This window comes from Veronia nyctiphanis, assembly GCF_004116385.1.
Taxonomy (GTDB): Bacteria; Pseudomonadota; Gammaproteobacteria; order Enterobacterales; family Vibrionaceae; genus Veronia; species Veronia nyctiphanis.
Map to the genome: position 1 here is coordinate 115,343 of NZ_PEIB01000001.1, position 115,343 is coordinate 230,685.

At 46.3% G+C, this 115,343-nt stretch carries 97 protein-coding genes, 22 pseudogenes, 2 riboswitches and 1 other annotated feature (2 of these 122 running past the window's edge); of the genes and pseudogenes, 58 read left to right on the forward strand and 61 right to left on the reverse strand.

The window, feature by feature from the left end:
- Positions 1-159: the 5' end (the start) of an arginine--tRNA ligase gene (gene argS, locus CS022_RS00525; RefSeq protein WP_129120649.1), read on the reverse strand. 1,572 nt of this gene lie to the left of the window's left edge; the window shows 159 of its 1,731 coding nt (coding positions 1-159); the start codon lies at positions 157-159; its stop codon lies off the left edge, out of view.
- A 361-nt stretch (positions 160-520) separates the two neighbouring features.
- Between argS and CS022_RS00530 the strand changes: the two genes are divergently transcribed.
- A complete protein-coding gene (locus CS022_RS00530) occupies positions 521-1,096 on the forward strand; it encodes a VOC family protein (protein WP_129120650.1) in 576 nt (191 codons plus the stop codon).
- A gap of 58 nt (positions 1,097-1,154) precedes the next feature.
- Here CS022_RS00530 and purU read toward each other — a convergent pair.
- From purU to CS022_RS00545, 3 genes and pseudogenes are all read right to left on the reverse strand, one after another.
- Positions 1,155-1,987 (reverse strand): annotated as a pseudogene (purU, locus tag CS022_RS00535) (formyltetrahydrofolate deformylase).
- Positions 1,988-2,275: 288 nt separating this feature from the next.
- Positions 2,276-3,793: a flavin-containing monooxygenase gene (locus CS022_RS00540; RefSeq protein WP_129120651.1), complete on the reverse strand. Its 1,518-nt coding sequence runs from the start codon at positions 3,791-3,793 to the stop codon at positions 2,276-2,278.
- A 3-nt stretch (positions 3,794-3,796) separates the two neighbouring features.
- The gene (locus CS022_RS00545) at positions 3,797-4,669 is read right to left on the reverse strand and encodes a metal-dependent hydrolase (RefSeq protein ID WP_129120652.1); all 873 of its coding nucleotides are present in this window, start codon (positions 4,667-4,669) and stop codon (positions 3,797-3,799) included.
- A gap of 692 nt (positions 4,670-5,361) precedes the next feature.
- Between CS022_RS00545 and CS022_RS00550 the strand changes: the two are divergent.
- From CS022_RS00550 to rnd, 6 genes and pseudogenes are all read left to right on the forward strand, one after another.
- Positions 5,362-7,304, forward strand: a pseudogene (locus CS022_RS00550) (ATP-dependent DNA helicase).
- A gap of 15 nt (positions 7,305-7,319) precedes the next feature.
- A complete protein-coding gene (gene tsaB, locus CS022_RS00555) occupies positions 7,320-8,015 on the forward strand; it encodes a tRNA (adenosine(37)-N6)-threonylcarbamoyltransferase complex dimerization subunit type 1 TsaB (RefSeq protein ID WP_129120653.1) in 696 nt (231 codons plus the stop codon).
- Between the two features lie 24 nt (positions 8,016-8,039).
- The gene (locus CS022_RS25710) at positions 8,040-8,327 is read left to right on the forward strand and encodes a chromosome segregation ATPase (protein WP_235869168.1); all 288 of its coding nucleotides are present in this window, start codon (positions 8,040-8,042) and stop codon (positions 8,325-8,327) included.
- A 110-nt stretch (positions 8,328-8,437) separates the two neighbouring features.
- Positions 8,438-9,313 (forward strand): alpha/beta fold hydrolase, encoded by an 876-nt coding sequence (locus CS022_RS00565; protein ID WP_129120654.1) that lies wholly within the window; start codon positions 8,438-8,440, stop codon positions 9,311-9,313.
- 212 nt (positions 9,314-9,525) lie between these two features.
- A pseudogene (gene fadD / locus CS022_RS00570) lies at positions 9,526-11,210 on the forward strand (long-chain-fatty-acid--CoA ligase FadD).
- Between the two features lie 114 nt (positions 11,211-11,324).
- Entirely contained in the window at positions 11,325-12,449 is a 1,125-nt protein-coding gene (gene rnd, locus CS022_RS00575) for a ribonuclease D (RefSeq protein WP_129120655.1), read from the forward strand.
- 52 nt (positions 12,450-12,501) lie between these two features.
- Here rnd and minE read toward each other — a convergent pair whose 3' ends face one another.
- The 3 genes from minE to minC are packed head-to-tail and all read right to left on the reverse strand — an operon-like array spanning position 12,502 to position 14,265.
- Positions 12,502-12,765, reverse strand: coding sequence for a cell division topological specificity factor MinE (gene minE / locus CS022_RS00580; protein WP_129120656.1), 264 nt, complete (start codon positions 12,763-12,765; stop codon positions 12,502-12,504).
- Between the two features lie 3 nt (positions 12,766-12,768).
- Positions 12,769-13,581, reverse strand: coding sequence for a septum site-determining protein MinD (gene minD, locus CS022_RS00585; RefSeq protein ID WP_129120657.1), 813 nt, complete (start codon positions 13,579-13,581; stop codon positions 12,769-12,771).
- Between the two features lie 21 nt (positions 13,582-13,602).
- On the reverse strand, positions 13,603-14,265 hold the full coding sequence (gene minC, locus CS022_RS00590) for a septum site-determining protein MinC (protein WP_129120658.1): 663 nt from the start codon (positions 14,263-14,265) through the stop codon (positions 13,603-13,605).
- Positions 14,266-14,485: 220 nt separating this feature from the next.
- Here minC and CS022_RS00595 point away from each other — a divergent pair, with 220 nt between their 5' ends.
- Both CS022_RS00595 and CS022_RS00600 read left to right on the forward strand, forming a co-directional pair.
- The gene (locus tag CS022_RS00595; protein ID WP_129120659.1) at positions 14,486-14,761 is read left to right on the forward strand and encodes a YcgL domain-containing protein; all 276 of its coding nucleotides are present in this window, start codon (positions 14,486-14,488) and stop codon (positions 14,759-14,761) included.
- 10 nt (positions 14,762-14,771) lie between these two features.
- Positions 14,772-15,748, forward strand: a pseudogene (locus CS022_RS00600) (lytic murein transglycosylase).
- Between the two features lie 381 nt (positions 15,749-16,129).
- Here CS022_RS00600 and CS022_RS00605 read toward each other — a convergent pair.
- Positions 16,130-16,528, reverse strand: a complete 399-nt coding sequence (locus tag CS022_RS00605; RefSeq protein ID WP_129120660.1) for an H-NS family histone-like protein — start codon at positions 16,526-16,528, stop codon at positions 16,130-16,132.
- A 302-nt stretch (positions 16,529-16,830) separates the two neighbouring features.
- A riboswitch (Lysine riboswitch) is annotated at positions 16,831-17,011 on the forward strand.
- A 90-nt stretch (positions 17,012-17,101) separates the two neighbouring features.
- On the opposite strand from CS022_RS00605, the pseudogene CS022_RS00610 reads away from it, so the two are divergent.
- A pseudogene (locus tag CS022_RS00610) lies at positions 17,102-18,681 on the forward strand (Na+/H+ antiporter NhaC family protein).
- A 191-nt stretch (positions 18,682-18,872) separates the two neighbouring features.
- Complete coding sequence (locus CS022_RS00615) at positions 18,873-19,451, forward strand: thymidine kinase (protein WP_129120661.1); 579 nt, start codon at positions 18,873-18,875, stop codon at positions 19,449-19,451.
- A gap of 169 nt (positions 19,452-19,620) precedes the next feature.
- On the opposite strand, the pseudogene mobB reads toward CS022_RS00615, so the two are convergent.
- The 3 genes and pseudogenes from mobB to CS022_RS00630 form a co-directional block, all read right to left on the reverse strand.
- A pseudogene (mobB, locus tag CS022_RS00620) lies at positions 19,621-20,133 on the reverse strand (molybdopterin-guanine dinucleotide biosynthesis protein B); the annotation flags it as partial.
- Positions 20,130-20,746 (reverse strand): annotated as a pseudogene (mobA, locus tag CS022_RS00625) (molybdenum cofactor guanylyltransferase MobA). The pseudogenes mobB and mobA, both read right to left, overlap by 4 nt.
- Before the next feature lie 243 nt (positions 20,747-20,989).
- The gene (locus CS022_RS00630; RefSeq protein ID WP_129120663.1) at positions 20,990-21,415 is read right to left on the reverse strand and encodes a hypothetical protein; all 426 of its coding nucleotides are present in this window, start codon (positions 21,413-21,415) and stop codon (positions 20,990-20,992) included.
- Between the two features lie 168 nt (positions 21,416-21,583).
- On the opposite strand from CS022_RS00630, the gene CS022_RS00635 reads away from it, so the two are divergent.
- Positions 21,584-22,783 (forward strand): hypothetical protein, encoded by a 1,200-nt coding sequence (locus CS022_RS00635; protein WP_129120664.1) that lies wholly within the window; start codon positions 21,584-21,586, stop codon positions 22,781-22,783.
- 74 nt (positions 22,784-22,857) lie between these two features.
- Here CS022_RS00635 and CS022_RS00640 read toward each other — a convergent pair whose 3' ends face one another.
- Both CS022_RS00640 and CS022_RS24740 read right to left on the reverse strand, forming a co-directional pair.
- A complete protein-coding gene (locus CS022_RS00640; protein ID WP_129120665.1) occupies positions 22,858-24,330 on the reverse strand; it encodes a trypsin-like serine protease in 1,473 nt (490 codons plus the stop codon).
- Positions 24,327-24,473 (reverse strand): hypothetical protein, encoded by a 147-nt coding sequence (locus CS022_RS24740; RefSeq protein ID WP_161569510.1) that lies wholly within the window; start codon positions 24,471-24,473, stop codon positions 24,327-24,329. The genes CS022_RS00640 and CS022_RS24740 overlap by 4 nt, the downstream gene beginning before the upstream one ends.
- A 732-nt stretch (positions 24,474-25,205) precedes the next feature.
- A riboswitch (TPP riboswitch) is annotated at positions 25,206-25,302 on the forward strand.
- A 92-nt stretch (positions 25,303-25,394) separates the two neighbouring features.
- On the opposite strand from CS022_RS24740, the gene thiD reads away from it, so the two are divergent.
- From thiD to thiE, 7 genes and pseudogenes are all read left to right on the forward strand, one after another.
- Entirely contained in the window at positions 25,395-26,219 is an 825-nt protein-coding gene (gene thiD, locus CS022_RS00645) for a bifunctional hydroxymethylpyrimidine kinase/phosphomethylpyrimidine kinase (protein WP_129120666.1), read from the forward strand.
- A complete protein-coding gene (locus CS022_RS00650) occupies positions 26,212-26,970 on the forward strand; it encodes an ABC transporter ATP-binding protein (RefSeq protein ID WP_129120667.1) in 759 nt (252 codons plus the stop codon). Before thiD ends, CS022_RS00650 begins: the two co-directional genes overlap by 8 nt.
- A 52-nt stretch (positions 26,971-27,022) precedes the next feature.
- A pseudogene (locus CS022_RS00655) lies at positions 27,023-27,753 on the forward strand (ABC transporter permease).
- Between the two features lie 38 nt (positions 27,754-27,791).
- The gene (locus CS022_RS00660; protein WP_129120853.1) at positions 27,792-28,733 is read left to right on the forward strand and encodes an ABC transporter substrate-binding protein; all 942 of its coding nucleotides are present in this window, start codon (positions 27,792-27,794) and stop codon (positions 28,731-28,733) included.
- A 31-nt stretch (positions 28,734-28,764) separates the two neighbouring features.
- Complete coding sequence (gene tenA / locus CS022_RS00665; RefSeq protein WP_129120668.1) at positions 28,765-29,427, forward strand: thiaminase II; 663 nt, start codon at positions 28,765-28,767, stop codon at positions 29,425-29,427.
- Positions 29,428-29,436: 9 nt separating this feature from the next.
- Positions 29,437-30,222: a hydroxyethylthiazole kinase gene (thiM, locus tag CS022_RS00670; protein WP_129120669.1), complete on the forward strand. Its 786-nt coding sequence runs from the start codon at positions 29,437-29,439 to the stop codon at positions 30,220-30,222.
- A 55-nt stretch (positions 30,223-30,277) separates the two neighbouring features.
- Positions 30,278-30,895 carry a thiamine phosphate synthase gene (gene thiE / locus CS022_RS00675; protein ID WP_129120670.1) on the forward strand — a complete coding sequence of 206 codons (618 nt, stop codon included), beginning with the start codon at positions 30,278-30,280 and terminating at the stop codon, positions 30,893-30,895.
- Positions 30,896-30,995: 100 nt separating this feature from the next.
- On the opposite strand, the gene CS022_RS00680 is transcribed toward thiE, so the two are convergent.
- Positions 30,996-31,352 (reverse strand): plastocyanin/azurin family copper-binding protein, encoded by a 357-nt coding sequence (locus CS022_RS00680; protein WP_201746173.1) that lies wholly within the window; start codon positions 31,350-31,352, stop codon positions 30,996-30,998.
- A 909-nt stretch (positions 31,353-32,261) separates the two neighbouring features.
- Here CS022_RS00680 and CS022_RS00685 point away from each other — a divergent pair.
- The 6 genes and pseudogenes from CS022_RS00685 to CS022_RS00705 all read left to right on the forward strand — a co-directional run bounded on the left by CS022_RS00685 (position 32,262) and on the right by CS022_RS00705 (position 37,590).
- Entirely contained in the window at positions 32,262-33,095 is an 834-nt protein-coding gene (locus CS022_RS00685; RefSeq protein WP_235869169.1) for a LacI family DNA-binding transcriptional regulator, read from the forward strand.
- An 11-nt stretch (positions 33,096-33,106) separates the two neighbouring features.
- Positions 33,107-33,379 carry a substrate-binding domain-containing protein gene (locus tag CS022_RS25715; RefSeq protein ID WP_235869170.1) on the forward strand — a complete coding sequence of 91 codons (273 nt, stop codon included), beginning with the start codon at positions 33,107-33,109 and terminating at the stop codon, positions 33,377-33,379.
- Positions 33,380-33,396: 17 nt separating this feature from the next.
- A pseudogene (locus CS022_RS00690) lies at positions 33,397-34,640 on the forward strand (ABC transporter substrate-binding protein).
- Between the two features lie 59 nt (positions 34,641-34,699).
- Positions 34,700-35,602, forward strand: coding sequence for a carbohydrate ABC transporter permease (locus CS022_RS00695; RefSeq protein WP_129120671.1), 903 nt, complete (start codon positions 34,700-34,702; stop codon positions 35,600-35,602).
- Positions 35,592-36,469, forward strand: a pseudogene (locus CS022_RS00700) (carbohydrate ABC transporter permease). Before CS022_RS00695 ends, CS022_RS00700 begins: the two are co-directional and overlap by 11 nt.
- Positions 36,470-36,489: 20 nt before the next feature.
- Entirely contained in the window at positions 36,490-37,590 is a 1,101-nt protein-coding gene (locus CS022_RS00705; RefSeq protein WP_129120672.1) for an ABC transporter ATP-binding protein, read from the forward strand.
- A gap of 108 nt (positions 37,591-37,698) precedes the next feature.
- Here CS022_RS00705 and CS022_RS00710 read toward each other — a convergent pair whose 3' ends face one another.
- The 9 genes from CS022_RS00710 to CS022_RS24745 form a co-directional block, all read right to left on the reverse strand.
- Complete coding sequence (locus CS022_RS00710; protein WP_129120673.1) at positions 37,699-37,980, reverse strand: S24/S26 family peptidase; 282 nt, start codon at positions 37,978-37,980, stop codon at positions 37,699-37,701.
- A gap of 41 nt (positions 37,981-38,021) precedes the next feature.
- A complete protein-coding gene (gene sodN, locus CS022_RS00715) occupies positions 38,022-38,525 on the reverse strand; it encodes a superoxide dismutase, Ni (RefSeq protein WP_129120674.1) in 504 nt (167 codons plus the stop codon).
- Between the two features lie 18 nt (positions 38,526-38,543).
- Complete coding sequence (locus CS022_RS00720; RefSeq protein ID WP_129120675.1) at positions 38,544-38,738, reverse strand: hypothetical protein; 195 nt, start codon at positions 38,736-38,738, stop codon at positions 38,544-38,546.
- Between the two features lie 12 nt (positions 38,739-38,750).
- A complete protein-coding gene (locus CS022_RS00725; RefSeq protein WP_129120676.1) occupies positions 38,751-39,173 on the reverse strand; it encodes a tetratricopeptide repeat protein in 423 nt (140 codons plus the stop codon).
- Between the two features lie 134 nt (positions 39,174-39,307).
- Positions 39,308-39,868, reverse strand: a complete 561-nt coding sequence (locus CS022_RS00730; RefSeq protein ID WP_129120677.1) for a GDYXXLXY domain-containing protein — start codon at positions 39,866-39,868, stop codon at positions 39,308-39,310.
- On the reverse strand, positions 39,865-40,113 hold the full coding sequence (locus CS022_RS00735; protein WP_235869189.1) for a DUF4401 domain-containing protein: 249 nt from the start codon (positions 40,111-40,113) through the stop codon (positions 39,865-39,867). Before CS022_RS00735 ends, CS022_RS00730 begins: the two co-directional genes overlap by 4 nt.
- Before the next feature lie 23 nt (positions 40,114-40,136).
- Complete coding sequence (locus CS022_RS00740; RefSeq protein WP_129120679.1) at positions 40,137-40,919, reverse strand: DUF4401 domain-containing protein; 783 nt, start codon at positions 40,917-40,919, stop codon at positions 40,137-40,139.
- Complete coding sequence (locus CS022_RS00745; RefSeq protein WP_161569512.1) at positions 40,906-41,679, reverse strand: DUF2157 domain-containing protein; 774 nt, start codon at positions 41,677-41,679, stop codon at positions 40,906-40,908. The genes CS022_RS00740 and CS022_RS00745 overlap by 14 nt, the downstream gene beginning before the upstream one ends.
- Positions 41,676-41,882 carry a hypothetical protein gene (locus tag CS022_RS24745; RefSeq protein ID WP_161569513.1) on the reverse strand — a complete coding sequence of 69 codons (207 nt, stop codon included), beginning with the start codon at positions 41,880-41,882 and terminating at the stop codon, positions 41,676-41,678. The genes CS022_RS00745 and CS022_RS24745 overlap by 4 nt, the downstream gene beginning before the upstream one ends.
- Positions 41,883-42,427: 545 nt before the next feature.
- Between CS022_RS24745 and CS022_RS00750 the strand changes: the two genes are divergently transcribed.
- Positions 42,428-43,390: an LPD7 domain-containing protein gene (locus tag CS022_RS00750; RefSeq protein WP_129120681.1), complete on the forward strand. Its 963-nt coding sequence runs from the start codon at positions 42,428-42,430 to the stop codon at positions 43,388-43,390.
- 36 nt (positions 43,391-43,426) lie between these two features.
- A complete protein-coding gene (locus CS022_RS00755) occupies positions 43,427-43,648 on the forward strand; it encodes a DUF2835 family protein (protein ID WP_129120682.1) in 222 nt (73 codons plus the stop codon).
- A 74-nt stretch (positions 43,649-43,722) separates the two neighbouring features.
- Here CS022_RS00755 and CS022_RS00760 read toward each other — a convergent pair.
- Positions 43,723-45,571, reverse strand: a pseudogene (locus CS022_RS00760) (M3 family metallopeptidase).
- Positions 45,572-45,884: 313 nt separating this feature from the next.
- Between CS022_RS00760 and CS022_RS00765 the strand changes: the two are divergent.
- Positions 45,885-46,811 (forward strand): sterol desaturase family protein, encoded by a 927-nt coding sequence (locus CS022_RS00765; protein ID WP_129120683.1) that lies wholly within the window; start codon positions 45,885-45,887, stop codon positions 46,809-46,811.
- 27 nt (positions 46,812-46,838) lie between these two features.
- Here CS022_RS00765 and CS022_RS00770 read toward each other — a convergent pair whose 3' ends face one another.
- The gene (locus tag CS022_RS00770) at positions 46,839-48,038 is read right to left on the reverse strand and encodes an NnrS family protein (protein ID WP_129120684.1); all 1,200 of its coding nucleotides are present in this window, start codon (positions 48,036-48,038) and stop codon (positions 46,839-46,841) included.
- Positions 48,039-48,432: 394 nt separating this feature from the next.
- Here CS022_RS00770 and CS022_RS00775 point away from each other — a divergent pair, with 394 nt between their 5' ends.
- Together CS022_RS00775 and CS022_RS00780 are read left to right on the forward strand one after the other, a co-directional pair.
- Entirely contained in the window at positions 48,433-48,891 is a 459-nt protein-coding gene (locus tag CS022_RS00775; RefSeq protein WP_129120685.1) for a hypothetical protein, read from the forward strand.
- Positions 48,892-48,920: 29 nt separating this feature from the next.
- Complete coding sequence (locus tag CS022_RS00780; RefSeq protein ID WP_129120686.1) at positions 48,921-50,114, forward strand: HEPN domain-containing protein; 1,194 nt, start codon at positions 48,921-48,923, stop codon at positions 50,112-50,114.
- A gap of 143 nt (positions 50,115-50,257) precedes the next feature.
- On the opposite strand, the gene CS022_RS00785 is transcribed toward CS022_RS00780, so the two are convergent.
- The 3 genes from CS022_RS00785 to CS022_RS00795 form a co-directional block, all read right to left on the reverse strand.
- The gene (locus CS022_RS00785; RefSeq protein ID WP_129120687.1) at positions 50,258-52,333 is read right to left on the reverse strand and encodes a phytase; all 2,076 of its coding nucleotides are present in this window, start codon (positions 52,331-52,333) and stop codon (positions 50,258-50,260) included.
- 242 nt (positions 52,334-52,575) lie between these two features.
- The gene (locus CS022_RS00790; protein ID WP_129120688.1) at positions 52,576-53,370 is read right to left on the reverse strand and encodes a LytR/AlgR family response regulator transcription factor; all 795 of its coding nucleotides are present in this window, start codon (positions 53,368-53,370) and stop codon (positions 52,576-52,578) included.
- Positions 53,367-54,422, reverse strand: a complete 1,056-nt coding sequence (locus CS022_RS00795; protein ID WP_129120689.1) for a sensor histidine kinase — start codon at positions 54,420-54,422, stop codon at positions 53,367-53,369. Before CS022_RS00795 ends, CS022_RS00790 begins: the two co-directional genes overlap by 4 nt.
- A gap of 298 nt (positions 54,423-54,720) precedes the next feature.
- Here CS022_RS00795 and CS022_RS00800 point away from each other — a divergent pair, with 298 nt between their 5' ends.
- Entirely contained in the window at positions 54,721-55,608 is an 888-nt protein-coding gene (locus CS022_RS00800; RefSeq protein WP_129120690.1) for an AraC family transcriptional regulator, read from the forward strand.
- 51 nt (positions 55,609-55,659) lie between these two features.
- On the opposite strand, the gene hisIE is transcribed toward CS022_RS00800, so the two are convergent.
- From hisIE to CS022_RS00855, 10 genes and pseudogenes are all read right to left on the reverse strand, one after another.
- On the reverse strand, positions 55,660-56,292 hold the full coding sequence (hisIE, locus tag CS022_RS00805; RefSeq protein WP_129120691.1) for a bifunctional phosphoribosyl-AMP cyclohydrolase/phosphoribosyl-ATP diphosphatase HisIE: 633 nt from the start codon (positions 56,290-56,292) through the stop codon (positions 55,660-55,662).
- Positions 56,289-57,062 (reverse strand): imidazole glycerol phosphate synthase subunit HisF, encoded by a 774-nt coding sequence (gene hisF / locus CS022_RS00810; protein ID WP_129120692.1) that lies wholly within the window; start codon positions 57,060-57,062, stop codon positions 56,289-56,291. The genes hisIE and hisF overlap by 4 nt, the downstream gene beginning before the upstream one ends.
- Positions 57,044-57,781 carry a 1-(5-phosphoribosyl)-5-[(5-phosphoribosylamino)methylideneamino]imidazole-4-carboxamide isomerase gene (gene hisA, locus CS022_RS00815; RefSeq protein WP_129120693.1) on the reverse strand — a complete coding sequence of 246 codons (738 nt, stop codon included), beginning with the start codon at positions 57,779-57,781 and terminating at the stop codon, positions 57,044-57,046. The genes hisF and hisA overlap by 19 nt, the downstream gene beginning before the upstream one ends.
- A gap of 8 nt (positions 57,782-57,789) precedes the next feature.
- Positions 57,790-58,388, reverse strand: a pseudogene (gene hisH / locus CS022_RS00820) (imidazole glycerol phosphate synthase subunit HisH).
- A gap of 2 nt (positions 58,389-58,390) precedes the next feature.
- Positions 58,391-59,458, reverse strand: a complete 1,068-nt coding sequence (hisB, locus tag CS022_RS00825) for a bifunctional histidinol-phosphatase/imidazoleglycerol-phosphate dehydratase HisB (protein ID WP_408057190.1) — start codon at positions 59,456-59,458, stop codon at positions 58,391-58,393.
- Positions 59,459-59,482: 24 nt separating this feature from the next.
- Positions 59,483-60,529, reverse strand: coding sequence for a histidinol-phosphate transaminase (hisC, locus tag CS022_RS00830; RefSeq protein ID WP_201746183.1), 1,047 nt, complete (start codon positions 60,527-60,529; stop codon positions 59,483-59,485).
- Positions 60,530-60,534: 5 nt separating this feature from the next.
- Positions 60,535-61,848, reverse strand: a complete 1,314-nt coding sequence (gene hisD, locus CS022_RS00835; RefSeq protein ID WP_129120696.1) for a histidinol dehydrogenase — start codon at positions 61,846-61,848, stop codon at positions 60,535-60,537.
- 6 nt (positions 61,849-61,854) lie between these two features.
- The gene (hisG, locus tag CS022_RS00840) at positions 61,855-62,751 is read right to left on the reverse strand and encodes an ATP phosphoribosyltransferase (protein WP_129120697.1); all 897 of its coding nucleotides are present in this window, start codon (positions 62,749-62,751) and stop codon (positions 61,855-61,857) included.
- A 19-nt stretch (positions 62,752-62,770) separates the two neighbouring features.
- Positions 62,771-62,904: a sequence feature (His leader region), on the reverse strand.
- A 594-nt stretch (positions 62,905-63,498) separates the two neighbouring features.
- The gene (locus CS022_RS00850) at positions 63,499-63,975 is read right to left on the reverse strand and encodes a YchJ family metal-binding protein (protein ID WP_129120699.1); all 477 of its coding nucleotides are present in this window, start codon (positions 63,973-63,975) and stop codon (positions 63,499-63,501) included.
- Positions 63,976-64,066: 91 nt separating this feature from the next.
- Positions 64,067-65,475, reverse strand: a pseudogene (locus CS022_RS00855) (glutamine synthetase family protein).
- Positions 65,476-65,752: 277 nt separating this feature from the next.
- Here CS022_RS00855 and CS022_RS27050 point away from each other — a divergent pair.
- The 9 genes and pseudogenes from CS022_RS27050 (at position 65,753) to CS022_RS00890 (ending at position 73,644) form a co-directional block, all read left to right on the forward strand.
- Positions 65,753-66,106 (forward strand): gamma-glutamyl-gamma-aminobutyrate hydrolase family protein, encoded by a 354-nt coding sequence (locus tag CS022_RS27050; RefSeq protein WP_268967838.1) that lies wholly within the window; start codon positions 65,753-65,755, stop codon positions 66,104-66,106.
- A gap of 8 nt (positions 66,107-66,114) precedes the next feature.
- Positions 66,115-66,615, forward strand: a complete 501-nt coding sequence (locus CS022_RS00860; protein ID WP_268967839.1) for a gamma-glutamyl-gamma-aminobutyrate hydrolase family protein — start codon at positions 66,115-66,117, stop codon at positions 66,613-66,615.
- A complete protein-coding gene (locus tag CS022_RS00865; protein ID WP_201746174.1) occupies positions 66,581-67,927 on the forward strand; it encodes a glutamine synthetase family protein in 1,347 nt (448 codons plus the stop codon). The genes CS022_RS00860 and CS022_RS00865 overlap by 35 nt, the downstream gene beginning before the upstream one ends.
- Before the next feature lie 120 nt (positions 67,928-68,047).
- Complete coding sequence (locus CS022_RS00870) at positions 68,048-69,436, forward strand: aspartate aminotransferase family protein (protein WP_129120700.1); 1,389 nt, start codon at positions 68,048-68,050, stop codon at positions 69,434-69,436.
- 139 nt (positions 69,437-69,575) lie between these two features.
- The gene (locus tag CS022_RS00875; protein ID WP_129120701.1) at positions 69,576-70,676 is read left to right on the forward strand and encodes a polyamine ABC transporter substrate-binding protein; all 1,101 of its coding nucleotides are present in this window, start codon (positions 69,576-69,578) and stop codon (positions 70,674-70,676) included.
- A gap of 100 nt (positions 70,677-70,776) precedes the next feature.
- Positions 70,777-71,302 (forward strand): annotated as a pseudogene (locus CS022_RS27895) (ABC transporter ATP-binding protein); the annotation flags it as partial.
- 121 nt (positions 71,303-71,423) lie between these two features.
- Complete coding sequence (locus CS022_RS27900) at positions 71,424-71,891, forward strand: TOBE domain-containing protein (protein WP_408057191.1); 468 nt, start codon at positions 71,424-71,426, stop codon at positions 71,889-71,891.
- Positions 71,888-72,817, forward strand: a complete 930-nt coding sequence (locus CS022_RS00885; protein ID WP_129120702.1) for an ABC transporter permease subunit — start codon at positions 71,888-71,890, stop codon at positions 72,815-72,817. Before CS022_RS27900 ends, CS022_RS00885 begins: the two co-directional genes overlap by 4 nt.
- A complete protein-coding gene (locus CS022_RS00890; RefSeq protein WP_129120703.1) occupies positions 72,814-73,644 on the forward strand; it encodes an ABC transporter permease subunit in 831 nt (276 codons plus the stop codon). Before CS022_RS00885 ends, CS022_RS00890 begins: the two co-directional genes overlap by 4 nt.
- A gap of 40 nt (positions 73,645-73,684) precedes the next feature.
- On the opposite strand, the gene CS022_RS00895 is transcribed toward CS022_RS00890, so the two are convergent.
- Together CS022_RS00895 and CS022_RS00900 are read right to left on the reverse strand one after the other, a co-directional pair.
- Complete coding sequence (locus CS022_RS00895; protein WP_129120704.1) at positions 73,685-74,743, reverse strand: DUF6670 family protein; 1,059 nt, start codon at positions 74,741-74,743, stop codon at positions 73,685-73,687.
- A gap of 205 nt (positions 74,744-74,948) precedes the next feature.
- Positions 74,949-75,497, reverse strand: a complete 549-nt coding sequence (locus tag CS022_RS00900) for a cupin domain-containing protein (protein ID WP_129120705.1) — start codon at positions 75,495-75,497, stop codon at positions 74,949-74,951.
- 316 nt (positions 75,498-75,813) lie between these two features.
- Here CS022_RS00900 and CS022_RS00905 point away from each other — a divergent pair, with 316 nt between their 5' ends.
- Complete coding sequence (locus tag CS022_RS00905; RefSeq protein ID WP_129120706.1) at positions 75,814-77,121, forward strand: NAD(P)/FAD-dependent oxidoreductase; 1,308 nt, start codon at positions 75,814-75,816, stop codon at positions 77,119-77,121.
- Between the two features lie 81 nt (positions 77,122-77,202).
- On the opposite strand, the gene CS022_RS00910 is transcribed toward CS022_RS00905, so the two are convergent.
- Complete coding sequence (locus CS022_RS00910; protein ID WP_129120707.1) at positions 77,203-77,940, reverse strand: SDR family oxidoreductase; 738 nt, start codon at positions 77,938-77,940, stop codon at positions 77,203-77,205.
- Positions 77,941-78,111: 171 nt separating this feature from the next.
- On the opposite strand from CS022_RS00910, the gene CS022_RS00915 reads away from it, so the two are divergent.
- Positions 78,112-78,711, forward strand: a complete 600-nt coding sequence (locus CS022_RS00915; RefSeq protein WP_161569514.1) for a TetR/AcrR family transcriptional regulator — start codon at positions 78,112-78,114, stop codon at positions 78,709-78,711.
- On the opposite strand, the pseudogene CS022_RS27590 reads toward CS022_RS00915, so the two are convergent.
- The 7 genes and pseudogenes from CS022_RS27590 to CS022_RS00955 form a co-directional block, all read right to left on the reverse strand.
- A pseudogene (locus tag CS022_RS27590) lies at positions 78,677-80,286 on the reverse strand (PepSY-associated TM helix domain-containing protein). The gene CS022_RS00915 and the pseudogene CS022_RS27590 overlap by 35 nt on opposite strands.
- Positions 80,287-80,290: 4 nt before the next feature.
- The gene (locus tag CS022_RS00930) at positions 80,291-80,542 is read right to left on the reverse strand and encodes a hypothetical protein (RefSeq protein WP_129120711.1); all 252 of its coding nucleotides are present in this window, start codon (positions 80,540-80,542) and stop codon (positions 80,291-80,293) included.
- Entirely contained in the window at positions 80,532-80,876 is a 345-nt protein-coding gene (locus tag CS022_RS00935) for a hypothetical protein (RefSeq protein WP_129120712.1), read from the reverse strand. Before CS022_RS00935 ends, CS022_RS00930 begins: the two co-directional genes overlap by 11 nt.
- A gap of 175 nt (positions 80,877-81,051) precedes the next feature.
- Positions 81,052-82,547: pseudogene (locus CS022_RS00940) on the reverse strand (aldehyde dehydrogenase).
- 271 nt (positions 82,548-82,818) lie between these two features.
- A pseudogene (locus tag CS022_RS00945) lies at positions 82,819-83,633 on the reverse strand (SDR family NAD(P)-dependent oxidoreductase).
- Positions 83,634-83,700: 67 nt separating this feature from the next.
- Positions 83,701-84,486, reverse strand: coding sequence for an SDR family NAD(P)-dependent oxidoreductase (locus tag CS022_RS00950; RefSeq protein ID WP_161569515.1), 786 nt, complete (start codon positions 84,484-84,486; stop codon positions 83,701-83,703).
- A 135-nt stretch (positions 84,487-84,621) separates the two neighbouring features.
- Positions 84,622-86,085, reverse strand: a complete 1,464-nt coding sequence (locus CS022_RS00955; RefSeq protein ID WP_129120714.1) for a flavin-containing monooxygenase — start codon at positions 86,083-86,085, stop codon at positions 84,622-84,624.
- A 111-nt stretch (positions 86,086-86,196) separates the two neighbouring features.
- Here CS022_RS00955 and CS022_RS00960 point away from each other — a divergent pair, with 111 nt between their 5' ends.
- From CS022_RS00960 to CS022_RS00970, 3 genes and pseudogenes are all read left to right on the forward strand, one after another.
- Entirely contained in the window at positions 86,197-86,865 is a 669-nt protein-coding gene (locus CS022_RS00960) for a TetR/AcrR family transcriptional regulator (RefSeq protein ID WP_129120715.1), read from the forward strand.
- 414 nt (positions 86,866-87,279) lie between these two features.
- Positions 87,280-88,499, forward strand: a pseudogene (locus CS022_RS00965) (aminotransferase class III-fold pyridoxal phosphate-dependent enzyme).
- Between the two features lie 39 nt (positions 88,500-88,538).
- Positions 88,539-90,025: pseudogene (locus CS022_RS00970) on the forward strand (CoA-acylating methylmalonate-semialdehyde dehydrogenase).
- A gap of 283 nt (positions 90,026-90,308) precedes the next feature.
- Here the strand turns inward: CS022_RS00970 and CS022_RS00975 are convergent.
- From CS022_RS00975 to CS022_RS00985, 3 genes are all read right to left on the reverse strand, one after another.
- Entirely contained in the window at positions 90,309-90,920 is a 612-nt protein-coding gene (locus CS022_RS00975) for an EAL and HDOD domain-containing protein (RefSeq protein ID WP_129120716.1), read from the reverse strand.
- Between the two features lie 82 nt (positions 90,921-91,002).
- On the reverse strand, positions 91,003-91,731 hold the full coding sequence (gene lpxH, locus CS022_RS00980) for a UDP-2,3-diacylglucosamine diphosphatase (protein ID WP_129120717.1): 729 nt from the start codon (positions 91,729-91,731) through the stop codon (positions 91,003-91,005).
- Between the two features lie 49 nt (positions 91,732-91,780).
- On the reverse strand, positions 91,781-92,275 hold the full coding sequence (locus CS022_RS00985) for a peptidylprolyl isomerase (RefSeq protein ID WP_129120718.1): 495 nt from the start codon (positions 92,273-92,275) through the stop codon (positions 91,781-91,783).
- A 269-nt stretch (positions 92,276-92,544) separates the two neighbouring features.
- On the opposite strand from CS022_RS00985, the pseudogene cysS reads away from it, so the two are divergent.
- The 5 genes and pseudogenes from cysS (at position 92,545) to speB (ending at position 98,007) form a co-directional block, all read left to right on the forward strand.
- A pseudogene (gene cysS, locus CS022_RS00990) lies at positions 92,545-93,932 on the forward strand (cysteine--tRNA ligase).
- Positions 93,933-94,278: 346 nt separating this feature from the next.
- Positions 94,279-94,626, forward strand: coding sequence for a hypothetical protein (locus tag CS022_RS25725; RefSeq protein WP_235869174.1), 348 nt, complete (start codon positions 94,279-94,281; stop codon positions 94,624-94,626).
- A complete protein-coding gene (locus CS022_RS00995) occupies positions 94,623-95,780 on the forward strand; it encodes a carboxypeptidase regulatory-like domain-containing protein (protein ID WP_235869175.1) in 1,158 nt (385 codons plus the stop codon). Before CS022_RS25725 ends, CS022_RS00995 begins: the two co-directional genes overlap by 4 nt.
- A 147-nt stretch (positions 95,781-95,927) precedes the next feature.
- The gene (locus tag CS022_RS01000) at positions 95,928-96,824 is read left to right on the forward strand and encodes a LysR family transcriptional regulator (RefSeq protein WP_129120719.1); all 897 of its coding nucleotides are present in this window, start codon (positions 95,928-95,930) and stop codon (positions 96,822-96,824) included.
- Positions 96,825-97,044: 220 nt separating this feature from the next.
- A complete protein-coding gene (speB, locus tag CS022_RS01005) occupies positions 97,045-98,007 on the forward strand; it encodes an agmatinase (protein ID WP_129120720.1) in 963 nt (320 codons plus the stop codon).
- Between the two features lie 47 nt (positions 98,008-98,054).
- On the opposite strand, the gene CS022_RS01010 is transcribed toward speB, so the two are convergent.
- From CS022_RS01010 to CS022_RS24755, 5 genes and pseudogenes are all read right to left on the reverse strand, one after another.
- Positions 98,055-98,936, reverse strand: coding sequence for a VirK/YbjX family protein (locus tag CS022_RS01010; RefSeq protein ID WP_328590302.1), 882 nt, complete (start codon positions 98,934-98,936; stop codon positions 98,055-98,057).
- 317 nt (positions 98,937-99,253) lie between these two features.
- Positions 99,254-100,089: pseudogene (locus CS022_RS01015) on the reverse strand (ion transporter).
- A 217-nt stretch (positions 100,090-100,306) separates the two neighbouring features.
- Entirely contained in the window at positions 100,307-100,981 is a 675-nt protein-coding gene (locus tag CS022_RS01020; protein WP_129120722.1) for an SDR family oxidoreductase, read from the reverse strand.
- Positions 100,982-101,247: 266 nt separating this feature from the next.
- Positions 101,248-101,757: a VC2046/SO_2500 family protein gene (locus CS022_RS01025; protein WP_129120723.1), complete on the reverse strand. Its 510-nt coding sequence runs from the start codon at positions 101,755-101,757 to the stop codon at positions 101,248-101,250.
- 54 nt (positions 101,758-101,811) lie between these two features.
- Positions 101,812-101,952, reverse strand: a complete 141-nt coding sequence (locus tag CS022_RS24755) for a hypothetical protein (RefSeq protein ID WP_161569516.1) — start codon at positions 101,950-101,952, stop codon at positions 101,812-101,814.
- A 149-nt stretch (positions 101,953-102,101) separates the two neighbouring features.
- Between CS022_RS24755 and CS022_RS01030 the strand changes: the two genes are divergently transcribed.
- Positions 102,102-102,554, forward strand: a complete 453-nt coding sequence (locus tag CS022_RS01030; protein ID WP_129120724.1) for a hypothetical protein — start codon at positions 102,102-102,104, stop codon at positions 102,552-102,554.
- 41 nt (positions 102,555-102,595) lie between these two features.
- Here CS022_RS01030 and CS022_RS01035 read toward each other — a convergent pair whose 3' ends face one another.
- The 3 genes from CS022_RS01035 to CS022_RS01040 form a co-directional block, all read right to left on the reverse strand.
- Complete coding sequence (locus tag CS022_RS01035) at positions 102,596-103,765, reverse strand: MalY/PatB family protein (RefSeq protein ID WP_129120725.1); 1,170 nt, start codon at positions 103,763-103,765, stop codon at positions 102,596-102,598.
- Positions 103,766-103,963: 198 nt separating this feature from the next.
- The gene (locus tag CS022_RS27595; protein ID WP_328590296.1) at positions 103,964-104,362 is read right to left on the reverse strand and encodes a hypothetical protein; all 399 of its coding nucleotides are present in this window, start codon (positions 104,360-104,362) and stop codon (positions 103,964-103,966) included.
- Positions 104,353-105,717 carry an ABC-F family ATP-binding cassette domain-containing protein gene (locus CS022_RS01040; protein WP_328590297.1) on the reverse strand — a complete coding sequence of 455 codons (1,365 nt, stop codon included), beginning with the start codon at positions 105,715-105,717 and terminating at the stop codon, positions 104,353-104,355. Before CS022_RS01040 ends, CS022_RS27595 begins: the two co-directional genes overlap by 10 nt.
- A 580-nt stretch (positions 105,718-106,297) precedes the next feature.
- On the opposite strand from CS022_RS01040, the gene CS022_RS01045 reads away from it, so the two are divergent.
- From CS022_RS01045 to CS022_RS01050, 3 genes and pseudogenes are all read left to right on the forward strand, one after another.
- Entirely contained in the window at positions 106,298-106,663 is a 366-nt protein-coding gene (locus CS022_RS01045) for a YceK/YidQ family lipoprotein (protein WP_129120726.1), read from the forward strand.
- A 15-nt stretch (positions 106,664-106,678) separates the two neighbouring features.
- Positions 106,679-106,954, forward strand: a pseudogene (locus CS022_RS28385) (DUF7843 domain-containing protein); the annotation flags it as partial.
- 3 nt (positions 106,955-106,957) lie between these two features.
- Positions 106,958-108,412, forward strand: a complete 1,455-nt coding sequence (locus CS022_RS01050) for a lipoprotein N-acyltransferase Lnb domain-containing protein (protein WP_161569517.1) — start codon at positions 106,958-106,960, stop codon at positions 108,410-108,412.
- Positions 108,413-108,484: 72 nt separating this feature from the next.
- Here the strand turns inward: CS022_RS01050 and cmoB are convergent, their stop codons facing one another.
- Both cmoB and cmoA read right to left on the reverse strand, forming a co-directional pair.
- Entirely contained in the window at positions 108,485-109,456 is a 972-nt protein-coding gene (gene cmoB, locus CS022_RS01055) for a tRNA 5-methoxyuridine(34)/uridine 5-oxyacetic acid(34) synthase CmoB (RefSeq protein WP_129120728.1), read from the reverse strand.
- A gap of 69 nt (positions 109,457-109,525) precedes the next feature.
- Positions 109,526-110,254, reverse strand: coding sequence for a carboxy-S-adenosyl-L-methionine synthase CmoA (cmoA, locus tag CS022_RS01060; protein ID WP_129120855.1), 729 nt, complete (start codon positions 110,252-110,254; stop codon positions 109,526-109,528).
- Positions 110,255-110,523: 269 nt separating this feature from the next.
- Between cmoA and CS022_RS01065 the strand changes: the two genes are divergently transcribed.
- The 4 genes from CS022_RS01065 to CS022_RS01080 form a co-directional block, all read left to right on the forward strand.
- On the forward strand, positions 110,524-111,297 hold the full coding sequence (locus CS022_RS01065; protein WP_235869176.1) for a TetR/AcrR family transcriptional regulator: 774 nt from the start codon (positions 110,524-110,526) through the stop codon (positions 111,295-111,297).
- Between the two features lie 461 nt (positions 111,298-111,758).
- Positions 111,759-114,086 (forward strand): efflux RND transporter permease subunit, encoded by a 2,328-nt coding sequence (locus tag CS022_RS01070; protein WP_129120729.1) that lies wholly within the window; start codon positions 111,759-111,761, stop codon positions 114,084-114,086.
- Between the two features lie 15 nt (positions 114,087-114,101).
- Positions 114,102-114,311 carry a hypothetical protein gene (locus CS022_RS01075; protein WP_129120730.1) on the forward strand — a complete coding sequence of 70 codons (210 nt, stop codon included), beginning with the start codon at positions 114,102-114,104 and terminating at the stop codon, positions 114,309-114,311.
- Between the two features lie 149 nt (positions 114,312-114,460).
- Positions 114,461-115,343, forward strand: partial view of a hypothetical protein gene (locus tag CS022_RS01080; RefSeq protein ID WP_129120731.1) — the 5' portion only. The gene runs 98 nt beyond the window's last position; only the first 883 of its 981 coding nucleotides appear in the window; the start codon lies at positions 114,461-114,463; its stop codon lies beyond the right edge, outside the window.

Here is a 115,343-nt window from a genome sequence, read left to right on the forward strand (position 1 = left end):
AGTACCAAGTTTTTTTGCCACACCCATGACGCCGTTTGCCTGATAATCACCAAATTGGGGTTTAGCGGACTGGCGAACAGCTGCTGGGCTGCCTTCTGGTGCACCCGCTGCGACCAATGCCGCAGATACTTTTTCATTGAGAAGAGCTTGAATATTCACTTGCTTACCTTGATTTATTCTGTCAGAGCCCAGCGAGCTGTTCTTGCTGCTGGTTGCTCAATACGCATGGTTTATGCCGCACTAAAGCAAAAAATCCGTCAACAATGCCTGAAAGTGATGATGTTCAGGCATTGTTGACGGCTTTAGTGCCAGTACCCGTAATAATTACAGCCATTCGGGATATTAGCCGTTAATAATACCAAGAAAATGGCGCATAGGTGCAAGTGAAATTTGACCAAAATCACGATAAATTCCTGACTAATAACAAACCAGTCAATTCAGGCAAGGTAAAAAGTGCCGCTTGGGGCATTTTGCCATGCTAAAGTATTCAGCAACGAATCTGCTCACGATGAAACAACACATGAATCAGCCACTTTCCGTCCTTTCTCTCAAAGCTTCTATACCTGCATTCCATGACCAAATTCAATCGTTAACTGAGTTTCTGGGGATTGATCTATCCGCGTACCGGGCTGACCATCTTGCACTCAGGGTCAATGATGAAGCGCTGGCAAAGCGCTTACATGAAGAGTGGGCAACAATAGGAGATGTGATTTCTGAAAATCAGATCAACGGCCGACCTATTGTGGTGATAAAAGAGCCTGAAATGTTTTATTTTGGAAACTGGCTGGTGGATTGCGTTGAGTTGCCATACCCCGGCGACAAAAGTTATCCGGTTGAGGGGTGGGAACATGTTGAGTTTGTCATCCCTTCTGATGCAATGACAGCCGAGGCGTTTTGTGATGAGTTGCTTGAGCGTTTTCCGGTTTTGGCAAAAAAGTGGGATCAGCTTGAAGCCTTAGGGATAAAAGTGAAGCTGAGTTCGCCTGCAGGGGAGGGAGAACGCATTCCTAACCCCACCGTCGCCTTTAAGGGCCTTGGGGTATGTATCAAGCTCCATCCGGTTTCTTTGGAAGACGTTATTGCCAGTGAGCGGTGAGTGCAAACCTGATAAAAACGAAAAAGGCCCTTAATAGGGCCTTTTCTGTGTCAGCAGGCTACAGAATGACTGTTTTGTTACCTTGTACAAAGACTCTGTCTTCTAATACGCGGCTTAGCGCTTGCGTTAACACTGATTTCTCGACATCTCTGCCTGCTTTTGCCATGTCTTCGGCACTGAAATTGTGGTCAACATGAATGACGTTTTGGCCGATGATTGGCCCTTCATCGAGATCGTTGGTCACAAAGTGCGCGGTAGCGCCGATGATCTTCACACCACGTTCATACGCCTGATGATAGGGTTTCGCGCCAATGAACGCGGGCAGGAAACTATGGTGGATGTTGATGATACGGTGATGATAACGGGCAACAAAGTCTGGTGTCAGCACGCGCATGTATTTCGCCAGCACGATATAGTCAGGCTGATATTTTTCAATGACGGCCACCATTTCACTTTCGTGTTCGTCGCGTGATTTACCATCATGACCGATGAAGTGAAAAGGAATATCAAATTTACCGGTTAAGGTGCCGAGTGTGTCGTGGTTGCCTGCTACGGCCTGAATATCAACATCCAGTGAGCCGTCATAGGCCTTCATCAATATATCACCGAGGCAGTGAGACTCTTTGGTCACCAGAATAACAACATGCTTTCGGTGTGAATTAACCAATTGTCTGGTACTTCCTTCGGGTAAAGCTTGATCGATATCCAGCAAAAATGTTTTCTCGCAGAATATGCCTTCCAGCTCTGTTCGCATAAAGAATCGGCCGGTGTCGTTATCAACGTACTCATTGTTATGAATAATATTGAGTTGATGTTTGTAACAAATGTTGGTGATTCCGGCGATGAGCCTTTTGCGTCAGGGCAGTCGGTAAGCAGTATTTTCCTTTCCATACAAACTCTCTTCATTTTCGTTTTTGCACTGCTTACGTTGTTGCAGCTCTCGCTTTGTTTTACGCATTATCACCAATAAGGTCAAAACTGACGACTGCCCAACCGGGTAAATTCTAGAGTCGTCGCCAGTGTATAAGTCCGCAGGTGTTCATCTAGCTAGCGCAATATGGAGATGATGCGTCAACGAAGTGGGGAATATGTCTGGTTGGTGCCTCAAACAGAGATTTTTGCGGGAAAAATGAGGGCCGATATGTCAGCCCTTGTGATTATGCAGTTCTTGCCGATATGTCAGCCCTTGTGATTATGCAGTTCTTGCCGATGTTTCAGTACTTTGTCCGACGGATTGAGGCTGATGATTGCGACGCGATAAAAGGTCATCGCATTGTCGGTGACTTTTTGATAACGCAGGTTAATCATGTCCTGAATATAGTTTTGGTATAGCTTCCATGGGCGAATGTGGCCCTGCTTCGGTAAAAGGTGCGCCGCACGCATAAAGTAACCCGCTTGCAGGTCTTCTATCGGCTCCTCTCTGACATAGGTGTCTTTAATTTCCGCCTGGCAGTAGTCGTAGCCGTGCTCATCCATGTGGTTGAGTAGACGAGTGATGTATTTCGCTGACAAATCTGCTTTTAATGTCCACGATGCATTGGTATAGCCGAAGATCGCAGCAAAGTTCGGCACACCGCTTGCCATTAAGCCTTTGTAGTTCATTACAGTGCCGTAGTCTATGTACTTGCCATCCATGTACACTTTGATACCGCCGAGTGGCTTGAGCACTAAACCTGTTGCGGTCACGACGACATCGGCATCAATACGTTCACCGGATTTCAGTTTAATGCCTGTCTCATCGAAGGTGTCGATATGGTCGGTGACAACCCCCGCCTTTCCCGCCCGAATGGCTTTGAACAGGTCGCCATCCGAAACAGCGCAAAGACGCTGATCCCAAGGGTTGTAAGCGGGAATGAAATGCTTATCGACGTCAATATGCTTCTCGAGTTGACCACGAATGCGTCCCAGCAAGATTTTTTTCATCAATTCGGGGTTCTTGCGGCTGATCATGTAGACCATCATGGTGAAAAGAATATTCTTCCACCTCGATATGCTATAAGCCATTTTAGTGGGTAATAGCTTGCGAGCCCATTTTGCGAAACCATCTTCTGCCGGCATGTAGGCCATGTAAGTTGGGGAGCGTTGAAGCATCGTGACGTGCTTTGCTTTGTCTGTCATCGCCGGAACCATAGTGACGGCGGTGGCACCGCTGCCAATGACGACAACGTTTTTACCCTCATAGTCATAGTTTTCAGGCCAGAACTGAGGGTGAATGATGTCACCACTAAACGTGTCTCGGCCTTCAAAGCCCGGATCATAGCCTTTGTCGTAATCGTAATAGCCAGCGCAAGACACAATGAAGCGTGTGGTAATGGTCTCGGTTTGCTCGCCGTTTTGCACTGTCAGCGTCCACAATGCCTCTTGATTTGACCATCTCGCTTCGACGACGGATCGATTGAAGCGAATGTGGTCTCTCATTCCAATTTCGCTCGCTGTTTCTTTCACGTAAGAGAGGATGGATTCGCCAGTGGTGATCGACTTTTCGCCGAGCCAAGGTTTGAAGTTGAAACCCAGCGTGAACATATCAGAGTCTGAGCGAACACCGGGATATTTGAATAAATCCCACGTGCCTCCCATGTCGGCTCTACGCTCCAATACAACATATGATTTGTTTGGGCTGTATTTCTGTAAATGGTAAGTGGCAGTCACGCCTGATATGCCCGCACCGATAATTACTACATCAAACTGTTCTGACATTACTCATCCCTCAAAGGTGTTGGTCGTGTTGTCCTTAACTCTTCGCTTACGAACATGTGCGTTTACGTGTTCTTGCCATTGTTGCTTGAGTTCTGAATCGTCTACTTCTTCAGGTGTAAACCCTGCTTTGTAGATGCGAATAAAATCTGGCCAGATTTGGCGTAGTACCCCGTCACGCCCAATGACAAAACGCCATGTTGTTTTCCATTCGTTGAAAGAGAATAAACGCCCTTCTTTGGCTGTGTGAAACAGTGACGTAAAAGCACCATGCAACAAAAGTTGGACTGTCGCTACGGTGGCTGACCATTTCAGTAGCCCTGGTTTTTTGACTGTTGCCTGATAGACCTCAAAGGCAACCGATTTATGTTCTATTTCTTCGATGGCATGCCAAGTCATGATATTGAGCATGTCTGGATGCATGTTTTGTCGCAATGCATCATTGCGAAGAAAATGTGCGCCCAGAATGGCCGTAAAGTGTTCCAACGCGACGGTGGTTGCCAAATTAGACGCTTTGGATTTACGTTTGGTTTGCAGGCGCGTTCCCCACTCTGTTCGCTTTGACACTTTTGATGTTTTGAATCCCGTATTTTTTTCAATAATGCTGTTGATATTTCTGTGCTGTTTGCCGTGTTGTACTTCCTGACTGATAAAGGCTTTCACCTGTTCCTTGAGGGAGTCGTCCGTTAAATCATCATAAAAAGCCTGAACGGAGCGGATGAAATATGCTTCGCCAGGAGGGAATATTGACGATAAAAAATAGAGCATACTGCTCAACATACATGAGTCTTTTATCATGTACTTTGGAACACTTTTATTTAGGTTGAAATCCATATGTCTAACTATGAGGGTATCACCTGAATCGATTTGACTTTTCACGTTTCGCTCCTTTACATCTTGCTCGCAAGCTGTTGGTTGAGACGTCGGCAAAGGCTTCCTTCGATAGAACAAATGTGTTGGTGATTGACACCAAAAAAATACAGAAGTTATTTTTATTGATTGGAGGTTGGCCGCAAGTGGCTTGGCTGATCACACTTGCTTCAAGCTCTTTAACTGCTATCTACTTCACAAACCTTCTGACTTTTACTTATGCCCCTGCAGAAGTCAGACGATTTGAAAACGGCCGTATTCAGTTTTAAAACGTCAGCCCATATTAAGCAAACGTGGAGTGTTTCGTTATTAAGACATGGAATTGAATAACGCGGCACTGGCGTGTTACGTGAGTCTCCTAACCTAAAGTGTCTCTGGCGTCCGAACGTTCGAATTCACTTACCAAACGATAAGTAATGATGATTGAAAACCCCGAGGAGCAAGGTTTTGCGCCAATTTTTATCCACTTGAGACACGCGATGGGATTTAAACGTTTGTTTTAATTTAATCCCGCATCTTTTTAAAACACAGAGACAGTGATGCGAGATCCTCAATATTAAGACTCGGAGCGAGTTAATTGCTGATTGAACTCCAATTGAGGCATTTGGTGGAGCTGTGTCTCTAGTCGACATCATTTGCATGGCTCCGGCCGGGGTTTATTGGCATAATGCCTTTCCCAAAAAGTACTGTATAAATCATCAATGATCACAAAGGTTTTTTCTAACGACGGTGCACTTGCGAAGGCTATTCCCGGTTTTCAGCCCCGTCAGCCACAAACAGATATGGCTGTGGCCGTTCATCAGGCGATTGAAGATAGCGGCCAATTGGTTGTCGAGGCGGGCACAGGTACAGGGAAAACCTATGCGTATTTAGCGCCCGCGCTTCTTAGCGGCAAGAAAACCATTGTCAGTACGGGCTCTAAAAACCTGCAAGAGCAACTTTTCCACCGTGATTTACCCTTAATGACTGAGACCCTTGGCTATACAGGACAGGTGGCGTTGTTAAAAGGTAGGGCTAACTATCTTTGTCCGGAACGGCTTTCTCAACAACTTATCGAAAGCCATGATGGCCATGCCGATCCCACTTTACTCTCTCAATTAGTGAAAATCCGCAGTTGGTCCTCTGAGACCAAAACAGGTGATTTGGGTGAATGTGACGCGCTGGCCGAAGACAGCCCTGTGATACCTAGCATCACGTCAACCAATGATAACTGTTTGGGCAAAGAATGCCCGAGCTATGAAGATTGCTTTGTGGTGAAAGCAAGGACTCGGGCGATGGATGCCGATGTTGTTGTGGTTAACCACCACTTGTTTCTGGCTGATCTGGCAATAAAAGAAACCGGATTTGGAGAGCTGATCCCGGAAGCAGAAGTCTTCATCTTTGATGAGGCGCACCAGATCCCCGATATCGCCAGCCAGTATTTCGGCCAGAGCCTGTCGAGCCGCCAACTTCAGGAGTTGGCTAAAGACATCAATATCGCCTATCGCACTGAACTGAGAGACACCAAGCAGCTGGAGAAAGTCGCTGACAGATTATACGGCGCCGCAGCGGACCTTCGTATTGTATTGGGTGAACCCGGCTTTCGTGGTAACTGGCGTGACATGGTGGGATCGCCTGCCATCGCAAGAGAACTGGTGCGTTTAACTGATGCGCTGGAGCTGGTGGAGGAGGTACTCAAGTTATCGCTGGGTCGCTGTCAGTTGTTGGATGCTGCTTTTGAACGCGCCATGGTATTCAAAGCGCGTCTGGCAAGGCTGTGCGATACGACGATTCCCGGTTATTCCTATTGGTACGAATGCAGCAAATTGCATTTTACGTTGAACATCACGCCACTTTCTGTAGCTGAAAAATTTCGTGAACAAATCCAAATTCAGCAAGGAGCATGGATATTTACCTCGGCAACACTGGCGGTAGAGGAAGACTTTTCTCACTTCAGTCATCGCTTGGGGCTTGAGCCTGCCAAACAATTTACGTTACCCAGTCCGTTCGATTATTCCTCACAGGCGCTACTGTGTGTGCCACGTTTCTTGCCAGAGCCCAACAGTCCGGGCCTTGCCAATGCGCTGGTGGATATACTCAGTCCGGTTATTGAACAAAATCAGGGGCGATGCTTCTTCCTTTGTACTTCGCACCAGATGGTGAGGAACCTGACAGCCGGCTTTCGTGAAACCCTCTCTCTGCCAGTACTCGCGCAAGGTGAAACCTCAAAACAAAAGCTGCTTGCCGAGTTCCTTGAACTGGGTAATGCCTGCTGGTGGCAACGGGTGCTTTTTGGGAAGGTATTGATGTTAGAGGGCAGGCATTGAGCTGTGTTATTATTGATAAATTGCCTTTTACTGCGCCGGATGACCCGCTGTTGAAAGCCCGGATTGAGGACTGCCGATTGCGAGGCGGCGATGCTTTTTCGCAGGTTCAGATCCCAGATGCCGTGATCACCCTTAAACAGGGAGTAGGGCGGTTAATCCGTGACCGAAGTGACCATGGTGCGCTGGTGATATGTGATAACCGCTTGGTGAGCCGTCAATATGGTGATACTTTCCTGCGCAGTCTGCCGCCAATTCCGAGAACCCGTGATTTGGCGAAGGTCAGTCAATTTCTTGCTGACATAAACGAAGAACATAAAAATGATGCCGAGGCATCATGAAAGCCTGAGGTCTAAATGACATCGAAGATTCTGGCTGTTGATACAGCGACTGAAAACTGCTCTGTTGCCCTTAAAGTCGGCAATGACATAATTACCCGTTGTGAAATGGCACCCCGTGAACACACCACCAAGATCCTGCCTATGGTTGATGACGTGCTGTCGGAAGCCGGCGTGGCGTTAAATGAACTGGATGCACTGGCTTTCGGGCGTGGGCCGGGCAGCTTTACAGGCGTGCGCATTGGTATTGGTATAGCTCAGGGACTGGCGTTTGGTGCTGATCTGCCCATGGTAGGAGTATCAACACTGGTTGCGATGGCACAACAGGTCTATCGTCGTACATCAGGCGAGCAGGTGACCAGTGCAATTGATGCCCGTATGAATGAAATATATGTGGGCCAGTTCAGCCTTAAAGCGGATGGCGACTGGGAAGTGATTACGCCAGAAGCCGTGCTCCACCCTGAAAACTTCTCGCCGTTAGTGACGGAGGGAGAGTGGCAGGTTGCTGGTTCTGGTTGGCAAGCCTACCCAGATCTGGCAGAAAGACTAAACTTATCAATAAGCAAAGAGGGTGTATTGTTCCCTGAGTCAGAGGATATGGTACATCTCGCCGAATTTGCCTTGCGTCGTGGAGAGGCGGTAGCCGCTGAAGAGGCCAGCCCGATCTATCTGCGCGATACGGTGACGTGGAAAAAACTTCCAGGTCGCGAGTAGCCCACAAACTGATTAAGGTCACTTATGGTAGCAATTCATGGTCTGCCCCAACCCATATCACGCCCATCGGACAAGCCGGCAAATAATCAGCCAGCGCCAGATGTCGAAAATGGTAATGACCAGACCTTAGTTGCTAAAGCGGTGTCCCGCGGGCTACGAAATCCCGAAATGGCGGGTGATGCGTATCAGCAGATCCACTACGATCGACCTGACGCGCGTGGTCAGAACGCGCTCTCCAGCTACCATGACATTCAACACTTTGATAAGCGCGAAAAACTTGAAGAGATGTTTGGGGTTGATATTTACGTCTGAAGAAACCACAGGCCGGTAATTTTTATAATCGAAAGTACAATTGCCTTGTTGGGTAAAATTTGTCAGCCTGTACAGCTGAACGCTCACCTAAATACTGACATCAGAACCGCATGTTGAACAAAGCCCCATTGAAAGAAACTGTATATTCCCTCCGACATGGTCAAGTCGCAGCTCAAGTTTGTCTGACTGATAGTGCCCGCCCACTTTTTGTGATGCTACATGGTTGGCAGGATAATAGTGGCAGTTTTAACGTGTTGGCCGAAACGCTCAGTCAACATGCTGATCTGGTGATGCCTGATTGGCCGGGCCATGGTTTGTCCGATCACAAAGGTGAGGGTTACTTTTATCCATTCTTTGACTACGTTGACGACCTTAATCAGTTAATTGAGCAGTTACCCCTTGAAGGGAGGCCACTCTATATTATTGGTCACTCTTTAGGAGCACTTGTTGGCAGTTGTTGGTGTGCCACCTGGCCAGAGAAAGTGCAGGGGTTGGTCATGATCGAAGCTTTAGGCCCAATGTCTGAGCGTGACTCAAATGTTGTTGAGCGTTTGAGGCGAGCCAGCGAAGGGCGTGATCGCCTAAAGCCGATGCGAAAATTAAATAGCCTTGATGAGGCGGTGAAACTTAGGATGGGTATCAACAAAGTCTCAGATGAGGCTATTCGGCCTTTGGTTGAGCGAGGCACAGTTTGTGATGGCGAACAATGGTTTTGGCGTCATGACGCGCGGCTTCGCAGCGAATCAAATTTCAGGATGTCACCCCGTCATGCGGAGCAGATAGTACGAAGTATTCAGTGTCCGGTGTTAGCATTGCTCGGGGATGATGGTTACCCAGAGCTTCGTTCTCATCAAGCGAATGACAGGAAGGCGTGGTTTGCGCAATTAGAGGTCGCTCTTATTCAGGGCAAACACCATTGCCACATGCAAAGCCCTGATCAAACTCTTGAAGCCATCTTACACTTTGCCCAGCGAACTGGTCGCTAATGTGATGTGGTAAATGTTAATTCACTGTTGGTTATGATGTAATTAGAGTTAAACGCCTATTTTAAACGAATGCTTATATACAGTAGCCGTCATTTTAGGTGTCCTCATTATCAGTAATTCAGGTAATTCGCATGGTTTTCAGCGTTTCTTGTTGGTATCCTTCGCGAAAAATTACGGACTGTCATGTCCGAAGAAACAATAGGAGATAGCACGTGGATAAGGTTTGGCTTAATCGCTACCCCTCGGATGTGTCGGCAGAGATCTCGCCTGACACGTATCCATCCCTCGTCGAAATGCTAGAAAAGTCAGTCAATAACTTTGCTGACCAAACAGCATTTATTAACATGGGACAGGTGATGACCTTCCGCAGGCTAGAAGAGCGCAGTCGCGCTTTCGCAGCATACTTGCAGAATGAACTGAAGTTGAAGAAGGGCGACCGTGTCGCCATTATGATGCCGAACCTGCTGCAATACCCCATTGCGCTGTTTGGTATCCTTCGGGCAGGCTGCGTAGCAGTGAATGTAAACCCGCTTTATACCCCGCGTGAACTTGAACATCAGTTAAAAGACTCAGGTGCGGCGGCCATCGTGATCGTATCTAACTTCGCCCATACCTTGGAAAAAGTGGTGAAGAATACGGGTGTAGGTCATGTGATCCTGACCAATGTCGGTGACCAGTTACCTCGTGCGAAAGGCACAGTGGTGAACTTTGTCGTCAAACACATCAAGAAGATGGTGCCTAAATATAGCTTGCCGCAAGCCACGTCCATGCGAAAAGTCCTCGCGAAAGGGCGTCGCATGCAGTACGTCAAACCCTTCCTGATTGGCGATGACATTGCGTTCTTGCAATACACTGGCGGTACGACAGGCGTAGCGAAAGGTGCGGTGCTGACCCATCGCAATATGGTTGCCAACGTCATGCAAGCCAAAGCCTGCTATGGCCCAGTGATTGAAAATGGCCGTGAGCTGGTTGTTACCGCGTTGCCGCTTTATCACGTATTTGCACTGACAGTGAATTGCCTGTTGTTCATTGAAACGGGCGGTCGGAACTTATTAATCACCAACCACGTGATATTCCGGGCTTTATCAAAGAGCTGAAAGAGAACACCTTCACCGCGATAACAGGTGTAAACACCCTATTCAATGCGCTGCTGAATAACGAAGATTTCAAAGAAATTGATTTTTCTAACCTAAAGCTGACTATCGGCGGTGGTATGGCTGTGCAACGAGCGGTCGCTGAACGCTGGCGTTCGGTGACGGGTACGCATTTGATGGAAGGCTATGGTTTGACTGAGTGTTCTCCGCTTGTGGCGGTGAATCCGTATGACCTTGATGGTTACAACGGCTCAATTGGACTGCCCGTGCCGTCTACCGATGTCCGTATCGTCGATGATGAAGGTATGATATTGAGCAATGATCAGGTCGGTGAATTGCAGGTCTCTGGCCCGCAGGTGATGCGTGGTTACTGGCAGCGTCCTGAAGCGTCGAAAGAAGTGCTGACCGATGATGGCTGGCTTTCAACGGGTGATGTGGTTCGCTTTGACGATGAGGGCTTCTTGCACATTGTCGACCGCAAGAAAGACATGATCTTAGTCTCCGGCTTTAACGTGTATCCTAACGAGATTGAAGACGTAGTAGCGCTAAATAATAAAGTTCTTGAGGTGGCAGCAATCGGCCAGCCCCATGATGTGTCTGGTGAAGTCGTCAAACTTTGTATCGTCAAACGTGATGCTTCACTGACGAAAGATGAAGTCATCAGCCACTGCCGAGAGCATCTCACCGGATATAAGGTACCTAAAGTCGTCGAGTTTTATGATGATCTGCCAAAATCGAATGTTGGAAAGATCCTCCGTCGTGTGCTCCGTGAGGCAGATAAAGAGAAATCTGCGGCACATTGATGCAGTAACGCGCCACACGGCGTACACTAATACATAAAGAAGAACATGCTGGCCTTTGCCAGCATGTTTGTTTTTCGGGGATTGTCACCGATAAGTAGATGATTGGATATTTGTGTGAATTTTGAAATGATTACAGACACGGCGTCATTGCAACGTGTCTGTCAACTGGCCAGTAATCATCAGGCGGTGATGCTGGATACCGAGTTTGTTAGAACCCGTACGTTATACCCGAAGCTGGGTCTTGTTCAGCTTTATGATGGTGAGCACCTTTCATTGATTGATCCCATTGAAATCGATGACCTTACACCGCTTTGGGATTTGTTAAGCAATCCATCCGTGACGAAAGTACTTCATGCATGCAGTGAAGATCTTGAAGTCTTTCAACACTATTCGGGTTTAATGCCAACACCTATGGTAGACACACAGGTGATGGCTGCTTTTCTTGGCCATGGGCTTTCAACCGGCTTTGCGTCATTAGTGGAAGAATATCTGGATGTCACGCTCGATAAAGGTGAAGCAAGAACAGATTGGTGCGCCCGCCCATTAACGCCCCGTCAGATGGAATATGCGGCAGCTGATGTTTTCTATCTTTATCCACTGTATCAACTGCTGGCAGAAAAATTGGCTGAAACACCATGGCAGTCAGCAATGGCTGAGGAATGCGTGTCAATTTGTCGTAAAAGAGCCAAGCAACCTGATCCTGAAAAGGCCTACTTAGACATTAAAAATGCCTGGCAACTTCGCCCTGCTCAACTTGCTGTCTTAAAGAAGTTAGCGAAATGGCGCTTAAAGGAAGCACAGCGTCGGGATCTTGCGCTGAACTTTGTGGTTAAAGAGCTGAATATCTGGAAAGTCGCGAGATATCAGATCCGTTCTCTTAGAAAGATGGAAGAAGAAGGCTTCGATCGTTTCGAGATGGATCGTCATGGCAAACGTCTGATCAGTATGGCGCTGGAAGCAGACAAAATGTCAGAAGAGCACTTTCCTGAACCTATTTCCCGATTGGTTGATATGCCGGGCTACAAACAAGTAGTCAAAGTCGTGAAAGAACAGGTCAATGCGGTATCTGAAGAGCTGGGCTTCGTCCCCGAGTTTATTGGCTCAAAGAAGCAGATTAATCAGGCGATTAAATGGGTCTGGGTTCAGGATAAATCTCCTGAAAAGCGGCCTGACTTATTAAACGGCTGGCGCGGGGAGTTGATGGCAGACAAGGTATTACCGCTCCTCGAGCCAAAATAAAAAAAAGAGCGACCGAAAGGTCGCTCTTTTTTTATTAGGTATATGTCGCCGCTTATTTATCTTCTTCTGGCAGCGTGACATTCAGCTCTAGCACAGAGAGATCATCATCGCGCTGCTCAAGATTCACACTGACTTGTTCGGGAGAGATTTGCACGTATTTGCTGATCACTTCCATGATGTCCTGCTTCAGTTGTGGCAAGTAAGAAGGCTGGCCATCGGCTGAGTTTCTGCGCTCGGCAACGATAATTTGAAGCCGCTCCTTGGCGATAGAGGCTGAGCTCTTTTTCGAAGGGCGGAAAAATTCCAATAATGCCATGCGTTATCCTCCAAAAAAACGTTTCAGGAAGCCTCTCTTTTCCTCTTCGAGGAAACGGTATGGGCACTCACCACCAAGAAGGCGGGTGATTGCATCCTGATAAGCCTGACCTGCATCAGATTCGTCATCCAGAATTACGGGCTCGCCTTTGTTCGACGCATGCAGTACCGAAGGGCTCTCAGGAATCACACTGAGAAGCGGTATGCGGAGAATCTCTTCCACGTCAGCAACGCTGAGCATCTCACCGCTGGCCACCCTGCCTGGGTTATAGCGGGTGAGCAGCAAGTGCGTTTTCACTGGCTCTTCACCTGACTCTGCGCGACGAGATTTGGAATCCAGAATACCCAAAATACGGTCTGAATCTCGGACAGACGATACTTCAGGGTTGGTCGTTACAATGGCTTCGTCAGCAAAATACAGCGCCATTAAGGCACCCGCTTCAATACCTGCCGGAGAGTCACAAATGATGAAGTCAAAATCCATCGCTTTCAGCTCGCCCAGTACACGCTCTACGCCGTCTTTGGTTAGAGCGTCTTTATCACGAGTCTGAGATGCAGGTAAAACATACAAGTTCTCTTGACGTTTATCTTTGATCAGTGCCTGATGAAGGTTGGCTTCGCCATTGATGACATTGACAAAGTCATATACCACACGACGTTCGCAACCCATGATGAGGTCTAAATTACGCAGACCGATATCGAAATCAATAACGGCGGTTTTCTTGCCAGCAATGGCGAGCCCCGTTGCGATAGCCGCACTGGAAGTTGTTTTACCAACGCCGCCCTTACCCGAAGTAATTACAATAATTCTTGCCATGCCTCGTTCCTAACTTGGTATTTATAATGTGAGGTGTTCAAACTTTAATGATTCGCCGTCCAGAGACACTCTGGTTGAGCGTTGAATAAAAGCGCTGGGTATAGTGTCACTCAGCGAATAGGTGCCTGCAATCGACAATAGCTCTGATTGCATATCTTGACAGAAGATTTTTGCTTCTTTTTGACCGCTGGCACCTGCTATGGCCCGACCACGTAATACGCCGTAAACATGAATGCTACCATCTGCAATAATTTCGGCACCTGCACTCACATGATTTAATACAACCAGATCGCAGTTCTTTGCGTATATTTGCTGTCCAGAACGAACCGGAGCAGTCACAACCTTGGTGGGAATTTGAACCGGGTCGTTAATACGGGTACTTTTTGCCGATGACATGACAGCAAGCCCGCTTTGTTTCGCGGCAACTCTAATGTCATTATTTTTACAACCCGTGATGCCGACAATAATCATTCCTGTCGGTGCAAGTGCTTCACGTAACAAGTTAAAATCTGGAACTTCTCGAAGCGTCGATATATCAATAACAACGGGGGCACCATCAAAAAAAGCCGGTGCCTGTTCGACTTTATCGTTGAGAAAACTTACCGCATCACTCAGGTTATCATCCATAAGGTGTAAAACGGATAAGGTAAATGAACTGCCTTTGAGTTCTGCATTCTTTGTCATAAGGATTGGTTCCAGCGAGCGAAATAAATAATGCGTTAATCTGCATTATCAGACAGTTTCTAGCATGGTATATTTACCTGCAACAGGCGGCAAGCGGAATGCCTTTTTGTGTCTGATTTATCGCCATTTAAACGAATATTTTCTGATCACGTTCTATTTATGAGCGATGGTTCTACCCCAAGGGTCTATCCCGGTTTGATGTTGTATTAAGGATCCCCCGATGTTTTGCGCCATATATAAAAGCTCCAAAAAAGATGGAATGTATCTTTATGTAAAAAATAAAGATGATTTCAGTGATGTTCCGGAAGTTTTGTTGTCAAACTTTGGTAAACCTCAGTTTGCTATGATGCTGAATCTGGCGAAGCGTGAAAAGCTCGCTGTGGTTGATATTGAAAAAGTACGTCAAAGTCTTGATGAAGAGGGCTTCTTTTTACAAATGCCTCCACTTCCAGATCAGACGTTGGCTCATATCAGAGCTCAGAATACAAAACTTTAGCGAGGGTGTTATGCGCAAAGGAATGTGTAAATTGGTTTTGGGTTCAGTGCTGTCTTTTACAGCGATGAACCTTGAGGCTCGTGAATCATTTGATAAATACGTTGCGCAGTTAAAGACAGAGGCTATTGCCTCAGGTATCGATGCTCAGTTGGTCAAAGAGGCATTCAAGGGTGTTGAATATAAGGCGAGAGCGGTAAAAGCCGACAGGAATCAACCTGAAAAAAGAAAAACGCTTAATACCTATTTGAGGTCTGCCGTACCTGAATGGAAAGCCCAAAAAGCAAAAAAAGTGTATGCCAAGCACAAAGCCCTGCTAGAAAGAGTGGGCCGTGAATATGGTGTCCAACCGCGCTTTATCGTAGCGCTTTGGGGAATCGAAACAAATTTTGGGTCGTTTACTGGCAACTACAGTGTAATCAGTGCCCTGACGACGATGGCCTATGAGGGGCGTCGTGAGGCTTTCTTTAAGAAAGAATTGATGTCGTCACTGCGTATATTGCAGGAAGGCCACATCAACCTGAGCGATTTTAAAGGCTCATGGGCCGGGGCAATGGGGCAAAATCAATTCATGCCCAGCTCATTTCTCAAGTACGCGGTTGATGGTAATAACGATGGTAGGAAAGATATTTGGAAGAGTTTACCAGATGTATTTGCTTCATCTGCCAATTATCTAAAACAAGCGGGTTGGATGATAAGTACACGTGGGGAAGGTTAGTCAATGTACCTAAATACTTTGATCCATCACTTGTAGGTATTCAGTCAAGCAAGGGACAGCCTTTGGCTTACTGGCGTTCAAAAGGTGTGAAAAAATACAGCGGCCTTCCACTTCCATCCTTAGATATTGAAGCTTGGCTCATTCAACCTGATGATAAAAAGGGAAACAGCTATCTGGTTTATGGTAATTACCAAAGCCTCTTAAGGTGGAACCGTTCTCATTACTTTGCGCTGGCAGTGAGCAATTTAGCTGACAGAATAAAATATGGCTGATTTAAAGAAACTATCACTTTTTGTACTGTGATTAAATCTTACGCGCTTGTCTTATTGATGAGCCTTAATATTAGTATTGAATGAGTGTCTACTAAAGTGAAAATGTGACCTTTATTCATATTAAACTGATTGTTTTATTCGCTTACATATTAAATTTTTGCAATCTATCAAGTTGCAATCAGGCGCTCAAAGTTTAACCAGTGAAACTTTTGACTGGATATCTTTTCTTCTTGCGATAAATAAAAAAAAAGAGGTCGATGGCCTCTTATTTTTTATCAACAGTGACTTACAGAACGACTAGGGTTCTGCTAAAGCCTGCATAACGGCAGGCATTAGCGAAAAATCGATAAGATATTACTGTGACGGAGGAATTGTTTTTCCTTAGATCAGGAAATCGTCCATTGTTTTGCCAGCATCAAGTTGTTCTTTGATTGCTTTTGGTGTTCTGCCTTGACCAGTCCATGTTTTTTCAGAACCGTCAGTGTCAATGAACTTATATTTCGCTGGGCGTGAAGCACGCTTAGATTTTGTTTTGGTGCCAGACATTGACGCAAGCAGTTCTTCTGGGTCAATACCGTCATTGATCATCATTTCACGGTATTTCTCGAGCTTCTCAACGCGCTCTTTTTCTTGTGCCTGAACTTCAGCATCAGCTTCTTCACGTTCAGTAACGACAGTTTGTAGTTTGTCTAATGCTTCTTGAAGTTGTTCAAGAGACAATTCACGAGCAGTTGCGCGAAGGCTGCGCAGGTTCAGTAATACTTTCAGTGCTTCCGACATCATAAATACCTTTATTCAATAAATGAGTTAAATCAGGCTAATATTAGCAATATTAAAATAAATAATGCAAACTTTAGTTCATTTATTATCTCAAATAATAGTGCTTGTAAACAGAAAAAGTGTTTATTTAATTTTTTCATTCTTCAATTTAATACGCTAATTTATTTCTACTCTCATCATTTAATGGACCAAATTCTCACCGTATGCCCTAGTTCCCATATCCTTATGGTGAAAAAACCTTACAGAACGAATTAAGATTCGGGTTGCAAACTTACATTCAGTCCGTAGAATACCGCCTGCTTTATGCATGTAGAGGTGCGCTATTTATCAGTAGCAAGTTGTAGGGTGATGCTGTTGATAACTTGTAAAAGGGAATAGCGCCGAAGCAGAACGTATTTATCAGGTCGTTTTGTTGGGGTTGTTAATGAATAGTTGCAACACTGCCATAGTATTTGTTTTTCACTATGGAGCGCTACTGTAGATGTGGATTCCTATCTTTTTTTTGGTTTCTCTTCCCCAGCTGATTTTCGCTGCTGCAGTAGATCTCCAACCAATATGGTTGATTTAGAGATCATGAATTTAATCGACTTTTCTTCGTCTTCCCTTTCTATTTTACCCGCGATAATTGCGCTTGGCCTTGCGATAATTACCCGTCATGTCTTGTTATCTTTGGGGATTGGTATTCTCTCTGGTGCATTGTTATTAAATGACTTTTCACTGGGTGGAACGCTTACCTATATTTCAGACAACGTTCTTGGTCTTGTTGTCGATGGTGGAAGTGTAAACTCTCATAATGTCAGCATTCTTACTTTTCTTGTTCTCTTGGGGATGACCACCGCGTTATTGACGCTATCAGGTGGTACTCGCGCTTTTGCTGAATGGGCACAGCAGAGAGTAAAAAGTAAACGCGGTGCAAAATTACTGGCTGCTTTTTTAGGGGTCTTTATTTTTGTCGATGATTATTTCAATAGTTTAGCTGTCGGGGCAATCAGTCGTCCGGTCACGGATCGTTTTTACGTTTCCCGTGCAAAGCTCGCTTATATTCTTGATACCACCGCTGCGCCGATGTGCGTAGTTATGCCTGCGTCCAGTTGGGGTGCCTACATTATTACTGTTATCGGCGGCATATTAATCAGCCATGGTGTGACCGAGTATACGCCATTCAGTGCATTTGTGACTATGTTGCCGATGAATTTTTACGCAATCTTTGCGTTATTAATGGTGTTTGCTGTTGTCTGGTTTCAACTCGATATTGGCGCAATGCGAAAGTTTGAATATCAGGCGTGTCTCGGTAATAAAGACGATCAAGATGACTCGCAGCAACGGTCACTGGATGATGATTTAGGTATTACAGAAAGCCATCGTGCAGTGTTGCCGATTTAGTTATCCCTATTATTGTCCTCATCTTCGCTACTGTTGGCATGATGATCTACACAGGCGCTGAAACACTTCAAGCTGACGGTAAAGTATTTACCCTTCTTGGTGCTTTCGAAAATACTAATGTGAGCCATTCGTTGCTGGCTGGTGGATTAATTGGTTTCCTCTCTGCGTTATTAATGGTGTTAAGACAAGGTTTGCCAATCGGCGATATTGTGCAAACACTGTTCGCTGGTGCGCGTTCAATGTTCGGTGCGCTCCTGATTTTGATGTTCGCGTGGACCATTGGCGGTGTTATTGGCGATATGGCGACAGGGGCGTATTTGTCTAGCCTTATTCAGGGTAATTTGCCTGTCCAGGTGCTTCCTGCTGTTCTTTTCTTATTGGCAGCTGTGATGGCCTTTTCGACAGGAACATCATGGGGGACATTCGGTATTATGTTACCGATTGCGGGGGACATGGCAGCTGCCGCTGATATTTCCCTAATGTTGCCAATGTTATCAGCAGTATTAGCGGGTGCTGTATTTGGTGACCATTGTTCGCCTATTTCAGACACCACCATCCTTTCTTCAACAGGTGCCCGTTGTAATCATATTGATCACGTAATCACGCAGCTTCCTTATGCGTTGGCTGTGGCATTCATTTCGTGTATTGGATATTTGATTCTCGGCGCTGTCGGTTCAGTATTTATTGCGCTGGTGGCATCGTTGTGTGTCTTTTGTCTGGTGTGTATTTACTTTTCTTGGTTGTCTCGACGTCCAGGTAGACTCTGCTAAACAATAAGGGCCCTCATGTTAGAGGGCCTTTATCAATCTCTCATTTCAATAAATATTTTTTGCGAATTTAATTACTTGTCAATTGTTTGAAGAACGTGTGTTCACTCACCTTTAGAGAGTGAGAAAACGATTTTTGACATGTCTATATTTTTAGGTAGCATTCGCACAGCTTTTTTCTCTTGGAGCACTGAATGGCCCAGCTTTATTTTTACTACTCAGCAATGAATGCGGGTAAATCAACCACGCTTTTACAGTCGTCGTTTAACTATCAGGAAAGAGGTATGAATCCCCTGATTTTTACGGCTTCAATTGATGATAGATATGGCGAGGGTAAAGTCAGCTCACGAATTGGATTACAAGCAGACGCTCAGTTATATGGTCCGGGAGATGATATTTTTGCGGCGGTCTCAGACATTCACAGTAATGAAAAAGTCGATTGTTTGTTAATAGACGAGTGTCAGTTTCTGACAAAAGAGCAGGTGCACCAAATCACGGAAGTGGTCGATAAATTACGTATCCCTGTTCTTTGTTATGGATTACGTACTGACTTTCTCGGTGAACTTTTTGAAGGCTCTAAGTATCTGTTGGCGTGGGCTGATAAATTAGTTGAACTTAAAACAATTTGTCACTGCGGCAGAAAGGCCAATATGGTGATCCGAACTGATGAAAGTGGCAAAGCGATTGCAGATGGTGATCAAGTTGTGATTGGTGGCAATGACCGATACGTGTCTGTTTGCCGAATGCATTATAAAGAGGCGCTGGGTAAATAGTCGGGCATAAAAAAGGTAAGCATTGCTTACCTTTTATTGAAGTAGCGATTTTTCATGACGCTACGAAAAGGCCAAGTTGTGGACAGGCTTGAAGGCGTTAGACCATCTCGTCGTGGCCTTAATGATAATCACTTCTGGATAGTTAATTATTCTCTATGCTGTCGTGCGCTTTTATCCATTCATGAATGAAGCGTGCGATATCTTCAACATTATTAATGTTCAATATAGGTAATGAAGTCTCGAGTTCGGGTGTGTCGCAGGCAACGGCGATGAAGTTGCTGTCACTTTTATGTAACCATTCTTTACCGAGTACATCGCGTCTTAATTCTATTTTGGGCAGTATTTCGGTCTTACATCCTTCTACCAACACTAAATCAATACTTGAAAGGTCAAGACGCTGTACGAGTTCAGTGAGTGAAGGCTCTTTGTCTGGTGTTTCAGTGATTAACGCGTGACGGAAGCGTGAGCTTATCAGCATCTGACTGGCGCCTGCTTTTCGGAGTCGGTAACTGTCTTTACCCGGTTTATCGATATCAAAGTTGTGGTGAGCGTGCTTGATCATGGCGATATTAAGGCCTGATTCAGTAAGTACAGGTATCAGCTTTTCCAGTAGTGTCGTTTTGCCCGTTCCACTGAATGCCGCAAAACCGAGTATCGGGCGGGTACATTGAATTTCAGTCATGATAGGTGCCCATATTTTTTGAGTTCGGTAGGCGTATTAAGATTGATGAACGCATCGTGTTCTTGGCTGAAGTCAACAGTTACTGTATTGCAGAGGTCATGGAGCATCACAATTTTTCGATCTCCACCTTTCAGGAATTTGTCGAGCTTTTCGAAGATAGTTTTTTTCATCATTGTGACGACTGGCTGGATATATTCTCCGTCATGCGCTACAACGATTTCTGTCTCCGGTTTGATGGCGTTTTGCATTTTCTCGACAAGTGTGTGGGGTAGGTTAGGGCAATCACAGGGTACGAACCCCAGCCATTCCACATCCAAGTGTTTCATTGCTGCATGCATACCACCCAGTGGCCCGGGGAAGCCTCAAAGACGTCACTGAACACCGGGCCATATTGGCGATAAGCGTCCTGATTCCGGTTAGCATTAATAGCAATATGCGCACCTTGCTCTGTCAGGCGATCATTAACGTATTCAACGAGCGGTTTATTGTTGAGTGTCACCAGTCCTTTATCGTGGCCGTTCATTCTTCTGGCTTGTCCGCCAGCCAGAATGACCCAGACTGTTTTGCTTTTATTTGTATCTCTACATATTGGGTAATCAGAATGTAACGGCATTGTTTTCCTTATTGAATATGTTTAAGAGTTTTTGGCATAAGGCGATGAACTTCTCAACGAGGTGTTACCCTCACTCCTGAAACAGTAGTCTTTGCTTTACGGTTGTCAGTTCTTCTAATGACTATATCAAACCATTACGGCATGTTGTTGATCCGGAATAAAGTGACTATCAATCAAGGTTAATAAACTGTGGTTCATGGTGATAAAGGCATGTGAGTAGCCGAGGGTTGAGCTTGGTTGTTGCTAATTGGGTGCTTCATCCTCATAGCAATCGATATAGTCATCTTGCATGTCGATGGGGTACAGAGTGAAAGCCACTGCAATATCCATTTCGGCCATTTTTGCCAATGTGTCTGCGGTGAGTTGATCGCTGAAACCCCAGTCACTCGATGACGAATGATAGCCAATATTCATGCATCTATGGTGTGCCTTGTTCCAATCTTCTCGTGCCTGTACTGGCATTGCCTTAAGTACACTAAGGTAATGCTGGATACAGGTTTCGGCATTATTCATCGCATCCAGGCTGATATTGCTCATCCACCCATCTGACTCTTCATCCTCAAGCAACATTGCACACAGATCGTATTGCTCGAAAAATTCACAAAAGGCGTTGAAGGGTGCCGAAGATCGAACCTCAAGGTCAACGGTAATATAGCGTGTCTTTTGCATCTATTTTTAGCCTTTTGGTGATGCGACTTCGTGATTTTGAAGTCATATTCGGTAATAAGGTGCACAGATTGCCAAAGCCTTACATAACTCTCAATGTCATCGCTTCGTAGGTTGGATTGGCATACTGCACGTATTTTGTTACGGTTGAGGAAAAAACGTTTATATGTCATGACTCTAACGCAAGATGCCCTGATTGCCTTGAACAGGCTGGGCGAAAAATACCAACAACACCTGCACCATGTTTTTTCTCAGCTTCCCCGACACGCACATTCGATTGGTGGCTTGCGAAAAGAGACGGGGTATAACCGCTCCAACAGCCAGAGAATTGTCACGGCCAAAAATGCCAAAGATGGTCTGAAAGTGCTTTATTCTTTGCCGGGCGTTGAAGGGCAGTACGAGTTTTGCCAGCGTATCAGCACCTACCTCGAAAAACGGGATATTGAAAAACTTCAAGCATTTATTGAGCAATTCAGTGATGCGGTTCAGCGCTTTGCACGGAGTCACGCCGGCCTGAAACGCCTGTTAGAAAATAACACTGCGATTCAAGCGCAAGACAGCAATCTACTCTCTCGCCGCCAGCTATTTATGTCAGCGTCGACATTGCTCGGTACATCGGTTGATTCCATGTTTTGTTGCTTCGCGCTGACGCCTCGCGATGATAACTCCACCTATTTACACGAACAGGCATTGATATCGAAAGAAGGAATGCGACGCTCGACGAAAGCGCCGCCCTTTGTGCAGTTCTACACTCACGAAAACCCTGATGGCGAACAAGCTCCTAGAGTGCTTCAACGTGGTGAGCAGCTTTTAGCGCCTACCTACAAAGTTGCCGTTGCAGGAGATTTGACCACAGATGGGGTCGATGAAAACTGTATGAGTTACCCCAAGGGGCAATCCGGTGTGGTTTTTGATGAGTGTGTCCCCAACCCTTTCAATGCGGGTTTCGTGTTCAGTAACCCAGAGCAGCTTATCAATCCATTAACCGGAAGTAGTCGCTGTACCTCAACCAGCGTATCGATAAGACTACCGACGAAGAAGTTGAACATGTTGGTGTTGGTCGACAAAACCTTGAATCAGCAAAGCAGTGTGAATATCGGCTGCTATCTGGGTAATTCTACGGTCAATGAGAATCACCTGCGCAGTAGTGATATGTGGACCGATAGATTACCTGATTTTCCTAAATTGAAAGTGGTGGAATTCGCAGGATTAGCTTCGTCTTTTAACAGCAGATCATTTACGGTCAATAAGCTCGATTACTTTGTGAATTGTTTTGGCCTAGACAAGACGCGTTATTCCGCATATCTACTGGATGTTGATTTTCCGATTTGGTCAGCCACGTACCGGGTGTATTTCGAACATCAGGAATGAAAAAGGCCACGTGCTGCTGAGCAGTGCGTGGCCGGGTTGTTACTTATTATAGAGTGTTATCAGATAACAAAGTCTTACTGGCAAGAGCCAACCAATTTCCATGGTCCCCATGGGCCAGAATCTGTTGGGTCTTCACCTTGTACCCACCACTTAGACTCGTAAACAGAACCGTTTACTGACGCGCGGTCACCTGGCAGGTAAACAGTTTGCGCGCTCCATACCTCCACGTCGCAGCTGTCGTCTGATCCGCCAGTGACAGTGACTGATTTGCTGACTTGGTCAGTCTTACCGTTGTTATCGACAATGTTGAGAACAACGTTGTACGTGCCCGCAGCAGAGTATGTGTGGCTTGGGTTCATTGACTGTGAGGTTGCACCGTCACCGAAGTTCCAGCTAACACTTCTTAGCCCTGCTTTTGCAGAAGACATGTTGTCGAAGTTAACGGTCAGGCCAGATTTAGCGTAATCAAACGCGGCATTTAGCAGGCTACCACCAGTATCGCCATCACAAGTGCCTACGTCTTTCCACACATTGGTGTAAACGTCAGGACGTGCACCAGTAGACCACCAGGTTGCTTCGTACTTACGACCATTGTAGGCAATAACATCACCCATCGCATAAGACTTAGTTGCAGACCATATTTCGCAATCACCCACAGGTGGTTTGCCGACTTTAACCGACTCAGCGTGAGTATCACTCAGGTTGTCATCATCAGTAACCGTCAGAGTGACCGTATAAGTGCCGTTTTGTGCGTAGGTATGCGTTACATTCGCCCCCCTTGCCGTTGTTCCGTCTCCCAGGTTCCACTCACGCGAAACGATAACACCGTCATCGGTTGATGTATCAGTAAGATTGACTGTCAGGTTGTTTACAGACTGAGTAAATTCTGCTGTTGGACCATCATCAATGATACCGATCTTACCTTGGATCCAGCTGACATAGCTCGATGTACGGGTAAATGCTGTCGCGCCTACACAGTTTCTGCCCCAACTGACTGTACCAATGCTGTAGACATCACTGCCGACTTGTACTGCGTATGGGCCACCGCTGTCACCGTTACATGCAGAGACCTGACGGCCATTGAGATTACCGCCGCCACAGACGACTGAACTTGGAACATTTGAGCTCAGCTGACTGCTACAGTCAGAGTTAGAAAGTACAGGGAGGGCAACTTCACGCAGCACATCGCTTTGAGAGCCACGGTGGCGAGTCAGACCCCAGCCAGAAACGATAACATTTTGGCTTCCTACACCTGCATACTGCTGCTCAATTTGTGTACTAGGCAGTTTTGCAGGCGTATATTCAGCACTGGCAGGAGAAGCCAGCTTCAACAGACCGATGTCATAACCCGTTTGGTAATCGCCACGCCAGCTTTCATGTTTGATAATTTGTTGTACGCGAATAGTTTGACCATCATTAGCACGCATGCTGTGAGCGCCGACTCTGACGGTTAGAGAAGAGGTTGAAGCGCTATCGAGGCAGTGTGCAGCGGTTAATACCCAATTACGAGCAATCAGTGTACCGCCACAACCTTGTCGGCCATTCATAAGAAGCGCGATTGGTAAGGACGCGAGTAGGGAACTGACTCAACACCACCCACGACTTGTGGGTCGATATCCGCTGAGGCCATAGCCGGTGACTGTGATGCCATTATCGCAGTCGCCAGTGCGGCTAACGTCATTTTCCTCATTGTTTATTTCCTTATAAGCAATTGTTAAATATGAAATATAGATACTCTCAGATACACCCTCAGATACGTCCAGGTGACAGCATATGAAACATAATGCAAAACTATGAAGTGAACACATCAGACCAGTTATGAAGAATTTTGGATTGCGAGGTCGTCGATGTAACCATGCGGTTAAAATGAAACATATTATTTACATTTGGTGAGTTGGAGCTTCAATTTCGTGTGGGAAATATTTATGCAACTTGATGAAAGAAAGACCAATATGGCGTCGGTTGGTTAAATTACAGCCAGCTACTCGATGATAATGCCGCTATGCTGCTTCCTTTTTGAATATTGCTTTTTGTGGCGGCAATGCGAAGACAATGAATGCTTGTGAATGAAATGTTCAAAGTGTGATTTTTGTGTTTCCATCCTGCCTTTGTTGGTGAGTGAGGAACTGCTGGTACTATCAAAGAGTGAGTGAATATCAAGAGATGTGTTGCTTGCCATTGATGCTCGTCGATTGAGAGATCAGGTTTGGACAGTTCATAACCGCGTTCATGCGCTGGAAACGGAACGATAGAAGGTGGCGGCGTGTTCAGTGGCATTTTGGTCGACATGCCACATTCTAACGGCTCGCTGGTGGCTTTTAATCAGTTAGCTAATATTGACGGTCAGAATAAACATTCCTTAATGTCGCATCTCTGACTATTTATGATGCTTTACCTTTTTGCAAAAAAAAGTAAAACTAATGACGAATAGTCGGGGAGCTTCATGCTGAGATCGCTTTGCGAGACCCGTTGAACCTGAATCAGATAATACTGGCGTAGGGAACTATGAGGACAGCAGGACGAGTCCCTCGCAATGAGAGATCCCTGATCAAGGCATAATTAAGCACCTGTGTCTCCCTCCAGTTTCCTTCGTCCAAGACAAGGAAACGCCATGCCGTCATATACACGCCAATCTCTTCCTATCGTTCTTACTATTGCTGGCTCCGACAGTGGAGGTGGCGCAGGTATCCAAGCGGATATCAAAGCGATATCAGCGACAGGCAGTTACGCTTGCTCGGTGATCACGGCATTGACTGCGCAAAACACTCAGGGTGTTCAAGGCATATATCCCGTTCCCATTGAATTTATTAATCAGCAGTTGGATTCGGTTTTTTCTGACTTCGATATTAAAGCCGTCAAAATAGGCATGATGGCCGATGAGGAAATCATCGAAGCTGTGGCCAAAAAGTTACACCAATATCAACCTGAGATCGTCGTCCTTGACCCGGTTATGGTCGCGACCAGTGGCGACTTGTTACTGCAACCATCTGCAATTAACGCGCTCAAGAAACACCTTTTACCTTTGGCAACCGTCATCACACCCAACGTGCCAGAAGCCGCGGCTCTGACGGGCGTTGAGGGTCAGGATAGTCAATCCAATGAGATGGTTGCGGCACTCGGTGAGTTAGAAACGGCGGCTATTCTTCTCAAAGGTGGTCATAACTTTCATGACAATCAAAGCACGGATTTGTTGTTACGTGACGGCCAGTCGACGCCCTTTATTGCTGAGCGGATTGATACGCAAAATACCCATGGTACTGGCTGCACGCTGTCATCTGCATTGGCTTCATACCTTGCCCAAGGTGCTGTTCTTGAGTCTGCAGTTGGTCAGGCCAAATCCTATATCTCCGAGGCTATTCTTCACGCTGATGAGCTTTCAGTCGGCGAAGGGCATGGACCCGTTCATCACTTTTTCGCATTAACCCCACATGGATGAATCTCTTAGCATCACACTTTCCAGTGTGAGCGTGCGTTATCCCGAAGCTCATTCAGAGACCTTTTCTGGGCTCAATATGATGCTGCCCTCAGGTAAGTGGACGTGCGTGTTAGGTAAAAGTGGCTGCGGTAAAACCACCATGCTGCGTTTACTCGCGGGCTTACTTGATGGTTCAGCATTGGTTACCGGAGATCTGTGGGTATCTGACGGCGGAGTTCTCCGCGATCGCGTTGCTTATATGGCTCAGCAGGATTTGTTATTTCCGTGGCTGAACGTTATCGAAAACATTTGCCTGAGCGAACGTTTCTCTCACCAACCAGCCAAATTGGGTAAAGCGATGGCGCTGTTGAAAGATGTCGGCCTTCAAGGCTTTGAGCGTCATTATCCAGACCAGCTGTCAGGTGGCATGAAGCAAAGAGTCGCTCTCGCGAGAACGCTGATGCAAGACAAACCAGTCGTCCTGATGGATGAGCCTTTTTCTGCTGTTGACGCGGTGACACGCTATGAACTGCAGGAACTGGCGGTGAGATTGCTGGCGGGTAAAACCGTGTTGCTGGTGACGCACGACCCACAGGAAGCCGCGCGTCTGGCAAATGCCATCTACATTTTCAGCGGAAAACCCACTGAGGCGATTTCAATGGATGTGCCAAAGACAACCACCCCGAGAACAATAGACAGCCAGTTTGTCTCGGTACAACAAGCCATCCTCGAACTACTGGGGGCCACAAAAGGATCGTATGCAAATCTTTGAACCACTGGTAGGTCTGACCCGAGGGCAGAAAAAAGTACGTTTAACGACGGGTATGCCGCTGATCAGGTTACTCATCAGTCTGATGGTATTGGTCGGATTGTGGCAAGCCATCGTGAGCCTGTTTAATCTGCCGGGGTTTATTTTGCCTGCACCTGATGAGGTGTTCCTCCGGTTGGTTAATCGTTACGACGTTCTGTTAAAGCATGCACTGGTAACCGGACAGGAGATAGTGCTCGGTTTACTGTTGGGCCTGAGTGTTGGCTTTGTGTTTGCTCTACAAATGCTGCTGTTTCGCCCGGTAAAAACCTGGATGTTACCGCTGCTTATAGCCAGCCAGGCAGTGCCTGTTTTTGCCATTGCACCTGTGCTGATGCTGTGGCTCGGTTACGGCATCGGTTCGAAAGTCGTGATGGCGGCAATCATTATTTTCTTCCCGGTGACGACGTGCTGTTTTGATGGCTTGAACTCAACCCCCAAAGGGTACCTAGACCTTGCCAAGACCATGGGTGCCTCAAAGTGGCAGGAACTCTGGCATGTGAGGCTACCTGCCGCTATGCCCTCAATCGCCTCTGGCTTAAAAATTGCCGTAGTTATTGCCCCCATAGGTGCGGTTGCTGGTGAGTGGGTAGGGGCCAGTGAGGGGCTTGGTTACCTGATGTTACAAGCGAATGCTCGAATGATGATTGATGAGATGTTTGCGGCCTTGCTTTTACTCTCTTTCATGCAATCGCCCTGTATTTTTTGACTGATTATTTATTGAAGAAGCTCATTCCCTGGTCATGACCAGGACAACCCAATCTGTAAAAAGGAATTTATCTGTGATGAAGAAATTAGGACTGTCACTCTTGTTCTGCGCGTTACTTCCGTTGCCTGCAGTGGCGCAAGAGAAAGCCATGACCTTGATGCTTGACTGGTTCGTCAACCCCAACCACGGCCCTATTGTCATTGCTCAGCAAAAGGGATATTTCGAACAACAAGGGCTAAAAATTACTGTGCAGGAGCCTGCGGATCCGAGTATGCCGCCTAAGCTGGTTGCAGCTGGAAAAGCAGACCTCGCGATTTCTTACCAGCCAAACTTGACCATTGATGTCGCTGCCGGTTTACCGCTTATCAGAGCCGCGACGCTGGTGGCGACACCCCTGAATACCCTTATGGTACTAGACAACAAAAAGTTGAAAGACTTGTCTGATCTGAAAGGTAAAAAAATCGGGATTGCGATAGCAGGTAATGAAGAAGCCACGATCGGCACCATGCTCGGCAGCCAAGGTGTTGCTTATGACGATGTTGAAATCATCCATGTTGGCTGGGCGCTGTCTTCATCTTTGGCTTCTGGCAAGGTAGACGCTATCTGGGGTGGGTTCCGTAACTTTGAAACGAACCAGCTCGCCATTGAAGGTTATGAGTCAAAAGCCTTCTTCCCGGAAGAGCACGGTGTACCTGCTTATGACGAGCTCGTCTTTGTTGCCAATGCGAACACTTATGATAAGGCAGCCATTCAAGCCTTTAACCGTGCGATTGAGCAAGCAACGACGTATATCGTGAATCACCCGAATCAGGCATGGAACGAGTTTGTTACCTATTCGCCAGATACCCTGAACAACGAGCTGAACAAAAGAGCGTGGAAAGACACCTTAACCCGCTTTGCACTCCGCCCGTCTGCCGTTGATTTGAAACGTTATGACGACTACGCGCAATTTATGTTCAAGCACAAAATCATCGCGTCAGTGCCAGCAGCCGCTGATTATGTGCCAGATCTGAACTAATCGCGCACTCGTCGTAAAAGGAGAAAATTATATGCAGCATAAGGACTTAATCTCTGCATGTCAGAGCGAGTGGCAGGCTTACACAGAGCACAGTTTTGTCAGCCAGCTTGCGGATGGCACGCTCGATCAAGCGTGTTACCTCCATTATCTCAAACAGGATTTTCTTTTTCTCAAGCAGTATGCCCGTGCTTACGCTTTGGCGATTTACAAAGCGCGGACCTTGAAAGACATGCGTCAGGCTTTACCGAGCGTCCACGCATTGTTGGAGCATGAGATTAACCATCACATTACCTACTGTGCCGAATGGGGGATTTCAGAATCCGATCTTGAGCAAGAGCCAGAAGACGCTGGCACTGTCGCTTATACCCGTTATGTCCTTGATACAGGCATGGCGGGTGACATTCTCGATTTATTTGCTGCACTGGCGCCTTGCTCGATTGGCTATGCGCAAATCGGTAAGCGATTACTTGAAGCGAGTGTTGATCTTAAAGGTAACCCCTATGCAAGCTGGATAAATCTCTATGGTGGTGATGAATTTCAGCAAGGTGTCGAACAAGGCGCACAGCAAATTGATGCATTGCTTGCCGACATCGAACTGAACAGCGCACGTGGTCAGCAGCTTATTGATGTCTTCAAAACAGCGACACGAATGGAAGTTGCCTTCTGGCAACAAGGTTTAGATATTTCGCGTTAAGGAGTGACAATGAAACTTGATGGAATAATTGATGCGTTGGCGCGCGTTCGAGAGCAAAAACCACTTGTGGTGAATATCACTAATTATGTGGTGATGAATAACACCGCCAATGCGCTCCTCGCCATTGGGGCGTCTCCAATCATGGCGCATTCAAAAGAAGAGATGGCGGAAATGATGAGCTTCTCCGGCGCGCTCGTCATCAATATTGGTACGCTCGACAGCCAGTGGGTGCCTAGAATGCGTTTTGCGGTCGAAGAGGCTAATAAAAATGGCAAGACAGTCATTCTCGACCCGGTAGGGTGCGGTGCCAGTGGCCTGAGAACGGAGACATCGCGTGAGATTGCCCGACAAGCAGACAACCTCATTATTCGAGGGAATGCGTCTGAAGTTATGGCACTAGCAGGTGAGAGTGCTCAGACAAAAGGTGTCGATTCGCAAGATGCCAGCAGTGATGCACTGGCAGCCGCCCGTTTTCTTGTCGCCGAGTATGGTGCCAGTGTTGTTGTCTCTGGTGAAACTGACCACATAGTGACCGTAGAGGGCGAAACAACGTTGTCGAATGGTCACGTCATGATGCCATATGTGACAGGTATGGGGTGCACATTGAGTGCGCTGACTGGCGCATTTGCCGCTGTTGGTGAGAAAACCGGGCTTGCTGCTGCGGCTGTCATGGGTGTAGCAGGTGAGATCGCTGCAGAGAAAGCCAATGGTCCGGGTAGTCTCCAGTTACATCTGACCGACGCGCTTTATAACCTGACGGATGATGAGTTAACTTCCCGTCTGAAAATAGGCTGAACCCACTCTGGACAGGCAGTCTTGCCTGTCCCTTTTCGAGCTAAGCGAGTGAAGAATGAATCCTTACCAGCTTTATCTAGTGACAGATGAAAACATTGATACAGATGCTATCACTCATATCGTTGCTACAGCGATTGAAGGTGGTGTAACTATGGTTCAGCTGAGAGAGAAAAAAGCGAGTACCCGTCAATTTTTGACCAAAGCACAGGCGCTGAAACGAGTGACGGCAGATGCAGGTGTACCGCTTATTATTAATGATAGGGTGGATATCGCCTTGGCTGTTGATGCTGATGGGGTTCATCTCGGTCAGTCAGATATGCCAGTGAAAAAGGCCAGAGAGTTGCTCGGTCCAGAAAAGCTGATTGGTTTATCGATTGAGAGTGAGTCACAGTTGGCTGATGTCAGTAATGAGCCTCTCGATTACATAGGTCTGAGTGCTATTTTTGCTACTAATACCAAAACAGACACAATTAAGGCATGGGGGCTCGATGGGTTAAAACACGCTGTAGCGATGTCACCTGTTCCTGTCGTGGCTATTGGCGGTATTAATGAGACGAACATAAGCGATATTTATCGAACGGGTGCGCATGGCGCAGCGTTAGTGTCAGCTATTTGTAGCGCGCAAGATCCTGCGGCCGCATCCCGCACGCTAAAACTGAAAATGCCGGAGTAACCCGGCATTAGCCTGATAAAGCCTTTGGAGCTTATTTGACGCTTTCAGCGTAAGTTTTTAACCGCCCCCTGATTAATCACAAACTCTGCTTCTTTGGTGTTCACGTAAGACATAAACTCGTCTTTGTTACTCGCTTCCCCGACTTGAATGATACCCACCATCGCCATGATCGCATGCATTGGTACGCGTAAACACCCTCCTTATCAAATGTTACGCTGACAGGTTTGTTGAGTTCACCTTTCCACGTGACGCTGCCTGTTGGTGTAAATGTTGATTCGGCGTTATGCCCAATATCGGTCGGTACAAAATTTACAGTGTCTCCAGCGCTGATTTTTAGGTAAGCAGGGGAGAAGACCATCGCACCTTCAGCGCCTCCATTGAGCATTTTCACTTCATGTTCTGCAGCAGAAAGAACGGAGGGTATAAACAGGCAAAGAGCCAAAATAAGTTGTTTCATCCTTTAGATCCTTTTTATTTACTACTGAGTTGAGCGCCAAGATAAAATAATAAACCGTTTATTATGATAATGGTTCTCATTATTGTTTATAGGAGTGAAAATGCAATGCGACCTAGTAACTAAATCTGACATCTCAAAGTAGGAGAAGACATCAACAGCATTTTTTGCCAACTGTTAGTCAAATTTGCATCTAGAAGTGAGGTGGTGAAATTGATCTTTCGACATTGTGTCCAGCGGACACTCGCCTTAACTTGTACGTTTATTTAATCGTATGATTAATCAGAAAAATAAGCGTATTTCGTACTGTTTATTTATGCATGCTTTGGATTTTCCAAAATAATACAGCGTCGGATATCTAATAGAATATCATTCTATTAATTTACTTATAATTTTTAGAGTCTTATAAGTTTTAGCGATATCTATATAAGGTAACTAAATGATGAGTAAATTTAGTTAAGTAGTTATAAATATAAAAAATAAATAGATAAAAATATCTTTTCCTCTTCTGGTGTATAGAACCTTGCGAAAGGTCATAACTCTTACCTGACAGTGAAGAAACTCCTTAGCAATTGATTTTATTGAATTTTAATTTTTATGTTACTATTGAACCGAAAAACTCATTAATGATTCACTGTTATCTTTTTTATTTCATTTTTCCTAGATTTAACTCGATTCTATAAGAGTGCGCTTAATTATTTTGTATCGTTCCAACGCTGATTTTTACTAGCTAGATCTCACTATCATAAAAAAATTATCGTTAAAAAATAACATCTACATTTAGTTGCATATATTTAATATGAATATTTCGATTTCACATTTGTTAAAAAGAAATCTACATTGATTTAACAAATGGTTTGGAATGTTCCAAAGCGCATTGGCTTAATTCAAAGCTGGCGGAATCGAATAGTAATGACAAAAACGCATACACCAGGTAACGGAAAGCGGAACGCATCGTCGAAACGTTCCAAAAGTAAGGTCACTATGATTGATGTGGCTGTTAGTGCTGGTGTGTCTAAATCGACGGTATCTCTTGTTTTGAGTGGCAGTATGTCAGTCAGCGACGAGAAGAAAGCGAGCGTCAACAAAGCGATAAAAGAACTGGGTTATGTTTACAATCGAGGCGCTGCGGGCTTGCGCGGTGGGCCCTCGAACATGGTCGCAATTCTTTCTAATAATCTGACCAGTCCTTATTTCGCTCAGGTTCTCATGGGGCTTGAACCATACCTTGAGCAAATGGGCATGATGCCCATCATTATGGATTTGAACGAGAGCCTAGAGAGGCAAAGTCGGTTCGTTGCGTCGCTCCGTGAATACAACATTGCCGCCATAATTATCACGCCCGCACCAGGCACCACGAAAGAGTGGATAGACAACATTCATATCAGCGGGCTCCCTATTGTTTCTATCATGCGTGAAGTTGAAAACGCTGTGTCTCCGGTTGTCAAAGCGGATAACCGTTTGGGCACGTTTTTATCTACCCAATCCCTTATTCAACTTGGTCATCGCAACATTGTGTTTATCGGTGGTCAGGAAACGTTTTCAGATTTTGTAGAGCGAAAGTTGGGTTACCTCGATGCCATGCGGGAAGCGGAGCTGGATGTTTCTGCGCATTTCATTCAGCCGGGTCCGAGCTCTCGCATATACAGCAGTGAATTAGCCAAAGAAGTGTTGTTCAAACACCCGGAAATCACTGCGTTCTCATGTTTCAGTGATGAAGTGCCTACGGCGTATACAACGGCCTGAATGAGCTAGGAATGACACCCGGCAAAGAAGTGTCGGTCGTCGGCTTCGATGACTTAAACGATTCGCGGTTGTTATCACCGCCCCTGACTACCGTGAGGGTAAAAGGGGCTGATATTGGCCGCGAAGCTTGCTACCTGTTGGAACGACTGCTCGGAAATGAGCATGCACCCAAAAAGATCCTGGTGGATGTCGAATTGATAGAGCGGGAGTCAAACACCCCCCCAACGGGGTCAATGGGCGCTGCAACAGAGCCTCTGGAAAGGAAAGCCCGTAAGGGCCGATAAATAATGGGATGAAAAACATGAAAAAGCCAATTGTGAGAACCTTGCTTTCAGCTGCCGTTACCTTGGGTATGGCAAATGCTGCGCAAGCAACAGATGTTGAAGTACTTCACTGGTGGACATCAGGCGGGGAAGCGGCTGCGCTGAACGTTCTGAAAGATGATTTACAGACCAAAGGAGTGGGTTGGAAAGACATGCCGATCGCGGGTGGTGGGGGTAGTAACGCGATGACAGTGCTTCGTGCTCGCGTTACGTCGGGGAATCCGCCAACCGCTGTTCAGATGCTGGGTTTTGATATTCAGGACTGGGCATCAGAAGGTGTGGTCGCAACCTGAATGCAGTGGCAAAAGAAGAAGGTTGGGACAAAGTTGTGCCTTCTGCGTTGCAGCGTTTTGCTAAGTACGACGGTAAGTGGGTATCTGCGCCGGTTAACGTTCACTCAACCAACTGGATTTGGGCGAACAAAGCAGTGCTCGACAAAGTGGGTGCCAAAGTACCAAGTAATTGGGACGAAATGATTGCGACCATGGACAAGCTGAAAGCGGCTGGCTACATCCCGCTGGCGCATGGTGGTCAGGCATGGCAGGACGCAACCATTTTCGATGGTGTGGTACTGACAACCGGCGGTATCGACTTCTATCGCAAAGCGTTTGTAGAACTCGATCCGAAAGCACTGGGTTCTAAAACTATGGAAAAAGCCTTCGATCGCATGAAGCAGCTACGGGGATATGTTGACGATAACTTCCCAGGCCGTGATTGGAACCTTGCCACTGCCATGGTTATTGAAGGCAAAGCTGGCATGCAAATTATGGGTGACTGGGCGAAAGGCGAGTTCCTGAAAGCGGGCAATGTACCGGGTGAAGATTTTGTGTGCTTCCGTATGCCGGGCACGCAAGGCATGGTGACCTTTAACTCAGACCAATTTGTAATGTTCGATGTGGGTAAGAGTTCTGCGCAGGACGAGATGGCGAAATCCATCATGGCCCCTAAGTTCCAATCAGCGTTTAACGTGGTGAAAGGTTCAGTACCTGCACGTACAGACGTTTCTGATGCCGACTTTGATGCTTGTGGTAAGAAAGGAATGAAAGATCTGGCGGAAGCCAATGCCAGTGACACCTTAGTGGGCAGTATGGCTCACGGACACGCTGCCCCTGCTGCGGTTAAAAACGCGGTGTATGACGTGGTGACTAACCACTTCAATGGCGGTATGACATCTGCTCAGGCAGTAAAAGCGCTGGTTTCAGCGGTAGCAGATGCGCAGTAGTGTTTAGTAGTGGATGGCTGGAGCCAAAGCAGTTCGGCTCCGGTCTACAAGGATGAATTATGGCTTCTTATCCAAAAAAAGGTTCACGGGGATGGTGGCAGCAGCAAATCCCAAAACTTGTGCTAGCCCCGTCGTTTGCCCTGATCCTTTTATTTGTCTACGGCTTCATAATCTGGACGGCATACATTTCCTTCAGCAAGTCCAGAATGTTGCCAAATTATGACCTGATTGGTCTTAGACCTTATGAAAAACTCTGGAATTCTCTCAACTGGCAGGTTGCTCTCGAAAACCTCGCCGTGTTTGGCGGGCTCTACATCATCATCTGTTGCGCATTAGGCTTGTTCTTGGCCATTTTGCTGGATCAGCGTATTCGGATAGAGGGCGGTTTACGACCTATTTTCCTCTACCCAATGGCGTTGAGCTTTATTGTGACAGGTACAGCATGGAAGTGGTTTTTAAACCCGGGCTTAGGCCTTGAAAAAACCATGCAGAACTGGGGTTGGGAAAGCTTCAGCTTTGACTGGCTGGTTAACCCCGATATGGCAATTTATACCGTCGTCATTGCTGGCGTCTGGCAAACGTCAGGGTTTGTGATGGCGATGTTCCTCGCCGGGTTACGCGGCATCGATAGCGAGATCCTCAAGGCCGCACAGCTCGATGGTGCACCGCCATACAAAATGTACACGCGGATCATTATCCCGCAACTGCGCCCGGTGTTTTTGAGTGCGTTTATCGTGCTGGCTCATATGGCGATCAAGAGTTACGACTTAGTCATCGCTCTGACTGGGGGCGGTCCGGGAAATGCCACCGAGTTGCCTGCCACCTTCATGTATTCATACACCTTTACCCGCAACCAAATGGCGGTGGGTTCGGCCAGTGCCATCATCATGCTGATGACCATTGCTGCCATCATCATTCCATACCTGTATTCCGAGCTGAAGGAGGGGAAAAATGCACACTGAGTCTTCGTCTCCTTTTTCTGGACCACGATTCTGGCGGATTGCCATTTACACCACGCTGATCGTATTCGCCTGTATGTACCTTCTGCCACTGTTTGTGATGTTGGTGACCTCGTTTAAGTCACTGGCAGAGATCAGACAGGGCAATATGATGGCTTTCCCTGAAATGTGGACCATTGAGCCCTGGCTTTCCGCATGGGGAAGCGCATGTATAGGCCTGACTTGCGAGGGGATCAGCGGGTACTTTGGTAATTCCATCATGATCACGGTCCCGGGTGTGTTGCTATCGACCTTGCTAGGCGCGATTAACGGCTATGTGCTAACAAAATGGCGTTTCCCCGGTCACCGTTGGGTGTTTGGTCTGATGCTGTTCGGTTGCTTTATCCCGTTTCAGGTGGTGCTGGTGCCGATGTCTCAGGTGTTGGGAACACTTGGTATTGCGAATACCACGCCGGGTTTGGTGCTTGTTCACGTGACCTACGGCTTAGGATTCACCACGCTGTTTTTCCGCAACTACTACGAAGCATTCCCTCAGGAGCTGGTGCGAGCGGCGATGATTGATGGTGCGGGGTTCTTCAAGATGTTCTTCCGTATTCTGTTACCAAGCTCTGGTCCGATTATCGTGGTCACGGTGATCTGGCAGTTCACCAACATCTGGAATGATTTCCTGTTCGGGGCATCTTTCTCATCAGGCGGATCAGCACCGATCACGGTTGCTCTGAATAACTTGGTGAACTCGTCGACGGGTGTCAAAGAGTACAACGTGCACATGGCCGCGGCATGATAGCTGCACTGCCGACACTGTTTGTTTATGTTGTCGCCGGACGCTACTTCGTCCGCGGTCTGATGGCAGGCTCGGTGAAAGGATAACGGGGTAAAGGATTAACAACATGGCTTCACTTACTTTAGATAACGTACAAAAAACCTTCGGCCATACCGAAGTACTCCGTGGTATCAATATTGGTATCGAAGATGGTGATTTCCTCGTGCTGGTGGGTCCGTCAGGCTGCGGGAAATCCACCCTGTTGAATATGATTGCCGGGCTGGATGATATTTCTGGCGGCACTGTCATGATTGGTGAGGAACAGGTGAATCATCTTCACCCTTCCGAGCGTGACATCGCCATGGTCTTCCAGTCCTATGCGTTGTATCCGAACATGTCGGTGGAACAGAACATTTCTTTCGGTCTCGAGATGCGCGGTGTACCGAAAGAAAAAAGAGATAAGCTCATTGCGGATGTCTCGGCGATGCTGCAAATCGAGCATTTGTTAAAGCGGAAGCCGGGGCAGCTGTCCGGTGGCCAACGCCAACGTGTTGCGATGGGGCGAGCACTGGTGCGCGACCCGAAGATCTTCCTCTTTGATGAACCCTTGTCGAATCTTGATGCCAAACTTCGCGTAGACATGCGTACTGAGATCAAGCGCTTACACCAACGGTTAAAAGCGACGATCGTGTATGTGACGCATGACCAAATCGAAGCGATGACACTGGCCACAAAGATCGCGATCATGAAAGACGGTGTGTTGCAGCAACTCGGCTCACCTGAACAAGTCTATGACGACCCAGCCAACGTGTTTGTAGCAACGTTTATGGGGTCGCCTTCAATGAATATGTTCCCGGCCACATTGGTCAGACAGGGTGACGACCTGTGTCTGGAAATGAAAAACAGTGCGGGTGACTCTCGCTTCCTTGCTCTTACTCGAAGCATGTCTGATATCGCAAGCTACGAGGGTAAAGAAGTGCTGGTGGGGATTCGACCTGAAGATATTCGCGAAGCCACAGATACTGATAGCGGTAACATTGACTGTCAGGTAGATGTTGTCGAACCGACAGGTGCAGATACCTATGTGATCACGTCATTAGGTGGTAAAGAAGTGGTTGCCAGAATGCAGGCCAAGTGCACACTGAAAGGCGGCGATACCGCAGCGATGGCCTTTAATATGGACAGAGTTGTGTTGTTTGATGCTCAATCAGAAGCGCGTATTCGTTGAGTCCTTACTGGACGCTACGGCAACAAAAAAGGCGGCAAAGAGCCGCCTTTTCATATTTTTAGCCTTGCCTTTATAACTCACGCTGATTGAGCTCTTACTGAGCATTCGTCATCGTTGTGCCCATTTTAAAGATGGACGAATGACATAAATCACCCGATAAATCGGTGAGTCGTCAGTAGGCGTAATGGCACCAATGTTGTCCGCACTGACGCTCTCTGCATTTTCACCACAAAACCAGAGACTGTCTTCCTCATCGACAGAGGCCAGTGTCTTTACGATTTCGCCGTAAACCGGATGGCTTAGCACAAACATTTGCCCGGGTTTGGCTTTTTTCCATCTAAATTGACGAAACGAAAGTACATAATCGCCGGGGCTAAGGCGAGGAAACATACTAAATCCCGTCACTTTGTTCAGGCGAAAACCCAACATTGTTAGCCTTTAAGGTCTGGATAAGTCACAGGCAGTGCTGGCGGGTAAGGGCAGTCTGCTGTGTACGTCGCAACACTTTTGCTTTCCCAGAAGATCTGTGCGAAACGGTTTACTTTCTCAAGTAGCTCAACACCTACATCACGGTCCAGCCCTTGCTTAAGCTTGGAGGTGAGCAGCATGATAGTGTGCGTCAATTCGTGAATTTCAGGGAAGGCGTCAAACTGAGGCTGCTTGAAGTAATCACCCCAGATAACACGCACTTCATCTTTTACCTTGATGCCGTGTTCTTCTTTTTGAGCTACTAGACGAACAAATTGCGCCTCTTCCGTTTTGGTCAGGCTGTCTTTGTCGTTGAGTTCAAGCAGCAGATCCAGCGTACGGATCATTGTCAGCACAGCAATCTGTGCATGATGAGGATCGTAAATCTTACATGGGATATCACAATGCGCAGAAACAGGCTCAATGGCGCTGATACGTTCAACTGAAGCGAGAAGCTTATGTAGCATGATGTTTACTCTCCTAATTTATTTCTTGTCTTTTCCGTTTGTCATTCGACGTCTTACAACAGTAAGGCCGATAACAACCGCCAGCGCCAACGAGCCTATCCAACCCGCGTGGATAGCGTAAGAAGACCAGTGGCTGTGATCATGCCCAGGGTGAGCGTTAACAAGTGGACTAAACATCAATGCAGTAATTAACGTTGTGATTACCGATCGCATAAAAGCTCCTTTTCAGTGGATGGTATCTCCGGGTTTAGCGGAGGGAACAGAATTATGTTCATACGAGAGGTCATCAGGTTGCTCACCTTGCATGTTCGTTGTGAGTTCGAACTTACATTTGGTCAGTGCATGAAGGATCGTTGGGTAGCTCTTGTCTGAAGGAGGTGTTGTTCTCAGCTTGTCTCTCAGAGTGATAAACGGCGTTGTCAGATGATTAATCTGTTCGTCGGTTTCGCCTGTTTTCTTATACAAGCTGGCGAGATTGTGGTGCGTTACCAACCAAGCCAGCATGAGAGAATCGTTATCTGGTGACGCCGTATACAGTGCTTCAACAATCACAAGTGCTGAAAGGTAGTGCCTTTTGGCCTGTGTCCACCGACACTGATGAAAACAATCGTTGCCAGCGGTGCAAAGTGTTTCCCATTCCTTCATCATAGATGAGACCTCTAATGATAATTATTATCATTATCGATCTAATGGCCAAAATGTAAACATCTTTTTGTTAATTATTATTCAGTCACTGTATGCTGATTCGACTCGATATCCACTTTTTGAGCCTTTTTATTAATTTAATTGTTAATAACGCTTTGTTTCATCAGTTCTACAGGATCGATTTCATTGAGCTGCTCGTCGAACAGCGATGCTAAAAGCCAGTCACCTTGCTCGCTCACTCGATACTCCGCATATCTTGCGGTCTCATAGGCTTTGGCGTGTCCTTCCTGAAAAAAGAAACTGTCTACTGCAATGCGCATACGATTTTTATGGACTTTGTAGGCGAGTTTGATTTCGTCCTGTTTGATTGGTGTACCGTCGTCGAGCCGAACAAATTGCCCAACATTTCGCTCGTCGGGTTTTAAGACGACAAAACCCTCAGAACCAATTTGTCTTTCTCGCTCAGAATACGAAGCACTGTCGTCGGATATCAGTGTTTGCCGTGCTGCATAAATATCGCGGCTCAAAGCGTAGTCAAGCCGCATATAATCGCCCTGTAACAGTGACCTAGGGTCTACCGGAGCCAGCCTGAGAAAAACCGGTTTTCCTTCCGTCAATAGCGTTTCTTTAGAGACGATATTGAGATTGACCATCAAAAGAGCAAAGCAAAGGCCTGCCAATACAATCCACCTTGTCATTGGTTATCTCCTTTGTTTTCGATATTGGTGTGTTTGCTCTGTTGAAGCAGGAACCATCGCCCAGCCAGTAAAACGATGCCGAGCAAAGCGAGTGTGATCGACTTATACAACAGGGTAGTATCGAGGTTGAAGTAATATATAGACGCGAACATCATCATATTTGCAATCCCCAACCCTTGAATCATTCGCTGGCCGGAATACACACCCACTAACATGATCGTCATGCCTGTTGTTAGCCCGTTCACTTGAAAGGAAAACAAGGTCAGTATCAGGCACAGAAGAAGGCAAAAGCTTTTGCTTTTACAGACATTGCTGTTCGCTGATTGATCATCATGACTGTGCCGAACAGCGCAAGCGCATTGAGTATTTCACTTGAGAGATGAAAGGGATGTTGTGATGTAACCCTTATCATTTCTGGCAAATTATATTGGATTAACAGAACTGCAGCGAGCAATCCGGCCGATGCTGCGGATTTTATCTTTACCCATTTTGGCGAAGAAAACTCCGTGAGCTTCAGGTAGCAAAAGACCATCAGTAGAGGGCCCACTACCCAGTAATAGTGATCATGAATCAGCATCACGAATGCAAACGCACAGGCAGCAAAAAACGCACACATCATCCGATGAACATGATTATCAAAAGTAAGGACCAACAGAACTTGCAGCGCAAACAGTGCTAAAGCGGTATAGGTGAGATCGAATGTGCTTTTATCAACATGTTCATTAATGATAAATGCCAATAACACTTGTGCGGTGAGACTCAGTACCAAGCCGATATTCGTCGTGATAACTTGCGAAGCAATCTTAAATATCGAAAATGCGCCAGCTAACATCATCAATGAAAGGGGAATGGTGAGAAAAATGTTCTCAAGTGCGTCGTTGAAGAGAGCGCCGACAAATCCGATGAAAAGCAGAGATGCCATCCAAGTCGCAATAGCCTGAAAGGCATCCATATACCAGAGGCTGGCTAGTTCTTCGTTCTGTGGCAAGCCTCCGGCTGTCAGCCCTTTTTGATTCAATAAGTGCCAAAGTTCGGGATTATTCGGTGTCATGATTTACCTCCTTTCTCACTTGCTTTAACCAACTCGTCGCAAAGCTCGCCATAATCAAGATCACCATGGTGCTGAACAACAGTCCGCCAAGATTAAAATCATCAAGGCTCCAGTAGATGGTTGCGGCCCCCACGATTGCTGTTCCCCACATCGCTAATATGGAGAGAAAGTACATATCTAAACGCAGGTAACGATAGAAACAAAATGCGCTGGCAAGCCAAAAAGTGACGAGAGATAACGGAATGACCAGTATGGTTTCTTCGACGATCATTTGTGCGGCAATCCAGAACGCACAGAGTGCCGAGAGAGTACCCAAGAGGCGCATTGGCCATCGGGACGACGCGCTATTACTGTGGGATGCGGCTGCCTCCCACACCGCAACAGCAACAGCATTAAACAGCATCCCCCAAATCATCAATGAACGTTCGTTTGTCCAGAGATCTTGAGGCCATCCGGGGTTCACGACATGCCATAAATACAAAGAGAGATTGAGCAATGAGAGAACGAGTAACCACATGGCATTTGATTTAGCGGCGATGGCCCAAGGGATGAGAAGGCAGGCCCAGGTGAAAAAGAGTTGCCAACTGTTTGCACCTGTTTGATAGGTCTGGCCGACTAACGCCAGTAGGGCACCCAGCAGCAAGCTGGCAGTGACGAGCAGCGAAGGTGCGAGATAGGGGTGGCGGTGCCATTTCCAATATCCTGCAATGGCAGCGACTAAAAAGGTTTGCACCAAAACAAAATGGCCGATGTGGTTCATTTCATACCAGTTGTATGCGACGAAAACATCATTGCGACAGACATAGCCATAAGCCCACCCCATAACATCAGGCGGTCAATGAGGCGCAGCCATGCGGCATGGGTGGGGCGGACTTCAGCGACCAATAGAGCTGTCTCGATATCGCCTTTCTCTATCTGCGACTGACTATACCAGTCGATGAGTTGTTTTCTTTTATTGTTCATAATTTTCCCTGTCGAGCGAATTCTTGGCACCTAAATGGACAATAACCAGGAGGTGGAACATAACAATCAACAAAATTTATCGTACGATATTTAATCATTAATGAACGGTGTTTTTTTATTATAAATTTTTTATGTATTAAGTTGCACTTAAGGAACAGTTTTGATGGAACCATTCGAGGCAGATTAGTGCGGAATCAACAAAATGGCAGCATTCGAATTGAAAAGTGACTCATTTTTAATACCGACAACAAAATACGGGAATATCTACTTCACTGATTGAAAAATTATGCAAAAAATAAGGGTGTCAAAAGCAAAGTTAATACCGTTACATCAGTGATTTCTGATAAATGGAGAAAAAGCCAGAATGCTTGTTCTATATTCGTGATGATGCATTGCTAGCTTGGCTTAAGTTGCAAAAAAATATAAGCGGAAACCTAGGTAAACGTAGGGATCTAACGACAAACATCGTAGAAGCATTGATTTTCGCTGGTTTTGCAGGGATAGCATCGACGTGGCGAGCGAATCTGCGATCAAGAGGGCAATGAATGGATGTATTTGCTGTATTGGCACTGTGTTCAGCGTTGGGAGCAGGCCAAGGGAACGACGTAACAAACGATAAGGTCGATTGTAAGAAGGCAAGGGCTGTTTACCAGTCACAGCTTCGCTCATTGGCGTTGTCTAATGACGACAGAGATGCAATTGGGCGTGTGGCTTATGCAGAAGCTTCCAATCAGGGAGATGCTGGTCTTGCGGGTGTGATATATACCATTTTGAATCGTTATTTGAGCGGGCGATTCGGCAGGTCAATACAAGCTATCATCAATGCACCCTATCAGTTTGAGCCCGTTCATCGCTCCGGCGGTTGGCGACGTCTCCCTAAACTGTCAGCGGTGAGGCAGACAAAAATAGATACGATTATCAATCTCGCTCTCGACGGCCGTTTGCCGGATCCTACTAATGGCGCATTGTATTTTCAAAATCCGTCGATTGTGGCCTCACGTGAGCGAAAAGGCACTGTATCAAAAGGGTTAACGCACTTTGGCGGTGCAAGGCCTTCTTCGGTGATAAAAGACCACTATTTCTACCCATCAATGAATACCAGTGGCAAGCTTCCAGCGCGGAAATACCGCTCAATGGAAGAGCGATATGAAGGGTTCGGTGACCTGGGCGGCAGTAAGAAATACAAAACAAGCCACGATTATGCGAGTAGCCCTGAAAAGGGTTTAAGCTCCTATTATTCGCAACATGATGGGAACTATTATCTTTCATCACGCTATGACTCTCCGGCGTTCGTTTCTGAAGGTGATGAGATAAAAACCGAGCTAAATGACCCAAAGGTAGCATCATCAATTGTTGATATCGCACTGGCGAAGAACTGGACGGAAATATCGGTTCAGGGCACTGACGATTTCAAACGGCAAATCTGGCTTGAGGCATCAACCCGAGGGTTAAAAGTCATTGGCTACGACCCAGGCTTGTTTGACTATATCGCCAGATTGACATATTGATTGATACATCAGACGGTTTTCAAGGAGGAACATTCGATGGCAGATTATTACTTCTCGGTAGATATTTCTCAGCAACAATTTCTGCAGTATTACCGCGGCAACATCACCTCGGTCATGGTAAACACAGAATGCGGTCGAAGTATGGAAATCGATGCGTCCCACTTCAGATCATTCGTCTCTGCTTACGGTGTCGTGGGGCGGTTTAGAATTACGCTGGACAACAATAATCGACTCATTGACCTAGAAGAAGTTGGATAGCGACCGATGAGCACATGACTTTCATTAATAAAGCCCCGAACTCTCGGGGCTTTTCTCTTTGGTTTAACCGTCAATCAGGCGAAGTAACGTTGATTGATGTAAGACTCGAAAGTGGCGCACATATCTTCATCAGACACGGCGTTGCTGGCGATTTCTTTTTCGCCATCAACCAGTCGAATCGTAGCATCTAGCGGACGCCCCGGTTTTTCAGCCGCTTGTTGCGGCGAGCAAGGCGTTCTGTCTGCTCTTGCCACGCGGAATCTGTACTTTGATTGCAGTGCTCTGCAAGATACGAAGGATTGAAGCCTTCGCCTGTCAGATTGCGCAGCGTTTGGTCATGGGTGTGTGAGTTACCCGGGTTCCAGTAATGTTTCGCCAGCGCAGGGCCAATTTCTGGGTTATCAGACAGGTAGCCGTATTGCCCAATGAAATACGCGCGGGTCTGATAAACCGCCATGTGCGCTAAGAGGTAACCGTGATAAGCGCAGGCATATTCGTGTGTCAGCAGGTGTGGAATAGCCAGAATTGGACGAGATGCGACATCTACACCCAACACTGCTTTTTCTGTTTCACGGATAAGTGCTGTAATGCTCTCCGGCGTCAGCGAGTCTTCATCCATCGCATACAGTTTATGCTCAAACAGTGGCACAACCAGAATAGAGCGCTCGCGATATGCTGACAGGGGTTGCCCGACAGAGATCATCGCCTTGATCACCTCGTCCGGTACAACATTCTCGTTCTCGTCTTTGGCGTAGGTTTTCAGCCACTCAGCGTCGCCAAGCAGGCTGTCACAGAACATAGACTGGGTTTCGGCGTATGCCATGGTCGTTGGCGCGAACTCCTGGGCGAAACATGGCGCGTTTTGACGCACGTTAGCAAAGTGCGCAGCGTGACCGCCTTCGTGGAACAGGGTATTCAGCTCGCGATAGCCACAGCCTGACTGGTTAGGCTTGGCGTTGCTTGTGAAGGCCACTTTAGCTGGCTGCCATTCACCTCCATCGTAGAATGAGGCAGTGGGCCATGACAGAAGCCGTTTTGGTATTTGCCTTCACGCTCCAGCAGGTCAAGTGTCAGCTCTGCATCTGAAAATGGAATGTGTAATTTACTGAATGACGCAATCCAGCGTTCAACAGATTTAGCGAACGGGAGGTATTGCTCCAGTGCCTTAACGGCATCACCGCTACTTTTGGCACCAAAGTTAAACGGCTCCAGTACATCAGCGCCGTGCTCCGCAACAAGGCCATCAAGACCGCGTTGGTTGGCATCACAGGTTGCTGATTCGAACGTATTCAGGATCGACAGCAGGGTTTCTGCGGGCATCTGGTCTTTCTTGGCTGACGAATAGTCGAAGTAATTATCAAAGCCCATCGCACGCGCATAAGCGTTACGCTGTTTAACCATGTCGATGAAGCCATTTTCGAGGACCCATTGCTCGAGACCCAGCAACGCGTTATGCGCACTCTTTCGAACCGCTTCTGATTCATGGGTTGAAATTACGGCACTCAAAACAGGCAAGCCAGCTTCTACCTGTTCGCCATTTTCGTCGGTGTAGTGGAGCAGATAGTCTTTACGTTTTTTGAAAAAGCCTGCTTCATAGTCAATGATCGATTTCTTCAGCTCGTCTGCTTCTGCTGTTTCAGGTACATGGCTACTGAACATGTTTAGCCAGCCTTCTAAACCATGCTTGGTTGCACGATTTTCTTCTGAGTCTTCCAGAGACGATAGTGTTTCTAGCTGGTGGTTAATGGCATCAATTCGGGCCGCATCAGAGACAAAAGCGTTCCATGATTTTTCTGCATCTGCTAATGCCTGCTGATCATCACTGGTGCCCATGTATACGTCCCAGAACAGCTTTTCTTTGTGTTTATGAACTGCGAGGTATTCTTGGTTTAAGGTGTCGAGAAATGTTGCTGGAGAGGTCATAGGTCTTCCCTGATAGTCTTTTTTATTCCCTGCATAGTACGGAACTTTATCTTGATTGATGGCTGCTGTTGCACCTTTTTGCGATCAATGACACTTGTGAGTGGGTAGAGGATGAGATTGCGAAGAACAGAGCGTGGCACAGTTAATGGCCATTATACGTTGCGTCATTCGGTGGCTTGATCTCGAGATTGTATCATTTAGGACATTGCTGAATTAGCGCCTCCTATAGTCTGGTGAAAGTATTCAATTGGCGGTATTGCGCGCACGTGCTTATCGAGCCAGCCCAAGTAATGATTGAAGGGGCAGAAAAAACATGACAGAACAGGATGTTATTATCGCTTTTGGCGCTACAAGCGCCATTCTCGCCTTGGTGGGTGCGATTGAGTTTTTGTTTTTTGATTTCAAAAAACGTATGCACGATTTGTCAGAGTACAAGATGATCGTGATAGGGCTGATTGTTGCGGGTGTCATCGCCATCTTGGCCCGACCGCTGGTGACAGGAGCATGGGCTGAAGTCGGGAGCGGCTTTGCATTGTGGCATTTAGGTGGTATTACCGATTGGTATATGTGGCCGATAGCCCTTCTGGTGTATGAATTCTGTTATTGGGTCCATCATTGGATGGGGCATAAAGTGCGCTTCTTCTGGTGTATCCATGCGCCGCACCATGCGCCTGAGTCTATCAATATCCTTGTTGGCATCAATCATTCGTTCATCGAATCCCTTTTCTATATGCCTATTGCGCTTGGATTCTTCTCCGGGTTGTTTGGCGTCGATCCTATGATGGTGATGCTGCTGAATGCGCTTGATATGCTGTGGGGCACGCTGCTGCACGTCAGTGATAACATGGTGAAGAAGAAGTACGGCATCTTAGAACGTTTCATGCAAACGCCTTCCTACCATCGTGCTCACCACGGCAAGAACCTCGAATATATGGACACCAATTACACATCTATCACTTTATTCTGGGATACGGTTTTTGGTACCAAAGTTGAACTTAATGATAACAATCCGGTTGAGCTTGGCATTACCAGTCAGGTCGATACTGGCGACTATCTTGATGCCCACTTTGGCCAGTTCAAAAAGCTGTGGGCAGACGTGAAAAGTGCGCCTGATTTTAAGTCAAAAGTGGCTTACTGCATCATGCCACCCGGTTGGTCGCACACTGGAGAACACCACATGGTGAGTACGCAAAAGAAGCAGGCCAGAATGGCTGAAAATATGGTGCAATCACCAGAGTAAACTTCTAGGCCTGCCGCTTTGACAACGTTAACCCGGACGGCCGTCTGCCCTGGGTGTAGTCAGCACGTTAAAATAGCTCAATACGTATAAGGCAAATGCCAGTATAAACAGGCCTCCTGATAGCAGCAGGCCTGTTTTGTCTGGCCACAATCCATAAACCAGCCTAACGATTGCCGCCGCTGAGAGACAGTAGAGAGCAGAGACCGTTACACGATTAATAATGAGCGGTCGACCTGAATGGCCGAGAGATACCCGGGATATCATCGCCAGAATCATCCCCGTCATTGCACCTACCGTGAGGATATGTAGCGCGGTTGAGTGAGTGATCAGGCTCGTGCTGTAAGATAACGCCATTCCTAAGGCACCAAACGGAATACACCAATACGCTGCGTGTAATGACCAAACCAGCGGAACTCTATATGTTACCCAAGGACGCCAGCGGATAGCCCGAACACTGTGCGAAGCAGCGACAATGAACCACGCTATTGAAAGCACGCCGCTCATGTCTGTTTGAGATACAAAGAGTGTTGCGAGAGTGAACCCAACAACCAGCACATAGCTGCCAATGGCCCATCGCTCAACTGTGGGGGAGGGAGTGACTTTGGCTGTTTGTGTTCCGTTCGCCGTAAACATCGGGATGACCCTTCCACCTATTATCACCACTAACATGATGACGAGTAGAATGGCTAATTTGATGGCGTGGAGTGCGCTTAAGATATCGCCGGAATACAGCATCCAATAAAAGGTGAGATCTAAAGCTGCCATGGCGGTCAAAATAGGGACAAAAATCAGGTTACGGTATTGACGAACTCTTATCAAAGGGCGTGCGAGAGTGTAAATCAACATCAAAAATACACCGAGCTCCGCCGCGGTAATGACAGACAGCGGTAACGCTAAATCGACACCGTTAATGACCCGAGAGAGTGACCAAAGAAGCACTAGCCCTAAAAGAGAAAAGCCGTTAATTCCTCTTTGTCCTGTCCAGTTTTGGACAGCGGTCAACAAAAAACCCGCAATAATAGCCAAACCGAAACCAAAGACCATTTCATGTGCATGCCAGAGCATCGCAGGTAGTGCAAAACTTATGGAATTGCCCTGAAGTACAGCGAGCCATAGCAGCATGGCGATACTCCCGAAACTCGCGCCAAGCAAAAAGAATGGTCGGAAAGCCTGCCTGAGCAATGGTGTAACTCTTTTTTCTTTCTCTGGATCAAGGATATTAATCATGGCTGTCTCCTCACTAAAAACAATGCCAATATAATAACATGTATTTTATATATATGTTATAGGCGGGTTATTTTTGCTGCGCTGTAAATAAATTGCTGAGGTTTTCTCGGAAAACGGATTGCAATGAAAGGCTGAGTTTCTGTCCATGCTTTGAAACGATATTCCCATTCGAAGCCAGATAAAATGCAAAGAGTACACAGAAAGATGTTCACTTTCTGACACCTAGAGAAATGGAAAAGAAAGGCCGTCTATCCGGAAATCCTGTCAACGAAGGTCATGCGCTGACCATCGTCAATCTATAATTAAGTGTTGTGGCGTGCAGCATATTCCTATGAGTGATTGTTTTTGCAGGGTTCCGGGTATTACAGGGAGGTAAAAATGACGGGAGGTCGATTTGAGAAATAGTGATATCAATATAGATACAGAAACGTCTGTTGATGTCCGTTTTCGTCTGCAAGACATCGAATTGCATGGCACGCTCAAAGTGGCATTGAATTTTAAAGCGCGCGTGGTGGTATCAAGCTTAGATACAGAAAAGGTCCGTCATTTACCTGAGGGTTATACCTTCAACACGCTGCAATGCACCTCAGTGGATGGTGAATACACGCTGATAGATTGCAAGTATTTATCGGGTGAGATTTATCCTGAATTCATCATCAAAGGGCAGTTCGATTTCGAATTCGATACCATCATCGTCAGTCTTTTTGGCCTATCTACTTGGTTTGAAAACAGCCGTCCTTACAAGCTCAGCAATGGTAGCCTTCATAAAGATTTTGGCTACGACAAATTTTGCCACGAAATCACGTATCTTGGCCTTAAATATGAAATTGAAAATCATACTCCTGTACGATAAAAAATCAGGGTGAGAAGAATTTCTTGGTGATGGAAAAAGACTCCATCCAGATAAAAAGTTTGGATAAAAACCTCAAACTGACTGATGCGAAGAATCTGGCGTGGAAGCTAAAAATGTTCCTCTCGACCTTATCTGCTTCTCCGCTGCCGCTGCAAAGTGTGTCGATAGTCAACAAGGAAAATGGCTACCAAACCTCGCTGTATTTCTTTGAATCTGTGGTGTCGCTAAACCCGATAGAGCGCTCTTATCTATGTTTCTGTACCGGTGGTTACCTATTCCGTGAAGGCCTTTGGGACACAGTGCTGAAAAACTATTTCGCCAAAGAGAACTTTGATCAACTCTGGCCCAACCTCTATGGCATCTTTACTTTTGAAGGCTCATGGCAGTTTGATTTCATGAGCCACGTTATTTTACTCGACCGCTACTGCTCCTTAATTGCGGAACAGACCGGGTTTCGTCTGGCGAGTTGGGATACCAATGAACTCAAAGAGATGCTTGATGAAGAAGTCGAAAAATACTCAGAGGGTATCTACCGAGATAAACGCCAGTGCGTGAATAGAATCATTAAACATGTGAAAGCGGCGAAAAGGGAGCCTAACTTCTCGCAAAAGTATGAAAATGCAATGAAGTATGTATCTTCGGACATCAAAAAGCTCATTGCGTTCAGTGAAGAAGATTTCGACTTAATGAAGACCATTCGTGATCAGGTTTCGCACGGCTCTGAAGTGAAAACTAAGGAAACGTCTTCGATCAGCCATGAACTTATTCGAAAAGATCGTCTCTTAGTGCTGTTGATGTACCTTGTGTTTGATGAGCTCGGGTTTACTCGCCAGCAGTTTGCTAACTGTCTATCACGTTGCAAGCAGCGGTTTGTTCAAAATGCTCGTCTCGAAGCGAAAGAAATTGACAGATTGACGAAAAATGCGGAAATCATGCCGTTGTCTGCACCGATTAATACCAAAATATACCCGTCTTTTCGTCGCAATATTGTGGTGCTGTTTGACGAGAAAAAACAAACCTACACCATTGATGAAGAGACCAGTAGTTTGACGCAATTCCCGTCGGTATCGTTTAACCGACGTGGCATCGACAATGTGATTGATTTAGCGACACAGAATCTTGAAGACCAAAACTACACCTCTGTCGAAGTGATCCCTAATGTGTATTTCTCCCATGATGGTGTCGATCATCCAGTAAAAATGGTCATTAAGGTGACGTACTAGAATTTGGGGATAATACCGGTCAACAGCTTGTTGTCAGTTAACATTTAGCAGTAAATAGAAAAGCAGCGAACCGAAAGGGACGCTGCTTTTTTTGGCTGAGCACCGTTAGACATACTCAGTGATCTATTAAGCCAAATTGGTTTTTATGGCTGTAGTGTTTGACGAATATCTTTCCAGCTTACCAGCTTGAAGTTTTGATTCTCAGTCTTGTAGCCGCCGTCAATGTTGTACCAGTCTTGAGCGATGAACATACCCTCTGGGAAGGCTGCGCTTAGGTTGCCTGGAATCACATCGATACCATCAGTATCACTGGCACCGTCTACACCCAGCTGGTCGTTACCAATGATGGCAAACGTACCGATATTTTTGTGGTTGTTATCGATATCGTAAACCACATAGGTATTGTTACCCTGGCTTGAAGCAATCAGGAACTTCTCGATACCGTTGTTATACAGAGTCAGGCCTTCGACATCTTCAACCAGAGTTTTGTTGTCGATTTCAGCCATCATGGTGCCTTTGGTCTCGGCTTTGGCATCAGCGTTGTAAATCCAGATTCCTCTGTCTTCTTCACCCAGATACAGCGTGCCTGTTTCATCGTCAGCCACACAGCCTTCAGGCTGGCTCGCCAGCGACCAATTACGCACGATTTCGCCTGCAACACCGTCTTTGGTGAACGTCAGTTGCCAATGCTCAACATCGCCACCTTTGCCATTGGCAAACACATGGGCAGTACCGTTTTTATCTTGGTACAGGCAGATTCCGTACACTTCGCCAAGGCTTGAAATTAACTCAGGTGATTCTTCATGAACGTTATTGCCCACTGCAGTCAGCTTTTGAATCGGTGCCTGACCGTCTGTTGCTGCAACGATACGATAGAGCGTAATTGTGTTGAGCTCACGGTTCGTGGCGACGGCAAGAGAGAAGGTTTCGCCATTCCAGTCTTTTACGTTCTGACGAATATCGACGTTGTTTGGTTCACCTTCATCAAGGTATTGCAGCTCGTTACCGTCAAGGTCATAAGCCATCAGTCCGCCTTGTTTATTGGTCGCGATGATCAGGCTTTTAGATGCATCTTCAGGGTTGAGCCAGAAAGCTGGGTCATCTGCCGCATCGCCATCATCATCAACCTCTAAAGTCTCTCCCGTTGCTTTAACCAGCGATACGTTTTGCACTGCTAGCTCGGTATGGCTAAGAATGTTCGATTCTGGCAACCATCCTTGAACAGATGTTGAAAGCTCAGCGTAAGTGACTTTCTCATATACTGGCTTATCGGCCTCAGTATTTGCCACCCACAGTCCATCAAAGCCGACGGTAACGCCTTTGGCTTCGTCAACGCCGTCAACGCTAAAAGTACCCGCATACTGGTTACCGTTGTTACGGGAATAGAGGTTGAAGCCGACTACCTCGTCAGCAGCAATGACGTAACCTTCATCATTTTTACCGTAAACCAGGTCGAGTGCTTCAATTTCACCTAAGTTACCCAGAGGTTTAACGGCATCAACAAGACGACGATCTTTGACGTTTTCGGCATCAGAACCGTACGCCCAAATACCGATATCTTGCTCAGCGACATAAAGGGTTGCTGTTTGGTCATCGACCACACATGCACTGATATCTCCGCCAACATTAACCTTACGAACAGCAATAGGTTCGCCCTTGTCATCAGTGATGGCACTGGCGATTCCGCTGTTGGTCAGTTGGAGTTTGTATTGTGACAGCGCGCCGCCATCTGCAAATACAGTGGCAGTCAGCTCACCCGTTGTGATGTTTTTGTAAAGGCAAACACCTTCTGGCTTGATATCGACGGCGAGTGTACCCAGAGACTTGACCGGGGACTGCGTGTCAGCGCCGATGGAGAAGAAAGCCACTGATTCTTTATCTGGCATTGCGACAGCCAGCACATCAACAGCGGTACCGTTTGTGTCAGTAAAGCCATAGCGTATGTCAGCGCCTTGGAATTCTTCCCCCTCAGCGTGAAAAACTTCCTGACCATTATGATCATAAATGGCCAGGCCATCTCCTTCTAGCGTTGCTGCAAGAAGGCTCTGCTGTTGGTTTTCAGGGTTACGCCAGAATGCGGCATCGGCGATGTCATCGTAGCTCGTTGAGGTAGCTACAGATGATTTCACTACTTGTGCCATTGTCTGTTGAGCGGTTGCGGAAGAGATGTTTGCAACCAAAATTGACGCGGCGATTAAAGACAAACCCATACGTTTCATTGTGTCCCCTTTGTTACACTTTCTATCTGATAAAGGAGAGCAACGGTAAATCCCGTTTTTTGCATTAGAGTTACAATTCTATTGCTAAAACTGTCATCACTGATTTATTCGACATGCCTAATAAAACTGACTATCGGTTTGGCTTATTGCACAGAAAAGTGAGATTAAGTAACACTCAACTAGTACGCATTTATTTGCATAACCATCTTATGTAAGTTGTCTTTAGTTGCTGCATGCCAATCTTACATGCCTTTAAATAAAGCCTGAGAGGCGCGACTAACAGGTAGTTTTTGGCCGCAAACGAGTGCATGCATTTTGCCCGTAAAGTCCTTTTTTACCTTGGATAGCTTTCGAATGTTGATAATGGTTGAGCGATGAATTTGCCAGAAATTATCTTGATCCAACTGACTTGCAAGCTCCTTTAAAGAAGTACGAATAATATACTCCTCTAATTTTTCTTCCTGCTGTGGGCAGTAAACCGATATGTATTTGTCCTCAGCTTTAAAAAACGCCACGTCGTCAACCGACACAAGGTGGATATCTTCACCCCTCGCTGCGCGTATCCACTTCAAAGGCTCTTTGGTTGCTGGTGAAGCAACGCCCGCTTGTAGTTGCTTCAAAATATGATGAAGGTCAGGCGTATCAGACGTCTTGGTCTCAGAAAGCAGCCGAGTTTTGACCTTTTCACATGCTTTTAGTAGACGGCTTTCATCGAGTGGTTTTAAGAGATAGTCCACAGCATTTTTTTCGAACGCTTCCAGAGCATGCTCGCTGTAAGCCGTAGTAAAAACAATATATGGAGGACGCTTCAATTGACCGATTTTCTCGGCCAATTGCAGGCCGTCCAAGCCCGGCATATTAATATCCAGAAATACGACATCTGGCTGGATCTCTGTGATAGTTGAATGAGCTTGAGAGCCATTTTTACACTTAGCCTCGATGACTAGTTCGGGCCATAAATCTGCCAACAGCTTATCGAGGTGGCGAAGCAAGAGTGGTTCGTCTTCTGCCAATACAGCACTGAATGTTTGTGTCATAGCGACTCCTGTATAGCCAGTTGTTCAAGCGCATTTTTGTTGATGCGAATAGAGGAAGTGACGCCTTTATCAGGGTTCTCAGAAATACTCAATGAGGCCTGTTCGCCAAATAATGTCTCTATTCTCGATCGAATATTTTTGACGGCAATGCCGTTGCCTTTGCTTTGCGTGTTATCGCGCAGCCCGATCCCACTGTCTGAGACACACAACAGGTAGTCATGCTTGTCGAGCACAAAACGAATATCGATATGGCCGCGTTCAATGTCAGGCTCGATACCATGCACGACCGCATTCTCAACCAAAGGTTGTAACAAAAATGGAGGAATTTGGATGTGAGACAAAGAGGGGTCTGCATGTATCTCGAAAGACAGTTCTTCACCGAGACGTATCTTTTGAATCTTCAGGTAATCATTAATTAATCCAGACTCCCTATCTATTGATATCAACCTTTCGCGACCAAGCTGCAATGAACTTCTGAGCAAATCAGTGAGGTGCCGGAGCATCTGTTGTGCTTTACGGGGTTCCATATCAATTAGGGCATCGATATTGGCCAAAGTATTGAACAGAAAATGCGGCTCAATCTGGCTTTGCAGCTGGGTCAGCTCGCTGAGTACGAGCAACTTTTCTTGTTCCGCCTGTTTTCGACGCGCTTCTTCCAGTGCTTGCCTAGCCTGCATTTGTTTTTCACGATTATGGAGGTAGTACATACACGCCATTGTGAATGTCAGCCCCATAATAAACGTTGGCTGAAGCACGTGAAGCGAGGCCCCATAGCCACTGAGCAGCAAATAGCAATTTAGTGTGCCCGCTAACAGTGCCAGGGGTACCACAATGAATCCTCTTAACTTTTCTGGCCAGTTTGGGAAAAAGCGATGGCTGAGCCATGAGAGGGAAAGGTTTGAGTAACCGTAACCAAAACTGATTATCAAATTATCAGTAAATGTGCTTGGCCACATTGAGTAAGTAATAACGGCAATCGCAAAGCAAAAAACAGAGGTGATTAAAGTGGCTGACACCCATGAATTAGCGAAAAACTGTTTGATTTTTGGCATTGTGATGTCCTGAGTATGGGGTGGTTTATTGTAAATAATCCGAGGTTAAACCCACAGCAAATAAATGAATATAAAAACGAAAATTTGTACTGCTTCGATATTTGTTATGGTCATTAGCACGAACTGTAAATAGTCTACTTGATGCATTGTAGACTGCATGTTTTTGCGATAAACCGCCTTTATATGGTGTTAAGTGTTAAAAGTGGAACCCGAGATTCAATTGTATTCGCCAAAAACAGCAAACATTATCAATCGGCTCTGACATAACGTAACTGGGCAGTCACGACGAGAACGAACAATGAAAAAGAATACGGAAGACAATTACTTAAAAAGGCTCAACGCCGTCATCGATTTTATCTACGACAACATTGATAACAGTCTGGATATAAACCGTTTGGCAGACGTTGCCTGTATGTCGCCGTATCATTTTCATCGCATTTACCGCAGCGTTATTGGCGAGCCAGTGAATGCGACGGTTCGACGTTTGAGGCTGCATAAAAGTGCTGCCTTGTTATTACGCTCTGAGCATTCTTTGCTCGATATTGCCATTGCTACTGGCTATGGCAGCAGTGAAGCGTATAACCGCGCGTTTAGAAAAGAGTTTGGTAAAACGCCGGGGCAGTTCAGAGTGGAGGGAGGAAATAAGCTTATACCCTCGATTTTCTCCAAGCGAACGATAACGTCAGAAAAGGTTGATAACAAAATGTACGAAACGGAACTGGAAAATTTTGAAGGACTGAGGTTAGTCGGTATTCGCCATCAGGGTGATTACATGGATATTGGGCAAGTGTTTGAGAAGCTCCTCATGTCTGCAGGTCAATACCAATGGATGAATGATACCACCCGAATGATAGGCATCTACTACGATGACCCGAGTTCAGTGCCTGTGGAAGATAGACGCTCGGTTGCCTGCATGACCCTGCCTGACGGAGCCGAGGTACCAGAGGGACGTGGGTTAGAGGTTCTGGATGTGCCTGCAGGTAAAACAGTAAGCTTGCTGTTCAAAGGAAGCTACGCAGAATTGGAAAAGCCTTATAACTGGTTGTTTGGCGAATGGCTGCCATCAAGTGGTCTTGAGATGGAAAACTTCCCGGCGTTTGAAGAGTATTTGAACGACAATCGAGTCACGCCTCCCAGTGAGTTACTGACGAGAATTCACTGTCTGGTCAAACCTTCCGCGGTGTAATTATGATTGCGCCGATGGAGGATATGTTTATATCCATCGGCGCGTTATTTACTACTTATGTCTTTCGCGAAGCTTCTCAGCGACATCAGTCAGTGAGAAACCTTGATCCAACAACAGCACAGTCAGGTGATAGATGAGGTCGGCTGACTCGTTGATCAGCTCCTCCTTGTCACCCGACGTCGCTGCGAGCGCGACTTCGACACCTTCCTCACCCACTTTCTGCGAAATCCGCTTGGTGCCTTTGGCAAATAGGGACGCCGTATAAGATGAGTCAGGATCGGATCCTCGACGGGATGCCAGCACTTGCTCAAGTCGGTGAAGGAACACCATAGAGGGGTCTTCGAATATGTCTTCACCGAAGCAGGTGAGGTCGCCCAAATGGCAGGTTGGGCCGATAGGGTTGGCCTGAACCAAAAGGGTGTCTTGGTCACAATCGAGTCTGATCTGCTTGAGCTCAAGAACATTGCCGGACGTTTCCCCTTTTGTCCAAAGGCGCTCTTTTGTTCGTGACCAGAAGGTCACATGACCTGTGTCCTGCGTCTTTTCCAGCGCGTCCTTATTCATATAACCCAGCATCAGAACCTGACCGCTGGCAATGTTTTGTACAATGGCGGGCACTAGACCGTTAGTTTTCTCCCAGTCCACCTGTTCAGCCAGTGCTGTTTGTGTATTTCCTTGGCTCATAGGCGGATCTCCAAATTTTGTTGTTTGAGGTAGTGTTTAAGTTCACCGATATTAATGATTTGCTTGTGGAATACCGATGCGGCAAGCGCACCGTCAACGTTGGCAATATTGAAGGCATCGGCAAAGTGTGGCATTTCTCCAGCGCCGCCAGAGGCAATCAGAGGCACCTTACACACTGGGCGAACCATGTTGAGCTGCTCTAGGTCATAGCCTTGGCGGACACCGTCCTGATTCATCATGTTAAGGACGATCTCACCGGCTCCTCGGCGTTGCACCTCTTCTACCCAGTCGCGTGTCTCCCACTTGGTAACCTGTGTGCGGGATTCATCGCCCGTGAATTGGTAAACCTGATACTTGCCTGTTTCTTTGTCGTAGTAAGAATCTATGCCCACCACAATGCACTGAACGCCAAACTTCTCAGCAAGCTCAGTGATGAGATCCGGATTTGCCAGTGCTGGGGAGTTTATCGAGATTTTGTCTGCGCCAAACTCCAAAATTCTGCGGGTATCTTCTGCTGTTTTGATACCGCCAGCGACACAGAAAGGGATATCAATTACTTCTGCTACCCGCGCAACCCAACTTTTATCCACCACGCGGCCATCACTTGATGCGGTGATATCATAAAACACCAGCTCGTCGGCACCTTCTTCCGCGTAACGTTTCGCCAAAGGCACGATATCACCGATGATTTCATGATTACGGAACTGAACGCCTTTGACGACCTGTCCGTCGCGAACATCGAGGCAGGGAATTATCCGTTTTGCCAGCATGAAAATGCCTCCTCTGCCGTGAATTTTCCATCGAGCAATGCGCGGCCGACGATCACGCCTGACACGCCAGTCCCTTTCAGCGCTTCAATATCCGCCAGCGAGCCAATACCGCCCGATGATTGGAATTGGACATCTGGATAGGCACGGCAAATATCGCGATAAAGGTCGACGTTTGAACCTGCGAGAGTGCCGTCTCTTGAGATATCCGTACACAGCACGTGCTTGAGGCCGACTGAGCTGAAATCTTCAACCATGGCTTCAAGTGTCAGGGTTGAGGTTTCTTGCCAGCCAGACACAGCGACCAGTCGGTTTCCGTTCTCGTCGATGTTGATATCCAGTGCCAGCACAATGTGCTCCGGCCCATACTTCTCCATCCAGCGCTTTACCTGTGCGGGTTCTTTGACTGATGTCGAACCAATCACCACACGTTTTGCGCCAGCGCGCAGTAACTCAACAACGTCAGACTCTTTACGCACGCCGCCACCAATCTGAATGTTGGCTGGCGTGCTGTCGATAAGGCGGGTGATAATATCAATCTGGCGTGCAGTGGTATCTTTAGCGCCAGTCAAATCGACAAGATGCAGCCAGTCAGCGCCAGCTTGATGATAAAGGTTGAACTGTTCAGCAGGGTCAACCTTGTACTCTGTCTTTTGACCGTAGTCGCCCTGATAGAGCCGGACGACCTGACCATCAATTAAATCTAATGCGGGGATAATCATCCTTGCTCCTACATCTCGAGAAAGTTTTTAATCAGTTGCGCGCCTGCTTTACCTGAACGCTCTGGGTGAAACTGGACACCAAAATAGTTGCCGCTTTGAACTGCGGCACTGAACGGTTGCCCGTAGTCGCACTGCCCAATGGTGTATTCACCGACAGGCATGGCGTAGCTGTGCACGAAGTAAAAGTAGCTGTCTTCAGGCAAATCTTTGAACAGGGGGTTACCCGCTTTGGCAGCCACTGTGTTCCACCCCATGTGTGGGAGCGGTTGCTCTCCGGTTTTCATCAGTGTGGTGTCTGCATCGACGTGGCTCAGGCAATCGACGGTCTCTTTGCCTTCCTGAGAGGTTTTGCCCAGCAATTGCATGCCGAGGCAAATTCCGAGCAGCGGTTTTTCAACTTTATTCACCAGTTCGATAAGGTCTCTGTCGCGCAAGTTTTTCATTGCTTCACCTGCAGTGCCGACACCGGGAAGAAACAGTTTGTCGGCATTGAGAACATCTTCAGGATTGCTGGTAACACTGACCTTATAGCCAAGGCGCTCGACCGCAAAGCGAACAGAGCTGACGTTGGCGCAGCAGTATCAATGATGACGACGTTTTGGCTCATAGCTACAGCACCCCTTTGCTGCTTGGCAGTTCATTACCTTCGACGCGAATGGCCTGACGCAGGGTTCGGCCAAAGGCTTTAAACAGGCTCTCAACAATGTGGTGTGTATTTTCACCATCGGATGAGAGGTGCAGTGTGCAAGCCAGTGTGTCGGTCAGTGAACGGAAGAAGTGTTCCACCATTTCAGTCGAGAGGTCGCCGACTTTTTCCTGCGAAAATTCCGCTTCAAACTTAAGGTAAGGACGGCCAGAGAGGTCTAAGGCACATTGTGCCAGACACTCATCCATCGGCAGGCTGAAGCCGAAGCGGCCAATGCCACGCTTGTTGCCGAGTGCTTCTTTCAGCGCCTGACCCAGTGCCAGTGCGGTGTCTTCAACTGTGTGGTGATCGTCGATGTGCAGATCACCTTCCACGGCGACCTCCATTCGAAATCGACCGTGGGTCGCAATTTGGTCTAGCATGTGGTCGAAGAAGCCAAGACCCGTGCTGATCTTGTTACCGCCACTTTCATCAAGATTTAGGCGAATGTTAATGTCGGTTTCTTTGGTGGTACGGGTAACACTGGCGGTGCGTGGCTGGGTCGTCAGTGATTTTACAATCTCCTGCCAGCCCATTGTGTCCGGGTTGTATTGAATACCGCGGATCGCCATGTTTTCTGCCAGTTGCAGATCGGTCTCACGGTCGCCGATAACCGCAGAGGTTTGGAAATCAACCCGCCCTTGCTGGAGGTAGGGTTTGACCAATCCAAGACTCGGCTTTCGGCATGAACAACCATCGTCGTCGAAGTGAGGGCAAATCAGCACATCATCAAAGTGAATACCTTGTGAAGTGAAGATCTCCATCATCATGTTATGCGGCGCATCAAAATCGTCTTGCGGGTAACTGTCCGTACCCAGTCCATCTTGATTGGTCACCATCACCAGTTTGTAGCCAGCCTCTTGCAAAGACAGAAGGGCAGGGATAACAAAGGGCTCCAACTTCAGTTTGTCCAGTCTGTCGACTTGAAAATCAACCGGTGGCTCAACAATTAAGGTGCCGTCACGGTCGATAAATAGAATTTTTTCTTTCACACACACTTCCTTTCGGTGTTGTCTTTATTGTTCTGCCAGCTGCTCTCGGATGAACGCCAGGGTTTTTTCACATTCTTCTCTGTTACCGATGCTCAGGCGAATACAGTTCTCTATCGGTGAACGGCGAAGAATGATGCCGTTATCCCAAAGTCTAGAAAACAACGCGTCAGCATTTGGGAAACGAATCAGTAAAAAGTTGCCGTAGCCATCGAAGACGTCAACGCCCGGAAGCATAGATAAGCCAGCCTGAAGGTAAGCGCGGTTTGCACTTAAATCGAGAGTCTGAAACTTCATTTTGGCAAGGCCGGCTTCAGACAATGCCTGACAAGCAATTTCTTCAACAGGAACTGGCACCGGATACGGCGGTATCACTTTAAGCATCAGTTCAATGATTGCAGGGCTCGCCAATGTAAATCCGCAGCGCAAGCCTGCCAGCGCAAAAGCTTTCGACAGCGTGCGCAGTATGGCTAGGTTGGGGTAGCGTGCCAGCAAATCTGTGCTGGTGGCTTCGAGATGAAAGTCGATGTATGCCTCGTCGAGCACAACAATGGCTTTATCTTTGGTCATTTCAAGCAGGCGCTCGATGTCCTGACGATCAATCAGATTTCCGGTCGGGTTGTTTGGGTTACAGACAAACACCAGCTTGACGGTATCCAGTGACGCTTCAATAGCTGGCATATCTAGCTGCCAGTCATCACGAAGCGGCACAGTTTTCCGGTTTACGCCACAGGTTTCTGCACTGACACCATACATGCCGTATGTTGGCGGGCAGAAAAGAATACTATCGTCTCCCGGCTCGCAGAATGTACGAATCAGAAGCTCAATCCCTTCGTCGGCACCACGTGATGTCAGTACCTGATTCGCTTCAAGGCCAGCATAGGCAGCGTAAGCATCAATAAGCGCTTGCGGTTGGCAGGTGCTGTACCGGTTAAGACGATTACCACTGACTGTGTAGTCATTGTCAAAAGGGGACTCGTTGGCATTCAGCCACACATCACCGTTGCCGCCTAAACGGCGGGCAGAGAGGTAGGGGGTAAGCTGCCGCACATTTTCCCGCGCCAGAGCATTGATATCCATTATGCCTCCTCGCGCGCTTCTTTCGCTGCTTGCAGCGCTTTGACACGAACGGTGACTGCATTTCTGTGAGCGTCTAGCCCTTCTGCATCTGCCATAGTTTCTACCGTTGGGGCCAATCTCTCCAGCCCTTCAGGTGTCAGCTTTTGCACCGTCATGCGTTTGCTGAAATCAGCCAAACCGAGGCTGGAATAGGTGCGAGTATAACCGTAGGTAGGTAACACGTGGTTTGTACCCGACGCATAATCACCAACCGACTCCGGTGACCATGCACCAAGGAAAATAGAGCCAGCATTATCAAGCAAAGGCAAAAGTTCACTGGGAAACTCGGTCTGAACAATAAGGTGCTCAGGGCCATATCGGTTGGAGATCTCGACACATTCTTCAAGATCTTCAGCGATGATGATCACGCTGGACCCCAGTGCTTGCTTGGCTATTTCAGCTCGGCTTAGTACCGTCAGTTGCTCTGATACTGCAGAGGCAACCTTCTCTGCCATTGCCATGCAAGGTGTCAGCAGAACGACCTGTGAGTCGGGGCCGTGCTCAGCCTGACTGAGCAAGTCTGCTGCAATGAAATCAGGGTTTGCATAGGTATCAGCGATGACCAGCACCTCAGAAGGGCCTGCTGGCATGTCGATAGCTGCGCCCTTGTGGTCGTTGCTCACCTGTTGTTTAGCTTCGGTAACGTAAGCGTTACCCGGACCGAAAATCTTATCGACTTTGGCGACACTCTCGGTGCCATAAGCCATCGCAGCTATGGCTTGTGCGCCACCCACGTTATAGATTTCAGTGATGCCGCAAAGGCGAGCGACATAAAGGATCTCGTCAGCAATCGGTGGTGGAGAACAAAGCACGACCTTTTGACAACCAGCGATTTGAGAAGGGACACCCAGCATCAACACGGTAGAAGGTAAAGGTGCACTGCCACCAGGAATGTAGAGGCCAACCCGCTCGATTGGACGGGTAATCAGCTCGCAAGTCACACCTGGCATGGTTTCAACACGCACAGGTTGCGGCTTTTGCGCTCTGTGGAAGCAAGTGATGTTGTTATAAGCCTGCTGTAGTGCATCTTTGATGCCCTGACCGAGACGCGCGACAGCCGCATCGACTTCGGCGGTTGTCACGGCAACAGATTCGGGCTCTACATTGTCAAATTGCATCGTCAGTGCTTTTAACGCGGCATCGCCGTCTTTTCTCACCAGATTGATGACATCATTAACAGCATCACCAATCGCCGCACCGTCACTGATTGCAGGGCGTTCCAGTACCGCTTCCTTCTGGCTGTCACTGAGTGTTTCCCACACCACGGTCTTCATGCTGAATTACTCCATCATTTTTTCAATTGGCAGCACCAGAATAGAGCTGGCGCCAAGTGCTTTTAACTGTTCCATGGTCTCCCAAAACAGGTTTTCACTACTGACCAGATGGACGGCCACACGCTGTTTGTCGTGCGCCAGCGGCAATATGGTTGGGTCTTCAGCACCCGGCAGTAATGCGACCACTTTTTCAAGCGTATCACTTGGCGCGTGAAGCATGATGTATTTAGATTCTTTAGCCTGTATGACACCTTGGATACGTGTCAGTAAGCGTTCAATTAATTCCGTCTTCTCTGCATCAAACTCGCCCTTACGCTGAATGAGAACTGCCTTTGAACGGAAGATCACTTCAGCTTCTTTCAGGCCATTGGCTTCGAGGGTTGCGCCCGTCGATACCAAATCACAAATTGCGTCGGCCAACCCGGCACGCGGTGCGACTTCAACAGAGCCATTTAACATACAAGGGCTGAAGCTGACGCCTTTTTTGTCGAGGTAGTCTTTGAGGATATTCGGGTATGAGGTTGCAATGCGTTTGCCGTTTAAATCTTCAGGACCGTTATAGGTCTGATCTTTATCGATAGCAACAGAAAGACGGCAGCCGCCAAAGTCGAGTCGACGCAGCTGGGTGTATTCAGAGGGTTCATTCAGTGCGATACGCTCTAAACGCACTTCTTCGAGTTCGTTTTCACCAATCACACCCAGATCGACAACACCGTCCATAATGAGGCCCGGAATGTCGTCATCTCTCACCAGCAGCAAATCAATCGGCATATTTTCAGCGTGAACAACCAAACGCTCACCGCTAAAGCTGATTTTTACCCCGCAGCGCTTCAACAGTTCCTGACATTCTTTTGCCAGACGCCCTTTCTTTTGTATTGCAATACGTAGTCTGTCTGTTTGCATTGTTCTAATCCCTGTCCTAAAACGAAAAACCCCCGGAATCTCTTCCAGGGGTCTCAAATTCTTTTTGGTAATGACCGATGGAAGTTCACTCTTTTTGCCTTCCAGTCGAAACCATTCCTCCCGAAAGACTAGTCAGGATGATGGTGATGATGAGTGGTCATTAGCAGCATTGTCATATTGGTATTCGTCGTTCAACTTGTTTACGAAGTAGGCTTCACAGTAACAAACTGATTAGATAATGCAATGACTTATTTTTGAGACGGCGATATTTTCTGTTGGCATATTGCAATGTAGGCTCAGAGCAAATGAAATATCCTGTGAGAAAGGTTTGATGGATAATCTTAATGAAATGCATTTTCCCAGTTTATCATTCTGAAATTTTTGGAAATGTTGAATAGATACATTACTGAGAAATAATGGCGTTTACAGGGCGATGGTCAAACAAAAATATCCAGTTTTCCTTTTGTTTCTGATATAGAACAAGAGTCAAAATCATCATTTTCAGCGTTTTCAAAGCTCAAATGGTGATTATCTGTATTTTTGTCCTTTTCTTCTTCCTGTTGCCCGCCAGTTCGGCCATCTCGCTCGATGTGGTTAATTTTTTGATAGGGCGACCTGATTAGATTCTGCAAAATCATGATAAACCTCACCGTCGTTAAGTGTGCTTTCACTTATATACATCGGCGCAACGGCGATATTCTTTATACCGCCTTGCCAGAGGCCGCAGACTGACATCGGATAGCCGATTTAGCCACAACACTTTTTGAACTTTTTACCACTGCCACAAGGGCAAGGATCATTTCGTCCCGCTTTGAGGTTACCGGGAAAGACACCATCAATGTAAAACCACAGGTTTTTACCCTCTATGAGTTCGCACAAAAAACGTGACTTTTCGTGCAAGCAATACTCTTGTACATCATCGGCGTAATGGGCTTTAAACTCGACGAAACCCTGTTTGCCGCTACTATCAATGTTGCTGCTGAGTACCTGAAGTCCGAGCCAATCGCTATTGATCGAATCAGCAATACCCTTTCGATGCTGTTCCGCCTCGCAGCTCGGATGGTAGGTATCAACGACAAAATCCACCAAACCTAAAACATGTGCCGCGTAGCGTGCACGCATCAGCTTCTCAGGGTGATCGACGGAGGCGTGGTCATTGTGTGCGGGCTGGCAGCATGCAGCATATCCGCGCTGACTGCCGCAAGGACAGGATTGCACTGTCATCATTTTTCCTAAAGCGAGATTAACCTGGCGCACATTCTGGATTCCCGCTTATTGACTGTCAAGGCAGGCAATAAGCGGGAGAAATGAAGTGCTAGAAAGCATGTAGATACCAGTTATATTCAAGCTGTGTTATCTGTTGCTCAAACTCTTCTAGTTCTTTGTTCTTACAGGTAATGAACACGTCGATAAAGTCAGTGCCAAGGTATTTTCTCATCACCTCTGAGCTATCAAGTGTTCGCAGGGCATCACGTAAGTTAGTAGGCAGGTTGGGTTCGGTTTTGTCATATGCATTGCCGATGATTGGATCCGGTGGTGCTATCTTGTTGTCGATGCCGTGGAGGATAGAGGACAGCAAAGCGGCCATCATCAGGTACGGGTTAGCATCAGCACCTGCGACGCGGTGCTCTATGCGGGTTGCATCATTTGGACCTGCAGGGATGCGAAGCGCTGTCGTTCTGTTTTCTATGCCCCATGTGGTGGCGCAGGGTACGTAAAACTCAGGACTGAATCTGCGATAGGCATTAACGTTAGGCAGAGGATCGCCATATAGTCTGGCATCAGTTCAAGAAGACCACCTAAGGCATATCTCAGTATGTCAGTTGGCTCTTTGGCATGTTCAGGAGCAAAGACATTGTTGCCGTTCTCATCAAGCAAGCTGATGTGAAGATGCATACCATTGCCTGCCTGATCAGGGTAAGGCTTTGCCATAAACGTGGTTTCTAACCCATGCTCGTGGGCGACATGTTTTATCACGCGTTTCAGCAGCATCGCATGGTCGCATGTTGCCATGGGATCATCTGTGTGTTTCAGGTTGATCTCAAACTGGCCGGGCGCAGATTCAGCAACAATGGTGTCGGCAGGAATGTTCTGCTGACGCGCCGCTTCGATAATCTCGTTCAGTAAGTCTGCATGTTCATCCAGATCATCCAGTGAGTATACCTGCGTTGTTTCGGGCCGCTTTCCGGTGACTGATGATACCGGAGGGTGAGGAAGTCCCTCTTTGTCTCCTTGTTCAAGCAGATAGAATTCCAGTTCATAAGCAGACACGGGCGTGAGTCCTCGCTCTTTAAACTGGCGGATCACGCGTTGCAGCACCATACGTGGGTCGGCAAACATTGGTGTTTGCTTGTTCTCATACATGCTCATCAGTAACTGCGCGGTCGGGCGCTTTTGCCAGGGTTGCACACTCAGGCTTCCGGGCACAGGATAACAACTTGCGTCGCACTCACCGATTTCTAACCCAAGCCCTGTTTCCTCCACGGGGATCCCTTTTATGCTCATGCCATAGATGGAAATGGGCAATGCCACACCTTTGCTGAACACCTTTTCCAGTGCGTCACTTTCCACCCGTTTTCCGCGTACGATCCCATTCATATCAATAAGGAGAAGATCGACAAACTGTATATCGGGGTGCTGTTTGAGGAATGCCTGTGCCTCTTCAGGCGTGGCAAGATTGACATCTGATGGAATGAACAGATCCCTGTCGCTGTGGTAACGCATGATTCACCGCCGTGTGTAAATTATATTAATCACAAAATCTGCTTAGTTAAGTGAATATCAAACATCAATTATTGTCAATGACAGAGCCTTTCCACCTTGATGTTAAGCAGTGACAGTAGCTATCTTGCGATTTTTTAGTGATATAGATGTATTAACCTAGAGAATAATAATCGAAGTGAAATGTGGCTTATTTTACATCATTGCGTAATTTATTTTTTACGTGTAGTGTGTGATAAAACGAACGAAAAGTAAGCAGTTCATTCTCTAAGAGGTGAAAATGTCTGTGAACCAACCACCACATCATTTGGCTGAACACGTCGCAGCGCTGTCTGGTATGGCTTCTTCAGAGCGTCGTGTGAGACCGCTGGTGGGGGTAACGGCATGCACCACCATGATGGGTGCTCATAACTTTCACTTCGCTGGCGAAAAATACCTCAAAGCAGTCGTGGACGGCGCAGGCTGCCTTCCCGTTGTCATTCCAGCAATAAATGAGCCTACTGTTTTATCCGCTTTGCTCAGTCAACTTGACGGTGTGCTGTTCACGGGCTCACCATCAAACATCGAACCTCATCACTATAACGGCGCGCCCAGTGACCCGGGTACCTTCATGACCCGCAGCGTGATGCGGTGAATTTACCTTTGTTAAAAACAGTGATTGAAAGCGAGGTGCCTTGCCTCGCGATTTGTCGCGGGTTTCAGGAACTGAATGTTGTCTGCGGCGGCACACTGCATCAAAAACTTCATGAGTTGGCGAACTTCATCGAGCACCGTGAAGATAAAAGTGCGGACATCAGTACTCAATATGGTCTTTCACACACTGTGGCGATAGAGCCGGGAGGTATTCTCGAAAAACATTGGGGAGAAAAAAGGGTAGAGGTCAATTCTGTTCACACTCAAGGGATAGCTCGTCTCGGTGAGGGGCTCAGAATCGAAGCCAAAGCACTTGATGGGTTGATTGAAGCGGTTTCATTTCAAAGTGAGGCTTTTACTCTGGGAGTCCAATGGCATCCTGAGTGGAAAGTCACAGAAAATCCCTTCTATTCAACTATCTTCAAATTATTCGGGGATGCATGTCGGCATCGTTCATCGATGCGTGAGAGGGAATATGAACAAGCTAAAGAAGTGGCTGAAAGACAATAAGATCACAGAGGTGGAATGTGTGGTCAGCGACTTATCGGGTATTGCACGCGGCAAGATAGCACCCGTTGATAAGTTTATAAATGAGGGTGAAATGCGTCTGCCTGAGAGCGTGTTGCTCCAAACAGTGACTGGCGATTATGTCGACGATGACATTTATTATTCGTTGCTGGACGAGGCCGATATCGATTTTATCTGCAAGCCGGATGAAGACGCGGTTTATCTGCTGCCATGGACAATTGAAGAAACGGCGCAAATCATCCATGACAGTTATGACAAGATGGGTAACCCCATTGAACTTGCACCCCGCAATGTTCTTAAAAAAGTGTTGAAACTATACGCGGATAAAGGTTGGCAACCAGTTGTTGCACCGGAAATGGAGTTTTACCTCACCGCCCGTAGTGACGATCCCGATTTACCTTTGCAAGCACCGATAGGGCGCTCCGGCCTAAAAGAAACGGGTAGGCAGTCTTTCTCAATTGATGCCGCCAACGAGTTCGACCCTCTTTTCGAAGACATGTATGAATGGTGCGAGGGGCAAGGGTTGGCGATTGATACCCTGATTCACGAAGAAGGCATGGCGCAGATGGAGATTAACTTCCGTCACGGCGACCCATTGCAACTCGCCGACCAGATTTTTGTCTTCAAACGCACCCTGCGTGAAGCGGCATTGAAACACAACGTTGTAGCAACCTTTATGGCTAAACCGATCACCAACGAGCCGGGCAGCGCGATGCACCTTCACCAGAGCATCATTGATGTTGAAACCAAGAAAAACATCTTTACCAGTCAAGACGGCACCATGTCGTCGTTGTTTCTCAATCACATTGCCGGGCTACAAAACTACGTGCCGGAAATGCTGCCGATGTTTGCGCCAAACGTGAACTCCTTCCGCCGCTTTCTGCCCGATACGTCTGCGCCAGTCAACATGGAGTGGGGGGAAGACAACCGGACCTGTGGCTTGCGTGTGCCAAATTGTACGCCACAAAGCCGACGGGTAGAGAACAGGCTTCCCGGTGCCGATGCTAATTGCTATCTCGCAATTGCTGCCAGCCTTTTATGTGGCTACATCGGCATGGTTGAAGAGTTGAAGCCCTCACCACCTGTGCAGGGGCGTGGTTATGAGTTACGCAGCCCGACGTTACCTTACACGCTGGAGGCAGCATTGGAACGTATGGAGAACTGCGACAAGGTGTCGCATTACCTTGGCGAGTCATTTGCGAAAGGTTTCATTGCCGTCAAACGGGCGGAACAGGAAAACTTCAAGCGGGTTATCAGCTCTTGGGAACGTGAGTTCTTGCTGCTGACCGTTTGACTAAATGGATGGTGTGAACTGAGAGGAAACGCTCTGAATAAATAACACCGATAATGAACAACATGGGGATCAGCGTGGTGAAACCACTGATGGACCCGTCACGACGTATGTGGAGGCAACATGGCTGAGCATAATCTGGCTTACAATACGGAATCGTTACAACAGCAGGATAATCAACATTATCTACACCCGTTCTCTGATCATAAGTCATTAAGAGAACAGGGTGCTCGAATGATAGTGAAGGCAGATGGTGTTTACATCTGGGACAGCGACGGTAACAAGATTCTTGATGGTATGGCTGGGCTGTGGTGCACCAACATTGGATATGGTCAGAAGTCTCTCGCCAATGTTGCTTTCGAGCAAATGAATGAACTACCGTACTACAACAGTTTTTTTCAGTGCGCTCACCCGCCAGCCGTTGAATTGGCAAAAGAAATTGCAGAGCTTGCCCCACCGCATATGAATCAGGTGTTTTTTACCGGGTCAGGCTCCGAGTCTAATGACACAGTGCTACGTATGGTTCGTCATTATTGGAACCTGAAAGGTAAACCTGAAAAATTCACCATTATTGGCCGCCATAACGGTTACCACGGCTCGACAGTTGCGGGTGCCAGCCTTGGTGGAATGAAGCCGATGCATCAGCAAGGTGGATTGCCCATTCCGGGGATTCATCATATTCCTCAGCCCTATTGGTTTGGTGAGGGCGGTGATCTGTCTCCGGAAGAGTTTGGCATTCAGGCCGCGCAGGAGTTAGAAAAAGCGATACAGGATATCGGCGAAGACAAGGTCGCCGCTTTTATCGCTGAACCTATTCAGGGGGCAGGTGGCGTTGTCATCCCACCCGATACCTATTGGCCGGAAATCAAAAAGATCCTCGCGAAACACGACATTTTATTGATTGTTGACGAGGTGATTTGTGGTTTTGGTAGAACCGGAGAGTGGTTTGGTAGCCAATACTTTGGTCTTGAGCCAGACTTTATGCCAATTGCGAAAGGCCTTACATCTGGCTATATCCCTATGGGAGGTGTGATTGTCAGTGACCGTGTCGCGGGCGTATTCGAGCAGGAAGGCGGTGAGTTTTATCACGGTTATACCTACTCGGGCCACCCGGTGGCTGCAGCGGTCGCACGGGAAAATATCCGCCTAATCAAAGAGAAAGGGCTGGTGGAGTATGTGAAAAATGACATTGGCCCCTACTTGCAGCAAGCTTGGAAGACACTCGGTGACCATCCCTTGGTCGGGGAAACCCGCGGCCTTGGTTTACTGGCAGCGCTTGAAGTAGTCCAAGAGAAAGAAGGTCGAGTGCGCTTTGATTCTGACTTAGATGTCGGTGGTATGTGCCGTAACACCAGTGTAAGTAATGGACTGGTGATGCGTGCGGTGGGCGATACGCTGATCATCAGCCCGCCAATGATCATTTCTCGCGATGAGGTCGATGAGCTCATCACAAAAGCCAGAAAAACGCTAGATTTAACCATGGAGTCACTGAAACAGCAGGGACTCTACTGAGCACAGAAGATTTACGTTGTTTTGCCTGCAGTTCGAAAGAGGCGGGCCTGTAATACCTCAGGGTGTATTTCACAGCATCCTTAACCCCGGGCAGGAATGTGCCTGTTCGGGTCACGGATACAGTAAACAAGGAGAAATCATGAAGATGTCAATCGGTAAGCCGTTACTGGCGCTTGTGTTGTGCAGCCTTGCGTTACCAATGAAAGCAGGGGCAGAAGAGATCCTCCGCATTTATAACTGGAGTGACTATATCGCCGAAGACACCCTAGCGAACTTTGAGAAAGAAACCGGTATCAAAGTGACCTATGATGTCTACGACAGCAATGATGTGCTGGAGGCCAAACTGCTGTCGGGTAATTCCGGTTACGATATTGTCGTTCCTTCCAGCAGCTACCTTGCCAAACAGATTAAAGCTGGTGTCTACCAAAAATTAGATAAAAGTAAACTGACTAACAGTGGCAACCTCGATGCTTCATTGATGAAGCGACTGCAAAATGCTGATCCCGGTAATGCGCACTCTATCCCCTACCTCTGGGGCACTAACGGTATTGGTTATAACGTCGATAAGGTCAAAGCAGCGATCGGCGGAGCTCTTCCGGGAAATAAACTCGATTTGCTTTTCGACCCTAAATACGCGGCCAAGCTGAAAGACTGCGGTATTGCGATTGTTGATGCTGCTGACGAAGTTTTCCCGCAGGCACTTCACTCTCTGGGGCTAGATCCAAACTCCAAGAACAAAGCAGACTACAAAAAAGCCGGTGAAGTATTGGCGAAGATTCGCCCATACGTGACCTACTTTCACTCCTCCCGCTATATCACTGACCTAGCGAATGGCGATATTTGTCTGGCGTTTGGTTTCTCAGGTGATGTGTTTCAGGCCGCCTATCGCGCCGAAGAAGCGGGCAATGGACAGAACATAGAGTATGCAATCCCCAGTGACGGGGCGATGTTATGGTTTGATACCATGGCGATCCCGGCTGATGCGAAAAATGCCGACAACGCCCATAAGTTCATGAACTATGTACTGCGTCCTGAAGTGATTGCGCCCATTACGGACTATGTGGCTTACGCCAACCCCAATCCGCCATCCAATAAACTGCTGGATCCGGAAGTGCTCAACAACCCTGCCATTTATCCGCCAGCCGAAACACTGAGCAAGTTGTTTGTTGCGGAAGTGCTACCGAAGAAAATCAGCCGTGAAATGACCCGTATCTGGACACGGATGAAAACCGGTAAGTAAACCTTGTGTGCTGACAGAGACGCCAGTCTGGCGTTTCTGTTGGTATTGTTCTTTTTCCCATCGGCTTCGTAAGCTGCATGAGCAAGCAGGATGCACACTTATGGACAATCAAAAGGTCAACGGACAGGCCACTGAGCTGCTTCGTATCGACAGAGTGAGTAAACTTTTTGGTGATGTCAGGGCAGTGGACGATGTCTCCCTTACAATAGAAAAGGGAGAAATATTCTCGCTGCTGGGCGGCTCGGGTTCAGGCAAATCTACCCTTCTTCGTATCCTCGCAGGTTTTGAAAAGCCATCTACCGGTCGTATTTACCTCGATGGTGAGGATATCACTGACCTTGCGCCCTATGATCGACCCATCAATATGATGTTTCAGTCTTATGCCCTTTTCCCGCACATGACAGTAGAGCAGAACATTGCCTTTGGGCTCAAACAAGACAGCCTACCCAAGCAGGAAATTCAGGAAAAAGTGGCTGAAATGCTCAAGCTGGTGCGAATGGAAGCTTACGCCAAACGCAAACCTGATCAATTATCCGGCGGCCAGCGCCAGCGCGTTGCCTTGGCGCGCTCCTTGGCGAAACGGCCCAAGCTTTTGTTGCTTGATGAGCCGATGGGGGCGTTGGATAAAAAGTTACGCACCCAGATGCAATTGGAAGTCGTCGAGATCCTCGAACGTGTTGGGGTGACCTGCGTGATGGTCACCCACGATCAGGAAGAAGCGATGACCATGCTGGACGAATCGCCATTATGCACGAGGGCTGGATTGCTCAGATAGGCACACCCACTGACATCTATGAGAGCCCAAACAGTCGGATGATTGCCGAGTTTATTGGTTCTGTGAACTTGTTTGAAGGCGAGATCGTGTCAGATGAAGTCGACCACTGCATCATAGATAGCCCAGAAGTCGCGCAGCAGCTCTACATTGGTCATGGGGTCGCGACCAATGTGGAAGATAACCGCGTATGGCTAGCTCTACGCCCTGAAAAAGCCTTAGTCAGCCGAGATAAACCGGAGGATAGTTATAACTGGTCTAAGGGTATTGTTCACGATATTGCTTACCTTGGTGGCAATTCGATTTATTACGTGCGTTTACCCAGCCAGAAAGTGGTGATGTGCAGTATTGCCAACATTTCACGAAGGCAAGATAAACCCACATGGGACGATGAGGTTTATATAAGCTGGGAGGCCGCCAGTGGGGTGGTATTGCGCTCATGAGCGGGGTTGGTGCGCCGCAGAATAAGGCCAAATCGAAAATGTTGTTCCCGAAAGGGCGACACATCACCATGGGCATCCCGTTTTTTTGGCTGTTGCTGTTTTTTGCTTTGCCGTTTGTCATCGTGCTTAAAATCAGCTTTTCGACAGCGGCGGTCGCTATTCCGCCGTATGAGGCCATTGTTCAGTACGTCGATGAAGTGGTGCAGATTGCCCTTTATTTGGAAAACTACATTCTGCTGTTCGATGATAATCTCTACTACCATGCTTACCTGAGCTCGGTCGAGATTGCGTTCTTTTCGACGCTTGGTTGTTTACTGCTGGGCTACCCAATGGCCTATGCCATTGCCCGAGCCCCCGCCAGACAGCAGACGATCTTACTGCTGCTGATCATGTTGCCATCATGGACATCCTTCCTTATTCGGGTTTACGCATGGATGGGCCTGTTGAGCAATACCGGATTGATTAATAACAGCTTGCTTTGGCTTGGGTTTATCGACCAGCCGCTGCAGATCCTCAATACCAATATCGCGGTGTATATCGGCATTGTTTATGCCTACCTCCCGTTTATGGTGCTCCCGCTCTATGCCAACCTTGTGAAACTGGACATGACGTTACTCGAAGCGGCAGAAGACTTGGGCTCACGTAAACTCAACACCTTTTGGAGAGTTACGCTGCCACTGTCAAAAGGCGGCGTTATTGCCGGGTCAATGTTGGTGTTTATCCCCGTGGTGGGTGAGTTTGTTATCCCTGAGCTTCTTGGCGGACCAGAAACCTTGATGATAGGCAAAGTGCTTTGGCAAGAATTCTTTAACAACCGCGACTGGCCCGTTGCCTCAGCTTTGGCGATTGTGATGCTGGCAATCCTTATAATTCCTATCAGTTTGTTCCACCATTATCAGTCAAAAGACTTGGAGGCTGAGCGATGAAACAGTGGCGTTTTTCTTCCATCATGCTCTGGGTGGGGCTGATTTTTCTCTATCTACCGATGCTGATATTGGTGATCTACTCCTTTAATGCCTCCAAGCTAGTTACGGTCTGGGGCGGTTGGTCAATCAAATGGTACGGCGAGCTGTTCCGTGATGAGCAGATTTTAACAGCGGTGTGGACGAGCCTTCGCATTGCCTTTTACAGTTCAACCATGGCAGTGATACTGGGTACCTTAGCCGCCTTCGTGATGACCCGCTTCCGACGTTCTCGGGGCCGATTTACGCTGTCGACAATGATCACCGCGCCTTTGGTCATGCCAGATGTAATCATCGGTCTGTCACTTCTGTTGCTGTTCGTGCAAATGGGCGAGCTGTTTGGTTGGCCGGCTGAACGGGGCATGACAACGGTTTGGATTGCCCACTCGACATTTTGCGCAGCTTATGTCGCGGTGGTGGTGTCATCGCGTCTCAGGGAAATGGACTTTTCGATTGAAGAGGCAGCGATGGATTTGGGTGCCACGCCGTTAAAAGTCTTTTTCGTGGTGACGATGCCTATTATCTCGCCGTCACTGATTGCCGGATGGTTACTGAGCTTCAGTTTGTCCTTGGATGATCTGGTGATTGCCAGTTTCGTCTCAGGGCCTGGCTCAACCACGCTACCTATGGTGGTTTTTTCATCGGTCCGGCTTGGTGTCTCGCCTAAGATTAACGCCCTAGCGACCCTTATTATTCTAATTGTCGCGATAACCGCGTTTATTGCGTGGTACTTTGCTCGAAGGGCAGATCAACGCTCGCGGGCGGCACTGAATAACGAAGGTGCAGCTTAAACAGGACTCAGATAAATATAAAAACGGTTTTGTTTCATTTTCATGAGTCACGACAGTCAACATACTCAATATAAGCACGGCCGCTGATTGGTTCTCCCTCCAGCTCGCCGTGGTATTGGTAACCACCCACATAGCCTCTGAGTAATCCATATGTCATCGGTGTATCGATAGTGCCGTGCAGTGTTAGCATTTTTTTGCCATTCTTATCGCTCGCGGTCCAGGTGAAAGTCTCCGGCAGTCTGGTATGCCTACCCTCTGGTGTTACTCGGTCAGAATCCTCGAATTTTGTGACTTCAAAATGTGTATGACGTTGGCTGCTGCAGCGAACTAGTTCTCCTCGTCTTCGAATATAGGCTTCTTTGAGCACTGGTTTACTTTTTATCATGACATGCGCCAATAACAACTGCGTGTTTTCATCGATATGAATAATTTGATAAGTGAAAAAATCAAAGGGGAATCTGGATGTTTTCGATATTGGCTTATTAAATATTCCGTATGGACTGAAAGCATTAAAGTATTCGAAACAGCCATGGCCTGATATTATTTCAGTGTTACCTTTATTAGAAATAAACCCTTTATAATCTGCCATGAGTGAGAGATGTTTATATATTGGGTTGTGAATGAACCAGGTAACATTGTCATGACAGGTTAATGTGATATCGAGATGATAATTATCATGAGTCATTCGAAGATGAAACTCTGGATAATTGCCAGATAAGGTAACGTCACTACCAAACTTAATCAGGTTACCGTCATGAGACATTTCACAGTCACGGTCGATAGAGTAAGAGGCAAAGTTAGATGTCTCTGGTAATGCAGTTCCACTGACCTGAGTGACATTTCGCCTCGGGACATCAACTAACATGTAGTCGTTATCGATCATTTTTATACCTGATGAACCAATTAAAGACATTAAAGAGAAATACTTAAAGGGTTCGGGTAAGTTGGGGATCATCACACCGTAGTGAGTAAAACTAAATAAACGTTTATCGATATTGGGGCGAATAAATTCAGGGCAGTCAAAACGTTTTAATCTTTGCGCCTTTGTTGAATCAAACTTTTTATACAATGTGTTTAATGCTTTTTTTGAAATTTTCAAGGCTCTTCCCTAATTCTGGAATAATTATTCTAATTATTTCCCTTATATCATTGGATGAGCTGGCGTTATTTGTTTCCATTTTGGGATTGATTAATTTTAAAGTGGTAATAAAGCCACTTTAGTAATCAGCATTCATAGAATAAATATGCAATCAAATGCAATTTTAGGGTAATTCCAGAGACAGGGATGTATCTGGAATTATGCATTAGAAATTAGCAGGTGTAGTAGCACTAAAAAGCATACATGTTTCATCGAAGGGGTTATTAAAACGATGTGGACGGTTGCTGTCGAAATAGTAACTGTCACCTTTCTCAAGGACGTAAATTTCATCACCGACAGTTAATTCCAGCTTTCCTTCAACGACGATTCCTGCTTCTTCACCGTCATGTTGCAACATATCAGAGCCTGAATCCTTTCCCGGAGGATAAGACTCGCTAAGTACGGCGAGTGAACGGTTAGGGAAATCTTTACCGACCATCTTCATTGACACGTCACTACTGCCAATTTCCAACAGGTCCTTCTGACGATATACAACAGGCGTGCTTTCTGCTTCAGTAATGTCCGTAGAAAAGAATTCAACTAATGACATTGGGATGCCGGAGAGGACTTTCTTCAAGGAGCTAACCGACGGGCTAACACTGTTTTTCTCAATCATTGAAATGGTACTGTTTGTGACGCCAGCTCGCTTTGCCAGCTCACGTTGTGACAGACCACGCTGTTTCCTTACTGCTTTCAGATTTGCTCCGATATCCAATCTTATCTTCTCCTGCTAATCGATGAGCCTTTTCGGTATGGGGTATGATCACAGATTGTCAGTGATTTTGAACGTTTAATCCTAATCTCTATAAGGGGTAATTCAAGCAATATATCTTTTCAAAATCATAAGTGTAAAAAATATCTTTCACTTTTAGTTGCACATCACTACTCAAGGTCGCTGCCCCGACTGTTACTGATAGCGAAATTAAGTGTCTCAATTTTATATAAAGGTACTCAGTGTGTCGCTTTTTTTCTTCACCCCAGTGTCAATAATAGCGTAAAATTTGTTTGATATATTTTACGGAGGTCAAGGTATGGCTGCATTCCGGTCAGGGCAACCACATACAAGCTCTTATTACGCTGCAACGGCTAAGTACACGCAACGTTACCCGATACTTGAAGAGAGTATTGACGTTGACGTCTGTGTGGTGGGAGGTGGTTTTAGTGGAATAAATTGCGCCTTGGAGCTGGTTGGCCGTGGCTTTACGGTTGCTGTATTGGAAGCCAATAAAATAGGGTGGGGCGCCTCAGGTCGAAACGGCGGTGAGCTTATTCGTGGCATTGGTCATGGCGTCGAGCAATTTCGGAGTCAAATCGGTGATGAAGGCGTTCGCGCTTTAGAACTAATGGGCATAGAGGCTGTCGAAATCGTCCGCGATCGCGTTCAGGCGCACAGTATCGATTGCGACCTGACCATGGGGTACTGCGATCTTGCCACCAAGCCCTGTCACATGACCGAACTCGAACATGATTATGAACAGCTGCAGCGCAACGGCTACCAACATGAACTAAAAATGCTGGATAGAGATGGTTTATCTGACGTCATTGGCTCAAATCAATATGTCGGCGGTATGTTGGATATGGGCAGCGGACACCTCCATCCGCTGAACCTTGTCACTGGTGAGGCAAAGGCTGCAAGTGATTTGGGTGTTCAGATTTATGAAGATACGCCAGCGTTGTCGATTCAAAAAGCCGAAAAGCCTTTGGTGAAAACCGAGAAAGGACAAGTGCGATGCCAGTATTTGGTATTGGCAGGCAATGCGTATATTGGCCACAAACTTGAACCTCACGTTGGCGGGAAGGTTCTTCCTGCGGGCAGTTACATCATTGCGACGGAGCCGCTCAGTGATGAACTAGCCGACGCGATCATTCCTAAAAATATGGCGTTTGCCGACATGAGTATCGCGCTGGATTACTATCGCCTATCTGCCGACAAGAGACTGCTTTTTGGCGGTCTTTGTACCTATTCGGGCAAAGACCCCCGAGATATCACTGCAGCACTAAGACCCAACATGAACAAAGTGTTTCCCCAACTCAAAGATATCTCGATCGACTTTGAATGGGGCGGCATGATTGGAATAGGGGCTAACCGATTGCCACAAATTGGTCGACTTCCTGATGCACCTAACATCATGTTCGCACAGGCTTATGCCGGGCATGGCGTAAATGCCACACATATGGCTGGAAAAGTCATTGCCGAAGCGTTGGCCGGACAAGCAGAGCGGTTTGATGTATTTGCTAAAGTGAAGCATATGACGTTTCCGGGTGGGCCCATGTTTCGCTCCCCGTTGTTGGCGATTGGTATGTCTTACTACCGTCTAAAAGAAGTGCTTTGGGGTTAATCGATGGTTAGAACACTTTGGTAAAAAGTGACGCTGAAGCTTGATCATTTACACGCTACCAACGTCACTAACCGATGATGACTACGCTGACACTTGAGCTTCAATGACGTTTTCAGCATAGCTCCTATATTGTTGCTCGAACTGTTGGGCAACAGAATCTGGAAACAGATGAAACTTGCCAGCGGCCAGCGCATCAATGATCCCATCGACGACAACAGACGCAGGTTCAGCGTTATCCTGCATACCTGCTGACGCTGCCATATCTGTTGCGATAGGGCCTGGGTGAACGCTCAATACCTGTACACCACTTTCCGCCCATGAATCTCTTAAACTTTGCGTGAGTGCGTAACTGGCTGCCTTTGATGCCGAATAAGTGCTGACGCCAGCAAAACCTTTTATCGACGCAACAGAGTTCAACTGTACTAAGGCGCCTTTATTTCTTGCCAAGGTTTCACTGAAAGCCTGAGCGATGTAGAGGAGTCCATAGGTATTGACTGCAAGCTCTTTTTGAAGGGATTCAACAGCATGCTGTGCGAGGGGTTCGGCTGGGGTAAGGACACCCGCATTGTTGACTAAAAGCTCGACATCTGGTGCCCGCTCTGCCAGTGCATTAATAGATGCTGGGTCTTGCATATCAGCAACCAGTGTTTTTACCCTATTTCCGTAGTCGTTTTCTAAATCGGAGGTTGAGCTTGGATCTCTCACTGCCAAGTATACTTTAGTACTCCCTGCTCCTAGTAAGCCTTCAACGATAGCGCGACCAATTCCTCTGTTTGCTCCAGTGACTAAAGCGACCTTGTTCTTCACGTGAAAAGCCATTTCAATCTCCTTGTCCTGACGTTATTAACGATTAATTCTATACCGATTGGTAAGTTGAATGATTATTTACTGATCGGTACAATTAAGTCAACAATGAGTGTAAAAATATATTTTATTGATATTCGGTTTATTTTTAGACGTTCAATGGTTCGCTTTGGCAAAGAGGTAAAAATGGCAGCAGGCCGAAAGTGTGAATTTTGCAAAGAGCAGGCGCTCGATGCCGCGATGAAAGTGTTTTGGGAAAAGGGTTTTTTGGGCGCGTCACTCTCAGAGCTCACCCAAGCGATGGGCATTAATAAACCGAGTATGTATGCGGCGTTTGGCAATAAAGAGCAGCTTTTCGTTGCTGCAACAGACTATTTTGCCGAGCGGCATGGCTCTCAGGCCTGTCGAAATCTTCAGCAGTCCGAAGGTACTGTCAAAGAGAGAATGAAGGTCTACTTGTCTACGGTGTCTGATATGCAGAACCAACCCGGCCTTCCCCCGGGGTGTTTTATTGCTCAGGCTATCGGCGAATCAGTTGGGGGATCTTTGCCTGCCGCGGCGTTGTCTGCTATCCAAAAAGCCAGTGGTATTTCTTGGTCATTTCTTACCGATTTTTTTCAGCATGAAATCGATGCGGGTCGGCTGTCTGACAGCAAAAGCGCAGAGGTTTATACCCGTTATACACTTACCGCGATTCAAGGTATGGCTTCAATGGCCAGAAGTGGCGTACCCCGCCATAAAATGAATGATGTTATTGATTTAACACTGCTTGCTTTTGAAGACTGATCTCTTGCGTTGGTGCACTGTCTTTACGTGATTGCTTTCTGACGTAGCGTGCAGTGATGATTGCTGTTACGCCCAACGTAATTAGAAGTGCTTCTACGATTAAAATATCGACATGCCCGAGCATGACAAGCTGAGAAATTTCAATTCCCACTAGTGTCCAATCAGCCACCAAGGTTGCGATGAAGCAGCTACCCGATAAGTAGAGTAAGACAGACGCTGCAACGCCCGACTTTTTCATGACCTGTGCAAAGATGACGGACAATATCCAGGTGAAGTAAACGAGTTGCTCAAGGTATTGTGCGCGCTCGGGTAGATCTGCAGATAGGAGCCTTGCGGCAAGAAAGCCTACTGATGTCGCCAGTACGACCCCAATAAAGCCGCCAACCGTGAGCCTTCTGACGAAATTCAGCCCACGTTGACTGTAATTTCGCTGCTTCGCCCGTTTCTCTACCCACATCAGATTACCAGTAATGATGATATAGCAAGTGGCAATTCCAAACAGGAAGAACGCAATGCGCAGACCATATCCAGCAAAATCACCAAAGTGAAGACTCGCTATGACTTGAAGGCCTGATCTCACTGCGTTGTCATAGTTATCATGCGTAATGTAAGTTTGGGATTGATCACTGAAACGATAGTGGACCTCAGCCTGTGTTGAAAAGTGATCGACTGAGCGGTTCTGGAAAATAGCGACAGCACTGGTATCACCAAAGTGCTCGATAACAATACGCCGAAAAGGTTGATTGCCAATGTCCGCTTTTGCTTTTTCGACCAGTGCATTCAACCCTGACATGGGGAGAGCGTTACCAGATTCTTCAATGTGTGGTTCGTTAAATCCTGCTGCTTGGAGTAATCGCTCCTGATCACCCTGATAAAGAAGTACAGCGTAGGAAATTTGGTAAACAATAACCAAATTAAACACCAGCCCTGTGAAGGCATACATGATGTGGAAAGGCAGCCCCATAGTTCCGATAAGGTTATGGCGTCCAACCACTTATCCTTTTTGCCTTCAGAGCGATATTGGAAAAAGTTTTTAACGAGTTTTCGCCAGTGGATGACTGTGCCTGTCAGTAGGGCAACAAAAAAGAACAGGGTAATTAATCCAACAAAATATAAACCAATCCTGCCAAGCCCTAAATTGTAGTGAAGCTGATAAATGAAGTTAGCGAACTGAAAGTTTTCGCCATTACCAATAATTTCGCCGTTATTAGGGTTTAGATACACGTGGACATCATGATGATCCTCTCCTGTTTCAGGATCGGTATCGTCGATGACTTCTGCGAAATAGGCTTCGATATATGGTGTGTATTCAGTCGGCGGAAAAAGGTAAAAGCCATGGTCGACTTCTACGTTATAGCTATTTTGTATTGAACTGATTGCCTTATCGTAATCGACAAAGCCGTAATTAAACTGACCAATCTCTTTTGCCAGGGGAGGAGTGTGTTCCCAACTGAGAACGTTTTCCCTGAATAGACTGATTGACCCTGCAAAAAATATGATGAAAAGGACAGTGGAAATAATCAGACCAATCCAAGCATGTGCATTGGTGAGAGATTTGAGCGTCGTCGTCTTCATATTATTAAGCAACCATTAATACAGTGTTTAACATAGCGGAAGGGAGTAGAACGAGTGACAGTACTTTTAAAGCTGTACGCGTTCTTTCAAAAGAGTAGGTCCAGGTGATGACACCTGCCCATATCGGAAAAGCCAGAATAAGGCCTGTGATCAGTTGGACATCTTCATCAACAGGCAATAAAAGATTGATGTTGAGTACATAGGACATCGAAATGAACAGACCCAGAAATAAACCTGTGACCGTTTTAGACCACATAACTGAGTGCTCCGAAAGACAGCAGTAATGCAGCAACCAATGAATTAGCGAACCGTGCGTTTTTAAAATAGGGAGCAAGAAGCGTATTTAAGATCAGTGAAAGCATGAGTACAACAACACTTGCCAGTAACGCTGAAACATTTGGGTAATGCAGAGAAAACAGCCAGCAGCCGCTGACGAAGCCGAGAATAAGACTCGATAGGCCTAAGAACTTTGTGATGGCAGTTTCTATGTATACCTGATGTCTGCTGCTCAGGTAAAAGCACTGCGCGCCCAGCCAGATAGGAAGAATGGCAATAAAACTCATCTTTATGCAAATGATAATTAATTTCACTTGAATGTATTGCTGATTAATCACCTCTGCAATCAATCATGAGTTAATTGCGATCAAGTTAATGAAATACTGCTCGGCGATGAAAATATACGATGAGAGTTTGGCAACAAAAGCCAGCTTTTCGCTGGCTTTGTACTGGTTATCTTTGATGAGTAGATAATTACTGCGAGAACACTCAAAGCTTGATCCATGTTGCTTTCACTTCGGTGTATTTCTCAAAAGCATGGAGCGACTTATCACGTCCATTACCTGATTGCTTATAACCGCCAAATGGGGCTGTCATATCACCGCCGTCGTATTGGTTAATCCAGACCATACCTGTCCTCAAAGCTTTTGCCGTTTTGTGCGCGAGGCTTATGTCGGATGTCCATACTGCGGCAGCCAGGCCGTACTCGCTGTCGTTAGCAATCGCAATCGCTTCTTCTGCGGTATCGAACGTGATCACTGACAGTACCGGACCAAAAATTTCATTTTGCGCAATGTCCATCGCGTTTTTTACACCATCAAACATGGTTGGTTGTACGTAAAGGCCGCCGGTTTCCGCCATTACTTGTTGACCGCCAGTAATCACGTTGCACCAGCCTTTTTTCCGTTATCGATATAGTCCAGCACCGTTTTGAGTTGATGCTGATCAACCAATGCACCGACGTTTGTTTGCGGGTCGAGCGGATGGCCGGGTCGCCAGGTTTTGAGGGCTTCAGCCACTTTTTTGACAAAAGTATCTTTGATGCTGCTTTCAACCAGTAGTCGTGAGCCTGCAATACACACTTCACCCTGATTAAAGGCAATTGCAGCCGCTGCTGACTCGGCAGCGGCATCAAGATCCGGTGCATCAGCAAAGACGATGTTCGGGCTTTTACCACCTGCCTCCAGCCAGACGCGTTTCATGTTGGATTGACCAGCATAGATCATCAGTTGCTTGGCAATTTTGGTTGAGCCAGTAAAGACGATGGTATCCACATCCATATGAAGCGCGAGAGCTTCTCCCACGGTATGACCAAATCCGGGCAGCACATTTAATACACCAGCAGGAATACCAGCCTCAATGGCCAATTGGGCAACACGAATAGCAGTAAGGGGCGATTTTTCAGAGGGCTTTAGGACCACCGAGTTGCCTGAAGCTAGCGCGGGGCCCAGCTTCCAGCATGCCATCATCAGGGGAAAGTTCCATGGTACGATAGCCGCAACCACACCCACGGGTTCACGGGTGACCATACCTATTTCAGTAGGATCCGTTGGCGCAATTTCGTCGTAAAGCTTATCGATAGCTTCGCCTGACCAGCGAAGTGCATTTGCTGAGGCGGGAACATCAATAGTATGCGAATCACTGATTGGCTTGCCCATGTCGAGCGCTTCCAGTAAAGCGAGCTCATCAGCATTTTCTTCGAGCAAGCCAGCGAATCTAATAACGGCCCTTTTACGTTTAGCTGGTGGTAATTGTGACCACACCCCAGACTCAAACGTGCTCCTCGCGTTAGCGACGGCGAGATCAGCATCACTCTTGTCGCAGCTCGCCACATTACATAATACCGTGCCGTCTATCGGACTAATGCAATCAAAAAACTCACCACTTTGTGCGGTCTGATACTTGCCGTTTATAAAGGCACGGCCCTCAATGGAGAGTGAGTCACGGAGCGCTTGCCATTGTTCCATTGTCTGAGGTGAACTCATCGTCATTTTCCCTTATTCACACTGATACCAATCAACATTGATTCTCTGAGTGTTTAACAAATCATAGCAATAATGTTCGATATATTTTACATGCTAAGCGACAAAAAAGGTTGGCGCAAGGCAAGTATCAATGATTTATACAGGTAAGTTCATCGCTAAGACAAGGTGGGGGGTACATGGGGATAAATTGGCTTAATCATCGAGAAACGTCCGCGCCCATCAACATGAAAGAGGGCGCGGATGAAGTGTCGTATCGTTCTATTGCGTAATGCTACCTAACTTCAGCTCGTCGAATTATCATCATTAACCTTACGACTATCGGGAAGGCGTTGGGGAGTAGGCGGATCAACCAGTCTTGACGGCGACCGTCTGAGATGAATATCCGCCCTTTATTTTTTAAAACACCATTAATAATGGTTTTCGCCGCTTTTTCAGCTGAGGTGCCTTTTTGTAGCGCATTATGAAAACTCGGAGTGTTTTTGCCGTGATAGTCAGCATTCATTGTGATGTTAGTTGCAATTGCGCCCGGGTGAACGGTGTGAAACGTAATGTTGTTGATACCTCTAATCTTGTGTTCGACCCTGAGTGTATCGGTAAAGCCTCTTACCGCAAATTTGGTTGTGCAGTAGGGGACGAGATAAGGCAATGGTAGCAGTCCTTGTGAGCTGGATAAGTTTATTATCGCTGCCTCGTCTTGCTTTACCATTAATGGATAGAGAAGCTGCGTCGTTCTGATGACGCCCCAATAATTAATGTTGGTGATTTTCTCAAAGTCCTCAACAGTGACCTCGTCAAATGTCCGGTCACCCAATGCGATACCTGCATTGTTAAACAGTAAGTTTACTTTGCCGAATCTCATCTTGATGTCGTTGACAAAATTCTTGATCTGTCCGAGTCGGCCATGTCCACATTAGAAGAAAATACCTCAACGCCCGTTCTGGCTAAAAGTGCTTCCGTATTTTTCGTATTGTTGATGTCACAAATAGCAACATTGGCTCCGGCTTCAGCGACGGCAACAGCCAGTGCTTGGCCAATCCCTTCCGCTGCACCTGTAATAACGGCTACTTTTCCTTGTAATGTGCGCATGGCGCGTCTCCTTTCCCGGCAAACTGTTAATACTAAATGTAATGACTGTTGGAATACTTATATTGCGCTAAAGCTGGCGATTGATAATCATGTTCCACAATGTGAGTGGACAAAATTTGGCGGCTAACCAGACAGGCAGAGAAAAGTATCCGAATACAATTTGTGGTTTCTTTTTGCTAATTTTATTTATGACATGACGAGCGATTTTCTCTGGTGGCGTTCTCAAAAAGGCCTTTTTGAATTTTTCAGAGTTCGCGTCCTGGCGGCGGCTAATATTGGTATCGATACCACCGGGGTGAACACAATGAATGGAAATCGGAGAATGATGGTATTCGGCCATTAACGATTGCGTTAGACCCGCAACAGCGAACTTTGACGCACAGTAATCGACATTTCTTGGAATACCTACCAAACCAAAAATACTCGAGACATTGACCAAAATACCCTCATTTTTCTCCTCCAGATGAGAGAGAAAGACTTTTGAGCCGTTGTATACGCCATAGAAATTGACATCCATAACGTGTCTAAACGCCTCAACATCCGTTTTTGTCGCTGTATCGCCTGTACCCTCTATGCCTGCGTTGTTGATGACGACAAACGCCGGACCAAGTATCTCTTTTACTTGATCCCCGAATTTTTGCATTTCCTCAAAATTCGAAACATCAAATGCGCTGGTCATGATCTTTATATCAGCGACATCTTTGACCATGGCTTCCGTTTCTCTTAGGCTTTGGTCGTCATAGTCATTGAGAGCGAGGTTTGCCCCCAACTTAGCAAACTCCAGCGCATAAGCTCGTCCCATACCAGATGCAGCACCGGTAATGACAATGGTTTTATTTGAAAAATCATTCATTATTTCTTCCTTACAAGTCATTTAATGCATGAAAACTGACTTTATTCCTACAGTGAAAATGGAATAATCATTATCTAATGAAGAAATAGATAAATGATTTTTACTAAGCTAATACTTGATTTATTGATATTCTATTTATTGAAAAACATGGTGATCTGGATTTAATTTCTTGGTGATTTTGTAGAAACTGAAACTAAAGCCTGGATACATAGCAATAACTTTTCCATTCTTACTTTTATACCAACTATTACATCCACCACGGTACCAGATGGTTTTTTTCATCTCTTCATGAAGCTTTGTTGTGTATGTTTCCTCAGTCTCTTCTTTAACTTCACAAGTCTGATAGCCTTTAAATTCACATTGTTTAATGGCATCAATGATATAGTTCATTTGTGATTCAATAATAAATATTGCTGAGGTGTGTCCAATGCCGGAATTAGGACCGCATGATAAAAATAAATTTGGGAATCCAGGTAAGCTTGTACCCAAATAAGCCCGAGGGAATTCACTCCATGTTTCAGATAGGCTTTTATTATTCCTACCGATAACAGGGTATGGGATGACCCCATCAGTAGCATCGTAACCTGTTGCATAGACAATTAAGTCGAGATCAACCTGTTTACCTTGTGTCGTTAATATCCCATTTTCATTTATTTCTTTAATCCCGTTATCTTTCAAGTAAAGGTGAGTATTCTCTCTGTTATAAGTTTTTAATAAGTCGTTAGAGAGAATAATTCGTTTACAACCAATCGTATAATCTGGAGTAAGAGCTTTTCTTTTATCGATGTCTTTTACTTGTTTTTTTAAATGATGGAGCGCTTCACGTTGAGGTATGTTTTTCATCAACCATGGCGAGTATTTGAACCCTATCATTCGAGTTTCGAGTGACCAATAGATAATGTAGCGAAGCAATTTGTATATAGGTTTTACCGCTAAGAGCTTGCGTTCGAAACGGCTGAAAATTCGGTCTGGTCTTGGTAAGACCCAGTGAGGTGTTCTCTGAAACACATGAAGGTCGCCAACATCAGGAGCGATAGTTGGAATGACCTGAGAGGCACTTGCTCCACTGCCAATGATAGCAACACGCTTGCCTGTTAAGTCAAAATCATGATTCCAGTTATTCGTATGAAAGCTCTCGCCTTTGAACGTTTCTTTACCCTTAAAATTTGGTACAACCGGGGTACTGAGAGGTCCAGAACAGTTGATAACGAACTGAGCGTGAAATGATGAACCATTCTTTGTTTCAATATGCCATTTCTTGTCGTCTTCACTCCACGTGATGTCTTTAACATCGGCATTCAATGTGACTTTTTCGCGCAATCCGTACTTATCAATCACCATATTTGTATAAGTTTCTAGCTCTTTTTGCTCAGCAAACATTCTAGACCAAGGATAGGGTTCGAAAGAGAGAGAATATAATGGTGATTGAACGTCAACGGCAGCGCCGGGATAAGAGTTTTGACACCATGTTCCGCCCGTAAAATTTCTTCTTTCTAATATAATAAAATCGTTGATTCCATTCTTTATCAAGTTTATTGCAGCGCATTGACCACTGAACCCACTTCCAACAATAACTACCTTGTAATTTAAAGATCCCATATTCTCCCCGAATGGATGCTAATTAGTGATAATATTATTTTTAGCTATAATGGGGTTATGCTAGATCTGAAAACATATGTAGTCAAATTCGTATAAGTGGAATATATAAAGATGTCAACTAATGAATCAGGTGTTAAAGATTCGAGAAGTTATGCTGGAGTCAGTGCTGAACAAAGAGCGAATGAGAGGAAATTAAAACTCATGGCTGCAGCTCTTGAAGTTGTTGGCAATCAAGGGTTTAAAAATGCAACTGTGCGAGCAATTTGTAAGGAATCAGGACTCACTCAGAGATATTATTATGAGGCGTTTGAAAACGCAGAAGATATGCTTATTCAGCTATATCTTCATGAGGTAAGAAAAATATATATCAATATTCAGGATGCAATAAACTCGCATGAGGCTGCAGAAGACAAAATCAGAATAGGGTTACGCACCTATCTTGAAACGTTTAAGAATGATCCCCGTATTGCAAATCTCATTCTCAGTGAGGTTTTGGGTGTCTCACCTGCCGTTGATATTGCCTATCAAACTCAAACCAACCGCTTTATCGACTTTTTAAAAGAGCTTTATCAGCAAATGGTCTTTTCGGCAGTCAAAAAGAATTTAAACCTTCCTTTCGAAACTTTTGCCCGGGGCTCCGTTGGCGCGGTGTTGTTGATTGCCCGGAACTGGGTGCTGACAGACTATGAGGAAGATCTCGACAAAATGGTCGATGACATATCGTTTTTGCCGACGCAAGTCATTAAGCATGGAAGAAAGCTGAGATTTTTGATTTGGTAAATATGCCTTTATCAGTGACCGCTCACAAAGGCCTAGCCGTGTAACGACGCTTTCTTAATACTGAGTGTTAACAGCTCATTCATTGTTGAGGAGAGCACTTAAAGACACTGCAGGCACATTCAACGGTGCGACACCAGCCTGTTACGTACTTTCTCTATTTCAATATTTTTTACGAAAACCACCATTATGATTTTTATATCAAACAAAATGTCTTTACTGTTCGTTATATTTGACATAAGTTTGAAAAAACGACAGTGATTGATGGGTTTTTGCACACCTAGCGGTAGTGGAGGAATAGATATGGCAACGTCAGGGTTTGATATCAAAGGCACGGATTTAGACGCATTTTGGATGCCGTTTACTGCTAATCGACAGTATAAGTCTGCCCCGCGGCTTTTAGTCGAAGCGGATGGGATGTATTACAAGGACATCAATGGTAACGAGGTACTTGATGGTACCGCAGGCCTCTGGTGTTGCAATGCGGGCCACAGCCGCAAGAAAGTGTCTGAAGCCGTGTCACATCAAATTTCTAGGATGGACTTCGCGCCCACTTTTCAAATGGGGCACCCCTTGCCCTTTGAATTAGCAAGCCGTTTATCAAAAATGACCCCAGCCCCTCTCAACCGTGTCTTCTTTACCAACTCTGGCTCAGAGTCAGTCGATACTGCGCTTAAAATTGCACTTGCCTACCATCGAGCAAACGGACAGCCGACCCGAACCCGATTTATCGGGCGCGAGATGGGCTATCACGGTGTGGGCTTTGGTGGGATATCTGTCGGCGGTATTGGAAACAACCGTAAGACGTTTAGTGGTCAACTACTTGCAGGCGTAGACCACCTTCCCCACACGCTCGATCTGGATCGTAATGCGTTCAGCCGAGGCTTACCTGAGCATGGTGTTGAGCGAGCCGAAGCTCTGGAACACTTGGTGACATTGCATGGTGCAGAAAATATTGCAGCTGTGATTGTTGAGCCACTATCAGGCTCGGCGGGCGTTATTCTTCCGCCAAAAGGTACTTAGAAAAACTTCGTCAAATTACCGAGAAGCACGGTATTTTGCTGATTTTCGATGAAGTAATTACGGGTTTTGGCCGAATTGGCGGCGCATTCGCGGCGTCACAATGGAATGTCATTCCTGACATGATGACGACAGCGAAAGGCTTAACCAACGGCAGCATTCCGATGGGTGCCGTCATGGTGAGTGATTCCATCTATGAGACGTGTATGCACGGACCAGATGGCATGATTGAACTTTTTCATGGTTATACCTATTCAGGCCACCCCGTTGCAGCCGCAGCAGCGCTTGCCGCGCTCGATATCTATGAAGATGAAAATCTCTTTGATGCTGTTGAGCAAATAGGACAGGAGTTTGAGCAGGCGGTACATACGCTCGCTGATTGCCCTAACGTGATAGATATCAGAAACGTGGGGCTGGTGGCAGGTGTTCAACTCGCGCCAAGCGATAAAGGCGTTGGCAAGCGAGGCTTCGAGGTGTTTAACCGCTGTTTCCATAACGGCACCTTGGTTCGGGCGACGGGTGATATTATTGCACTTTCTCCGCCGCTCATTCTGGAGTCAAAACACATCGACCGAATAGTGTCGACGCTTGCTGATGCAATTACAGCATCTGCTTGATTTCGATTTATTCCCCCAGTTTTGAGAAGAGAGAAAAGGATGACACAGGTTAATCATTATATTGCTGGTCAACCCACCGCAGACAGCGAACGTCAGCAGGCACTTTATAACCCAGCGACCGGGGAAAAGAATGGTCGCGTTTCTTTGGCTTCCGCATCAGAAACAGAGCAGGCCATTGCCTCGGCAAAAGCGGCTTATCCGCTATGGTCTGAAATGTCGGCATTGAAGCGGGCGAGAATACTGTTCAAGTTTAAGGCGTTGCTAGAGGAGCATACAGACGAAATTGCCGCATTGATTACCCATGAGCATGGAAAAGTGTTGGACGACGCAAAAGGTGAAATTACCCGTGGTTTGGAAGTGGTGGAGTTCGCCTGTGGCATACCTCATCTTCTCAAAGGAGAAATGACAGAGCAGATCGGTACAGGAATTGATGCCTGGTCATTGAATCAGTCTTTAGGTGTGGTCGCTGGTATTTCGCCGTTTAACTTCCCAGTCATGGTCCCCATGTGGATGTTCCCAATTGCGATTGCATGTGGGAATACCTTCGTGATGAAACCGTCGGAGAAAGATCCCTCTTCAACCATGCGTATTGCAGAGCTGTTGACCGAAGCCGGCCTGCCGGATGGGGTATTTAACGTCGTCAATGGCGATAAAGAAGCTGTCGATACCTTGCTGACCCATCCTGATGTGCAGGCCGTGAGTTTTGTAGCTCGACGCCAATCGCTGAATACATCTACAAAACGGCATCAGAGCATGGCAAGCGGGTACAGGCATTAGGCGGAGCCAAAAATCATATGGTCGTCATGCCAGATGCCGATCTTGATCAGACGGTTTCCTCACTCATGGGAGCCGCTTATGGTTCTGCGGGTGAGCGTTGTATGGCGATTTCCGTTGCGGTTGCAGTAGGTAATGTTGCGGATGCGCTCATCGCTAAACTGGAACCCGAAGTAAAAGCGCTTCGTGTAGGTAATGGCGTTATTCCCGGCATGGAAATGGGGCCCTTAGTTACCAAAGAGCATTTAGAGAAAGTTCAAGGGTATGTGCAAAGCGGGATTGATGCAGGGGCAAAACTGATTGTTGATGGTCGTGATGTTTCACCTGAGGGTGGGGATGGGTATTTCCTCGGTGGTTGCTTATTTGATCATGTAACACCTGAGATGACTATTTACCGCGATGAAATCTTTGGCCCTGTACTGAGTGTTGTTCGCGTACCTGATTATGCCTCGGCAGTTAAGCTGATAAATGAACATGAGTTTGGCAATGGCACAGCAATCTTTACTCAAAATGGCGATGCGGCGCGCCAGTTTTGTCATGAAATTCAGGTCGGCATGGTCGGTGTAAATGTTCCCATTCCAGTCCCTATGGCTTTTCATAGTTTTGGTGGTTGGAAGCGATCTTTGTTTGGTCCACTCCATGTTCACGGCCCAGATGGTGTTCGTTTTTACACGCGAAGAAAAGCGATCACGGCCCGTTGGCCAAGTGGTATTCGTTGTAATCCAGACTTTGTGATGCCTACAACCAGTTAATCTTTATTTCTTACACAGCATGAGGTAGTCGGTGTATTAATAACTGGATATTACAACAAGAGAAATCAGGGGGAGACTGCCGGCTCGCTGGTATAGGGCTTGCCAGCAGTCAGGGGGATTGAGCGACTATCGCTATATCGATTCAATAATATCGTAATGCGAATCGATATGTTACACATTTCACTTAACCCGTGTCGCAATTTGTCGGGTGAAGTACTAGAGAATCGAGGATTTTGGAAAGGTCTTACTTTTTGGTCGTGCTGCGGATACCATCATCGATCAGTTATGCAGCGGCGACATCCAATTCCATTAACTCTGGCCTTTTCAAACCGTAGCCTTGCAGTAAATCAAAGCCAAGAGAAATAGCATGGTCGATTTGGTGCGTATACTCCAGCTTTTCAGCCACAAGCTTAAATTGCCTGTCATCTGGCAGTACTTTAATCAGTTGACTGATGGTCGTGGTTGACAGCGCGCTATAGTCAATCTTCACAATGTCAGCGAGATACAGAATGTCTAACCAGTTACGTGTCGGTTGGAAGTCATCAAATGCGATGGTGTAACCGTGTCGCCGAAGCTTTTTCAATGCGCTAATCAGCGAGCCATCGATCTGGCAAGATTCCAATACCTCAATGATTAATTTTGAATTAGGGTAAGCGAACGGCGTGTTATCCAAAATCTTGTTGTGCGTGAAATTTACAAAGCATGGAAGACCATTTGAAATGAATTGCGTGTTGCTTGATTGACCGTCGAATGTGAGCTTGAGGACGGAATCCGTGGCCTTGTCTCCGTCTATGTTAGGGAAGTGATTATTTTTACCGTGACGGTAGAGTAACTCATAGCCGTAAAGATTTTTGTTTCTATCAAATATCGCCTGACGAGCAATACCAGCATCCATGCTTAACGTTCTCTGCGTGTTGCACCAGTGAGGTCGTTGTTAACGCGAGACCACAAAGGCACTTTGTATTTTTCGGCAGGTGTTATTTTCCAAAACGACGTTGTTGTAATTCTATGCTGTCTGCTTTGTATACCAAAACCGATCCCTGCTCGTACCAATCTCCTAGCACGATGCGTTGCGCAGGCTTTTTATCGACAATCAGCTGATGGATATTAGGTCTATGTGTATGGCCATGGATAAGTAAATCCACGTTTTCTTCTGCCATAACGTTCATCACTGTTTTCTGCTCAACATCCATGATCATTTCGGACTTTTCAGCATTGTGACTTTTGCTTCCTGCCCGGAGTCGTTCACCAATCTTTCGCCTTATACGCAACGGTAATCTAAGGTAGAGCCACTGTATGACAGAATTGTGAACCTTTTGACGGTATTGTTGATAAGCGAGATCTTGCGTGCAAAGCGTGTCGCCATGCATGAGAAGTACAGGTTTTCCATAGAGGTCAACCACATAATGCTCAGGAAGTAGTTTCACACCTGTTTCTCTAACAAATCGCTTTCCAATAAGAAAATCGCGATTGCCATGAATGAAATAAACAGGAACGCCTTTTTCGGTCAGCGTTTTAAGCCCTTTTTTCACGTCTTCATGGAGCGGTGTTATATCGTCATCCCCAATCCATGATTCAAATAAGTCACCAAGAATATAGAGAGCATCTGCATAGAGAGCTTCTTCTTTAAGAAACGTCAGGAAACACTGGGTTATCTCGGGATGTTCAGTGCTTAAATGAAGATCTGAAATAAAAAGGGTGGTCATAAGATAAAAGAAAGCGGGCTTACGCCCACTTTTCGTTGTTTTCCTTTTTTTATTCTACAGTCACGCTGTTGATCAGTACTTCTTCTACCGGAACGTCCTGATGCATGTAACCGTAGTTACCGGTGGCAACACCTTTGATTTTGTTGACCACTTCCATACCTTCAACCACTTCACCGAATACACAGTAGCCCCATCCGTCTGGAGTCTCTGATTTGAAGTCCAGGAACAGGTTGTCATTGACGTTGATGAAGAACTGCGAGCTCGCTGAGTGCGGGTCCATAGTACGTGCCATGGCAATGGTGCCAGTTTTGTTGCTTAGACCATTGTTGGCTTCGTTTTTGATCGGCGCGCGGCTTTCTTTTTCTTCCATGCCCGATAACATGCCGCCACCCTGAACCATGAAACCATCGATTACGCGGTGGAAAATTGTACCGTCATAAAAACCATCGCGGCAGTACTGCAAAAAGTTTTCCGCAGATACAGGCGCTTTCTCAGTATTCAGTTCAATTTTCACGTCACCAAAAGTGGTATGCAGGATTACCATGTTAAATTCCTATCGTTAATGCTTAGGCTTTAAAGGCGTGATTCTATCCCAAAGAGGGTAAGTTTCAAACCTCATCGCTGCTCGGTTTATCCTCTTGGTGCCTGAGATGTGCAGCAATCTTGCCTTTGAGTAATAAAGCGCTTGTTCAGTTACAATTTCTCTGTCAGCCGTCTTTGGTTACCTGTCAAAACAAACTGCTTGAGCAAAATCCGCTATCATGTACGATTAGCCTTCATTAATGACAACTAACAACGAGTAACGCCGAAACCATGTTGAAGATTTACAACTCTCTGACCAAACAAAAAGAAGAATTTAAGCCCATCGAGCCGGGTAAAGTCGGCATGTATGTATGCGGGGTTACTATCTACGATTTGTGTCATATCGGTCATGGTCGTACTTTTGTATCTTTTGACGTGGTTTCCCGCTATCTGCGTTATCTTGGCTATGACTTAACGTTTGTTCGAAATATCACTGATATTGACGATAAAATTATCAAACGTGCCGCTGAAAATGAGGAAACGTGCGACTCGCTGACTGAACGCCTTATCGGCGAGATGTACGCAGACTTTGATGCGCTGAATATCAAACGTCCCGATGTCGAACCTCGTGCAACACAGCATATTGCAGACATCATCGCTTGGTAGAGCGCCTTATTGAGCGCGGTTACGCTTACGTGGCATCAAATGGCGATGTACTTTTCGAAGTCGCCAAGTATGAAGAATACGGCAAGCTGTCGCGTCAGGATCTTGATCAGCTTCAGGCTGGCGCGCGCGTTGACGTTGAAGAAGCGAAGAAAAGCCCGCTTGATTTCGTACTTTGGAAAATGTCTAAACCGGGTGAGCCGACGTGGGAGTCCCCATGGGGACCGGGTCGTCCAGGTTGGCACATCGAATGTTCTGCAATGAACTCTGCGATTCTTGGCGATCATTTTGACATTCACGGCGGTGGCTCGGATTTGACCTTCCCGCACCATGAAAACGAAATTGCACAATCTTGCTGCGCACACGATACCCAGTACGTAAATACGTGGATGCACAGCGGTATGGTAATGGTTGATCGTGAGAAGATGTCAAAGTCACTGGGTAACTTTTTCACTATTCGTGATGTGCTAGGTCACTATGATGCGGAAACGGTACGTTATTTCCTGATGTCTGGTCACTACCGCAGTCAATTGAACTACAGCGAAGAGAATTTGAAACAGGCTCGCGCTGCAGTTGAACGACTTTATACGGCGCTGCGAGGCCTTGATGTTAATGTGCAGGTAGAGGGGGGCGAAGAGTTTGTTACCCGCTTTGATGCAGCTATGAATGATGATTTCAACACACCTGAGGCCTATTCAGTGCTATTCGATATGGCGCGTGAAATAAACCGTTTGAAATCAGAAGATCAAGAGACAGCCGCTAAACTTGCTGCGCGTATGCGCCAGTTAGCCGACGTTCTAGGACTGCTGGGCCAAGATCCAGAGGCTTTCCTTAAGGGTGGCGCCGCTGGCGGTGATGACGATGAAGTGGCGAAGATTGAAGGCTTCATCAAAGCACGAAATGATGCTCGCGCAAGTAAAGACTGGGCAGCAGCTGATGCGGCACGTGACGCGCTTACTGAAATGGGTATCGTTCTGGAAGATGGCCCACAGGGAACGACGTGGCGTCGAAAGTAATTATACTTTTGAACGAGTAGTTCTTACTTTAATAAAAGCCTCGCACAAAGTGGGGTTTTTTATGCTTTATTTGTCAGTGAGTTTTTTCTATTTATATGGATAGAAATAAACCTTATTCAATTATTTATTTTTTATTAACGTTTCAATTGTTTTCGATTACATTCGTAAAATATAAATATGATGAAATAATTAATTTTAACATTTCCCTAATAAAGTACTGTGTATGAGCTCATCATAGAAAGTTACTTTATTAAAAGTCAGAGAGTAGCTTTTACCTATCTCAGATATCACCAGCTCTGTATCAAGGTGATAAAGATACTTTACGCAACTTTTTCAAGGGAAAGGAATGTTGAAGAAATCAATTTTAATATTATTGGCTGTTCTCTCACCAATAGCGCTTGCTAACAATAGTAAGGATGATTTTAGCCGGAGTATTCAGTTAAAGAATGGGAGTAGTGCTGCTTCAGTGTATGGCAATACGGCTGTCGTTGGAAATCATCTATATGGCAAAGAAAATGGGTATTGGAAGTATAAAAAAGTATTACCCGTTGGAGTAACTAGGCTGGCTCTCAAAAAAATGTCTCAGTGCATCAGCACTATATCGCTTTGGCCCAAGCTTCTTCAAAGGTGGCCATCTTTAAGAGAAACTATTCCTCTTGGCCATATAGGTGGGAACTTTCGCAAGAAATCGTGAAACCTTTAAGTGGAGCGAATCGCTGGGGTGAGACCGTTTACATTGATAACGATATACTTGCTTTTTCTGTATCTTCTCAGCGTGTTGATATCTATACACCATCAAAAGGAAAGTGGCAGTTTGACTACTCATTGACGTTGCCAGAGGGCTCTGAAGGCGAGTTAGGGGCTGATATTAGGCGTGCAGGTGACGAACTTTTTGTCAGTAACTATAACGGAGATAAAGTATTCGTTTACTCAATTTTAGAGGGTTATGAACTTATCCAAGAAATTCTTAGTCCAAATGAAATTGGCACTCAGTCAGGCTTCGGCTGGGCGTTTGATGCAGATGAAGATACGCTGGCTATTTCCGCTTATTCTGCTGGGAATGTTCAAACCTACCATAAGAATCAACAGGGAACTTGGATTGAAGATAATCTTATTGAGTCACCTAGAGTCGCCGGATATTTTGGTCACGACTTAGAATTGAGTGACGGCCAGTTATATGTGGGTGATGATGAAAACAAAAGCATATATCACTATGTAAAGGGTGATAATGGCTGGTCTCTTGTTGATATAAAAAGAAGTCATGATTCAGATTTTGGTTATGCGTTTGATGTCGACCAAGGTGCCATGTTTGTTGCAAGTGCAGATAAGGCAACGCTGTTCACAAATAATGTTTATGAAGTGGAGGTTACTGGGCGTGTCGTGGATCACTTGGGGACACCACTGTTAGCAACAAATATATCAGGGCATTTGTATGATACTCAGACTGATGAAGATGGCTTATTTAGTGTCAAAGTACCTGTTGGTTGGTCTGGGGAGTTAGTTGCAACGAAAGAAGGGTTTCCAGATCCCGATAAAAAAAGTCTTCAGTGGATCTCTAGAGATACCGATATTGCAGACTTTACGCTGATATATCCAAAAGATGAACTCACATATGATCTATTTGTTGAGAATGCTGACTGCGACTTAAGCACGTTACGCTTTGACAATGTACACATTGAAGATCTTGGTGATTTTGGTTACTTGCTAACATTACCGTATGGTTGGTCAGGTGAAATAAAGCCAATTGCAGACGATTGCGAGTTCTTCCCTGAATCTGAGTATGTCGAATATGCCTCTAGTAAAGGAAGAATATTCTACTTTTCTTCCTTTTCCACGATAGGTTATTAGATAAATAATTTCCCCCTTGGTTACTGAGGGGGACTTTGCACGAATATACTCCAGTCTGAGTTTGAAGAACTCACCTATCAGTCCTACCAACTATACTTTCACATTCAGAAATATAATTGCAGTTAACATTTGGATATATCAATACGAATGAAGCTTGCTGGAACCGATCTCCGATTACTCAAAGTTTTCGATGCTGTGGTGCGTCATCATGGGTTTGCTGCTGCGCAGGCTGAGTTGAATGTCAGCCAGTCAACCATCAGCAATCATATCAGTGTACTGGAAGAGAGACTTGGAGCCACCCTATGCCAACGCGGTCGGGGCGGATTTAGCCTGACCGAAAAAGGAAAAATTGTTTTTGCTGCAACCGAGCGGTTGTTCGGTGCCATGGCAGAGTTCGATGTGGACGTGACAGCGATAAAAGGTAAGCTGGTGGGGGAGTTGAAAATTGGCGTCGTTGACTGTCTGGTGAGTGACCCGGAAAACACACTTTCTGCTGCGATCTCGCGCTTTAAAACACGCCCTAATGATGTGTTGATGACAGTGAAACAACTGTCGCCGCAGGAGTTGCAGGAGCATGTTTTAGCCGGAGAGTTTGATATTGGTATCGGCAGTTTCCCGCATAAAATCGATGGGCTGAGTTACGAGCCGCTTTACCAAGAACAACATGGCCTTTTCTGCGGTAGCACGCACCCTCTCTTTGACTTGTCAGATGAGTCAGTGAGCCTTGATGAGCTCCAACATCAGGAGTTTGTTGGCCGGCATTATTGGCGTGACTCGCTACATCACTCTTTTGGTTTTAATCGCATCACCGCATCGGTTTACCAAATTGAGCCACAACTGATGTTGATTCTGAGTGGTAAATACATCGGATTTTTACCGTTGCACTATGCGTCGAGTTGGGTCGATGCTGGGCACTTACGTCAGCTATTTGGTCGTCGAATCGGATACAGCTGTTCTTTCGACTTAATCATCAAAAAAGGGTTTCAAAAAACCTCGCTTGTTGAGACATTTCTTGAAGATATGAGGGCGAGTCAGCAATCTTGATTTGCTTATCATTTTTGTAGATACAGCTCAAAGGCTTCCCGCACATTAAACCCCCAGCTTCTTTCATCTCTCCGAAGTACGCTTTCTACGAGCGTATATGTTGACGTCCGTTGTACTTACATTGAAATGACTGAAACCGAAGTTAAGAAAACCACTATTTTTATCGTGATGATGAATTGCTAGATTTTTGGTATCGAAAAAATGTGTCGCGGGAAGCCGGATGAAAAGACCATCGGATCAAACACTGAATCAACCATTAGGTGGTAATCAAATGCCACGCTTTGGCGGTATTGCCTCGATGATGAGGCTACCTGTTCATGAAGACGCCAAGGGGCTAGACGCCTGTTTTGTCGGTGTTCCGTTGGATATTGGAACGTCTAATCGATCGGGAGCCCGTTTTGCGCCTCGCTCTATTCGCGCTGAGTCTTGTTTACTTCGCCCATATAATATGGCGACGGGCGCTGCACCGTTTGATTCTTTACAGGTAGCCGATATCGGAGACGTGGCGATTAACACCTTCGATCTGAAAAAGAGCATCGATATCATCGAAAGTGCCTACAACGATATCCTTTCTCATGGCTGTATTCCACTGACTCTTGGTGGTGACCATACGGTGACATACCCGATTCTTAAAGCGATAAAGGCAAAGTATGGGCCCGTTGCCTTGGTACATATTGATGCTCACGCAGACATTAATGACGATATGTTTGGCGAGCGAATTGCACACGGTACTCCCTTCAGAAGAGCGCATGAGGAGGGCTTGCTAGATAGCAGTGCGGTTTTCCAGATTGGACTCAGAGGCACGGGGTATTCACCCGATGACTTTAACTGGTCGCGCAGCCAAGGCTGGACCATTGTTCAGGCTGAAGAATGCTGGGGCCAGTCACTGAAGCCATTGATGCGTGAAATCAGAAAGCAGATTGGCAATCGGCCAATCTATTTATCGTTTGATATTGATGGCCTTGATCCTGCGTTTGCACCTGGAACAGGAACACCTGAAATCGGCGGCTTGACCATTTGGCAGGGCTTGGAAATTATTCGCGGGTGCAGTGGACTAAATCTGGTGGGAGGCGATGTCGTCGAGGTGTCTCCACCTTACGATAGCAGCGGAAATACGTCATTAGTGGCAGCAAATCTGCTCTATGAAATGCTCTGTGTCTTACCGGGCGTGCAGAGTAAGTGAACATCTCTTAATAACAAAAAAGCCGTGTTAAACACGGCCTAGACATCTTAATTCCAACGAATCACGTTTAACGCATTGATAATGCTTTGTTCAGACTCCGCAAGCCACTGATAACGCTTTTCATACAGACGGCGTTTGTTCTTTTTAAGCGTTGATGGGTCTTTTCTTTCTGGCACTATCTCCAGTGAATAGGCGAATTTGTTGATCAGTTCACCGCCAAATTCGTCCCACAGTGCATCATGGTCGAAACCGACTTTGTTTCGTTTGGAGCCCATATAGCGAAGTGCCTGATAGATGTGACCTTTATTACTGATGGCCTGAACGGACTGGCAGCCAAGCTCTCTCGCGACCATTAGCGCTACTTCGACCATCAGAGACTTTGTTCTCAGTCCATGTAGTGAGCGTGTCAGTGTTTTGATCACTTCAGAGCGGTTATCGACGTGGTTTGTTGGCCCTTGCAGTGCTCCAATATATAAGGTTTTGTTTGTTTCGCCACCAATAGAAAAAGCAATGGAGTAAACGAGTTGATGTTGACTGTCTAGCAGTGCCAGCATCAGATCACCTTCACGTGACTGACTGGTTTGGTATCTCAATACGACGCGGTAGCTGTTTTCTTCACGATCAAGAAAGTTGAGGATCTCATACCCTTGTTCGGTGTAGAACTTTTCCAGATTTTCACCGAATGTTTGTTCCAACATTTTGTAGTGTTGGCTAATGATTTCTGCGCGTTGTCCCGGCTTGATGTTCAGGCCAAGATATGGCTTCAACGGCTTTTCGTAAAAGTGTCGATTGTCTTTGAGGATTGATTGAAGCATTGGGCTCGAAAAGGTCTCGAGCGTCTTCTTGATAGTCACCGGGTTTTTCATACCCCACAAGCAGAAACGTCCACGATAACGGATTTTTCTGATCCCTTTGGCATCTGGGTAAATCGATTTTGATAGTGCCTCAGGCTTAGGTCAGTGGTAGTAATGTTGGCCTGTTGTGTATTCATCAATCAATCTCTCTTTCACTAAATCAGCAAGCGCCCCAAGCGGGGAAAAGGCGAAGCCAGTAGAAGTGGCTTTTAAAACGTTGTTTTTTTGGGCGGGTCTATTATGACTAACTCAAAACATAAAGCAATAAAATAATGTTCATTACATTTATTTGTGATTTGAATTAAATGTAGATCTGAGCAAGAGTAAAAAGCAGTTAAGTCAGTTGCTTAGCTGCTTTTTAAATTCGGCTGGCAAGAATGGTTTACGACTTTTTAGGCGATTCGGCTGTCGGGATCGGGTAATTCGCTGCCGCAAAACTTACAGTACAAAGCATCTGACTCATGGCCAGTTTCTGAGCAGTTCGGGCATTTGACCAAACGTCGGTGCAGGTTAATCTCTTGTCCCATTTGTGCCGTGATGATTCCTGTCGGCACCGCGATAATGCAATAACCCATCAACATGGTGAAAGATGCCAGCCCTTTTCCTAAATCTGTTTGAGGCACCAAATCACCGTAGCAACGGTTGTCATGGTGACAATTGCCCAATAGATACTGTAGGGAATACTGGTGAAGCCATGGTCGGGGCCTTCAATGGCAAACATCAACGAGCCAAACACGGTGACCAGCACCAGCACTGTCATAAAAAAGACCAATATTTTTCGCGCTGACCCTCTTAGGGCGCTAAGGAGAAAGTTGGACTCCTGAAGAAAACGCACCAACTTGAGAATCCGGAATATACGAAGCACCCGGAGAAGGCGAATCGCCATCAGGTAACTGGCTGCCGGGAATAAGAGCACCAAAAAAGTGGGGAGGATGGCCACTAAATCAATCACGCCATAAAAGCTTTTAGCGTAGGCCAGCCTGTGAGGTGAACAATATAGCCTTAGCAGATATTCAATGGAAAAAAACGCCGTGAAAGACCACTCTAACGTAACAAGCAATGTGCCGTATTGCTGCTGGTAATCACTGACAGAATCCAACATCAGTACGACGATAGAGCCAAAAATGACAAAAATGAGTGTGATGTCGAATGCTTTGCCTGCTGCTGTGTGTGTACCGAAGATGGTGGTATACAGATATTTTTGAATTGGTGTTTGCTTGTTTTCCATGTGGCGACGTAACTAAGAATTGAATAGCGGGAAGTTTAGCAGCTGTGCTCGCCATGAATTGAGACGGGCAGTAAAAAACAGTGAAATCTGCCGTAATTCAGGCTGTAGGTGCCTATCAAACTGATTTCCAAACGAACCCTAGCGAGTCAACAGGTTGGCCTTGGTTGTCAGTGACCATTCAATGAGATTGTTCTTATCCAATGGAAACGGTCACAGGTTAACTTGCTGCTTCGAGAATACGCCCGGTGAAACTGTCATTGGCCACGATATATTCTGCGCCATCAATCATGTCATAGTTGACGGCAGGGTCATGTTTCAGTCTCCGGTTTGAATGGCTTCGGAGAGTCGGTAATACCCCTGCTACGCGAATATTCACGGGTGCTAGTTCTTTAGCCCAGCTTTGTGTCAAACCGCGTATGATGGCGTTGCAGCTGTCGAGGGAGTTTTCGTAATCTTCCTTAGAGATGTTGTCAGGTATGTTTACAATCACGCCCTGACGTCCTTCATTGAGCATACTGAAAGCCGCCCCCCGCCCAAATAAATAGAGGTTTGACGCAACATCGGAAATGGAATCGGCCTCTGTTTCACTGGTTGCCAATAAGCTCGGGATTTGCCCTGTTTGCCAGTAGTTGATTAAGACATCAACTGCGCCCATTTCGCTACTCACATGTTGAAAGAAAGCTGAAATACTGTCTGTGCTCTTGTCTGCTAATACGAAGGAAAGGCAGATCCCCCCGGCATTTTGGCAGGCTTCATAAGTTGCCTGTAATTCCTGACAATTGGTATCAACAAGTGCAACACGTGCATGTAATGAACAAAAATGTTCGGCCATTGCCCTTCCTGTTGGGCTCCCTGCGGCAGTGATCACAATTACTGATTTTGCTATATCCATCTTTCTGACCTTTTAAGTTGATCTTTCTGGACTTATTCAGGGTTTATACACACTAGCCAACAAGTTAACCCCAACTTTTCAACTGGTGGATATCAATTTTGGTACATGTTTCGCATTTTTGTTGTGAATCCGCTCATAAAAGTGGTGTGTAAACTGTGTGCAAATTGTTAATTAAATATTCGAGTGATATCTCTTGTGGGGGGAAGTGTTACTAACTTCTTGATATGTAAATGAGAGTGAAATTAAATATTTTATTTATCAATTACTTATGCGCACTGACTGAATTCACTAAACCGCCGTGCTTCGTTGAGCTGCTTGTAGAGGTTTACCGGATCAAGGCCGATATCTGTGGTTTTCTGGCTTGATAGGCGTCTTCTCTGGTGTCCAGAGAGATTATGATAAACATCTTCACCTAAATCGTGTGTTCCCTCGGCAGGAAAGTGCAAAGCAGGAGGGGAAACATAACCTGAAAGTTTAGCGCTAGTAATGCCTGCATGGTGAAATGCATGAGATTGGCGTTCAGCACGCTGATAATCTTCTTCTTTTGCCGAGAGGCGTTCTGGTTCAGAAAGTTGGAATAAAGTACGAAGTTCATCATCTGTCTTTACTTCTATACATACCTTTTCTACGGGGACGGTTTCTGTTGCATCCCCCGACAGCAATGCCAGCATGAGGGCGAAGTCGGATCGACGCCCTTGCGATACAGCATGGTTTAAATTATCACCAAGCTGGATATCACTTATTAATGCTGCTTTGTCGAGAGTATGTAACTGCATAAAACTCAGCGATGAAAAGGTTATGAGTACTTATCGGCGCTGGTGGCAGTCTCTTTAGAGAAAATCACCATATTTCAATTGATTGCTGATCAAATAGTCAATTGAATCGATTTGTGTGATTTTTGTCGCGAATAGAGAAGAAGCACGCTGAACAGGAATGAACTCCACACTTCGTTGTTTTCTATCATCAACCATACATTTCACCCTCTGTTTACTTAGGGTCAAAAACGAGCCACATCAATCACTGCGTTTTAGACTATTTTGGTAAGAGAAATATAAACATAAAGAAGCGACAACTTTTGGTGTCTGGAAGACAGTTTTCATTCATTCTCTAGGGACAGTTGATGGCACAGAATATTTCGTTTGATGATTTGGTGAATGTCAGCCAGTTATCGTTCTTTCGTTGGTTGATTGCGAGTGCAATTGTTTGCTTGGTCGCGCCACTAGTATCGCCCTTTGGCTGGCTATTTATCTTTTCTGAAGATTCAGACCTCACCGCACTGGCACTTGTTTTGTCTTACAGCTTGTTTGTTGGCCTACCATTTACCTTTGCTTGGGTTGTTCTCTTTTCGTTTGTTATCCGGTTTTGGTGCCCGCAATTTTCACGGCGTCATTCTGTACGTTGGATGATAAGTGGCTCAATCCTTGGGTTCATTATCTTAGCGATACCGATAGCAATTGATGCTGGGGCAACGCTAGGTTCTCTGTCCATCATTTATCTGTTGGTGAGTGGCGTGATATGCGGGGCATTTGCTGGGTGGTTATTCTTGAAAGTACTTCTTTTTGGACGCCGATAACGCATGATTAACCCGACCTTTCGCCGGGTATTTCTCTCTATTTAAAGTGCGTTAATGGCATCTTCCATTCTCTGCAATGCTAACATCAACTGCTTCTTTGTACAGCCGAAGTTGAGCCGGACAAAGTTGCGATCACCGAACTCAATACCGGGAGACAGGCCAACCCCTGCTTTTTCAAAAAATAAGCAAGGATTTTTCACTGGGAGGTCTTTACAGTCAATCCAGGCTAAATAGGTTGCCTCGATATGCTGAAGTGCGAGGCCCGGGATACGGTCAATAGTTTGTTGCACTAAATCTCGGTTAAGGGCGAGGTACACTAATTGCTCATCGAGCCATGCCTGTCCGTATTGATAACTGGCCTGCGCCGCAGTGTAAGCCAGCAAACTGACATGAGGTACGATCCCCATTTTTTCCCGTCTGAAAGCGGTTCTTAGGCTCTCATTTGGAATGATGGCAAACGATGCACCGAGGCCCGCAATATTGAAGGTTTTACTGGGGGCCATTAACGTGACTGTGCGCTGCTCTGCATCTCTACTCAGACTTGCCAGTGGAATATGTTTGAGTGCTTTGTCCAAAATCAGGTCGCAATGAATCTCGTCTGAACAAATAACCAAATCGTTTTGTTGGGCAAACAGTAAGACTTCTTCCAACTCTTCCTTTCTGTAAACCGTGCCGCCCGGATTGAGGGGGTTACAAAATTGGAGTAAACCTGTATTTGCGGGGAGATCCGCCTTCGCTGCATCGAGATCGACTAACCATCTTCCATGCTCAAGTTTTGTCGGTACTTTGTATGTCGGTTTACCCGCAAGTTTTGCCGAGGAAGCGAAAGGCGGGTAGATAGGAGTCGGGATCATGATGGTGTCGTCTGCGTCACACAGCGCTCGGGCGGCGATGTTAAGGCCACACACCAGACCGGGCAGATAAACAATCCAATCAGGCTCTACGTTCCACTGGTAGAGTTCAGCCATGCGATTGACGATAGTATCAGTCAATGCCTTAGGTGGATGCGTGTAGCCAAATACACCATGGTCAACTCGCTGATGCAGAGCCTCAATGACAGGTTCAGGTATCCGAAAGTCGGTATCTGCTACCCACATTGGTAGAACATCTTTGCCTTCGTATTTGTCCCACTTTGTGCTGCCTGTGTTTGTTCTGTCTATTTTCGTATCAAACAGATTTATGTTCTTTTCTTGCCGTGCATCCTTGCTCATTAAAGAACCTGACTTTGGTGAATATCACTTTCAGAGTAATGAATATTTACTGCGTTGTGTAGTGGAGATGACTGTGGCTTTTGACTGTTTTACATTTTCAGAATTAGGTCGGGAAGATACAACTCAGTTAAAAAGTTTGCTCTTGGAAAAGCAAAGCCTCACAGACTTGTTTGCAGTGAGGCTTTACTGATTTGTAGATTACAAAGATAAAACCGTTTTGATTTTATCTATTTCTATTTTCCACAATGTTTGCCGTTGTACTTTTTGGTGCTTTTGTTTGCGGTTAGTATCTGCTTCCAAAAGCGCCTCAAGTTCAAACAGCCTTTCCAGTAAATCATCATGTCCGTCAGCGATCGGACATTCTTTTTTCTCAGCGGATAGCGGTGCTTCATATGTCGTTGGATGTCGCACGGAGACCTCGGTCAGTTCTGCATACACTTTTTCAATGTCATGCCACTCTTCGAGTTTACCGTCTTTCACCAACCAGAAGCGGTTGCAACTGGCTTCAATCAAATCACGATCGTGACTGACCAGAATAAGCCCGCCTGCAAATTCACGGATACTGTCTGCCAGCTCTTCTTTACCCTCTAAATCCAAGTGGTTTGTGGTTCATCGAGCATTAGCATGTGGTAATCCGCTAAGGTTAAGCCGACAAAAAGCAGCCTTGACCGTTCGCCACCACTCAAGCCTTCAATGGTTTGCTGATGTCTGGCGTAGGGAAAACCTGCTTTGATCAGCGCCATTTTAAGGGCTTCAGTAGGTAATGGGGCGAACTGACTGAGTGCTTCCATCATGGTTTGCCCATCATCTAACTGCTGTAATGTTTGATCGTAATAGCCGACCTTACTTTTCGGATGAAGGCGGATTGCTTCCTCTATCAGACGCAAACTTCCATTGCCCTGTAGCGCTGCAAATCGCTGCCACAACATTCTGAGCAGAGAAGATTTACCTGTTCCATTCTGGCCAAGAATAGCAACCTTGTCACCGCTTTTGAGTTGAAGCTCCGGCGTAAGGTACAAGGCATCAGCATCATCAGCAGGACGAACATCAACATTGTTTATCTCCAATAGCCTGTTTGCAGGTAACGCTGTACCTTTCAGTTTCAACTGCCAAGGCGTGCCTTCAGACAACTCGGTCTGGTTGGCTTTTAACGTTTCGACACGTTTTTCCATTGTTTTGGCTTTACGTGATAGGTCCTCGTTATCGTAAGTGTGGCCCCATACAGCAAGGCGCTTAGCACTTTTTGCAACGCGGTCTATCTCTTTCTGCTCTTCCTTGAAACTCGCTTCATCAGCCTCGTCCATGGCGGCCAGCTCAGTACGAGCGGCCGAGCAGGGTAGCGCAAAGCTGTACAATGTCCGGTCGCGCATGATCCAGGTTGAATCGGTCACAGCATCCAATAACTTCTGATCATGAGAAACCAGCAAAAATCCCCCTTTGAATGCCTTTAAAAAGCTTTCAAGCCAAAACAGGGTAGGGAGATCCATGTGGTTGCTGGGTTCATCCAGTAACAACAGATCAGGGTTATTGATCAACGCTCTGGCAAGCAATAATCGCGTGTGTTCACCGCCACTCAGTGTGCCTGCCGTCAAACTCATGTCTGCCTGATTAAAGCCCATTTCATTCAACAGAACGTCAACACGCCAGATATCAGTTTGTTTTTCTTCATCAGAAAGACGTTCTGATACAGCCTCATGCATTGTTAAAGCCGAAAGTGTCGGCGGCAAGTGTTGCTCTACATGTTCTATATGGCAATGTTTCGCTAAGCTGATTTCACCTTCTTCAGCCGTGATTTTACTGGTCAATAGTTTTAACAGGGTACTTTTGCCACAACCATTATGGCCAACCAGTCCAATGCGGTTGCCTCTGGAAACCGTAAAGGTGATATCGTCCATCAGTGGGCCAGAAGTTGTGTGGTAAGAAACCTGTTTTGCAGATAATAGTGTGCTCATAGCATGTACTCGAATTGTCGGTGCAAAAGCACCAGAAGTCAGAATTGCTGACGACAACCCGCACTGCTTGAGGGAAGGTTATTTACTTTGTTGACTGCTTCGCTCAAGCCAGGTTATCGCAGCATGAAAGCGCGAGTGCTTGAGTGGCGAGCATTACCAAAGAAGTGTATATGCTTTTTTACACATACATTCATGACCAGTTCCTCCCTTATTGTTAGTGAATCGATGTTGGTGACACTAAAAAAAGGTGCTGGAATAGGCAAGAAATTGGACAGAGTTTTTCGGGCACGGTATCAGTTTTTGCAACGTTGTGAAGGAAAGGCTCGCTGTTTGAGAGTAAATACCTGTAACGAGGAGTGAAAAGTGTCACTAGCAGTTTTGCTCTTAAAACGTTCTGAGTACTATCTAATTTTTTGCTTTGCAGTAAAAAATGGCAGTCAAATATGTCTAATTTGAAATGCAATACCTGTCTCAAAATTTAACATCAATATTCTTATTTAAGAACTAATCTTTGAAAAGTCTGTCCGCTATCGTTATTTTCCTGCGTTGAGCCATTTCAACTTTTATTGTGGAAAATAAAATGAAAAAGAATATTTTGTCAGTTGTAGCATCAACGTCATTAATTGCCTTGTCTGGTTGTGCGAGTGTGATGACACACGAAGAGCAAACAGTAAATGTTAAATCTTCAACTAATCAACCTGTTGAAGTATCAATTGAAGGACAGAAAGTCACGACTCCAGGTACAGTTGTCCTGCTGAGAGACGGTAAAGACAAAGTTGTTAGAACAGCTGACGGCTCATGTGAGAAAGAAACAGCCGTTGATAAAACAATCACGCCTGTATTCTTTGGAAACATTATTCTTGGTGGTTTCCCTGGTTCCACAACAGATGCTGTAACAGGCAAAATGTGGGATTACGAAGACGACGTTGTAGTAACTTGTAAGTAAGCCCCACTTTAAACAATGAAAAAATTCTATGTGAGCCGCTTAATTGCGGCTTTTTTAATTTTTATTTCCCATTCAAGTTTTTCTGCGGATGAAAGTGACCTGATTCGTGTATCAGATTCACGAATTTGGCAGACACTAATACACAGTTGGAATGGAAACCCTCAAATACCCTCCAAACAGTTCCTGCTTTCTTATCAAGAGTTTTCGCCTCTTAGCGAACTCAAAAAAACGTTAAATTTGATTTATGAAGAGCCCAAAAAAGCATATTGTCGATTTCCTGCACGAACAACGTTCTTGAAACGTGCGTTGAAACTTGTTGTCGAAGACTTTTCGCCTTCTGATTGCGACGAGAGATTCTCAAAATACATTGACCATGTTCCTTTTGACCGTCTGGAGTTAGTGTTTGCCTCTGAAGTTTTCTCTTCTTCATCCAGTATGATGGGGCATATATTTTTGAAAACGAGCGGGAAAAACTACCGAAATGTACCAGTCAGCCATTCACTTGCGTATTTCACTGAAATAACGACGCTTAACCCAATTACATTGATTGCAGAAAGCCTTGTTACGGGTATGCCTGGCTTCTTTACCGTTCGCCCGTTCGAGAAAGACCGCCATCAGTATGTCGATATCGAAGAGAGGAATTTATGGCAATTTACACTTAGTGCAGAGGCTGAGAGTATTGAATTAATCAGACTTCACCTTTGGGAGCTTAAGGATACTGATCTGGTTTATTATTTTCAGTCATTCAACTGCGCAACATTGACGCTTGAACTACTTGCTTTAATTAAGCCTGATGTGCTTGATGAGCGACGATTATTTGTGAGTCCCCTTGATGTAGTAAAGGCAGCTAGAGATACGGGGCTGATTAATACGACGAATGTAATAGCCGCAGATAAATGGCTTCGATATGTTCTGGATGATCAACTTTCGTCAACGGAGAAACAGCAAGTTGATGATGCTATCGCGGATAGAGGAATCGTTGCGTCACTGTCACCATTACAAAAGCAGTATTTTTCTCTGATAGATGAAAGAGCAGAGGTAGTGCTGCAGGGAAATTTTGTTTTTGACCTCAGTAAATATAAGCATCCAGCCAAAACGCCACAAGATTCCGTTTTTTCCGTAGGTTTGTCGAGTAGTGATGGGCAGGTTGCACTAATAAGCCGTTTTCTTGCCGCAGGACACAGTCTATCTTCTGACAATCGCCAATATTTACATGAGTCGGAGCTCGTCATGGGGAATATTGTCGTTGAAACCAGCTTTGAGGATGCTGAAACCAAACTAAGAGAGTTTGCGTTGTACAGTGTCAGAACGTTACCGCCATCTACCCAAATAGACCCATCATGGTCTGGTGAGCTCTATTTAGGGTATCGACCAAGCTTTGATTCTAGCTTGAGCTCACGCTCTCAAGGTGAATTATCATTCGGTTTTGGCAAAACATTATCTTTCCATAAAGATCTACGAATATTTTCCCTAGTTGGTGGTGGCTTGGGGTCTGACTTCAACGATACAAATCTGTTTGGTTCAATAAAGGTGGGTGTTATCGCTGATCTCATATTAGACAGTAAGTTTGTCTCAGAGCTTGAGTGGGCCTCACATAAGCTTGCTGACTCGCCCGGTTACATTTCAAGTCAATCGAGTATCAGTTGGTTCCCTGCACAAGACAATGCTGTCGCGATTCACTACTCAGTGACAAAAAATGAGTTAATGAGTAAGAATGAAATCGGCCTTACGTACTCATTGCACTTTTAATGACTGATGTTTCAAGCCTATTTAGAAGACGCCAAATGGCGTCTTTCATAAGTTTTGATAACTCACTGGAAGTTAATCAGGATTTTGTGCCACCAAAATAGCGCGTTTCGGTGCAGGATAGCCCTCAATGGTTTTGGTTGGGTCTTGCTGATCAAGGTATTCTGGCAGAGAGTTGTGTTGCATCCAGTCTGTTGAGCGTTGTTCATCTGTGGTGGTCACACACTCATCGACGATGCTCACATCGACAAAGCCGACCTTCTCTAACCAAACTTTCAGCGCTTTAGCTGAAGGGAAGAAGTAGACATTGCGCATTTGTGCATATCTGTCGGTTGGTACCAGCACCGCATTTTCATCGCCATCGATAACCAGTGTTTCAAGCACCAGTTCACCGCCTTTCACCAGCTGATTTTTGAGTTGAATAAGGTGGTCAAGCGGGGAGCGACGATGGTAGAGCACACCCATGCTGAAAACAGTGTCGAAGGCTTTTAACTCAGGTAACTTTTCAATACCCAGAGGCAACAGGTGCGCACGTTGGTCATTGCCCATCAAGCTGCGAATTGCTTCAAACTGCACAAGGAATAACTCAGATGGATCGATACCGACCGTCAACGCTGCGTCTTCACCAAGCATGCGCCACATGTGGTAGCCGTTACCGCAGCCCACATCGAGTACATAGCGACCTTTAAGCGGCGAAATATGTGGGAGGACACGATCCCATTTCCAGTCTGAGCGCCACTCGGTGTCGATATTGATGCCATGAACCGTATACGGTCCTTTGCGCCACGGGTGAAAACTGCGTAGCAAGTTTTCCAGTTTGGCTTTGTGGCCATCGGTGAGTTCGTTTGCACAGCCTATGGTCACGCTATCTTTCAATTCAATAGATGATGGCGGTTCTGTTGGTATTTTCTTGAGCACTCTCAGCCATTTTGGCATATCGCCATGCGGCAATTCTTGCCATTCAGCGAGTTGTGCAGGTAAGACATTCAGCCAGTCTTGAAGTCTGTTTTTGGCAATGAGTTGGTAAAAATCAGAAAAATCGAACATGAATAATCTTTGGTCTATCAGCCATCGTTATGAATGAGAACAGAGTCAGCTATCAGCATTGTCTCTGAGTTATTTGATTGCAAACATTGAACCGAAATTGAAGCACTGGAACCACACCGCTACGCTACTGAAGCCAATCGAGCCAAGACGCTCTTTGTGGCGCTCAATGCTGTCTGGTCGCATCACATTTTCCAGTGCACTGCGCTTTTGACTGATTTCCAGCTCGCTGTAGCCATTGGCGCGTTTGAAATCATGGTGCAAATCAATGAGCAGCTCATTAGCCGTATCATCGGCAAAGCTGTATTTCTCAGATAAAATCAAAATACCGCCCGGTTTCAGGCCACCATATATGCGCTCAAGCAGGGTCTGACGATCATCTGGAGACAGAAACTGCAGAGTGAAATTCAAGACAACGACGGAGGCATTTTTAATCGCTACTTCGCGAATATCAGCTTCAAGAACATCGACGTCTGTGTCTGAGCGGTAAGCACTGACGTGAAGCTTGCAACGTTCCACCATTGCTGATGAGTTATCTACCGCGACGATACGACAATTTTGGGCTTTAATGTGTCTACGCATTGATAAGGTCGCGGCGCCGAGAGAGCAGCCTAAATCATAGACATGACTGTTTTCTGAGGCGTAGCGTTCTGCCAGCATACCGATGGCAGAAATGATGTTGCTGTAACCCGGTACAGAGCGTTGGATCATATCGGGGAATACTTCGGCGACGTTCTCGTCGAAGGTAAAGTCTCCGAGTTTTTCGATAGGCGCTGCAAAAATATTGTCGCGATTGGCCATGTAGGTTGCCTCAATAAAGCATGTCTGAGTGTCTGCTGACAAACGGAGTAAACAGAGCAAGGAGGTTTCTCCATTCACCTCCGAAAAGCGGCGCATTATAGTGAATTTTACACCGTATGTCTGTAGTGACTGAAAACTTGGCAATGCCTCACAAAATTACGTTTAACCCTCAACAGGTTAGCTGTTTGGTCATTTAGTGATTCATTCTATATCGTGGTATAACGTAGTTAGTGACTAAATCGTAAAAAGTGAAAAGGATATTAACAATCGTGTCAGGCAGTTTATCGGCAACGAAACCAAGTGGTTTAACCCGCAAACAACAAGCTCTTCTCGACCGTGAGCAGGAGCTCATTGCGATCGCTTTCGAGGTAGTTAAGCGCGAGGGCTTTACTGGCCTTACTATGGATAAGGTTGCTGCGGCAAGTTCATATTCCAAAGGTACGGTATATAATCACTTCACCAGTAAAGAAGACCTGATCGCTGCATTAGCGACGAAAGCGTTATCTCAAGAAATTGCGATGTTCAAAAGGGCGTCTGCATTTAAGGGTAACAACCGTGAAAAGCTTCTTGCCGTCCACGTGGCTTATGCACTTTTCTGTTGTTTAGAACCTGCGCTTTCCAATTGTGTATTAAGTTGCCGAACACCGGCCGTCACAGAGAAAAGCTCAGAGAAACGTTTAGCCGCGATGAATAGCCTAGAGGCAGAGCTGTTGTCACTTGGCGACCAGATCATGGAGTTGGGCGCTGCTCGTGGTGAAGTCGATATGTCAGGCAGCATTCCGGCAACGTCGATTGTGTTTGCAAACTGGGCAATGGGTTTTGGTGCCAATGCGTTGTTTAACAGTGCGTCCGAGTCTGGTGCCGTTGTTCGTGTTCAAGAGACATGTGAGAACCCCATTCTAGACTGTATAAACCTTTTGTTGGATGGTGTGGGCTGGAAACCCTTATCCACTGAGTTCAATTATCAAGAAACGTGGCAACGAGTTCTGGATGAAATCTTTCCTGAAGAGGCCGCGTTTATCCGTCAGTCGAAAAGTCTATAAATCCTTATCATTTATGAAGACATAGGCGGCAATCTTGTTGTCGCCCGAATCGCAATCCATCCCATAGCATCCAGTTTTATATCCTCCTTAGCCCGCTTATCATCTATTTACTCCGATTCTCCACATTGAGAAAGTCCATTTTTATGTATGAATATTTATACATGATTTAACGAGGGATTGTATATCCTTACGCCTCTTTGAATCTGGCTACACGTGGTGTCAGAGAATTTTCTACTCGTATTTACCCTTCTCTTTATCGCATATCCTTCTTGGTCTATCTGGTCTAACCAGCTGGGCAGGCTCCTGGTCTCGTCGATTTGTTGAGATGACAGATGGTCTCAAGGTGTGCGAAAAGTACATTAGCACTGGCATGAACGCGCGAGACTATTTTTGAGTCATTAAGGCATTAAATGGGCGCTTTTTAGCTCAATGAGTTTCGCCGATTGATTAAGAGGAAAGGAATGTTTACTGATGTGTTGTTTGGTCTGCCAGTAAGAAAACCGTGGCTGACACTCTTCATTGTGGCGCTATTTGCCGGTCTATTTTCCTTCGGCGCACAGAACTTATATTTCCGTGGCGATTATAAGGTATTTTTCCACGACGACAGCCCTGAGCTTATCAAGTTTACTGAGCAACAAGATCGTTTCAAGGCAGCGCAAGGTATTGCCATTATCATTGAGGATCCCAGCGGGAACGTATTCAATGAGACAACACTGAACATAGTTCGCGAACTGACTGAGTTAGGCTGGGAATTTCCCTATGCGATCCGCTCTTCATCTCTCGCCAACTTCCAGTATACGACTGCAGACGGTGACGACATGGTGGTCGAGCCTTTGATCGGCGATGACAATTCACTGACACCAAAAAATATCGAATATATTAAGAACATTGCCCTCACTGATGCGAACACAGCGGGTGTATTAGTGTCCCGCTCTGGTCAGCTCGCGCTGGTTAGCGTTACTGTCCAGCTGCCGGAAGACGGTGGTTTGACAGAGCAAGTTATTGAGATAGTCAGACACACAAACAAAATCATTGCAGATGCCAAAGAAAAGGCCCCTGAACTGATATTCCGCAAGTCCGGGAGTATTGCGTTGAACGACGCGTTCGGGGTCGCCGCAGCGCAGGATGTGAGAACCTTGATCCCTATGATGTTTGCAGCAGTGATGGTTTTCCTCGGACTATTGCTTCGCTCTTGGCGTTTTGTCTTTGCCACCATGCTTGTTCTTGGCACAGCAGTATCCATGACGATGGGTTTACTTGGCTGGACGGGACATTACCTGACCAATATTACGATTGGCGTCCCAATGTTGTTGCTCACTCTAGCCGTAGCAGACTGTGTTCATATCATCACGGGGTATATTCACGGATTAAACAAGGGGAAAGGGCAGACGGAGGCTATTAAATATAGTCTGGAGCTGAACTTCATTGCGCTTCTGGTCACATCAGTAACCACGTCGTTTGGTTTTTTGATGATGAATGCGTCGGTGTCACCAGCCTTGATCGACTTTGGTAACCTTGCAGCAGTTGGAGTCATGATTGCCTTCATACTGTCTGTGACTCTGTTACCTGCAATCTTGGCTCTGATGCCTATCAAGACCTCCACATCACGTGTCGATGAGCAAGATGAATCGATGCTCAAAATCGCCGAATGGGTCATCAGTCACCATCGAAAAGTCTTACCTATCGCTGCCATTGTGGTTATTGCCAGTGGTTTTTTGATGTCACAAAACGAACTCAATGATGAGTTGGTGAAATATTTCAAGACTGGTAGTGATTACAGAGAGCAGGCGAGTTTTCTTGATGACAAAGTCGGCAATACGACGCTGACCATCACACTGGATACGGGCGAAGCGCAGGGCATCACTAAGGTCGAGTTTCTGAAAACACTCGATGCGTTCACCAACTGGTTGTATGAGCAACCAGAGGTCAATCACGTCTCCAGTCTCGTGGATGTGATGCGTCGTCTGAACAAAAACCTCAATGGAGATGACCCCAACTACTACAAAATACCTTCCACCGATGAGATGGGCGCTCAGTATCTGCTGATGTACGAATTGTCGTTACCTTATGGGCAGGATTTAAACAGCCATGTAGATTTCAATAAATCGGCCGTCAGGGTCACGGCCATCATGAGAAGCCTTGGCAGTAAAGGGATGATCGAGCTTGAAAGCAAGGTGGAAGATTGGTTGGACAAAAACGCGTCCGGGTACGGTTACGAAATCACAGACTTGTCGGTAATGTTTGCTCACATTGGTGCTTCGAACCTCAAAAGTATGATTGTGACGCTGCCTCTGGCATTGGGCGTTATATCTGCGCTTCTTATCCTGGCATTACGCTCGTGGCGTTTGGGGATTCTCAGCCTTATTCCGAATTGTGCCCCCATCATCGTTGGGTTTGGTGCTTGGTATCTGGTCTCTGGTGAAATCAATATTGCCGTCTCTGTGGTGGTTTCGATGACGCTGGGGATCGTGGTTGATGACACCGTCCACTTTTTAACCAAATACCGCAAAGCCCGTGAAGAAGGGAAAAGTGTCGAAGACGGAGTACGTTATGCGTTCGTTACCGTCGGTAGAGCATTATGGGTAACGACTGTGGTTCTTTGTACAGGCTTTGCGCTTCTGGCGACGTCTGACTTTGTGCCGAATGCCAGTATGGGATTCTTGAGTGCGGTTGTCGTCATGTTTGCACTCCTCGGCGACTTCTTCATGTTGCCTGCCATACTGTTACTTATTGATAGAAAAGCGTATCTCAACAAAAAAGCGAGCCTTGTTGAAAGTTCTTGTCGTTAAACAACGGATATTATTTTGAAGTTAGTGAGAGTTATTACAAGCGCAATGATGGCGGTGAGTGCGGTACTTTTTCCGCAAGCCTTTGCGCTGGAAGCCGAGGCGGAGATATCGCTTGAGTATCGACAGTTTGCCCAAGGGGGGGAAATGGGGCAGGCTCATCGCAGTTTTCTGCTGTTTTCGAACCTAGCCTATTTTGGGAGAGTGAAGAAGAGGGTCACAGCCTGACGTGGAAAACGTTTTTCCGGATTGATTCTCTCGACGAGAACCGCTCTCACATCGATATTCGTGAGGCCTATTACGAGAACCGCTTTTACTTCTTTAACTTTAACGACGAGATCGCGGTTAAAGCGGGCGCGGCACAAGTATTTTGGGGAGTGACAGAATCGTTGAATGTGGTTGACGTCATCAATCAGTCTGATCTGGTGGATTCCATCACGGGGCAGAAACTCGGTCAGCCGATGATTAACCTGAACCTTGAAAATGATTTTGGACTGACAGAGTTTTATGTCATGCCACTATTCAGGGAGCGGACCTTTGCCAGTAATACAGGACGCCTCTCTTTCCCTGGTATCGTCAATAATCCAATTTATGAGTCGTCCAGAAAGCAACAGCACATCGATTTAGCACTACGCTATTCCTACAGCTTTGATACATGGGATCTGGGCTTCACCGTGTTTCATGGCACAAACAGAGAGCCATACTTTGCCGCGGAAGTCTCTACACCGGTAGAAACGCAAATTAATACAGTCATCGATGTGGTGCCTTACTACGCGCAAATGACCCAGTTTGGTATCGATTTGCAAGCGTTCTGGGGCGACTGGACATGGAAATTGGAAGCTATCAGACGCGAAAGCCTTGTCAGCCACACGGCGATCGTCGCTGGTTTTGAGTATCCTTTTGTCGGCGTCTGGGGGAGTGACAGCGAGGTCACCTTGTTTGCTGAGTACTTGTATGACAGCCGAGATCCTATTGGGCCTGTGAGGATCAGTCTTGATGACACAACCCAGCTGCTGATATTTCTCTCCGATACCTTGTTTGGTGGTGTGTTAACGCCTGATTTTCAGGCCGAGGCGGATGCGAGAAAACTCAGTCCGACGATTACTCAGAATGATATTTTTTCTGGTATTCGCTGGGCATTTAACGACATTAATGGCACAGAATTGCGTCTCGGTTTCTTGATGGATATCGAACATATCTCTTCGTATTCAACACAGATAGAGGTGACAAGCCGTTTCAGTGAAAGCCTGACATGGAGAG

What these genes read in the sequence shown, in the direction of transcription:
- CS022_RS01020 (WP_129120722.1), bottom strand. Translation starts at nt 100,981, where the DNA reads ATGGATATAGCAAAATCAGTAATTGTGATCACTGCCGCAGGGAGCCCA.
- CS022_RS00785 (WP_129120687.1), bottom strand. Translation starts at nt 52,333, where the DNA reads ATGAAACGTATGGGTTTGTCTTTAATCGCCGCGTCAATTTTGGTTGCA.
- CS022_RS00680 (WP_201746173.1), bottom strand. Translation starts at nt 31,352, where the DNA reads ATGAAACAACTTATTTTGGCTCTTTGCCTGTTTATACCCTCCGTTCTT.
- CS022_RS00710 (WP_129120673.1), bottom strand. Translation starts at nt 37,980, where the DNA reads ATGTTTCCTCGCCTTAGCCCCGGCGATTATGTACTTTCGTTTCGTCAA.
- CS022_RS00770 (WP_129120684.1), bottom strand. Translation starts at nt 48,038, where the DNA reads ATGATTAATATCCTTGATCCAGAGAAAGAAAAAAGAGTTACACCATTG.
- CS022_RS24740 (WP_161569510.1), bottom strand. Translation starts at nt 24,473, where the DNA reads ATGAGGAAAATGACGTTAGCCGCACTGGCGACTGCGATAATGGCATCA.
- CS022_RS00910 (WP_129120707.1), bottom strand. Translation starts at nt 77,940, where the DNA reads ATGGCTTTTCACGTGAAGAACAAGGTCGCTTTAGTCACTGGAGCAAAC.
- CS022_RS00870 (WP_129120700.1), top strand. Translation starts at nt 68,048, where the DNA reads ATGGCTGAGCATAATCTGGCTTACAATACGGAATCGTTACAACAGCAG.
- hisIE (WP_129120691.1), bottom strand. Translation starts at nt 56,292, where the DNA reads ATGAGCCAAGGAAATACACAAACAGCACTGGCTGAACAGGTGGACTGG.
- CS022_RS00930 (WP_129120711.1), bottom strand. Translation starts at nt 80,542, where the DNA reads ATGTGGTCTAAAACGGTCACAGGTTTATTTCTGGGTCTGTTCATTTCG.
- sodN (WP_129120674.1), bottom strand. Translation starts at nt 38,525, where the DNA reads ATGCTACATAAGCTTCTCGCTTCAGTTGAACGTATCAGCGCCATTGAG.
- cmoA (WP_129120855.1), bottom strand. Translation starts at nt 110,254, where the DNA reads ATGGCCAATCGCGACAATATTTTTGCAGCGCCTATCGAAAAACTCGGA.
- CS022_RS00530 (WP_129120650.1), top strand. Translation starts at nt 521, where the DNA reads ATGAATCAGCCACTTTCCGTCCTTTCTCTCAAAGCTTCTATACCTGCA.
- CS022_RS00640 (WP_129120665.1), bottom strand. Translation starts at nt 24,330, where the DNA reads ATGAATGGCCGACAAGGTTGTGGCGGTACACTGATTGCTCGTAATTGG.
- CS022_RS01025 (WP_129120723.1), bottom strand. Translation starts at nt 101,757, where the DNA reads ATGCAGTTACATACTCTCGACAAAGCAGCATTAATAAGTGATATCCAG.
- CS022_RS00745 (WP_161569512.1), bottom strand. Translation starts at nt 41,679, where the DNA reads ATGAACCACATCGGCCATTTTGTTTTGGTGCAAACCTTTTTAGTCGCT.
- thiM (WP_129120669.1), top strand. Translation starts at nt 29,437, where the DNA reads ATGAAACTTGATGGAATAATTGATGCGTTGGCGCGCGTTCGAGAGCAA.
- CS022_RS00865 (WP_201746174.1), top strand. Translation starts at nt 66,581, where the DNA reads ATGAACAAGCTAAAGAAGTGGCTGAAAGACAATAAGATCACAGAGGTG.
- hisD (WP_129120696.1), bottom strand. Translation starts at nt 61,848, where the DNA reads ATGAAGACCGTGGTGTGGGAAACACTCAGTGACAGCCAGAAGGAAGCG.
- CS022_RS00660 (WP_129120853.1), top strand. Translation starts at nt 27,792, where the DNA reads ATGAAGAAATTAGGACTGTCACTCTTGTTCTGCGCGTTACTTCCGTTG.
- lpxH (WP_129120717.1), bottom strand. Translation starts at nt 91,731, where the DNA reads ATGACCACCCTTTTTATTTCAGATCTTCATTTAAGCACTGAACATCCC.
- CS022_RS00630 (WP_129120663.1), bottom strand. Translation starts at nt 21,415, where the DNA reads ATGCAAAAGACACGCTATATTACCGTTGACCTTGAGGTTCGATCTTCG.
- tsaB (WP_129120653.1), top strand. Translation starts at nt 7,320, where the DNA reads ATGACATCGAAGATTCTGGCTGTTGATACAGCGACTGAAAACTGCTCT.
- tenA (WP_129120668.1), top strand. Translation starts at nt 28,765, where the DNA reads ATGCAGCATAAGGACTTAATCTCTGCATGTCAGAGCGAGTGGCAGGCT.
- CS022_RS00725 (WP_129120676.1), bottom strand. Translation starts at nt 39,173, where the DNA reads ATGATGAAGGAATGGGAAACACTTTGCACCGCTGGCAACGATTGTTTT.
- CS022_RS00740 (WP_129120679.1), bottom strand. Translation starts at nt 40,919, where the DNA reads ATGACACCGAATAATCCCGAACTTTGGCACTTATTGAATCAAAAAGGG.
- CS022_RS00955 (WP_129120714.1), bottom strand. Translation starts at nt 86,085, where the DNA reads ATGGGATCTTTAAATTACAAGGTAGTTATTGTTGGAAGTGGGTTCAGT.
- CS022_RS24745 (WP_161569513.1), bottom strand. Translation starts at nt 41,882, where the DNA reads ATGAACAATAAAAGAAAACAACTCATCGACTGGTATAGTCAGTCGCAG.
- hisF (WP_129120692.1), bottom strand. Translation starts at nt 57,062, where the DNA reads ATGCTGGCAAAACGGATAATTCCCTGCCTCGATGTTCGCGACGGACAG.
- CS022_RS00790 (WP_129120688.1), bottom strand. Translation starts at nt 53,370, where the DNA reads ATGACACAAACATTCAGTGCTGTATTGGCAGAAGACGAACCACTCTTG.
- CS022_RS00730 (WP_129120677.1), bottom strand. Translation starts at nt 39,868, where the DNA reads ATGACAAGGTGGATTGTATTGGCAGGCCTTTGCTTTGCTCTTTTGATG.
- CS022_RS01030 (WP_129120724.1), top strand. Translation starts at nt 102,102, where the DNA reads ATGGCACAGAATATTTCGTTTGATGATTTGGTGAATGTCAGCCAGTTA.
- CS022_RS25710 (WP_235869168.1), top strand. Translation starts at nt 8,040, where the DNA reads ATGGTAGCAATTCATGGTCTGCCCCAACCCATATCACGCCCATCGGAC.
- CS022_RS00605 (WP_129120660.1), bottom strand. Translation starts at nt 16,528, where the DNA reads ATGTCGGAAGCACTGAAAGTATTACTGAACCTGCGCAGCCTTCGCGCA.
- cmoB (WP_129120728.1), bottom strand. Translation starts at nt 109,456, where the DNA reads ATGTTCGATTTTTCTGATTTTTACCAACTCATTGCCAAAAACAGACTT.
- CS022_RS00885 (WP_129120702.1), top strand. Translation starts at nt 71,888, where the DNA reads ATGAGCGGGGTTGGTGCGCCGCAGAATAAGGCCAAATCGAAAATGTTG.
- minE (WP_129120656.1), bottom strand. Translation starts at nt 12,765, where the DNA reads ATGGCATTATTGGAATTTTTCCGCCCTTCGAAAAAGAGCTCAGCCTCT.
- CS022_RS00615 (WP_129120661.1), top strand. Translation starts at nt 18,873, where the DNA reads ATGGCCCAGCTTTATTTTTACTACTCAGCAATGAATGCGGGTAAATCA.
- CS022_RS01070 (WP_129120729.1), top strand. Translation starts at nt 111,759, where the DNA reads ATGTTTACTGATGTGTTGTTTGGTCTGCCAGTAAGAAAACCGTGGCTG.
- thiE (WP_129120670.1), top strand. Translation starts at nt 30,278, where the DNA reads ATGAATCCTTACCAGCTTTATCTAGTGACAGATGAAAACATTGATACA.
- CS022_RS00750 (WP_129120681.1), top strand. Translation starts at nt 42,428, where the DNA reads ATGGATGTATTTGCTGTATTGGCACTGTGTTCAGCGTTGGGAGCAGGC.
- CS022_RS00850 (WP_129120699.1), bottom strand. Translation starts at nt 63,975, where the DNA reads ATGACAGTGCAATCCTGTCCTTGCGGCAGTCAGCGCGGATATGCTGCA.
- CS022_RS00975 (WP_129120716.1), bottom strand. Translation starts at nt 90,920, where the DNA reads ATGGATGCTGGTATTGCTCGTCAGGCGATATTTGATAGAAACAAAAAT.
- CS022_RS00540 (WP_129120651.1), bottom strand. Translation starts at nt 3,793, where the DNA reads ATGTCAGAACAGTTTGATGTAGTAATTATCGGTGCGGGCATATCAGGC.
- CS022_RS00720 (WP_129120675.1), bottom strand. Translation starts at nt 38,738, where the DNA reads ATGCGATCGGTAATCACAACGTTAATTACTGCATTGATGTTTAGTCCA.
- CS022_RS00795 (WP_129120689.1), bottom strand. Translation starts at nt 54,422, where the DNA reads ATGCCAAAAATCAAACAGTTTTTCGCTAATTCATGGGTGTCAGCCACT.
- CS022_RS27900 (WP_408057191.1), top strand. Translation starts at nt 71,424, where the DNA reads ATGCACGAGGGCTGGATTGCTCAGATAGGCACACCCACTGACATCTAT.
- CS022_RS01045 (WP_129120726.1), top strand. Translation starts at nt 106,298, where the DNA reads ATGAAAAAGAATATTTTGTCAGTTGTAGCATCAACGTCATTAATTGCC.
- CS022_RS00985 (WP_129120718.1), bottom strand. Translation starts at nt 92,275, where the DNA reads ATGGTAATCCTGCATACCACTTTTGGTGACGTGAAAATTGAACTGAAT.
- CS022_RS27050 (WP_268967838.1), top strand. Translation starts at nt 65,753, where the DNA reads ATGTCTGTGAACCAACCACCACATCATTTGGCTGAACACGTCGCAGCG.
- CS022_RS01000 (WP_129120719.1), top strand. Translation starts at nt 95,928, where the DNA reads ATGAAGCTTGCTGGAACCGATCTCCGATTACTCAAAGTTTTCGATGCT.
- thiD (WP_129120666.1), top strand. Translation starts at nt 25,395, where the DNA reads ATGCCGTCATATACACGCCAATCTCTTCCTATCGTTCTTACTATTGCT.
- CS022_RS00950 (WP_161569515.1), bottom strand. Translation starts at nt 84,486, where the DNA reads ATGAATGATTTTTCAAATAAAACCATTGTCATTACCGGTGCTGCATCT.
- CS022_RS01040 (WP_328590297.1), bottom strand. Translation starts at nt 105,717, where the DNA reads ATGAGCACACTATTATCTGCAAAACAGGTTTCTTACCACACAACTTCT.
- speB (WP_129120720.1), top strand. Translation starts at nt 97,045, where the DNA reads ATGAAAAGACCATCGGATCAAACACTGAATCAACCATTAGGTGGTAAT.
- hisG (WP_129120697.1), bottom strand. Translation starts at nt 62,751, where the DNA reads ATGCAAACAGACAGACTACGTATTGCAATACAAAAGAAAGGGCGTCTG.
- CS022_RS00780 (WP_129120686.1), top strand. Translation starts at nt 48,921, where the DNA reads ATGGAAAAAGACTCCATCCAGATAAAAAGTTTGGATAAAAACCTCAAA.
- CS022_RS00695 (WP_129120671.1), top strand. Translation starts at nt 34,700, where the DNA reads ATGGCTTCTTATCCAAAAAAAGGTTCACGGGGATGGTGGCAGCAGCAA.
- CS022_RS00800 (WP_129120690.1), top strand. Translation starts at nt 54,721, where the DNA reads ATGAAAAAGAATACGGAAGACAATTACTTAAAAAGGCTCAACGCCGTC.
- CS022_RS00755 (WP_129120682.1), top strand. Translation starts at nt 43,427, where the DNA reads ATGGCAGATTATTACTTCTCGGTAGATATTTCTCAGCAACAATTTCTG.
- CS022_RS00960 (WP_129120715.1), top strand. Translation starts at nt 86,197, where the DNA reads ATGTCAACTAATGAATCAGGTGTTAAAGATTCGAGAAGTTATGCTGGA.
- CS022_RS00635 (WP_129120664.1), top strand. Translation starts at nt 21,584, where the DNA reads ATGACTCTAACGCAAGATGCCCTGATTGCCTTGAACAGGCTGGGCGAA.
- CS022_RS00650 (WP_129120667.1), top strand. Translation starts at nt 26,212, where the DNA reads ATGGATGAATCTCTTAGCATCACACTTTCCAGTGTGAGCGTGCGTTAT.
- hisA (WP_129120693.1), bottom strand. Translation starts at nt 57,781, where the DNA reads ATGATTATCCCCGCATTAGATTTAATTGATGGTCAGGTCGTCCGGCTC.
- CS022_RS00565 (WP_129120654.1), top strand. Translation starts at nt 8,438, where the DNA reads ATGTTGAACAAAGCCCCATTGAAAGAAACTGTATATTCCCTCCGACAT.
- minC (WP_129120658.1), bottom strand. Translation starts at nt 14,265, where the DNA reads ATGACAAAGAATGCAGAACTCAAAGGCAGTTCATTTACCTTATCCGTT.
- CS022_RS25725 (WP_235869174.1), top strand. Translation starts at nt 94,279, where the DNA reads ATGTTGAAGAAATCAATTTTAATATTATTGGCTGTTCTCTCACCAATA.
- CS022_RS00765 (WP_129120683.1), top strand. Translation starts at nt 45,885, where the DNA reads ATGACAGAACAGGATGTTATTATCGCTTTTGGCGCTACAAGCGCCATT.
- CS022_RS01035 (WP_129120725.1), bottom strand. Translation starts at nt 103,765, where the DNA reads ATGAGCAAGGATGCACGGCAAGAAAAGAACATAAATCTGTTTGATACG.
- minD (WP_129120657.1), bottom strand. Translation starts at nt 13,581, where the DNA reads ATGGCAAGAATTATTGTAATTACTTCGGGTAAGGGCGGCGTTGGTAAA.
- CS022_RS00905 (WP_129120706.1), top strand. Translation starts at nt 75,814, where the DNA reads ATGGCTGCATTCCGGTCAGGGCAACCACATACAAGCTCTTATTACGCT.
- CS022_RS00890 (WP_129120703.1), top strand. Translation starts at nt 72,814, where the DNA reads ATGAAACAGTGGCGTTTTTCTTCCATCATGCTCTGGGTGGGGCTGATT.
- CS022_RS25715 (WP_235869170.1), top strand. Translation starts at nt 33,107, where the DNA reads ATGACACCCGGCAAAGAAGTGTCGGTCGTCGGCTTCGATGACTTAAAC.
- CS022_RS00595 (WP_129120659.1), top strand. Translation starts at nt 14,486, where the DNA reads ATGTTTTGCGCCATATATAAAAGCTCCAAAAAAGATGGAATGTATCTT.
- CS022_RS00875 (WP_129120701.1), top strand. Translation starts at nt 69,576, where the DNA reads ATGAAGATGTCAATCGGTAAGCCGTTACTGGCGCTTGTGTTGTGCAGC.
- CS022_RS00685 (WP_235869169.1), top strand. Translation starts at nt 32,262, where the DNA reads ATGACAAAAACGCATACACCAGGTAACGGAAAGCGGAACGCATCGTCG.
- CS022_RS00705 (WP_129120672.1), top strand. Translation starts at nt 36,490, where the DNA reads ATGGCTTCACTTACTTTAGATAACGTACAAAAAACCTTCGGCCATACC.
- CS022_RS24755 (WP_161569516.1), bottom strand. Translation starts at nt 101,952, where the DNA reads ATGGTTGATGATAGAAAACAACGAAGTGTGGAGTTCATTCCTGTTCAG.
- CS022_RS00915 (WP_161569514.1), top strand. Translation starts at nt 78,112, where the DNA reads ATGGCAGCAGGCCGAAAGTGTGAATTTTGCAAAGAGCAGGCGCTCGAT.